Source organism: Coralliovum pocilloporae (genome assembly GCF_030845175.1).
GTDB lineage: Bacteria > Pseudomonadota > Alphaproteobacteria > Rhizobiales > Cohaesibacteraceae > Coralliovum > Coralliovum pocilloporae.
Window position 1 is genome coordinate 1647501 of the sequence record NZ_CP132542.1, and the last position, 115343, is coordinate 1762843.

Genomic DNA, 115343 nt, shown 5'->3' on the forward strand with positions numbered 1-115343 from the left:
ATCAGTGCGATGACAGGTTTGCCGATCAGCTCCAGAACTCTGGAGCCACAGACACTGGCAACCATTCGTCATGGCCGAAGCCAGACAGCGCTGGACTTCAAGAAGAGGCTGACAGAGCTTTCCGCATTGTCACGACTGATGGGAAGGTTCATGGAGGGTTTTGATATCCTAGTGACGCCTGCTGTGACCGAGTTGCCCCCGAGATCAGGAATCTACAGTGGTCATTGCTATACAGACGATTCGACCGAATTCTGGTATCGAGAGATGGAGCTCTATGCATATTCGGCCCTGTTCAGTTTGTCCGGGCAGCCGGCCATAAGCCTGCCCCTTCATTCCACATTCGAGGGTCTCCCCATGGGCGTTCAGTTCAGCGCTGCCATCGGGCGAGACCGGGAGTTGCTCAGTCTGGCTGGTCAGTTGGAGGCCGCCAAACCGTGGATCCATAAGAAACCGCCGGTGCATGCCGCCGCGGTCAGTTCCGTTCAACATGCATAATAATCTCTTTGGGAGAAGACCATGATACAGGACGACATGAAGCAGATAGAATGGCTCAGGAAAAGACTTGCGAAAGGTACGATAAGCCGACGCGAGTTTATGGGGCGCACAAGCGCTCTCGGCCTGGGAGCTGCGGCTGCGATGACATTTGCCGGAGAAGCTCTGGCTGCAGGTGGCCCGAAAAAGGGCGGAACGCTCAAGCTTGCTATTCCACACGGATCGACAACAGATTCAATTGATCCGGCGCGCCTTGAAAATGGCTTCCAGACGACATTGACCCGTGCCATGGGCAATACTCTGACTGAGATTGATGCTGAGGGCAATCTGGTCGGTGCTCTGGCAGAGAGCTGGGAAGCATCGCCAGATGCAAAAGTCTGGACTTTCAAACTTCGGCGCGGCGTTGAATTTCACAATGGCAAGAGCCTCACCGCGGATGATGTGATTGCCTCGATCAACTATCACCGGACCGATGATACCAAGTCTTCCGTGAAGCCGCTTGCCAAGCCAATCACCGCCATTCGCAAGGATGATGAGCATACGATTGTGTTTGAGCTTGAGGGCGGAAACGCAGATTTCCCGTTCAACCTCGATACGCCCGGTTTTATGATTGTGCCGTCCAACTCAGATGGCTCAATCAACTGGCAGGAAGGTGCAGGTACAGGCGGCTATAAGCTCGTGTCCTATGAGCCGGGCGTGAAGGCCATTCTTGAGCGAAACCCGAACTACTGGCGCAACGACAGGGCGCATTTTGATTCAGCTGAAATGCTGACCATTCTCGACAAGGCAGCCCGAACCAACGCCCTGATCAGCGGTGAAGTTGATGTTATCGACCAGGTGGATCTGAAAACGGCACACTTGCTTGGTCGACGTAAAAACATCCATATCGAGGAAACTTCAGGCCCTCTGCATTACACTTTTCCGATGCTGACCAAGAGCGCGCCGTTCGATGACCTCAATGTACGCCAGGCGCTTAAGTTCGCCATTGATCGGGAGGAAATTCTTCAGAAAGTCCTGCATGGTCATGGCTCTATTGGCAACGACAACCCGATTGGTCCATCCTATCGCTATTATGCGGCGGATCTTGAGCGCAACGGATATGACCCGGAAAAGGCCAAATATCATCTGAAGAAAGCCGGCCTGTCTGAACTGTCTGTTGACCTGAGTGCTGCTGACGCTGCCTTTGGTGGAGCGGTCGATGCTGCTGTTCTCTACAAGGAGCATGCTGCAAAGGCCGGTATCAATATCAATGTTGTTCGGGAGCCCAACGACGGATATTGGTCAAATGTCTGGCTCAAGAAGCCGTTCTGTGCCTGTTACTGGGGTGGATACGCCACCGAAGATACCATGTTCTCCACCGGTTATGAGCCATCTTCATCCTGGAATGACACCAATTGGGATCATACGCGTTTCAACAGCCTGCTGATTGAAGCCCGGTCCGAGCTGGATGAGACCAAACGGCGAGAGCTGTATCGTGAAATGCAGGTCATTCTGCGTGATGAGGGCGGCACTGTTGTGCCATTCTTCGCCAACAATGTTATGGCCCGCACTGAGAAAGTCGCGCATGGCACACTCTCCTCGCAGGCATCCCTTGACGGGCGTCGGATTATTGAGCGGTGGTGGTCTGCATAGATTGTATCTCTCAGACAGTGAGGCGCTTTCTGAGCGTCCCTTCCTGATACAATGATCTTAAATAGAGGGTGGCTGTTATCCTGAGGGGTAACAGCCACTTTTTTCTTCGTCCGCGCTGTTGCATCGGGGCAAGTTTTTGTAGGGTCTGCACAATCAACCTGTTTCAAGACCGGTTCCGGAGCAAGCACATGTCACTCAGTCTTAACATGATCGAAGATGCCGCAGAGCGGTTGGCAGGGGTCGCCCAGCGGACGCCGCTCCTGGAAGCGCCTCTTTTGAATGAAGAGCTTGGCGCGCGGGTTCTGTTCAAGCCGGAATGCCTGCAGGTGACGGGCTCCTTCAAGCTGCGGGGTGCCTATACCAAGCTGTCACGCCTTCACCCGGATGTCCGGCAGAACGGTGTTGTGGCGTTTTCTTCGGGCAATCATGCGCAAGGTGTGGCCTATGCGGCCAGGGCTTTTGGCGTCAGGGCCACGATTATCATGCCGAGTGATGCGCCGCAGATGAAGATCGACAACACCAGGGCTTATGGGGCTGAGGTGATTCTCTATGACCGCTTCGGTGAAAGCCGTGAGGAGATCGGAGCTTGCGTCTCAGAAGAAACAGGTGCCACGCTGGTCAAGCCTTATGATGATTTTGACATCATCTCGGGCCAGGGCACTGTGGGGCTCGAAGTTGCCGAACAGACTGCCGCCCTTAATGTTACGGCTGACGCGCTGATCTGTCCGGCTGGCGGTGGTGGACTGATGGCCGGACTGTCCACGGCCATGAAAGCCCGGAGCCCGGAGACACGGCTTTACTGTGCAGAACCTGAGCGATTTGATGACACATGCCGCTCCCTTGCAGCAGACACGATCCTCTCCAATGAACCAGGGCCCATGTCCATCTGTGATGCGATTGTGACACCGGCACCCGGCCAACTGACCTTTCCGATAAACAGGAGTACCCTGTCCGGCGGTTTTTCGGTGTCGGATCATGATGTGGTCGCTGCCATGCGTCTTCTCTTCGAGCGGTTGAAGCTTGTTGCTGAACCAGGGGCGACCGTTAGCCTGGCAGCGCTGATGAAGAACCGGGAACAGTTTTCCGGTCAGACCGTTGTTATTGTTCTGTCTGGCGGCAATGTGGATTTACAGACATTCCTGTCTCTTTGTCAGGATGGGGTGCCTGTGGCATCTGCTGCCTGAAGAAGCCACTGAATCGGCGCGCTCTGAGGGTCGGTCAGGGCATCAATCACATTGAAATGGTGCACGCCTGAGGCGTGCATGCTTGTGGTTTCCACGCCAAGGCCAGCCCATATATTGGCGAGCAAGTCATTCTGCCGAACAAATTCCGGTCGTTCGTCCGCACCAACCAGACAGAGCAGTCGGGCTGAATCTATCGGGTGCAGAAGGGCCGGGCTTTCCTCTGCCGCAGTTTCTAGGCTCAGGTTGAAAATGGTGTTCATCTGCGTTCTGAGCAGCGGGCGCAGATCGTGGACGCCACTGATGGACAGGATGGCTCTGATCCGGTTCTGGATATTGGGTGCAAGTGGTCCTTCCCGACACATCATCCGGGTCACAAGGTGGCCGCCAGCGGAATGACCCGCCAGGAGAAGCGGACCGTCAATCCGGTCTGCCAGCAGGTGAATGGCTTTGGCAATGGAACGGGTGATATGGGCTATTCCCACATGCGGGCAGAGCGGGTAAGTCGGGACTGCGCAGGTCCAGCCTTGCTGCAGAAGACCGCTGGCAAGATGAGACCAGCTCTTGTTGTCAAACGCTTTCCAGTAACCGCCATGAACGAAAACAAACAGGCCTTTGGATTGGCCTTCAGGCAGGAAGAGGTCGTAGACCTTCCGCGGATCTGTCCCGTATGTCTGATCCAGCTTGGCGCGTGATACATCTGCAAGCCGGTCGCGGAAGGCCTGAGCCTGCTCTGTCCAGGATAGCGGAAAGCTGTCTGCATCCGGGATATGGATGCCATTTGCATAGGCGTCATCCCAGTCCGTTATCGGGCCATAGCGCATGAACATCCTCCGTCCTTTTCACAACATCCGGAAAGCGGCCTTGCTTTCTCGTGTTTTTATTGTTGAATGTGATCGGAGTAATATCAAATTCCTTTGGTATAACAAACCAATCAAGCGCTTCCCGTCGTGGCTTCTGCCCTTTGGAGAATGTGCAGATAAAGGTGGGAGGTAATTGATGAAACGTGTGTTGACGGCTGGGGTGGCAGCCCTTGGGCTGATGATGTCATCGGCCATGGCTGAAGTAAAAATCGGCATGATTACAACATTGTCCGGTGGCGGATCGCATCTGGGTATTGATGTGCGTGACGGTTTCATGCTGGCGGTTAAGCAGTCGGGTCGCAGTGATGTGGATGTGATCATCAAGGATGACGCACGGAAGCCGGATGTGGCCAAATCTCTTGCTGACGAAATGGTGCAGAAGGACAAGGTCGACATCATGACCGGCATCATCTGGTCCAACCTGGCGCTTGCGGTGGTGCCTGGTGTCGTGCGCCAGAATGTTTTCTATCTCTCGCCAAATGCGGGGCCGTCTCAGCTGGCCGGGCGCGGCTGCCATCCGAACTATTTCAATGTGGCCTGGCAGAACAACAATCTGCATGAAGCCATGGGGGCCTACATGAAGTCGGCCGGCCTCAAGAAGCCGTTTATTCTGGCGCCGAACTATCCTGCCGGTACAGATGCGCTGACCGGTTTCAAGGCCATGTATGGCGAGGATGTTGCAGGAGAGATCTATACCCAGCTCGGGCAGAAGGATTATGCGGCCGAGATCGGGCAGCTTCGTGCATCGGGTGCGGATTCCGTGTTCTTCTTCCTGCCGGGCGGTATGGGCATTGCCTTTATGAAGCAATATGCGGGTTCTGGTGTTGATCTGCCGGTATATGGACCAGCCTTCAGCTTTGACGAGGTTATTCTGGGTGCTGTCGGCGATGCCGCAATTGGCGTCAAGAACACCTCACAATGGGCGCACGATCTGGACAATGCTGCCAACAAGGCCTTTGTCGAAAGCTTCCGTGCGGCTTATGGCCGGACCCCGACACTCTATGCGAGTCAGGGCTTTGATACTGCCAACCTGATCCTTTCAGCCCTCAGCAAGGCCAGCCCGGATGATGCAGATGCATTCCGCAAGGCTCTGGAAGCTGCGGAGTTTTCATCTGTGCGTGGTGATTTCAAGTTCGGCAGCAATCACCATCCGATCCAGAACATCCACGTTCGTGAAGTGGTTTCAGGTGATGGCAAGCCGACCAACAAGCTTGTTGGCGTTGCAATCGAAAATCATCAGGATGCCTTTGCCGGTGATTGCCACTTCTAGAGCATATATCCGAAAAGCGTGAGCGTTTTTCGGATAAGAATATGCTTGGAAACAAAGAGATAGAGCATTTGGGATGATTCCATTTTCACACAAATGCTCTGGCTTGTTGAATGAATAACGTGAGGGGTGGAGACTCTGCCCCTCTTTTCCTTCCCTGAACGGATCAGGCTATGACCGTTGCCCTTCTGATTGAGCAAATGCTGAATGGCGTCCAGCTTGGCGTCATGCTGTTTCTGATGGCTGCCGGGCTGACACTGGTATTCGGCGTCATGGGGCTTATCAACCTGGCCCATGGCTCTCTTTATATGATCGGTGCCTTTGTCTGTGCGGTGACGGCCAGCTGGTCTGGCTCGTTCTGGCTGGGTCTTTTTGTTGGCGGGCTGGCTGCTGCGGGGGTTGGCGCTGTTGTGGAGATGGTTGTCATTCGCCGTCTCTATGATCGTGATCATCTCGATCAGGTTCTGGCAACCTTCGCACTTATCCTCATTCTGACAGAAGGCACCCGTTGGGTCTTTGGTGATCAGCCTCTCTGGCTGGATATCCCGGCACTCCTGTCAGGTGCGGTGCCACTGCCGGGCGGTGGGGGCTATCCGGTCTATCGGCTGGCTATCATCGTGATCGGGCTTGCTCTGGCGCTCGGACTGTATCTGCTCATCGCGAAAACCCGGCTTGGCATGCGTATCCGGGCCGGAGAGAGCGACCGGGAGATGATCGCGGCACTCGGCGTGGACATTTCTCTGCTCTACACGGTGGTGTTTGCTCTTGGGGCTGCACTTGCCGGTATTGCAGGGGCACTGGTGGGAGCGCTGCAATCCGTGCAGATCGGGATGGGTGAACCTGTTCTGATCCTCGCGTTTGTGGTCATTGTCATTGGCGGTATCGGATCCATCAAAGGAGCTCTGGTTGGCTCTGTTCTGGTTGGGCTGGTTGATACGCTCGGGCGGGTCTTTCTACCCGGTCTCTTCAAGCTTATTCTTCCTGCTTCCCAGGCGACAGCGGTCGGGTCGTCGCTCGCGTCCATGTCTATTTATCTGGTCATGGCACTGGTTCTGATCTGGCGACCACAGGGGCTTTTCCCGCACCATGGCTGACAGAATGACAAGAGAAACCTGGCTCAATGCGGTGCTGATGGTCAGCCTTCTGGCTGTTCCGGTGATTGCTGTTCAGCTTGACGAGCCTTTCTATGCGAATCTGGCCTCCCGTGTTGCCATTCTGGCTCTGGCGGGTGTGGGGCTTAATCTGGCGATTGGCCTTGGCGGTCTGGTCAGTTTCGGCCATGCAGCTTTCTTTGGCCTTGGCGGTTATGTGGCCGGTATCGCCGCCTTTCACGCGTTGAATTACACACCTGTTCTCACCTGGCCTGTTGAGATATCCGGCACCACATCCATGCCGGTTATCTGGCTTGTTGCCCTGGCTATCTCGGCTCTTGCCGCCCTTGTTATCGGTGCCTTCAGCCTCCGGACCACTGGGGTCTATTTCATCATGATCACCCTGGCTTTTGCCCAGATGGTTTACTTCATGGCGATTTCGATCCCGGCCTATGGCGGCGAGGACGGTCTGCCGATCTATGTCCGCAATACATTTCCCGGTCTTGATACATATGACACGCTGACATTCTTCCTGCTGTGTTACGGCGCGCTGGCTCTGGGGCTTCTTGTCTACTGGCGTATCGCAGTTTCGCGCTTCGGTGCCGCGCTCAGCATGGCGCGGATGAACGAAACGAGGCTGGCAACGGCAGGGATCGCGCCTTTCCCGGTGAAACTGACCGGGTTTGTCATCTCCGCTGTCCTGACCGGAATGGCCGGCGCGCTCTATGCTGATCTGAACGGCTTTGTCGGCCCCTCCATGCTGTCCTGGCATCGCTCGGGCGAAATCATGATCTTCGTGATTCTCGGTGGCGTCGGGCGTCTGTTCGGGCCGGTTGCCGGTGCTGCTTTGTTCGTTCTGGCGGAATTCTTTATCGGTGGACTGACAGATCGCTGGCAATTGTTCCTCGGGTTGTTGCTGCTGGGTGTTGTCCTGTTTGCCCGTGGCGGTCTGGTGGGACTGATTGCCGGGAGGGCGCGTCATGACTGAGCCCGTCCTGGAACTGGTACATGTGTGCAAGGCCTTCGGAGCATTGGCGGTGACCGATGATGTGAGCCTTGATGTGAAGCCGGGCGAGATCCATGCTCTGATAGGCCCCAATGGAGCGGGAAAATCGACCCTTGTCGGCCAGATCGCCGGATGGCTGGAGCCGGATGCGGGCTCAGTGCGTCTGATGGGTCAGGATCTGTCTGGTCTGTCGGTTTCGAAACGGGCCCTGCTCGGGCTTGGTCGGAGTTTTCAGGTCTCATCCCTTGCGCTTGACTGGACAGCCCGACGCAACGTGATGTTGTCCATACAGGCGCGGCAGAGAAAGACGTTCCGATTCTGGCGCAATCAGGCACAGGATGGTGCGCTGAGAGCCGAGGCGACGGATATTCTGACCCAGGTCGGGCTGGCAGAGCGGATGGATGTTCCGGCATCTGAACTGTCGCACGGAGAGCGTCGTCAGCTGGAGCTGGCTTGTGCCCTGGCTCTGAAGCCGAAGATCCTGCTTCTGGATGAACCCATGGCTGGTCTTGGCGCGGAGGGCAGCCAGCGCATGACGCAGTTTCTGGCCAGCCTCAAGGCCACATGTCCGATCCTTCTGATTGAGCACGATATGGATGCGGTGTTTGCCCTGGCGGATCGCATATCCGTTCTGGTCTATGGGCGCATTATCTGCACTGGGACAGTCGACGAAATCCGCGCCCATCCCGATGTCAGAGAGGCCTATCTCGGGGAGGATCATGATGCTTGAGCTCTCCGCTGTTGAAACCTTCTATGGGCCGTCACAGGCGCTGTTCGGAGTGGATTTGTCGGTCAGGGCCGGCTCAGTAACGGCTCTTCTTGGACGCAATGGTATGGGCAAGACCACGACCATTCGCTCGATCTGCTGCCTGACCCCGCATCAGGCAGGCTCCATTCGCTTTGACAGTCATGCTCTTGAGGGTCTTCCTGCCCACCGGGCCGCGCGTCTCGGTCTTGGGCTGGTGCCCGAGGGGCGTCGATGTTTTCCCACCCTGACCGTTGAAGAGAACCTGCGGGCCACCGCTCGCTCAGGTCCCTGGGATCTGGACCGGGTCGGTATGCTGTTTCCGCGGCTTCTTGAACGCCGGGCCCAGATCGCCCGCACCCTGTCAGGCGGTGAGCAGCAGATGCTGGCGATTGGCCGTGCTTTGATGACCAATCCGAAGTTGCTCATTCTGGATGAGGCAACAGAAGGTCTTGCTCCGGTCATTCGGCGGGAAATCTGGTCAGCGCTGCGTGCACTCAAGGACAGCGGGCAATCCATCCTGATAGTCGACAAGACGTTGAAGGAACTTCTGCCAATTGCTGATCACTGCGTCGTTCTGGAGAAGGGCTCAAGTGTATGGAGCGGTTCGCCGGATGCATTGACCCCGGATATTCGAGATCGCTATCTGGGTGTGTAATCTGATCGGGAACTGTGACGGATCAAAATTCACGATAGTCCGCAGCGGTTTATCGCATGGCTCTCATTAAAAACCGCTGCTATGGTATACAGATCGAATCCTGCGGTTCAGTTGGCAGGGTCGTATGATTGCGGAGAAGCAGGTTTCATCTGCCGAGACTGAGGTGCCTCATATCATCGCCTATGGCTTATTATCCTTTTACATTTGTTCTCACTCCCGGGTTTTCTTCGCTGTCGCTCAGCGCGTCCCTTGATGTGCTCAAATGGGCCAATGCCACCGTATCCACCCATTTATTCTGTTGGGAGTTTCTCTCCCCGGATGGGGAAGATGTTGCATCGGATACGGGTATTTCCATTCGTGTTGACGGCCCTATGGAGAAGCTGCGGCAATCAACGCCCCGCGTTCTTGTGGTGATGAGCGGCGCAGAACATGTGAACGAGGATTATGAGGCTCAGCTGATCGGGTTCCTGAGGTCGGCAAATCGCCACGGCTCATTTGTCGGTGAAGTGGATGGGGGTGCCGGGTTGCTGGCACGGTCCGGTATTGATCGTTCCATCATGGCTTTGTGGCGTAACACTGTCTATGACCAGGCGATTTCTGATCTGGCACTGGCTGCCGAAACAACCCGCCGTTTTCCGCTCGATCGACCGATTTTTGCCTGTGACAGCCTGCCGGACACATTTACGGCCTTTACTGAAATCGTCAGAACCATGGCCGGTGATGATGTGGCGAGACAGATCTATCATCGCCTGCACAGTGATGTGGGACTGAAGCGGCCACAGACCGCAGTGCAGCCGGAAGATAACCCGTCCCGGTCCGCCCGATCCAGAATGGTGGTGCGCGATGCAGTGACGCTGATGAAGCACAATATTGAAGAACCGTGGAAAGTCAGCGAAATTGCAGAGGAGCTGAATGTCAGCACCCGTCAGCTTGAGCGTCAGTTTGATCGCTGGTTGCGGGTCAGCCCGGCACAGATCTATTCCCGCATGCGCCTTGAACATGCCCGCCAGCTGATCCAGGAAGGCCGGATGTCTCTCACCGAGATAGCGCTGGCCAGCGGCTACAAGTCCCATTCCAATTTCTCACAAGCCTTCCGTGCCTATTTCAATCAGCGGCCAGGCGATGTGATGCGGACAGGGTAATCAGTCTCTGCGCTGGATATAGCGTTTCGCAAAGGCGGGAATTTCTCCCGGCAGGGCCTCAATACCAGTAAATGATTTCAGATAGGCCGGGGTGTAGTGCATGCGGGTTTCAGGGGTCTCCCTGATGTCGAGTGCGTAATACCCGATCTGCATGAAATAGAGAACACGGGCCCGGATAAAGGCCTCGGTTGCTTCGTATTCATGGCGGAGGAAGATCTCCTTAATCGCCTCGACACGCTCATTGTCGGCCTGATCCACAACATGTCTGACAGTGCCTGATCGCCGGGCCCACTCCCGGATTGCGAAATCAAGGCGCGGATTGAACAGGTCCGGGTCAACCCAACAGGCGAACAGATTCAGGATCCCTTCGGTGACGGTTTCGGATGGCAGGCGGGATTGTTTCACGATTGCCTGGGTGTTTGATGTGCGCCAGACATCGAGCAGTGTATCAAGCAGATCGGACCGGCTGTTGAAATACCAGTAGAAACTGGATCGCGAGACATCCAGGCGCTGGGCCAGGGACAGCACACGCACTTTCTCCACACCGTCACTGATCAATGTGTCCAGTGCAATTCTGATCCAGTCGTCCCGCGTAGCCTTGGTGTGTGGAGCGGAAGGTGAGCTGCTTGATTTGTTGTCTTTGGGCTCCATGGCAGAACGTTAGTCGCGATGTGGGGAAAGGTCCAGAGCTTTGTCATTTTATCTTTTTGATAATTAAAGATAGAGTGTAGATAATTTCTCTGGACTAAAGAGATGGGCGCTGTGTAAGTCTTGATCAGTTTGCCGGGAGAATAAGTGTCCTATGGATCTCAAGACCATTCAAACCATTGTTGCGATTGCGGATCATGGATCTTTTGTGGAAGCCAGTGAGGCTGTTGGCCTGTCGCAATCTGCGGTCAGCCTGCGCATCAAGGCTCTGGAAGACCGGCTTGGTGTGGCGCTGTTCGACCGATCCTGTCGCCCGCCTGTGCTGAATTCGGAAGGGCATGCCTTTGTTGCCAAGGCGCGCACCATTCTGGATACCTGGCAGGATCTGATCGGCTCGTTCAGGCCCATGCCACGGGTGACCAGCCTTAATCTGGGCGCGGTTCCCACAACGGTCAGCGGCGCCTTGCCCGTTGCGCTGAACAGATTGAGGCAGGAGCAACCGCACCTCTCCATTCGCCTGGTATCCGCCCTGTCTGACAGGCTGGAGGAGATGGTGCTGAAGCAGGAACTGGACTGCGCCGTCGTCACCAAGGCATCTGTATCCTCACCGGATATCAAATGGCACACCATCGTGCGGGAGCCGCTGGTGGTGATCTCTCCATCCCACGTGACCGCAGACAGCGATGTGGATGCGCTCTCTGCAGCCCCCTATATCCGGTTTAACAGGCATACCTGGGCCGGACAGTTGATCGAGCAGGAACTGACCAGTCGGGCCTTAAAGCTGCGGGCTGCCATGGATGTGGACACGCTCGACGGTATTTCCCAGCTGGTGGCCAATGGCCTCGGAGTATCCGTTGTTCCCATCCGTCCGATCAATAACCCGTTTCCGGATGGGGTAAAGGTCATGCCATTCGGCAGGCCACCGGTCTATCGAACAGTCGGGCTGATCGAACGGGCTGACAATCCGCGCGCCTCTCTGGTTTCTGTCCTGGTTGAGGCGCTGGAAAGTGCTGCAGCGTCCGTTTACGGCAAGGTTCAGGAACATGTTGATACCCCGTGATGGGGTTGAATGATAAGACCAGAGCCGGGCGTTGTTCGGCGAGGAACAGCTTGCTTTGGTAAAGGGCAGCAATGGAGGCATATATGGTTGGTCCGCTTGAGGGTGTTCGCGTTCTGGATCTGTCACGGATTCTTGCTGGCCCCACATGCACACAGCTTCTCGGGGATCTCGGGGCCGATGTGATCAAGATCGAAAGACCCGGCTCAGGGGATGATACCCGGAGCTGGGGCCCGCCATTTGTTACTGGAAAGGACGGAGAGCCGACGCGGGAAAGCGCCTATTATCTCTGCGCCAATCGCAACAAACGGTCGGTTGCCGTGGATATGGCATCCGAGGATGGCGCCCGGATGATTCGCGCCCTGGCCGCCAAGGCTGACGTGCTGATCGAGAATTTCAAAGTGGGCGGGCTCGCAAAATACGGCCTCTCCTATGCTGATCTGAAGGATGAGTTCCCGGGGCTTGTCTATTGCTCAATCTCGGGATTCGGACAGACTGGTCCGAATGCGCACAAGGCCGGTTATGACGTTATGGCGCAGGGATATGGCGGTATCATGAGCCTGACCGGAGAGCCGGACGGTGCGCCAATGAAGGTGGCTGTCGGTATCGCTGATGTCATGTGCGGCATGTACGCTTCGACGGCCATTCTTGCGGCGCTGAGACATCGGGACAGGACCGGGGAGGGACAGCATATCGATCTGGCCCTTGTGGATGCGCAGATTGCCTGGCTGATCAATGAGGGAACCAACACTCTGACCTCCGGACGCGATCCGATCCGGCGGGGCAACCAGCACCCCAACATCGTGCCCTATCAGGTGTTCGAGGTCGCGGACGGGCACGTGATTGTGGCCGTAGGAAATGACGCGCAATATGTCCGCTTCTGCGAGCTGATCGAACGACCGGATCTGGCAACCAATCCGGATTATGCCACCAATGCCAAACGGCTTGAAAATCGCGAGGCGCTGATTCCGATTATTGCCGACTGCCTCAAATCCATGACCCGCGATGCTCTGCTTGCAGGTCTTGAAGAACGGGGCGTTCCCGGCGGTCCGATCAATACTCTGTCTGATGTGTTCGCGTCCGATCAGGTCGAGGCCCGCGATATGAAGATCTCGGTGCCGCATCCGTTGGCCGAAGCAGGCAGTGTGGATCTGATCGGCAATCCGCTCAAGCTGTCAAAGACCCCGGTAAGTTATCGGCGCGCGCCTCCGACACTGGGGGAGCACACCGATGAAGTCATCCGTGAATGGCTGGAAGGGGATGGCTGACATCAAGTGACAAGAGCAACTCCGCCCTTATCCTTCACTCCAAACCGCCATATTCGTGCCGCCTGGTTCACGGAACTCGAAACGTTGCCCGCCTGGGAAACTGAATATCTCTTTGGTTATGTGAGCGCCCGCTGCACAGAGTTGGGCGTAAGCAGCTTGAAGGTCATCGGTTTTAAGGACGATCAAGGGTGCCTTATTGCTGCTCCGTTCGATCCCGCCGCCTGTACCGGCGCCTTGAATGTCCCGATAATCAGGGCCGTACTCGATAAATTCCCAACCGCAGGCTTTGGCGAAAAAGTCCTGCGTTGCTTCTAGTTCACTGCTGTAGAATTCGATGTAGTCGATTTTCAAGCTGGTCGTCATCTGTGTCTCGGAGTTACATTTCTTCAGTTTTGAACCTATGGATGACAATCCGAAATTACGACGATTTTATCGTCTAAATCTGCGTTATCGGGATAGCACGACCAGAGCAGGCTCGGCATGATGGCAGCGGAGTAGCAAGCCGTGTATGCTCTTGATGGAGAGAGCAGGGCTGTGTGGAGGCATGTGAATGACGGACCAATCCCGTCCGTGTGTTGTGATCGTGGACAAGAATCCTCTGGTTCTGTCCGGGTTGCAGGCGTTTATCGAACGTGATGGCCGTTTTGATGTGGTTGCAGCTTTGCCAACCGGACAGGCCTTTCTCGATCAGGTTGCAGATCTCACTTTCGATGTTGGTGTAATCGGCTGGTCCCTGTCTGATATGACGGGCGGTGATATTCTGGTGAAATGCAAAGCGCAGAGTGTTTCTGCGCGCCTGATGATCTATTCCGGTGAAAGCAGCCCCGATATTCTGCGTCAGGCGATTAAACTGGGAGCCTTTGGTTTCTGCTCAAAGGGGGAAGATCCGGCAGATGTGCTGGATGCGATCAGTTCTGTGGCGCGGGGCCGTATGAGTTTCCCCTATGTGGATATGGGCTCGGTTGCGGATGATCCCCTGACCCGCCTGACAGAGCGTGAACGTGAGTTGCTGGCAGCGCTGGCGGATGGCTGGACAAATGTCCAGATCGCCAGCCGGATTGGCATCTCCCAGAACACAGTCAAATACCATCTGAAGAATCTGTACGACAAGCTGGATGTCAAGAACCGGGCCATGGCCGTTGCCCTGTTCGTTGCCTCGGACAAGCGGTCCAGATAGTCGCGATTGTTTATGGTCCAGAGGTGTTGGAAACAGTGCTTCTGAGAAGGGAAAATTAATATTGGCTGAGTTAATCAGTTGGTTGAATATTCAATTTCCCCTCTGAGCAGAAACTTCTTGCTCTGCTCATCACGGTAATATGTGAGTGATCATGCCGCTTCTTAGCTCTCTCCAGTCGTTGCGCTTGTCGACTGTTTTCATTGCAATCTTCTCTGTATTCGCCGGATTGGTGGCCCTGTCCAGCTTTACGTCCTACCGGAGTCTGAGTGATGTGCAGGCGGGGGGAGAGGAGATATACAACAATTATCTCATCAGCATTGTGAACCTGTCCTCGGTCAGCATAGCGATAGACCGGCTTTATATTCTGCAGAAATCACACATTATTGCGCCGAACGAGGCTGTCATGAACAGCCTTGAGCAGCAGATGGCAAAAGAGACTGATAAGGCAAAGAAAGCTCTCGAACAATTCAGGGTGACTTTGGATCCAGGTGAAGAGACCGAGAAGTTCAACAATGTTACTGACAAGTTCAGGGAGCTTCTGGCTCTCAACACGAAGATCGTGTCCCTGAGCCGTAACAACAATGATGATGTCGCTGATGAGATCAGCCGTTCGAGCTTCAATGACTTGTTCAACAGCCTGAGTGATCTCAATGGGCAGATGCTGCAGACCAATATTGATGGGGCTGGAGCGCTTGAAATTGAAAACATCAAGCATTTTGACGATGCTGTTTTCACGCAGGGCCTGATTGCCGCTGCGTCAATTCTGATCGTTCTCGCCGCATTTCTTGTTCTGCGCGCTGGTATTATCAAGCCGATTTCCCGGTTGACAGGGGCAATGGGGCGCCTCAGCAGAAACGACGTGGATTTCGAGATCAAAGAGCTGGGCCGCAAGGATGAAGTTGGCGAGATGGCGTCCGCACTGGAAGTCTTCCGAGCCAACAAGATCGAGATGGACAGATTAGGCGAAGAGCAGTCTGCGTTGAAAGATCAGGCAGAGGCTGAGAAAAAGGCGGCCATGCACGGGTTGGCTGGCGAGTTTGATCAGAAGATCGGCGGTATCGTGACCTTGATAAGCAATGCGTCGACGGAGCTGAGCAGAACTGCCAGAAGCATGAATGATCGGTCAAGTGATACAAGTTCACGGGCTGTCGAGGTTACCAGTGCTGCGGAAGCGGCCTCGCAAAATGTTCAGGCTGTTGCATCCGCTGTTGAGGAAATGACGGTGACGATTGCTGAAATAAACGGCCGCGTTTCAGACTTTGCCAGCGCTTCAAGCAAGGCTGTTAGCGAGTTTGCTGTAACTGGCGAGCAGATGAAGGCGCTTGCCGGGATAGCAGAAAGCGTCGGGGCTGTGGTTGATATGATTTCCGCAATTGCCGAACAGACCAATCTGCTGGCATTGAACGCGACAATCGAGGCTGCCCGGGCGGGCGAGGCTGGCAAAGGCTTTGCTGTTGTCGCAAATGAAGTAAAGTCACTGGCCACTCAGACCGGTAAGGCGACAGAAGAGATTTCGCGCCAGATTGAGGAAATGCAGGTGGCAGCACGGACTGCCATGGGGTCAATTGATTCTGTTGCGACTGTCATTGGCTCTCTTGATGAAACATCGGCTGCGATTGCCAGTACAATCGAGCAGCAAAGCGCTGCAACCAACGAGATCGCTAGCTCCGTTCAGGAAGCGGCGCGCAGCACCGAAATTGTTACGGGCAGTATCGCGAGGGTCTCTGAATCGTCCATCGAAACGGGACGTGAGTCTGATGATGTTTCTGCCAAGGCGAGCGAATTTGATACGAATTCACAGAGTCTGAAGTCTGAAGTTGACAGTTTCCTAGCGAAAATTCGGGCAGCCTGATAGAGGAGACTCATTGGCCCTGGAGTTTATGTGATGGAAATCGATCACGTTGCGCTGTTTGTTCAGCAGGTTATTGAGCATTTCGAGAAAAGCGATCATCAGCTTTTGCGTGACTATGCAATCAGGCTGAGTGCTGTTCCGCTGGAGGATGCGTCTGAGGGCAGTGAGCCCAACTGGCTGAAGAGCTGTGATGTGATTGATGATGTGGTGCTTCCCGATGCGACGCGCGCCATCCTTCAGGGTCTGAGGTCGGTTGCCGAGCTTCTGCCCTGGCATGAGGCGCCGGGCGAGGACGTGCCGGGCGGCCTTGCCGGACATCATGCCTATACGGAGATTATTGGCCCGCATGGCCGCTGGCGAGCGGATCATTGTCGGTTCGGTGTCTTTGTGATTGACGCTGATATCCATTACCCGTTGCATCGGCATGAAGCCGATAAATTCTACTATTTTATTGGTGGTGGAGCCAAGGTATCAGTCATGCCCCTGCCTGGTCAGGACTTCTCAGCTGGCGATGTGGTGCATGTGCCGTCCCGGACGTCACATGACACAACCACAGGGGCTGATCCTCTGATTGCGCTTTGGGGTTGGTGGGGTGACATCGACATTGGCAAATATGAGTTCTGTGAAGCACAGCCACAGGGGTAGATTGACCCACCCTGTCGGGTAGTCGCGGCGCGCACCACTGGGTAAATTCCCCTATCCGATTGGTCTGTATTTCCTCTCCGACCGGGTGTTGTTGAGAGCCGGATTTTTCTTCATTCTCTTGCGAAATGGTTAAGGCGGTATGTGATCCCGCCACAGGCTAAGCGCGGAGGATGACATGTCTGGCTATACTCATTTGTTCATTCCAGGACCGACCAACATTCCTGAAAAAGTTCGTCAGGCGATGAACCTTCCTATGGAAGACATGCGGTCTCCCGAATTCCCGAAATTCACCAAGCCGCTGTTTGAAGACCTGAAGAAGGTTTTCAAGACAGAAACCGGCCGTGTTTTCATCTATCCGTCTTCCGGCACCGGTGCCTGGGAAGCGGCGATCACCAACACACTCAATCCGGGCGACCGTGTTCTGATGTCCCGTTTCGGCCAGTTCTCCCATCTCTGGGTTGATATGGCAGAGCGTATGGGCCTCGAAGTGGACGTGATTGACGTTGAATGGGGCCAGGGTGTTCCGGTCGAGGAATATGCAAAGCGCCTTGAAGCTGACACAGATGGCACTATTAAGGCTGTGTTCTGCTGTCACAACGAAACAGCGACCGGTGTAACCAGCGATATTGCTGCTGTGCGTAAGGCGCTGGATGACGCCTATCATGATGCGCTGCTGTTTGTTGACGGCGTCAGCGCGATCGGCAGCATTGATTTCCGTATGGAAGAGTGGGGTGTGGATTGTGCCGTGAGCGGTTCCCAGAAGGGTTTCATGCTTCCGGCGGGTCTGGGCTTCCTTGCTGTCAGTCAGAAGGCGCTCGACGCGCATCAGTCCTCCACCTTCCGGCGCTGCTATTTCAGCTTTGAAGACATGATCAAGACCAATGATCAGGGTTACTTCCCGTATACCCCGGCGACCCAGCTTCTGCGCGGTCTGCGCGTGGCTCTCGATATGCTGCTGGAAGAAGGCCTGGATGTTGTTTTTGCCCGTCATCATCGTATGGCTGAAGCCGTTCGTCGTGCCGTTGCGGCGTGGGGCCTTGAACTGTGTGCGGCTGGCAAGGAATGGGAATCTGATACCGTCAGCGCCATCATGGTGCCAGAAGGGTTTGACAGCGCCGAAGTGGTGAAAACCGCTTACTACAAGTACAATGTCTCTCTTGGTGTTGGCCTCAGCAAAGTTGCCGGAAAAGTCTTCCGCATCGGTCACCTGGGTGCGCTCAATGAGGTCATGGTTCTTGGTGCTCTGGGTGGCGCTGAGATGGCACTCCGGGATTGCGGTATTGAAATCGTGCCGGGCTCCGGTGTCGGTGCTGCTGTTGAGTATTTCCGTGAAACATCCCAGCCGATGAAACTGGCCGAAGCAGCCTGATAGGCGATCGGGTTTTTAATCTGTTCTGGATTTTGAGTGCGGGTCGCCACTTGGCGACCCAGGAGGAGACAGGTTTATGAGTCATACCATTCACCATCTGCGGAAAGCCCGCCTGCAGCGCAGCGAGCTGGCCGTTCCGGGGTCCAACCCCACCATGATCGAAAAGGCCGCCGAAAGCGCTGCCGACTACGTCTTCCTTGATATTGAAGATGCTGTTGCTCCACCCGATAAGGAGCAGGCCCGCAAGAACATCATTGAAGCGCTGAACGATATTGACTGGCGTGGTCTGGGCAAGACCGTATCCGTGCGCATCAACGGTCTCGACACCCATTACATGTATCGCGACGTGGTCGATGTGATGGAACAGGCCGGTGACAAGCTCGACACCATTCTGGTCCCGAAAGTTGGTGTTTCTGCCGATCTGTACATGGTTGAGGCCATGGTCAACCAGATCGAGATGGCCAAGGGTTATGAAACCCGTGTCGGCCTCGAAGCCCTGATTGAAACCGCGCTTGGCATGGCCAATGTGGAAGAGATCGCCCGCTATGGCAGCCGTCTGGAAGCCATGCATTTCGGCGTTGCTGACTATGCTGCATTCTGCCGTGCACGTACGGTGAACATCGGTGGCCTGAACCCGGATTATCCGGGCGACCAGTGGCACTTTGCTCTCAGCCGCATGACTGTTGCCTGCCGTGCCTATGGCCTCCGCGCCATTGACGGGCCGTTCGGTGATTTCTCTGATCCGGATGGCTACCGTGCCGGTGCCCGCCGTGCCGCTGCTCTGGGTATTGAGGGCAAGTGGGCTATCCACCCGTCTCAGATCGAGCTGGCCAACGAGATCTTCTCACCGCCTGCCGCTGAAGTGGATCGCGCCGAGCGCATTATTGTTGCTCTCCGCGAAGCTGAAGAGCAGGGCAAAGGTGCCGCTGCTCTCGACGGCAAGATGATCGATGCAGCATCTGAGCGCATGGCGCGCAACGTGCTGGTGGTCAATGACGCAATCAAGGCGGCGGAAGCCGCACGTGCAGCCGCAGCTGCTGAATAAGGCGATCCCGGGTCGGTTACGACCCGGATTATCCCCTTCAGGAGACAGAGATGGATATTCACGAGTATCAGGCCAAGGAATTGCTGTCCGGTTTCGGTGTTCCGATCCCTCGCGGCGGTCTGGCCTACAGCCCAGAACAGGCAACCTACAGGGCCCATGAAATCGGCGGTTCCAAATGGGTCGTCAAGGCGCAGATTCACTCAGGAGCCCGCGGTAAGGCTGGCGGCATCAAGGTATGCTCCACCGAGACCGAAATCTGGGATGCGGCAGACGAGCTGCTCGGCAAGCGCCTGGTAACCCATCAGACCGGTGAGCGTGGCAAGCTGGTGTCTCGCCTGTATATTGAAGAAGCGACTGACATCGCTCAGGAAATCTATCTGGGCTTTGTCATGGACCGCAAGTCAGAGCGGATCATGGTTGTGGCTTCTGCAGCTGGCGGCATGGAAATCGAAGAAATTTCTGAAGCGCAGCCGGACACAATCATCCGTGTGGAAGTTGACCCGGCTGTCGGCATGCAGGCTTTTCAGGCCCGTGAGATCGCCTTTGGCCTCGGCCTTGGTTCCAGCATGATCCGTCAGGCTGTTGAAACCGTCATGGGCTGTTATCGCGCTTTCCGCGATCTTGATGCCACCATGGTGGAAATCAACCCGCTCGTGGTCACCGGTGACAATGCCATTGTGGCGCTTGATGCCAAAATGTCCTTTGACGAGAACGCTCTGTTCCGTCGCCCGCAGATTGCGGAACTGCGTGACAAGTCTCAGGAAGACCAGCGTGAGACCTATGCCAGTGACCGTGGCCTGTCCTATGTGGGACTGGACGGCAATATCGGCTGCATCATCAATGGTGCCGGTCTTGCTATGGCAACCATGGATATGATCAAGCTGTCCGGCGGTGAGCCGGCAAACTTCCTGGACATCGGCGGCGGTGCCTCACCGGAGCGTGTGGCGAAGTCTTTCCGCGCGGTTCTTGCTGACAAGAATGTGGAAGCCATCCTGGTGAATATCTTCGCCGGTATTAACCGGTGCGACTGGGTTGCTGAAGGTGTGGTCAAGGCCATCGAGGAAGTGGGTGTTGAAGTGCCCCTGATCGTGCGTCTTGCCGGAACCAATGTGGAAGAAGGCCGTCGTATTCTTGATGAGAGCGGCCACAATGTCATCACAGCGGACACGCTGGCAGAAGCCGCTGACAAGGCGGTTGCCGCCTGGCAGTCTGTTACCAAAACGGCTGCGTGAGGAGAGACTGATGAGTATTCTGCTTAATCGCGAAACCAAAGTTATCGTTCAGGGCTATACGGGCCGCATCGGCAGCTTTCACGCTGAAGAAATGATTGAATACGGCACCAATGTGGTGGGAGGTGTTACGCCGGGTAAAGGTGGCACGATCCATCTTGACCGTCCGGTCTTCAACACCATGAAGGGTGCTGTTCAGGAAACCGGTGCTACCGCGTCTATCGTCTTCGTACCGCCTCCCTTTGCTGCTGACTCCATCATGGAAGCTGCTGACGCAGGCATCAAGACCTGTGTCTGTATCACGGATGGTATCCCGGCTCAGGACATGATCCGTGTCAAGCGCTACATGCGCCGCTATCGTCGTGAAGAGCGCATGCAGCTTATCGGCCCCAACTGTGCGGGCATGATCACGCCAGGCGAAGGCATGATGGGTATTATGCCGGGCCATATCTACATGCCGGGTCGTGTGGGTATTGTCGGACGTTCCGGGACGCTCGGCTATGAAGCGGCATCCCAGATGAAGGCACTTGGCATTGGCGTATCCACCAGTGTTGGCATTGGTGGTGATCCGATCAACGGCTCATCATTTAAGGATATGCTTGAGCTGTTCGAACAGGATCCGGACACGGATGCCGTTGTGATGATCGGTGAGATCGGTGGCCCGCAGGAAGCGGAAGCCGCAGCCTATGCCCGTGATCACATGAGCAAGCCGGTAATCGCCTATATTGCTGGTCTGTCAGCTCCGAAAGGCCGTCGCATGGGCCATGCTGGTGCCATCATTTCAGCCTTTGGTGAATCCGCGCAGGAAAAGGTTGAGATCCTGAAGGAAGCTGGTGTTACCGTCGTGCCAAGCCCGGCAGAATTCGGCCCGGTTGTTGCTGACGTTCTGGCAGGTCTGCAGAAGGCGGCCTGACACTAGAGCACGTCCCCTCTTTGTTGGATCATTTGATGGAGGCGATATGGTTCATTCGGCTAGGAAAAGAACGCAGCTCGATCTGGTGGATCGTGCAAGGTCTTTGACGACGACGATGGGCCATATCGCCCCACCGAAGGCCGGTTTTCCTTGCCTGCTGAGCAGCGTTGAGCAATCTTTATGATCAACCAGATCACCGCAGACTGCTCGCCTTGTCAGCAAATAAGAAAAGCCGGTCAAGTGAACCAACAGAGAGTGGACGGGCTCTAAAATCCGGGGGTCGGTCTGATCTGACCCCCGACAGACTTATCGCTGATGCTCTGTCTTGCGCCGGGGAAGCGTGAATGCGATAACGCCGCCGAACAGGCGGCGAACATAAACCGTTTGCCTTGAAAGATAATAATCCTGCGGCGCAGGACCCGGGCTACGACGAGGCGCGTAAATGACCCTGAAGACCAGAGAAGAGATGCGTGCGGATGCAATCCGCTTCTTTCAGGCTGCTGTTGAGGCTGCTGATCCGGCTGGTGCTGTGCGTAAGGCACTGGCGGCAACCGATCAGGACCTTGATCCGGCAGGCCATCTCTACGTCATCGGGATTGGAAAGGCTGCCTGCCCGATGGTGGAGGAGGCGCTGGCCCATGTCCGCGCTGAAAACCGCACGGCTCTGGTTATTACCAATTATGAAAACGTACGCACCCTTGATGGCTGCGAGGTGATTGGTGCCGGACATCCGGTGCCGGATGAAAATGGCCATCAGGGCGCTCTGCGCGTTCTCGATTGCCTGAAGGGCGCTGGCGAACAGGACCTTGTTCTTGTTCTGATGAGCGGCGGCGGATCAGCCCTTATGCCATGCCCCCCTGAAGGGGTTTCCCTTGATGACAAGATCGAGCTGACCAAGGGGCTTCTGGCGTCCGGCGCTGACATTACCGAAATCAATGCGGTCCGGAAGGCCCTGTCACGTCTGAAGGGTGGCGGGTTCCTCAAGGCCGCAGCTCCGGCACGCGTTCTCTCACTGATCCTGTCTGATGTGCCTGGCGACGATCTTGAATCAATTGCCAGCGGTCCGACGGTTGAATCAACCCTGCCGGTTGAGCGTGCGCGAACCATTCTCGAAACCTACAATCTCTTTGACACCGCCCCGGATGCGATCAGAAACCATCTGGTCAAACGTGAAGAGCAGGGCGCGGTTTCAGAAGGGGATATGGCTCCGGTCACCAATATTCTCATCGGGGGCAATGCTATCAGTGTCAAAGCGGCCATGGATGCAGCATCTGAAGCCTATCAGGTGCAGCTTCTTGATGACTGGCTGGATGGTGATGTGGATGATGCGGCCGAGCGATACACCGGTGCATTGTCCGGAGCGGATGTGGCTGATCGCCCGGTCGCTATTGTCAGTGGTGGCGAGACCACGGTCGTTCTGAAAGGGGATGGCCTGGGTGGACGCAATCAGGAGATGGCTCTGCGGCTGGCCTGCAAGGCGCAGGATCGGGGTCTTGACGGCAATTGGGTTTTCCTGAGTGCCGGGACCGATGGCCGGGACGGTCCGACGGAAGCGGCAGGCGCGCTGGTTGATCCTGGCTCACTTGACCGGATTGTTCGGGCAGATGGCAACGTATTGGCGCTTCTGGACAATAATGATTCGAATAAGGCCCACACATTGTCTGGTGATCTGGTTATGACCGGCGGAACCGGGACCAATGTGGCCGATATTCAGGTTCTGCTGATCTCCGGATCTTGAAGTAACTTATCCGTTTGAGCGGATGCGCAAAGGAAGAGAGGGAACGGTATGGCTGTTGTGAAAGCGGTTGAACCGATGTCGACTTACCCCATCAATGAAGAGACGCTGCGGACGCGTCTGGTCGACTTGCGCAACAAGCTTGCGGATGCCCCTTCGATCAATCCGATTTCCAGGCTGGGTTTCGAGCTGTCACGGGATCTGGAAGCGCATCGGGTCAGCATTGAGGAGCTGGACCAGCTGGCTGCAAGCCTGATGAATCGTGCTGCTCAGCGGCGGTCCGAGAATATCCGTGACCGGTCCGGTCTTGAGGATCGGGACACATTGCTTGGACGGTTTGCCGACCTTGTCCGGGCCAGCGCCCGGGATGCTGACGGGACGGAGCGGTCCTTTGACGACTTTGCAGCCCACTGGTCACGGGCTTCCATGGGTATTGTTCTGACGGCGCATCCGACATTCGGTTCGTCTGAGGCAATGCGTGGCCGGATGATGGATCAGGCTTGCGGATATGGCGAAGATCTCAATGAGATGGATCTGCGCCACAAGCCGGACGCGCCGATTACTCTGGATTATGAGCATCGTGAAGGCCAGGCAACCCTGCGCCATCTGCGCGCGGCTCAGTCCGAACTGATCGGGATTATTTTTGCTGTTGCTGAAGAACTGTATCCGGATCAGTGGCGCGGGCTGCGACCGGTCCTGTCAACAGATGCGTCATGGATCGGCTATGATCTGGATGGCCGGACGGACATCCACTGGCTCGGGTCTTTTCATCTGCGGCTGAAAGAAAAGCGCGTTGGCCTGCTGGACCTGCGGCAGCGTCTGGCGGACCTGCGTAATGGTGTGGGGGATGATCATCAGTCCGGTGCTGCTCTCAGGAACTGTCTGCGCCGCGTTGATGATGCCATCGATTGTGTCGCGGATCAGATTGCTGCAGTGGACGGTGTCGCTGGCGACATGAGCAATCTGGCCCGTATTGCGAATGACCTGACACGCAATGACCCCCGCAAGCTTGTTTCCAAGAGCGATCTGGAAGCTGATCTTGATATTCTGGCTAATACCTTGCCGACAGGAGAGGGGCTTCGCGCTCTGCTGACCGTGCGTGGTCTGATCGACACATATGGCCTCGGGGCTTCACATATTCATGTGCGGATCAATGCCATCCAGCTGCACAACGCTTTCCGCGCCTTTGTGGATGAAGACTGGGCACGCAATCTGGATGATTATGCGGTGCCAGCCCGTGTGATCGAACTGATCCGCAAGACAGAGGTCGAAAGCGTCAATTTCGGCTCTGTACAGGCTGAAACAGCGACGGCTATCCGGCAGTTCGCCCTGATTGCGCAGCTGGTGAAACATGTGGATGCTGACACGCCGATCCGTTTCCTGATTGCCGAGTGCGAAAGCCCAGTCACCGTGCTGATTGCCCTTTATTTCGGACGTCTGTTCGGTGTGGCCGATCACATTGACATCTCGCCGCTGTTCGAAACCCCGGACGGGCTGGATGCTGGTGGGCGTTTCCTGGAGCAGCTTCTGGCCCAGGATGTGTATCGAGATTATATCGAAGCGCGCGGACGCATGTGCATTCAGACCGGGTTCTCCGATGCGGGCCGTTTCGTCGGCCAGATTACCGCAACCCTGGCTATTGAACGGATTCATCTGCGGCTTGCAAACGCACTTGGCAAATCCGGTGTTCAGGGCGTGGAAGCCGTGATCTTCAGTACCCACGGTGAATCTCTGGGTCGTGGTGCACATCCCGGTGACCTCAAGTCCCGGTCGCATTATCTGATGTCTGCGGAAGTCCGGAGAGCCTTCAAGCGTGCCGGTGTCCCCGTCAAGCATGAAACCAGCTTCCAGGGGGGCGATGGCTTCCTGTTCCTCAGCCGGAAAATGCTGGCCATGGCCTCCATGATCAGCCTGTATGAAGCCGGGCAGGATGTCTCGGACGCACCGGATCCTTTCTATGAGGATCGGGATATCGTACTTGATTTCTCATCCCGTCTGCGTCGCTATCAGCAGGATCTGTTTGCCCATGGCGGGTATCGTACGGTGCTCGGGGCATTCGGTGCCAATCTGCTGTACAGGACCGGTTCGCGCAATGTGAAGCGACAGCGGGATTATGCCCATACCGGTGATCGTGGTGATCCGGCTCATATGCGGGCTATTCCCAATAACGCTCTGCTGCAGCAGTTCGGCTATGTGGCGAATGTGGTTGCCGGTGTCGGTGCGGCCTTCGGCCATGACAATGACCGGTTCCTGGAGCTGAGCCAGACATCACCGCGCTTGCGGTCTCTTCTGGAAATGGTTGCCAAGGCCAAGCGGTTGAGCAGCCTGAACGCAATGGGTGCCTATGCGGCGCTGTTTGACGCCGGTTTCTGGGCCTCACGTGCCTATGCCGGACAGGAAGTCGAGCACAATGCGTCATTCCGTGCTCTGGCGGAATATCTTCTGGATGACGAGCGCTCGTCTTCCATCAACGGGCTGGTGCACCATCTGCGGCTTGATGCAATCGACCTGCACGGCATCCTGAACAATGTTGGTCTTGATGGTGGCAAGGAACCCAACGCCTACCGCCTTGAGCTTGACCTGCTGCATGCGATCCGGCTGGCACTGATCATGCACGTATTCCTGCTTGCAGCCAAAGTGCCGAAATTCTCTACAAGGAACGACTTTTCCTACGACCAGCTTCTGGACCGGATTCTGTCCCTTGACGTGGATGAGGCTGTCCAGATTCTTTGTGAAACATTCCCGCATGGCCGGGATGGGGAAGAGGTTGTCGGATATCAGGAAGACGCAAGCTATGAGCCCCGTGGCGTTGAGAATTACTCACGCATTCACACAGAGCTGATCAATCCGCTTGAGCGGAGTTTTGAAATGATCCGGGAAATCGGCACCGGCATCACTCACCACTTCGGTGCGTTCGGATAAGGACGTACTTTAGCTCAGTGGATCGAATGTGGCTTTGCACTCAGAGCTGTCCGGCACAAAAGTCTGCCGGATGGCTGCCAGTGTTCTGTCCGGCGTTTTAATCAGCCGCATCACGGTGAGGCAGGATGCGTCCTGCTTGATGTGCAGCCTTTCAGCAATATCCGCATCTGCCGCTATGGCTCTGATGGAATAATCAATGGCAGCCCAGGGCAGCAGACGGTGAATCCGGTTGCCGATAGTCTCCGAATGGGGGTTGCCGGAAATCAGGATATTCAGGTCCGGACTGATGAGCACTTCCTCCAGAGACGTCGCTGTCCCGTCCAGATGCAGCACACTGGCATAGGCCGTAAAGTTCCGATCGCTGGCAGCGGTTCCGAGAGCAGATCTCAGGCTGTCATGACCCGTCGGAGAGATTGAGGTTGGCTGGCAAAGGACCTGTGAGAAATCCGGTGAGCCAAGCTTGTCCGGTGTGGTCAGACGGATTGTATGATTATCCGGCATGGCCACAAAGCTGCCAGCCCTCTGCCGTCTGATTATCAGACCGCGGGCTGCAAGATCGGAAAGCGTTTTCTGGATCGCCTTGCGGTCGCAGCTCAGCATCTGCATGAGGTTCTGCTCATCCGGCAGTCTGTCGCCTGGTTTAAGATCCCCGGACATAATCATGCTGATCAGTTTTTGCTGGCTATCCCGTGCGGCTGGCTTCAAGATCTGGCTCCGGATTATGCGAACAGCGCTTATTATATGCTCCAGAGGTAATTAAATACCCAAAATTTGGCTGTTGTGAACAGCTAAATGTTCTGAAGAAGAAAGATTCAATTAAAAATATAACAGAAATCTGGTTTAATTTTTACGCTTAATTGTTAAACGCGCAGCTTGTTTAGAGCTTTCTGATATAATGGCGGTAGTTGTTGAGGGGTATTGGTGGTCTTGTCAACATAGGTATGAATGAAGTGACCACGCGCTGCAGTTTTATAATTATCATTTTTAAATATTCCAATATTATAAGTAGCAGATGTTGTTCCTATACGAGCAATACGCAAACCAGCATGAACGATGTCAGGGAAAGATATGGAGTCAAAGTAGCTGCATCGTGTTTCGACAACGAGACCAATAACAGAACTTTCTTCAATATTGAGAGTATTCTGATCAATTAAATACTGATTCACAACAGTGTCAAAATAGCTGAGATAGGTGACATTGTTCACGTGTCCGTAGGCATCATTGTCCATCCAGCGTGTTTGAATGGTCAGAAAGTAGCGATAATCATCACGGGTATCCGGATACAGTCGATCTGTCATGATGAATACCTACCAGGCGCTGCGATAAATGGTCAGAGCATCAACTTCCTGAATGTCGCGTGGATTGTTGACGAGGAGTCGGGTCTGCCCCATGGCTTCTTTTGCCAGCTTTTCCAGATCAGGCTCTGCAATGCCGACCTGGCGCAGATTGGTTTCGAGTCCCAGTTTCTCCGATAGCCTGGCAAGTGTGCTGATGAAGCGGTCGGCAAGACTTGCAACGCTGCCGCTCATATCCATGGATGGAAAGGCCCAGGGTGCCAGTTCCACATAACTCTGGGCGCAGACTTTTGCATTGAATCTGAGCACATGGGGCAGAACCAGCGCATTGGAAAGCCCGTGGGGAACATGGAAGAAGCCGCCAATGGGGTAGGCCAGAGCGTGAACAGCTGCCACAGGTGAATTGGCAAAGGCCTGCCCGGCCATCAAAGAGCCCAGCAGCATGTCGGAGCGGGCCTGTCTGTCCTGGCCGTTGAAAACCGCTGTTTCGATATTGGCCCCGAGCAGGCGAAGGGCTTCTTTTGCCAGTGCCCGGGAGAGAGGGTTGTTGTTCGGGTTTTTCGATGTATAGGCCTCAATGGCGTGAACCATGGCATCAATGCCGGTTGCGGCTGTTACATGAGCAGGCAGGCCTAGGGTCAGGTCTGCATCAAGCAGTGCCAGATCAGGCAGGAGTTCCGGGTCAACAACACCTTTCTTGATCCCATCGCCAATGGTGATGATGGAGATTGGTGTCACCTCGGATCCGGTTCCGGCCGTGGTAGGTATCTGGATCAGCGGCAGGCGGCGACCCCTGACCTGACCAATGCCGTAAATATCGTCCAGTCTGTCGGTACCGGTGACAAGAAGGGCTGCTAGTTTGGCAATATCGAGTGAGGACCCTCCGCCGAAGCCGATCACGCCTGTGACATTGGTCTCTTTTGCCAGGTCGGTTGCCGCAAGAACCAGGTGTTCAGGCGGGTCCGCAACGGTATCCCTGAAGAGCGTGACAGCGATTCCAGCCTTTTTCAGGGCCTGTTCGACCGGTTCCAGCAAACCGGCCTGAATGAGACCGGGATCTGTGACCAGAAGCACATGATTCCCAACAAGCGGCAGGGCAAGCTCGCCCAATCGTGCAATGACGCCGGGTTCGCACACAATGCTTTTGGCCGTATTGAAAGTGAAGGATGTCATGGCAACTCTCGGAGCTTGGCAGGCTGGAAAATCAGAGCCTTAAATGGACCATCGCTCATTCTGCGGGTCAAGGGGCCTTTCGGTGAAGAACCTGTCTCCCCAGCGTGATGTCTTTTGCAGATAGAAATGGTGACTTGACTCTTTAGAACAAAACAAGAACAATTAGGGATGTCAGGACAGAATAGTGAGTCCTGATAAAGGTTTAAGAGAGTATGGAAAGGTGTGATATGGCGGGGAGTTTTCAGTCTCGCCAAGAGGCTCTTGCGTGTCTGCGGCAGCGCATCAGACAAGTTGAAACCATGGAGTCAGGGCAGCTGGCCTGTACAGACGGGGCAGACAAATCTCTGTCTCTCGGTGCGCCCGAAGTTGATGAGGCCCTGCGCGGCGGGATGTCTGAACAGGGGCTTTATGAGCTTGACGCTGATTACACGTCCGGGGCGTCTCTACGCGGATTTGGTCTCGCCCTTTTAACTCGGATCTTGCGGAAGCAGGCTGAAAACGGGCAGCGGGATGAGGCCATCCTGTGGGTGATGACGCATCGGCACTTCCGGGAGTTTGGCGGGCTTTATGCGCCAGGACTCATGCGGCTTGGTTTGCCTGTACACAGGATTGTCCATGTGCTGGTCAGAAAGGATCAGCAAGTTCTTTGGGCCCTTGAGGAAGGATTGAGGGCCAGGGCATTTTCGGCGGTCATTGGTGAGGCTGACGATGTGGGTTTTCGGGAAACACAGCGCCTGCAACTGGCCGGTCAGAACGGGCGCACGCCCTGTTTTCTCATGCGGACAGGACCATCGGCTGGTGCCAGTGCTGCCAGTGCGCGGTGGCGGATTGAGCCTCAGCAGAGCCTGCCTGCGCGCTATGACACAAGACGTCCCGGCCAGCCTGTGTGGCAGGTTGGCCTTGAGAAAATCCGGCGAGGGCGTCCGGGGCGCTGGAAACTTGGATGGGACAATGAGACGGATCGCTTCCATATGGCTGCAGCAATGGCCCATCGACAGAGCCATGCGTCGCCTGCAAAAACAGCATCAGGCCAGATCGTACCCTTCGCGGATAAAGTCCGAAGGCCGGCCCGTCGCATGTAATTCCGCCAAATGTAACTCTTCTGCATGGGATTTTGACAAGCCTTTTGCCCTGACAGAGACCCTCAACGGGGCAGCCAGACTCTTTGCCATAAACAGACCTGCCCGGCGGACAGGCCTCACCGCAGGCATGACCCTTGCGGATGCCCGGTCCATGATACCGGCCCTGCAGACCGCGGATGCTGACCCGGAGGGTGATCGGAAAGGCCTCAAATCGCTTTGTGTCTGGGCCGAGCAGTTCTGTCCCTGGGTTACGCCGGATGGTGCGGACGGGTTCTGGCTGGATATAACCGGCAGTGCCCATTTGTTCGGTGGAGAGGAAGCGCTTCTGCAGCACCTGTCCGGGGCGCTGGAAGGATTCGGGCTCAGGCATCGCGTTGCGATTGCGGAAACCCCCGGTGGGGCATATGCGCTTGCGCGTTATGGTGAGGGAGATCTGATTGTCCCCCACGGCTCCCTCATGGAACGTCTTGCTCCCCTGCCGGTGGATGCCTTGCGTCTTGACCTTGAAACAGGGCTTATGCTCCGTCGACTGGGTTTGAAAACCATTGGGCAGATCATGACGGTTCCGCGGGACAGTCTGGCCCGCCGCTTTGAAACAGATATTCTGTCAGCGGCGGTCCTCAGGCGTCTTGACCAGATCCGGGGGCTGCGAGACGAACCTTTGTCGCCTATGCGTCCCCGAATGCGCTATCAGATCATTCGCTCGTTTGCCGAGCCGCTGGTTCATGAAGAGGCCCTGCTGGAGCAGATGGCGGATGCGCTGGAAGATCTGTGCAGGCTGTTGCAGCAGAAGGGGCGGGGCGCACGGCATCTTGCAGGGCTGTTGTTCCGCTCCGAAGGCGGCGTTGTCACCATCGTGATCAGAACAGCCCGGGCCAGTGATGAGACAGAACATTTTCTGCGACTGCTAAAGGACCGGACGGACGGGCTGGATGCCGGGTTCGGCTTTGACGCCCTGACACTTGAAGCCGTTGAAACAGAATTGCTGCATCGTGAGCAGACATCTTTGCCGGATATGGCAGCTGGAGCTCGGATACAGGATGACCGGGCCGTGATGCGGGTTGTTGATCTGTTCAGCAACCGGCTTGGTGCTGATGCCGTGTCCGTACTTGCTCTCAATCAGAGTCATGTCCCGGAACGGGCCCATGCGGTTTCGCCGGGGCTTGATGGCTTTGCTGCTCCGGCCATTGATCTGCCTGCCGGAGCAGACCGCCCGATCAGACTTTTGTCGCGACCGGAAGTGGTGGATGTCATTGCAGACCTTCCGGATGGGCCACCTGCGCGATTTCAATGGCGGAAGCGGGCCTTTCGGGTTGTCAAAGCCAGCGGACCAGAGCGGATTGAACCGGAATGGTGGCGCAGCACGGACAAGGAAAACCCGCGCGTTCGGGACTATTACAAGGTCGAGGATGAGGCCGGTCAGCGCTACTGGATTTTCCGGGCCGGAACCTATCAGTCAGAGGGACGTCGCCCTGTCTGGTATATGCATGGATTTTTCCTGTGATCTCATATGCGGAATTGCAGGTCACAACGAACTTCTCTTTTCTGAGAGGTGCGTCCCACCCCCATGAATATGTGGAACGGGCTGCTGAGCTTGGCCTGTCTGCTCTTGCGGTCACCGACAGGAACAGCCTTGCCGGTGTGGTGAGGGCTCATGTGGCGGCAAAATCTGTGGGTCTCCCTCTTGTGGTCGGCTGCAGACTGGACGTGCAGGATGCTCCGTCACTGCTTGTCTATCCCCGCTCCCGCAAGGGCTATGGTGCCCTGTCCCGCATGCTGACCCATGGCAAGCGACAGGCCGCCAAGGGGGAGTGCCTGCTGACCTTTCAAGATGTGGAGGCTTACGAAGACGATTGGGAGCTGGCCATCCTGCCGCCTGAAACCCTGTCCTGTGGATTTGCCGATGAACTGATGCAAATCGTATCGCGGCTGAAGACCCGTCCCCGCCTTGTGGCCTCCCATGCCTATCGGGGAGAGGACAGGGCGCGGCTTGAGCAACTGGATGAGCTGGCACAGTTCTGTGGTCTCAGGCTGATGGCGACCAATGATGTGCATTATCATCGGTCTGAGCGCCGGGATCTGCAGGATGTGGTCACCTGCATCCGACATGGGGTGAAGATTACGGAAGCCGGGTTCCTGCTTCATCAGAATGCAGAGCGGCATCTGAAGCCGTCCCATGAGATGCTGCGTCTGTTCAGGGGATATGAACAGGCTGTGGCAGAAACCATGGAACTGGTTTCAGCCTGTTCCTTTTCCCTTGATGAGCTGCGTTATGAATATCCGACGGAACCGATACCTCCGGGCATGACGGCCCAGTCCTATCTGGAACAGCTTGCCTGGAAAGGAGCGGACTGGCGCTATCCTGATCGGGTGCCGGACAGGGTGGTCGCAGCGCTGCGGCATGAGCTGTCGTTGGTCGAAGAGCTTGAGATCGCGCAATATTTCCTGACGGTTCATGACATTGTGCGGTTTGCCAGAGACGATCGCGGCATTCTCTGTCAGGGGCGTGGGTCTGCAGCCAATTCGGCAGTGTGCTACTGCCTTGGCATCACCTCTGTTGATCCGGATGATATTGACCTGCTGTTTGAGCGGTTTGTCAGTCGTGAAAGGCGGGAGCCGCCCGATATCGATGTGGATTTTGAGCATGAGCGCCGGGAAGAGGTCATCCAGTATATTTATGAGCGTTATGGCCGTGACAGGGCAGGCATTGCGGCCACGGTCATCTCCTACCGCTCCCGCAGTGCCATCCGGGAGGTGGGCAAGGTGATGGGCCTGTCGGAAGACGTCACCGGCGCTCTGGCCGGGACGGTCTGGGGGCGCTCAAGTGATGCTATGGCAGACAGGCGGATCCGGGAAGCGGGGCTCGATCCTGATGATGCCTATCTCAAACGGGTCATTGAACTGACAGAAGATCTGATCGGTTTTCCCCGTCATCTGTCCCAGCATGTGGGGGGCTTTGTCCTGACCGAGGGGCCTCTGTCTGAAACGGTCCCAATCGGTAACGCGGCCATGGAGGATCGCACCTTTGTGGAATGGGACAAGGATGATCTGGAAGCTCTCGGGCTGATGAAGGTGGACGTCCTGTCCCTTGGCATGCTGTCCTGCATCCGCCGGTCGTTTGAGCTTCTGCAAAGCCATTATGGACGAGAGGAAACGCTGGCCAGCCTCAAGCCGACGGATCCTGCAGTCTACGAGATGCTCTGCCGGGCTGATTCCATTGGCGTGTTTCAGGTGGAAAGCCGGGCGCAGATGAACATGCTGCCGCGCCTGAAGCCCAGAGAATTCTACGACCTGGTGATTGAAGTGGCGATTGTCCGACCAGGCCCGATCCAGGGAGATATGGTCCATCCCTATCTGCGCAGGAGGGACGGACTGGAACCGGTTGACTATCCCGCGCCGCACCCGGACCATGGCCCTCGGGATGAACTTGAACGGATCCTGAAAAAGACTCTTGGTGTGCCCCTGTTCCAGGAACAGGCGATGAAGATTGCCATTGATGCAGCGAAATTCACGCCGGATGAAGCCAATCAGTTGCGGCATGCAATGGCAACATTCCGCAGGCGCGGCACAATCCATACGCTTGAGCATAAGCTGATCAGCCGCATGGTTGAGCGTGGTTATGAGCGGGACTTTGCCGAGCGGTGCTTCAACCAGATTCAGGGGTTCGGGGAATATGGCTTTCCTGAAAGCCATTCAGCCAGCTTCTCGATCCTTGTGTATGTGTCGTCCTGGATCAAGTGCCATTATCCGGATGTTTTCTGTGTGGGTATTCTGAATGCTCAGCCCATGGGATTCTATGCTCCTGCCCAGCTGGTACGGGATGCCCGCGATCATGGCGTTGAGGTGAGACCTGCAGATGTGAACCGGTCTGACTGGGATACAATTCTGGAAGCAGACGGTAGAGGCGGTTGGGCCGTGCGCCTTGGATTGCGGTTGGTGGATGGTTTTCAGGCGGAACACGCGGCAACAGTGCTGGCTTTCCGACACCGGGATTATGAGGACCTGAAAGACCTGAAGGATCGATCAGGCCTTCCGGTTTCCGCGCTGGAGCGGCTTGCGTCAGCAGATGCCTTCCGATCCATGGGCCTTGATCGCAGACAGGCGCTCTGGCAGGTGAAAGCTGAGCGGAATACCAGGCCTCTGCCGCTTTTTGCCCATGCGGAAGCCCGGGATACGGGAGCAGAGGCCCCGGTCAGTCTGCCAGACATGCCCCTGTCCGAGCATGTGGTGACAGATTATCAGACCACCCGCCTGTCCCTGAAAGCGCATCCCCTGTCCTTTTTCCGGGAAGAGCTTGACCGGAAACGCTTCCGGAAGGCCTCGGATGTGCCGCTTATGCGTAACGGAAACCGGATGGCCTATGCGGGGGTGGTTCTGGTGCGTCAACGCCCCGGCAGTGCCAAGGGTGTTGTGTTTCTGACACTTGAGGATGAAACGGGGACTGTCAACTGTGTGGCCTGGCCACAGACCCTTGAGCGGTTCCGTAATGTGATCATGGCCAGCAAGCTTATCTATGTGACGGGCCGGCTGCAGAAGCACGACGAGATTGCTCATCTGATGATTGAACATGCAGCAGACTGGACCGCGCGCCTGCTTGAGCTGGCAGATGGAGAGGGCGCGCCAGCCCTGCCTCTGGCACATGCGGATGAAGTGGTGAAGCCCGGGCCTGATCCCTATGCGTGGCGTGGGAAAACACCGGCTCCCCGGCATCCTCGGGCGGTGCGGATCATACCAAAATCCCGCGATTTCCATTGATCTTAGGGTCAAGACTCATTGCTCACGCCCATTCTGCGCTTCCCTGATCAGCAGGCTTCTCACATCCTGTTGAAACCATGTGTTTGAATAGACCCTTCCGTTGCCCTGTTGACCATGCAAGTTTCCATGTGTTCACAGCGAGTGTTGTCATGTTTGCCAGAGTTCAGTCTGTCGAAACCGCAGTCCCACCCCATTGCCTTCATCAGGGAGATGTGGCGGAACGTATCCGGGCGCTGTATGGCGAAAGCCTGCCCCATCTGGATCGCCTGATGCCGGTCTTCGACAATGCGGAAATCCAGACACGCTATTCTGCCGTTCCGCTCGACTGGTATGCGGAGCCTCATACATTCGGTGAGAAGAACGACACCTATATCAGCGCCGGAATAGATCTTCTGGAAAACCTGGCAACCCATCTGCTTGATGGAAGCCGGATGACTGCAAATGACGTTGATGGCCTTATCATCGTTTCGACCACCGGTATTGCGACACCCAGTCTTGACGTTCAGCTTGCCGAGCGCATGGGCCTGCGATCCGATATCATCCGACTGCCGATTTTCGGCTATGGCTGTGCTGGCGGTGTGCTGGGTATGGCGCGTACCGCAGAGCTGGCCAAGGCCTATCCGGGCAAGACCTTCCTGTTTCTTGTGCTGGAACTCTGTGGATTGACGTTTAACAAGGATGACCTGACCAAGAGCAATCTGATCGCCACGGCCCTTTTTGGTGATGGTGCGGCCGGATGCCTGATCTCAACCGAGGCGGACGGGCCTGCGATCAAGGGTGTTCGCGAACACCGCTGGGCGGATACCCAGGATATTATGGGCTGGGATATTGATGAAACCGGGTTTGGCATCAGACTGAAGCGCAGCCTGCCGGATTTCGCCCGTGCCCACCTGGAGCGTCCGATCACCACGTATCTCCGCGATAATGCGCTGGACCTTGATCATTTTGACAGTTTCGCCATTCATCCCGGCGGCGCGAAGGTGCTGCAGGCTATCGATGATGCGCTGTCCCTGCCGCAGGGTGCTCTGAACAGGGCGCGTTCGGTCCTGAACCGTTATGGCAATATGTCGGCCGCAACAGTGCTGTTTGTCCTGCGTGATATTCTGGATGCGGAAGCCGCAGAACGAACCCTGATGGTCAGTATGGGGCCGGGTTTCTCGCTTGCTATCGCCCATCTGGAACGGGAGGCATAAGCGATGACCTGGTTGATTGTCATTGTTGGTCTTGTGGCCATTCAGCGTCTGGGCGAACTGGTTCTGGCCAATCGCAATACAAAACGTCTGCTCGAACGGGGAGCAGTTGAAATTGGTGCGGCCCATTATCCGGTCATGGTGTTGATGCATTCTGCCTGGCTGGTCAGCCTGCTGGTCTTCATTCCGCCGGATACGGTGCCCGATCTGGCGCTGCTGGTTGTGTTCGGTCTGCTTCAACTGGGTCGCGTCTGGGTCATTGCCTCGCTTGGACCGTACTGGACAACCCGCATAATCACCCTGCCGGATGCGCCTCTGGTAACCAGAGGTCCCTACCGTTTTGTGAAGCATCCGAATTATTGGGTCGTTGCGGGTGAAATTGCCATTCTTCCGCTTGCCTTTGGCTCGATCACTCTGGCTCTGGTGTTCACCGTTCTGAATGCCCTGATCCTGATGATCCGCATTTCTGCCGAGAATGAAGCCCTGTCTGCCCGCCAGCCCACATAGAGCCAGCCCACATAGAGCCCCGGTCATCTTGAAACCACACTGATCGTCCATATGTCTTCATCGGGTGACGCTTTCACACGAGGATAGACATGATCGACGCAAAAAAGCTGCTGGATGGTTTTCTGGGCGGTAACGGACAAGGCACAGACGGGCTTGTCGGCAAAGGCAAGGATTATCTGAGCCAGCATGGTGGCGGCCTTGCAGGCGGTGCGCTGGCCGGTGGTCTAGCGGGCTACATGCTCGGGTCGAAAAAAGGACGCAAGCTCGGGAAAAAAGCCGTTCAGTATGGCGGTATGGCACTGGTGGCGGGCCTGGCCTACAAAGCCTATCGCGACTGGCAGTCCGGTAGCCCTGCTGCATCCGGTCAGGCGCCCTCATCATCTGTGCCTCAGGCGGGACATACGACACCCGTGGCAGCACCGATGGAGGGGGAACTTCTGCCTCCGCCACAAGGGTCGCCCTTTGATCCGCAGACAGTGGACGCCGATGGCGCATCCCTTGGCGTCAAGCTTGTCACAGCCATGATTGCTGCGGCCAAGGCGGACGGGTCCATTGATGCGGAGGAGCATCGCCGGATTTTTGAGAAGATCGGTCTTCTGGATCTCAGTGGCGACGAAAAGGCGTTTCTGATGGATGAACTCGGCGCACCGTTGGACATTACGAGAATTGTCGAAAGCGCGACCAATCAGGAAGAGGCCGTGGAAATCTATACGGCATCTGTGCTGGCCATTGAACCGGATCATCCAGCAGAACAGGCCTATCTGCAGATGCTTGCGGCACGATTCGGGCTGGAACCGGCATTGACAGAGCATATTCATGCGGCAATCGCCGTCGCCGCTGAACCGGTCGCATAATACCAAGGGCGCAAAGCGACGGTTTGGAAAAACGTTCCAAACCGGATCATCGCCGGGTATGGTCAGGGCCAGTCAACGTCAGAGCGAGCCGGGATTGTTCATGTTTGCGTCTTTCCGTCAGTTGGTATGGTCCGGGCTGCTGTCCGTCCTGATTGCTGTGACCGGTACAGGGTCTTTGCAGGCCGGTGATGAGAACCGGCTTCTGGTCTTCGCTGCCGCCAGCCTTAAGGACGTTGTCGAGGCGGTGGCGGAGGATTACCAAAAGAAAACCGGGATAAAAGTGGTTGTTTCGGCTGCGGGCAGTTCCGCCCTTGCCCGACAGGTTGCCGCTGGAGCACCGGCGGACCTCTTCCTCTCGGCAAATCCTGACTGGGTGGACTGGCTGGTTACACGGGGGCGTTTGACAACAGAGGATATCCAGCCCTTTGCGTCCAATCGTCTGGTGGTGGTTCAGTCTGCGCAATCAGACAGAGATCCGGGAACCGGGGGCGTTACGCAATCCTTCCCCTTCGGAGCACGCATCGCCGTTGGTGATCCGGATCATGTCCCGGTTGGAATCTACGCCCGCCGCGCTCTGAAAGAGCTCCAGCTCTGGGATGACCTGTCAAAGCGGCTGATCCGGGTGGACAATACGCGGGTTGCCCTGTCTCTTGTGGCGCGCGGTGATGTAAATCAAGGTATTGTCTATCAGACTGATGCAATGATCGCGCCCGATGTAGAGATTGCCGGTCTGTTTGATACTGATCCCGATGCCCCCATTCTTTATGTGGCGGCTGTTCTGGGGGAAGGCGATAATCCCGGAGCGAGGCGCTTTCTTGCCTTCCTGTCCGGTCAGGAAGGGGTAGAAAGACTGCGGGCTTTCGGATTTGAACCGCTGGCTGACCGGTGAGAGCGTAAAGGTGAGTGAGGCAAGATAAATGGGGTGGGGTGATCCGGAGGCTGCTGCGGCCTTGTGGCTTACGGTACAGGTAGCAGGTACGGCTATTCTGTTCGGCCTGCCGCTTGCGATTGCCGTGTCCTATGTGCTGGCCCGATATCGGTTCCCCGGCCATATGCTGTTGAACGGTCTTGTGCATCTGCCGCTGGTGATGCCGCCGGTGGTGACAGGATATGGTCTTCTGCTTCTGTTTGGCCCGGCTGGACCGTTGGGTCGGTTTCTCAATGATGTTTTTGGTGTCGGTCTGGCTTTCCGCTGGACGGGCGCAGCCCTTGCTGCGGCCATCATGGCCTTTCCACTGATGGTCAGGCCCATTCGCGTTGCCATTGAAAGCGTCGACATGGGGCTTGAATCCGCCGCGGAAACGCTCGGTGCCAATCGTGTCATGGTGTTCTTCACAGTCACCCTGCCTCTGGCTCTGCCAGGCATTCTGGCGGCGGCTATCCTCGGCTTTGCCAAGGCGCTTGGCGAGTTTGGCGCAACCATCACCTTCGTTTCGAATATCCCTGGAGAAACACGAACACTGGCTCTGGCAATCTACTCGCTGACCCAGTCCCCTGATGGAGACAGAGCAGCTCTGATGCTGGCGGGTCTGGCGGCGGTCCTGGCTTTCTCTGCGGTTATCGCCTCAGAAGTTGTTGTCCGCCGCATGCAGGCGCGGTTGAGCGGAGGGAGACGCTGATGCTGGACGTGATGCTTGAAGGCGATTCCGGGGCGTTTCATATCGACCTGGCGTTTCAGTCCACCAGTGATGTTACGGCTCTGTTCGGGCCGTCCGGCTCGGGCAAGTCGACAATTGTCAATATGATTGCAGGCCTGCGCCGCCCCCGCAACGGACGGATTGTTGTCCGCGATGAAGTGTTGTTTGACAGCGAGAAAGGGATTGATGTCCCGGCCCGCAAGCGCCGGGTTGGCTACGTGTTCCAGGACAGTCGGCTGTTCCCGCATCTCTCGGTCAGGCGCAATCTGACCTATGCCAGGCTTGCCGGACGCCGTGCAGCCAGAGGCCTGTTCGAGGAAGTGGTTGAACTGCTTGAGCTCGGGCCGCATCTGGACCGTCATCCCCAGACATTGTCCGGTGGTGAAAAACAGCGCGTTGCCATTGGCCGGGCCTTGTTGTCTGATCCGAAGCTCTTGCTGATGGATGAACCGCTGGCATCCCTTGATCAGGCTTTGAAGGGTGAAATCCTCCCCTATCTCGACCGCCTGCATCGGGAAACGCACCTGCCGATTATCTATGTGAGCCATTCCCTTGGGGAAGTGTCGCGGTTTGCCGAAACCATGGTGATCATTTCAGATGGCAAGTTGAAAGCCATGGGGCCTGTGACGGATGTCATGACACGGCTTGATCTGGGGCCGGCCACCGGACGACACGAGGCCAGCTCGCTGATCAGCGGGCGTGTGGTTGACTATGATGCGCCCTATGACCTGACACGTATCCGGGTCGGGTCCCAGCATCTTGAAATTCCGGGAACTGTCGGCACCCGTGATGTACCCATCCGACTGAGGCTTCGGGCGCGGGATATCTCAATTGCCCGCAATCTTGGTCCGGATACAAGGTTGTCGATCAGGAACAGATTGCAGGGCCGTGTCGAGGCCATTTCGCAGGAGCAGGGTGCCTATGCCGAAGTGGTGGTGAATGTGGATGGCCAGAAGCTGCGCGTCAGGCTGACCCGGCGGTCCATTGATGATCTGGAAATCACCGAGGGTGTTGAGGTCTCGGTTCTGATCAAGGCCATCGCCATAGACCGTCGGATGCTGCAGACCGCATAAATGGTATGCTTCTGGCGTCGTAAGCTCTTGAAACTATCCCGTATTTCCTGCGATCTTGCTCCCTGGATCCGAACAGACCGGCTCATGCCAAGGGTGCACGATTGATGAGTATACGGCCCAAGATGCGGAAAGTGGACAAGCGGCAGGCCTATCTGGGGCTGCTGGTTCTGACCGCAGTCTGTTTCGTTCTGGTGATTGGTGCCGGACAGATTTCCCGCCAGGTTTATCTGGATGACGAGCTGACACGCGGCAGGGAGACACTCAGGTCTCATGCCACAAACCTGCAGAGCACTCTGGATAAATACAGGGTTCTGACACCGGTTCTGGCCCGGATGCCGGATGTGGAACGTCTGCTGGATGAGCCGGACAATCCGTCTCATCAGGAGGCGATTCGCCTTTTGTCATCGGCACAGAACCTGTCCGGCGTAACCCGGCTTGAAGTGCTGAATGCCAAGGGGCTGCTGCTGGCCGGAGTGAGAGATGATCGTCTTGAACGCAGTGTGCAGGGCGTTCGTGGTGACGCGTTCCGTGATGCATTGCAGGGCCGTTTGGGGCGGGACTTTGTTACAGAACCTGATGGTCAGCGGGCCTATGTTTTTGCGGCTCCTGTACGGGCGCGCGGTGCGGTTATTGGTGTTCTGCGTGTGCGTGTGCCTCTTGAAGATATAGAACAGGCCTGGGCACTTTCCCGGGATCCTATTCTGGCCATTGACGGGCTCGGGCGCATTTTCCTGACCAATCAGGCAGAATGGCGCTTGCGGAATTTCCAGGAAGTGACAGGCAGGGCTCCCTACCATCCGGATCTTGATACGGCGCAATTGCCTGCGCTGGACAAGGCCTATCGCAATCTTTCCCAGGACTTGCCATTGCTCGGCTGGCGCCTCCACATGTTTGTGGATGTGTCCCAGGCGCGGGCTCTGTCGACCAGCATTGTCACGATATCGGCTCTTGTTGCACTGTTCCTGGTTCTTGGGGCGTGGGTCCTGACCGAGCGGTTTATCCGCCGGAATGTCAATGCTCGCAAGGGTTTGGCTGATGCACTGCGTCTTGAGCGAAAGGTTCGGGACCGAACACGGGATCTGACATCCGCCAACCGGCAACTGGCGCATGAGGTGCGTGACAGGGAGGCTGCCGAGGAAGAATTGCGGAAGACACAGGCCGAGCTGGTCCAGTCAGCAAAGCTGGCAGCTCTCGGTCAGATGTCGGCCATGATCGCCCATGAGTTCAACCAGCCTCTGGCGGCTCTGCGATCCTATACTGACAATACCCGTATGCTTCTGGATATGGGCAAGGTGGACAAGGCGGACGAAACCCTTGTCCGGGTTCTGTCGGTAACAGATCGCATGGGGAAGCTTGGCAAGTCGCTGAAGACATTTGCCCGCAAGCCTGACCTGTCGAGCAAGCCCGTCCCTGTCTCAACGGTCGTTGATGAGATGCTTCTGCTGCTCAAGCCTCGCGCGGACAAGGAGGGTGTGCGTCTCGAACTGGATCTGGAAGACGGGCTCGAAGTTCTCGCAGGGGCGGTTCGTCTCGGTCAGGTGCTGGTCAATCTCGCGTCAAACGCCCTTGATGTCTTTGAGAACGAAGAAAACAAGGTGGTTCGGATCAGCGCCAGATCAGAGGGAAACATGGGTCTGATCTGTGTGACAGACAACGGTCCGGGTATCGATCCGGATCTTGGCGACAGCATTTTTGATCCTTTTGTGACCAGCAAATCGGTCGGCTCAGGCCTTGGGCTTGGCCTGCCGATTGCCTATAACATCATCCGGGACTTTGGCGGCAGGCTGTCAATTGCGTCCACCTCTGATGAGGGGACCATGTTTGAAATCCGCTTGCCGCGCGTCATGAGTGAGAAGGACGCAGAATGAACGAGCCAGTACAGGTTTATCTGGTCGATGACGACGATGATCTGCGTCATGCCCTGATGCAGGGGCTGGAGCTGGCCGGGTTCGGCGTTCAGGGCTTTTCCGGTGGATCAGATGTGCTGGAATGTGTGGGGCGCGATTTCGAAGGCATCGTTGTCTGCGATATCCGCATGCCGGGCATGGATGGTCTGGGTGTCCTGAAGGCAATTCTTGATCTGGATGCGGCGCTGCCCGTTATTCTGATCACCGGTCATGGTGATGTGCCCGTTGCCGTCGAAGCCATGCGCAGCGGGGCTTATGATTTCATCGAGAAACCGTTCCCGGTCAGCGATCTGGTGGCGGTGGTCAAGCGGGCGCTCGAAAAACGGCGTCTGGTTCTCGAAAACCGGGTTCTGCGCGACTATGTGGATGGTCGACAGGGGCTTGAGGAAACCATAGTCGGGCGTTCGCCGGGTATCGTGCATCTGCGCAATCAGGTTTCCATGCTGGCAGGCACTGACATCGATATCCTGCTGATGGGAGAAACCGGGTCAGGCAAGGAAGTGGTGGCCCGCGCCCTGCATGATCATGGTCCCAGAAAGAAAGAGCCCTTTGTGGCCATCAACTGTGCTGCCATGCCTGCAGATATCTTTGAATCAGAACTGTTCGGCCACGAAAAGGGCACCTTTACCGGTGCGCATGAACGCCGTATCGGGAAGCTGGAACACGCTGGAAATGGCACGGTCTTTCTTGATGAGATTGAATCCATGCCGCTCGATCTTCAGGCCAAACTGCTGAGAGTTATTGAAACCCGCAGTATTGAACGGCTGGGCTCCAACACGGCTCTGCCTTTGGGGGCGCGGTTCGTTGCAGCCACCAAGGCGGATCTGGAAGGCCTGAGCCGCCAGGGGAAATTCCGTGAGGATCTGGTTTATCGTCTGAATGTGGTGACTCTGACCATCCCGCCCTTGCGACAAAGACGGGAAGATGTGTTGCTGCTGTTTCATCATCTGGCGCGGTTGGCCCGAGCCCGCTATCGGCAGGATTACCCCGAACCGTCGGCTGACCTGCAGCGCCGGCTGCTGGCTCAGGACTGGCCCGGCAATGTCCGTGAGCTGCGCAATGTGGCTGACAGGTTTGTTCTGGGCCTGATGCCGGACGAGCAGGGGTTATCCGGTGAGGCCCCAGAGGCCTCAGGACGGGAGGCCAGTGGTGGAACCCTGTCCGAGCAGGTGGCCCGCTTTGAGAAGCAGGTACTTGTTGATGAAATCCGACGGCAGGGTGGCAGCCTCAAGGCCACCTATGAGACGCTCGGGCTGTCGCGGAAAGGGCTTTATGACAAGATGCAGAAATATCGCATTGATCGTCAGGACCTGATTGAAGCGGATGGGCAGGATTCGTAACATCCGCCATGAGTAGTGTGTAGAAATCTACCCATTTCAGGTGGGTTGAGCTGGTATTTTTGTTGTATTTCTCCCGTTTTTCAGTTTGGCACGCTGTTTGCTGACATATCCGTGAACATGAGGCGGCAAGCCTCACACATGCGTTCCAAGGGAGGATTTCAAATGAAACGCATTCTTCTGTCCGCAATTGCGGCTTTTGCCTTTTCCACGCCGGCTCTTGCCCAGTGTGATCCGGGCGAAACGGTTATCAAGTTCAGCCATGTGACAGCTGCATCTGGCCACCCCAAAGGTGAGGCCGCGTCTCTTCTGTCCGAGCGTATCAATGAGCGTATGAACGGCAAGGCCTGCATGGAAGTCTTCCCGAACTCTCAGCTCTTTGATGACAACAAGGTTCTGGAAGCCCTGCTGCTTGGTGATGTGCAGATGGCAGCTCCGTCGCTTGCCAAGTTCGAGCGCTACACCAAGAAATTCCGTCTCTTCGATCTGCCGTTCCTCTTCAACGACATCAATGCGGTGGATAAGTTCCAGAATTCGGACGCTGGCCAGGGCCTTCTGCGCGTAATGGAAGACAAGGGCCTCCTTGGTCTTGGTTACTGGCACAATGGCATGAAGCACTTCTCTGCCAACAAGCCGCTTGTGGCGCCGACAGATGCATCAGGCCTGAAGTTCCGCGTTCAGACCTCTGATGTGGCTGTTTCCATGATTGAGGCACTGGGCGGTAACCCGCAGAAACTGGCCTTTAAGGAAGTCTATGGCGCTCTGCAGACCGGTGTTGTCGATGGTCAGGAAAACACATGGTCGAACATCTACACCAAGAAGTTCTTCGAAGTTCAGGATGGTGTGACTGCAACCAATCACCAGGTTCTTGACTATCTCGTCGTGACATCTGCCGAGTGGTGGAATGGCCTGCCGGATGACCTGCGTACCGAACTGAAAGCGGTCTTTGATGAAGTGACAGCTGAGCGGAACGCTCTGTCCACTGAAATCAACCAGAAGAACAAGGCCCGTATTGTTGAGGCTGGTGCCACCATCCGCGAACTGTCTGCTGAAGAGCGTCAGCAGTGGATTGATGCCATGAAGCCGGTTTGGGGCAAGTTTGAAGGCGATATCGGTGCAGACCTGATTTCTGCAGCGCAGTCAGCCAATCAGTAAGACCACCTCACTCTGTTGAGGGGCTCGCCCAGGCTGAATTCTTATCAAATTCAGACCGGATTCGGCGGGCCCCTTCTTTCATCCTCATGTAAATGGCGTGTCGCCCCGGACTGCCTTCGGCCAGACTGTTCTGTCCGGAGAATGGTGCGACGCGGACGAATTGGAGAGCCGCCATGCAACGCTTCGGCGATCTCGTCACCCGGTTCGAGGAAACAGTGATTGCACTGCTTCTGGCCGGAATGACGCTTGTGACTTTCTCCCAGGTTGTCGCCCGCTACGTGTTCAACACGGGTTGGGGCGCAGCGCTGGAATTCACCACTCTGATGTTCGCCTGGATGATCCTGTTTGGCATGTCCTATGGCCTGAAGATTGGAGCACATCTGGGAGTTGATGCCTTTATCAAGCTTTTCCCGGATCGCTTCTATCGGATTTTCACAGTGCTTGCCGCTTTGATCTGCCTGCTCTACGCGGCACTTCTGTTGAGTGCTGACTGGTTGCAGGTGCTGTTCGGTCAGGACATCAATGCCCGTGGTGGTGCCATTTCTTATGTGCAGAAAATGGCCAAGTTCGGCATCGGGCTTGAAGAGCTGCGCCTGCCGGAATGGGCCGTGCATGCCTTTGGGCTGGAGAGTGAGGAAATCCCTCGCTGGATTGCCTATCTGATCCTGCCGCTTGGCCTTGCATTGTTCGCTTTCCGCTGCATCCAGGCTGTCTGGCAGATCATAACCGGAGAGCGTAGCGCAATTATCGCCGGTCACGAGGCTGAAGAGCTTGTGGCAGAGAATGAAGGCGTTCTCAAAGAGAAGGATCCGGCCTGATGGATGCAGTATATCTTTTTGCACTGGTTCTCAGCCTGCTCTTGATCGGGGTGCCGATTTCGGTCTCTCTGGGGCTGTCCAGTATCCTGTTCGTCATCTTCTTTTCAACGGATTCGATGACGTCCATTGCCCTGAAGCTGTTCGAGGCAACAGAGCATTACACGCTTCTGGCTATTCCGTTCTTCATCCTGTCATCCAGCTTCATGTCTACCGGTGGCGTGGCACGACGGATTATCCGTTTCGCGATTGCAACGGTCGGACAGTTCCGGGGCGGTCTGGCCATGGCCGGTGTCTTTGCCTGTATGCTGTTCGCCGCGCTGTCCGGCTCTTCTCCGGCAACCGTGGTGGCCATCGGAACGATTGTGATCGCCGGAATGCGGCAGGTGGGCTACAGCAAGGACTTTGCCGCTGGCGTCATCTGTAATGCAGGCACGCTTGGCATTCTTATCCCGCCATCCATCGTGATGGTGGTCTATGCAGCTGCCACTGATGTGTCGGTCGGACGAATGTTCCTTGCCGGTGTCGTTCCGGGGCTGATTGCCGGTCTGATGCTGATGATCGGCATTTACATTGCGGCCCGTTGGCAGAACCTGCCGGCTCAGGAATGGAAAGGCTTCGGCGAGTTCCGCGATGCCCTGTTTGATGCGGGTTGGGGCCTGTTCCTCATCGTGATCATTCTTGGCGGTATTTATGGTGGTATCTTCACGCCGACGGAAGCGGCGGCGGTTGCTGCGATCTACGCGTTCCTGATTGCCATTTTCATCTATCGTGACATGGGGCCTCTCAAAGGTGTGCCATGGCGGATGGAAGGAGAAAGCCTCGGCGGTGTGATCATCCGGAACACGGGAGCTATTCTGCTGAAGTCCGGACCATCACTGGTGCATCGGGATACCCAGAAAGTTCTGGTGGATTCCGCTAAGACGACCATCATGCTGATGTTCATCATTGCCAACGCCCTGCTGTTCGCTCATGTGCTGACAACAGAGCGTATTCCGCAGGTCATCACGGACTGGATGCTGGGTGCAGGCTTCAACTGGTGGACCTTCCTTCTGGCTGTCAACATTCTGCTGCTGCTTGGTGGCCAGTTCATGGAACCGTCAGGTCTGTTGCTGATTGTTGCTCCTGTTGTGTTCCCGATCGCCGTGGAACTGGGTGTTGATCCGATCCACCTCGGCATCATCATGGTGGTCAACATGGAAATCGGCATGATCACGCCACCTATCGGGCTCAATCTGTTCGTCACCTCGGGGATAACGGGAATGAGCCTGGTCAGGGTCGTGAAAGCAGCTCTGCCATGGGTGATGATCCTGATGCTGTTCCTCGTTCTGGTGACTTATGTGCCGTGGATTTCCACGTCGCTGCCGACTGCCCTGATGGGGCCGGAAGTCGTCATCAGATAGATGAAAAGCCAGCACAAACAGAAAGCCCGGCAGTGATGCCGGGCTTTTTCTATTTGCAAAGCGAACATAAAAAAGAGGCAGGTCAGTCGACCGTAGCGTCCGTCTCGTCTTCTTCAGGCTCTATCTCGTTTGAAAGGGCCAGATTGCGCTCAATGCGCTTCAGCAGTTTGCGCAACCGCCTGCGGTCCTTCTCCTCAATACCGGCAAGTGCCTCGCGCTCGACCCGCTTCCAGGCCTTGTTCACATAGGCAACACGTTCGTGGCCGGATTCGGTCAGATAGACCCGGGCAGAGCGGCCGTCCTGTGCAGATGTTTCGCGGCGAACAAGGCCCTGAGCACCCAGGCGGGTTACCATTTTGGTGACAGTTGGCGGGCGAACGCCAAGCTGCCCGGCCAGGCCGCTCATGGTCTGTCCGTCCTCATCGGCGAGGGCTTTCAGAACGGCGTCCTGTCCCGGATGCAGGCCAATCAGGCTCAGCATGGCACCAGATCGGCCCCGATAGGCCTTTGCCGCTTGTGTCAGTCGATGGGTGATTGATTTTTGATAATTAAAAGACATAGTTACCCGGTTAACAGACCGACATTACAATATCATGACATGTTATCTACTAAATGTTTACGCGTCGATAATTTGTGTCAGATCACATGGTCGGCTAAGAAAATAGGCCATGCAATACGAAGCTTTACGGACAAGGAGCAGGCGGAATGGGCTTGAAACCGTTCTGGCAGGACATGACGACAACGGATTTTGTCGGAATTGATTCGGACAGGTCTGTCGCTGTTCTGCCGATTGCCGCCATTGAGCAGCATGGCCCACATCTGCCTCTGTCGACCGATACCACACTCGCAGAAGGCTATATCGACCGGGTGGTTGCGCTTCTGCCCAATGAGGCGCAGGTCAGTTTCCTGCCTGTTCAGGCCGTCGGATATTCCGATGAACACCTGTCCTTTCCCGGCACCCTGACCCATTCAGCAGATCTTCTGGTCCGGATCTGGACTGATCTGGCGCGTGCCGTGTCGCGCGCAGGCGTTCGCAAGCTGATCCTTGTGAGCTCTCATGGTGGCAATACCCCGCCAGCCGATATTGTTGCTCGAACCATGCGTGCCGAGATTGGCATGTGTGTTGTGACCACTTCCTGGCTGCGTTTCGGTATGCCGGACGGTCTGATCTCTGAAGATGAACGCGCCTATGGCATCCACGGTGGAGATATCGAGACATCCATGATGCTGCATCTGCGTCCTGATCTGGTTCGGATGGATGAGGCCAGGGATTTCTCGAACCGTCAGAAAACCCATGAAGAGCAGTTCAAATGGTTGCGGGCATACGGGCGGATGCAGTTTGGCTGGATGAGCGAAGATCTGAATGCGAACGGGGTTGTCGGCAATGCTTCACTGGCCAGCGCCGAGAAGGGCAGAGCGATCATTGATCACATTGCCCGTGGCTTTGTTGAGCTCATCGATGATGTTCAACGCTTTGATATGACGCAGTTTTGACAATCCGTGGTCGGAACGCCTTTTGACTGTCAGAATCCCGATGCTAGAGTTGGGACCGGAGTAACTGGCAGAAGAGACGGGCGTGAAGCAGCTTCCTGAACGGTCTAAGGCATTTCTACAGCCGCAGCGCATTCGCATCGCGACGGGGCTTGTTCTATTTGCATTCGCCTTTACTCATCTTCTGAACCACGCGCTGGGTATCGTCTCCATCGAGTGGATGGACACGATGCAGGCTTGGCGGATTGCCATCTGGGCCACTCTTCCAGGGCAGATCCTGCTTTACGGGTCCTTTGTGCTGCATATTGTCTTCGGTCTTGCAAAGCTGGTCAGGCGCAGGACCTGGCGTATGCCCAAGATGGAAGCTCTGCAGCTGATTATGGCTCTTGCCATCCCCTATTATCTCGTCGGGCATATCATTGCGACCCGTGGTGCCATTCAGATGTTTGGAACGCGCGTCGACTATGTGCATGAGCTTTCGGTCCTCTGGCCCGGAGCGGCTGTTGCACAAACCCTGATGCTGATCTTTGTCTGGGTGCATTCGGTTCTGGGGCTGCATTACTGGCTGCGTCACAGGCGCTGGTACCAGCGCTGGTATGGCGTCTGGCTCGGTTTTGCTGCGGCCTTCCCGGTTCTTGCAACATGGGGTTGGGTTGATGCCGCCCGGCGTCTTGAACTGACCGAACTGCAGTCCATCGATTTCACCGAAGACCAGTTCATAACCATTCTGGATCTGATTGGAGCATCCTATAACTGGGTCCTGATTGTGCTGGGCGTCGGTGCTCTGGTGGTGGCTGTCATAAACCTCTCGGACCGCCTTAAACACCGGGTGACACTCGATTATCCGGGTGGCAACAAGATTAAGACACCGGTTGGCCCGACGCTGCTTGAAATCAGCCGATCCCGCGGTATCCCGCATGCATCGGTCTGTGGTGGTCGTGCCCGCTGTTCCACATGCCGGACGCTGATCATTGAAGGCGAAGATACCCTTGAGGATCCGGATCCGGCAGAACGCTCCGTCCTCGCGCGTATCGGATCGCCTGATCATGTGCGTCTGGCTTGCCAGATCCGCCCGAAAGCCGACCTCACAGTTCAGCCTCTGGTTCCGGTTCGTGCCGGTCAGGCAACGGGTGCTGCAGGCCGGGATGCCTATCACTGGGGTGTCGAGCAGCGGGTTGCCATCATGTTTGTGGATCTCAGGAATTTCACCGGTCTGTCCGAGAAACGCCTGTCCTTTGATGTGGTGTTTCTGCTCAGCCGTTATCTCGGTGATATGGCGCGGGAAATCGAAGCGGCTGGTGGATATGTGGACAAGTTTATCGGCGATGGCATCATGGCTATCTTCGGTATTGATACTGACCCGAGAACGGCCTGCAAGCAGGCGCTTGATGCATCCGCACGGATGGGGCGGGCGCTTGATGAGATCAATGAGGATCTCAAGTCTCAGGTCGGGACAGATCTCCGCATTGGCGTTGGCATTCATGCGGGTCTGGCCATTCTAGGTCGTATCGGAAAGCCGCAGGATGATGGAACGCAGGCCGGTATTACGGCCCTCGGCGATACGGTCAATACAGCCAGCCGCCTGGAAACCATGACCAAGGAACACGGCGCTGTGGTTATGGCGTCAGAGCGGGTCTGCCGTCTGGCTGATGTGCCGACAGACCGGTTTGCCCACGCCAATGTTTCCATTCGTGGACGGGAGCGTCCGCTTACAACTGTTGTGATTTCAGATTTCGAATCTCTGGAAATGGCTTTGAAGGGTGAAGAGAAAACACCTGTTGAGCCACAGCTGGCGCCTGTCTGATAACAAACTAGGGTCAGGACCCCAGACCGTGTGCGAAATGCCGCAGGGCAGTCTTCGGCCTTGACCTTCCAGTAGCTGGAAGGCCTATCTGTTCATGGATTGATCAACGCATTTATCCGGTTCAACCCGTTTAGGCTGGTTCCATGACAGATTTGGCAGATTCAATTTCAGCAGGACGTCCCGCATCTTTTGCTTCCGAGCCTTTACACAAGGTCCTGGATATTCAGGGCATGACCTGCGCTGGATGCGCTTCCAGACTGGAGCGAGTTCTCAATGCGGATGACACTGTTCAGGCTGCGCGCGTGAATTTCGCGCTCGAACGGGCCGATCTTGATCTGAACGGTCCGGTTGATGACGAGGCCCTGCGGGCTCTTGTGGAGCGGGCAGGCTTCAGTGCCTTGATCCGTGGTGCTGGCACCCGTGCCCGCAAGGAACAGCTCTCGCGTCTGGAAGAAGCGCGGCTGAAGGATGAGCGCCATCTGCTGATGACCATCATCCTGTGCGCTATCCTGACCATACCCCTGGTTGGCCAGATGGTCAGGCAGATGCTGGACCTTGGCGGGCCTATCCCGGCTTCCCTGCAATTCTGGCTGGCTCTGCCGGTGCAGGTTCTGGCCGGAGGCCGCTTCTATAAAGGCGCATACAAGGCCGTTCGGTCAGGTGGTGCCAATATGGATGTTCTGGTGACCCTGGGAACCAGTGTTGCCTTTGTCTATTCCGCCTGGGTCTGGCTGTCGGGTGATGTGACCGGGCATCTCTATTTCGAGGCGGCAGCTGTTATTCTGACACTGGTTCTGCTCGGTAAATGGCTTGAGGCAAAGACCCGGCGCGGCACGGCTACAGCGCTTCGGGCCCTGATGGATCTGAGCCCGGAAACAGCGCGGCTGGTGACTGAAAACGGTCCTCAGGAGGTGTCTGTAGACACTATCCAGCCAGACCAGAAGGTTCTGGTTCGCCCTGGTGAACGCATTCCGGTGGATGGAACGGTTGAGGATGGTGCCAGTGAGGTGGATGAGTCTCTGGTGACCGGCGAGAGCCTTCCGGTTCTAAAGAATGTGGAGAGCCGCGTGTCCGCGGGGACCATGAATGGCAATGGTGCATTGACCATCCGGGTGTCTGCCGTGGGGGATGATACGGTTCTGGCCCGCATTACCCGGCTGGTTGAAAGCGCTCAAGGGGCCAAGGCCTCCGTACAGCGGTTCGTGGATCGGGTCAGCAATGTGTTTGTCCCTGTTATTCTTGGTATTGCGCTGTTGACCTTTGTCAGTTGGCTTCTGGCAGGGTATTCCGCCGAAGCTGCCATGGTCAGTGCGGTGGCTGTTCTGGTGATTGCCTGCCCGTGCGCGCTGGGACTGGCGACGCCCACTGCGCTTACCGCCGGGATGGGTGCTGCGGCACGGTCTGGCATTCTGATCCGGGATATTGCGGTTCTGGAAAAGGTTCAGCCGGTCGATATGGTGTTTTTCGACAAGACCGGAACCTTGACCGAGGGACACCCTGCCATTGTCAGCCTGATGAGCGAGGACATAGCAGACGACGACCTGCTTCGTCTGGCTGCATCGGTTCAGCAATCCAGCGAGCATCCGCTGGCAAAGGCTGTCCTTGATCTGGCGGACGAAAGAGAGATCAGGCCCGTCAGGGCAGAAGGGTTCGAGGCCGATGCGGGGCGGGGCGTTGCCGCGCATGTTGAAGGGCACAGGATTGCCATCGGCAACAGATCCATGATGACCCGCTCCGGTGTGTCCGGCGATCTGTGTGATGCCATGATGGCGAAGGTGCTGGATGGGAAGGCAAGTGAGCCGGTTACCCTGTCTTTCGTTGCCAGAGACGATCAGCTTCTTGGCTGCTTCGGGTTTTCTGACGGCATTCGACAGACATCTGAGGAAGCCATCGCAACGCTCAAGGCGCAGGGGATTGAGACAGGCCTCCTGTCCGGAGACGCCCGACCTATCGCGGATCATGTGGCCGGAATGCTTGGGCTTGATGAGGTTGAGGCCCCGGTACGACCTGATCAGAAAAGCCTCGCTGTGCTGAAGCGGCAGAAAGCGGGCCATGTTGTGGCGATGGTTGGTGACGGCATCAATGACGCACCGGCGCTTGCAGCTGCAGACATCGGCATTGCAATGGGCTCGGGAACGGATGTGGCCATGGAAACCGCAGGCATTACCCTGATGCGGTCTGATCCGCGTCTGGTGGCGGCGTCCTTCCGAATTGCCAAAGCCACATGGTGGAAGATCAGGCAGAATCTGTTCTGGGCCTTTATCTACAATATTGTCGGTATTCCGCTGGCCGCCTTTGGTGTTCTGACACCGGGCTTTGCCGGTGCTGCCATGGCCCTGTCGTCAGTCTCGGTCGTATCCAATGCGCTTTTGCTCAGAGGATGGAAACCGGCATTCGATACGGGTGGAACCACAAAAGAATAGGGGTGAAACCGGCGCTGATCTGGCCTATATGGGGAACACAAAGAGCCACAAGCCACGCGCGCGCAGGAAAGTTTCATGTCCGAGGTCAATCAGATCCCCGTTACCGTTCTCACCGGATATCTTGGCTCCGGCAAGACCACTCTTCTGAACCGGATTCTGTCTGATGATCATGGCAAGCGCTACGCGGTCATCGTCAATGAATTCGGCGAAATCGGGATCGATAATGATCTGATCGTGGAATCGGATGAAGAAATCTACGAAATGAACAATGGCTGTGTCTGCTGCACGGTTCGTGGGGATTTGATCCGGGTGGTTGAAGGGCTGATGAAGCGCAAGGGCCGCTTTGATGCCATTCTTGTGGAAACGACCGGCCTTGCAGACCCTGCTCCCGTAGCACAGACCTTCTTCATGGATGAGGATGTTCGCCGCAAGGCCCGGCTTGATGCCGTGGTCACCGTTGCCGATGCGCTCAATCTGGAAAAACGCTTGTCAGACAGCCCGGAAGCGGAAGATCAGATTGCCTTTGCTGATGTTATCCTGCTGAACAAGACCGATCTGGTTTCACCGGAAGAAAAGAGTGCTGTCCTGGGTCGCATCCGCTCCATCAATGCCCAGGCAACCATTCATGAGACCGAGCGCTGTGCCATTGAGCTCGACAGAATTCTGGATCGTGGCGCCTTTGATCTTGATCGCATCCTGACGCTGGACCCGCATTTCCTTGATGAGGAGGATCATCACCATCACGACCATGAATGCGGTCCGGGCTGTGATCACGACCATCACCATCACGACCATGGCTCCGCACGTCATGACAATTCGGTCATGAGCGTCTCCCTTGAGGCTGGCGATCTCGATCCTCAGAGCTTTTTTGCCTGGATCTCGGAGGTAACCCAGACGGACGGGCCGGATATTCTGCGTCTGAAGGGTATCCTCTCGTTCAAGGATGACCCGGATCGCTATGTGGTTCAGGGCGTGCACATGATTGTTGAGGGTGACCACCAGCGGGCCTGGCAGGATGGCGAAGCCCGCCGGTCCCGTCTTGTCTTCATCGGTCGCAATCTCAAGGAAGATGCCCTGCGCAAGAGTTTTGACGACTGTCAGGCAGGAACCGCCTGATGCCTACCGTCGCGCCTTATGATTTTGATGTCTGGGTCGAAACAGCCTGCTTCCTTGGTGATGTGCCCTGTTTTGCGCTTGGTGACGGTACTGTCCGGCTGATGGATGGCAAGGAAAAGGCCGTTGACGTCCACAAGGGTGCCATTCTCTCAACGGACAAAACCGGCGATGACCGGTTGCTGACCGGTGGCGATGATGGTGCCGTGAAGGTGATTGATCGCACCGGGCTGGTCTCGCCGGTTGCGGATGTCCCACGCAAGTGGATTGATCATGTGGCCGCCGGGCCGCGTGGCGTTTTCGGTTTTGCCTATGGTCGGATGGCTGCAGTTCACCTGACAGACGGCGCTCTGAAAGAGTTTCCTCATGAGCGAACGGTCGAGGGTCTATCCTTTGCGCCCAAGGGCCTGCGGCTGGCCACTGCCCATTACAACGGTGCGACCCTGCTCTGGGTGAACAGCGGCGGGGATCCGGTCTCTCTTGAATGGAAAGGGGCGCATACCGGTGTGCTCTGGTCTCCTGCAGGGCGGCATGTGGTGACGCTGATGCAGGAAAATGCCCTCCATGGCTGGGATCTGGACAATGCCAAGCATATGCGCATGACCGGCTATCCTTCAAAGGTCAAGGCGACATCATGGGCGGTGAAAGGCAAGTGGCTGGCCACGTCCGGGGCCAATGCGGCTGTGCTCTGGCCGTTTTCCGGCAAGACGGGCCCAATGGGTCAGCAGCCTTTGCAGCTTGGCGCGCGTGAGGTTCTGGTCAGTGCGGTTGCCTGTCATCCGACAGAAGACGTGGTCGCCGTCGGCTATCAGGATGGCATGATCATGGCCTGTCGCTTCGCTGATCAGAATGAGGTTCTGTTGCGCCGCCCGGGCAAAAGCGCCATCACATCCATGGCCTGGTCAAAAGATGGCGTACAGCTGGCTTTTGGCTGTGAGGAAGGCGAGGCCGGGCTGGTTGATATTCGCTGATCTGTTACAGGCTTGCCATATAGAAGACCGACAAGACTCGAACCACATATTCTGGGGGAGCTGACTCATGCTCATTGCACAGGTTTCTGATCTGCATATGACACCGCGTCACGTGCTGGCGCAGGGAAAGGTCGAGACGAGGACGCGACTGGAAACGGTGATTGATGACCTGAACAACCGTATGCCGCGACCGGATCTGGTTCTGTTTACCGGTGATCTGGCCGACAACAAGAACCCGGAATCCTATGATATCCTGAAAGAGATCCTGACAGGACTGCAGGTGCCGTTCTTCGTTATTCCCGGCAATCATGACAGCAGGGCTGAAATCAGGCGCGTCTTTCCCGACCATCCCGGTAGGGAGAACAGCGAATTTATCCAGTATGTGATCGATGGCTATCCGGTCCGCCTGATTGCGGTGGACACACTGGATGACACCAGTGACAAGGGCCTGATGACCGAGAAGAAGCTTGCATGGCTGGATAATACATTGCGGGCGGAACCGCAAAAGCCGACCCTCCTGTTCATGCATCACCCGCCGTTTGATTCCGGTATTGTCGAGATGGACTTCTACGGTCTCGTTGGTCGTGAAGCGCTGGCAGATGTTGTGCGGCCACACAAGCAGATTGTCCGGATCCTCTGCGGGCATCTGCACCGGGTGATCTATACAATGTGGGAAGGGATCCCCACATCAATTGCGCCGTCTCCGTCTTTCTCCCAGGCTTTCAGTCTGGCAGGTCAAGGGCCGGAGGGATTTACAGTCGAGGCACCGAAATATGAACTTCACCTCTGGACCGGCAGCACCTTTATCACGCATATGGTGAGCCTTGAGCCGGGCTCAGGCCCGTTCCCCTATCCTGATGTAGCCTGAATTCATGAAGCATAATCTGTCCGCTCTCCTGTTCGACCTTGATGGAACCGTCTATCGGGGAACTGATCCCATCCCCGGCGCTGACCGCTTTTTTGAGCGGTTGAAGAAGGCATCTGTGCCGTTCCTCTTTGTGACCAACCGGTCGAACCGGACACCACTGGAAGTCGCCGAGCAGCTGAACGCCATGGGCATTGTCTGTGATGAGGATGATGTCTTCACGTCTTCTCAGGCCGTGGCGTATCACCTGGGGGCCGTGCGGGCCTATTGCCTTGGGGAAGAGGGGTTGTTTCAGGCTTTGAAGGCTGCGGGTGCCGAGGTGGTTGATGATAAGCCCGATGTGGTGATCGTGGGCTATGATCGCAGCATAACCTATGACCGTCTCTCCCAGGCCATGCGTCACATCATGGCTGGAGCCCGTTTCATCGCTACAAATACCGACCGGATTATTCTGGTCGAGGATGGGTTTCTGCCGGAAGCCGGGCCATTGGTGGCAGCCCTCGAAAATGCCACGGATCAGAAAGCCGATATAATCGGAAAGCCAAGCCGGGTCATCATGGATGCGGCGCTTGAAAAGCTGGGTGTCGGACGGGAATCCTGTGCGATTGTCGGCGATTATCTGTTGACAGACATTCAGGCGGCGCAGAATGCGGACATGCGTTCGGTTCTGATCCTGACTGGCGTGTCCCAGCGGTCTGATCTGGAGACCTCCACCATCCAGCCGACCTGGACGGTGGAGGACTATGATGCTCTCGAAGCTCTGCTGTTTGCGTAGAACCTGTATCTACACCGCATAGGTTTTCAGCGGCGCAAAGCCGTTGAAACCGACAGAGGAATATGTGGCCGTATAAGCGCCTGTGCTTTCGATCAGGACTTCGTCTCCAATGGCGAGGGCCTCAGGCAACGGATAGGGCGTCTTCTCATACATCACATCGACGCTGTCACAGGTTGGCCCGGCAAGAATTGCGGGCGCTGCAGGCGCGCCATTATGTCTTGTTGTGATTGGATAGCGAATTGCTTCATCCATGGTTTCGGCCAGGCCGCCAAACTTGCCGATATCTAGATAGACCCAGCGTTCGGATGCCTTTTCGTCATTGTCGGCGATCAGCACCACTTCCGCCTTGATGATCCCGGCGGAGCCCACCAGCCCGCGGCCCGGCTCTGCAATGGTCCTGGGCAGATCGTTGCCGAAATGCCGCTTGAGGGACGCGTCGATGTTGCGGGCGATCAGGGCGACTTCCGGAATGTCATTCAGGAAGCGGGTCGGGAACCCGCCACCGAGATTAAGCAGGTCAAGTGGTGTTCCGGCAGCCTTCAGGCTGCGGAAAATATCCGCTGCGTCAGCAATGGCCGTGTCCCAGCCATCCGCATTGGTCTGCTGGGACCCCACATGGAAGGAAACACCGCGTGGCGTGAGGCCGCGCTCTGCCGCCATCTGCAAAAGCATGATGGCGTGTTCCTTCGTGCAGCCGAATTTCCGCGATAGCGGCCAGTCAGCCCCGGCGCCGTCGGTGAGAATCCGGCAGATCACATCGGAGCCCGGCGCAGAACGCGCCAGCTTTTCAAGCTCTGCCCGGCAGTCAAAGGCGAAAAGCCGGATACCCAGCTGAAAGGCAGCGGCAATATCGCGCTCTTTCTTGATGGTATTGGAATAGGAGATGCTCCCCGGCTCGATACCGAGTGTCATCACATCCCGGATTTCCTGAAGAGAGGCACAGTCGAAATTGGCCCCTTCCTCATTCAGGACTGCCAGAACGGCCGGGTCCGGATTGGCCTTGATGGCATAATAGATGGCTGTATCCGGCATGGATGCCTTCAGCAGCCGATAGTTTTCCCGCACAACCTCAAGATCCACAATCAGGCAGGGGCTCTCGGGTTGTGCCGTGGCAAGGAAGGTGCGAATTCGCTCAGTCATCGGGGCCTCCGGTCAAAAGGTCAAAAGACAGATCCCGCTTCTGATGGCGGTGGAAACCATCATGTCGGGATTGGCAATTGCTTTCGTTTGGAACGGGAAACCCGCCCGCGCAGCCAGCAAGGATGAAGTCACCTCTTCAGTGATGCCGGAGAGTGGACCTCGCGGCAAAAACCAAAAAAGCCCACATCGTCGTGTCGCGCCGCAGAATGCTGGAAGGGGTGTCACAACACTCGGCATATGCGTATTGGGCGAGAGGGATTTACAGAGAAACCACGTCACATGCAAGGACGGATTGCGTGAATTTCTCTGCACGCGGAATCAGTAAACAAACAAAAGCAGGTTGTTCGCGCTGGCTGAACAGGGCACAGTCTCAGGGTCAAGACTCATTGCTCACGCCCATTCTGTTTATCAGGAAAGTACAGGGGGATGCTCATGCCATTTTGTCAGGACACTGTCGGTGCGTTTGTTGATTATCCGAATGAGCCGGTTCCGCATCAGCCCGGTGGGCCACTTGACGGGTTGACCTTTGCGGTCAAGGACCTGTTTGATGTTGTGAATTACCCAACCGGCTGCGGGCATCCACTGAAGCAGCAGCAGGCCAGCCCGGCGCAGGTATCTGCTCCGGTGGTGCAGCAATTGCTTGATGCGGGAGCCAGGTTCACCGGCAAGACGATTACCGACGAGCTGGCCTTTTCGCTCACAGGTCAGAATATCCATTATGGCACACCGGAAAATGTCATGGCTCCGGGCCGGATTCCTGGCGGGTCATCATCGGGTTCCGCAGCCGCGGTTGCAGCCGGTCTCTGTGACTTCGCCATTGGCACGGATACAGGCGGCTCAATCCGGGCACCCGCCAGTTATTGCGGTCTGGTGGGGCTGAGGCCGACCCATGGCCGTCTGTCTCTTGATAGCTGCATGCCAATGGCGCCCAGCCTGGATGCAGCGGGCTGGTTTGCCCGTGACATTGCCACCTATCTGCGCGTTGCTGACGTGCTCCTCGGTCCGGATGAGGATGTCTTGCCCGACAGACCTCAGATATCGATTGTCACGGAGGCCTTTGACCGGTTGATGGGTGAGCGGGAGCAGTCTCTGTTCCTGTCGCTTGTCCGTCGGGTTGAAACTGTGCTCGGCGAGGTGTCCTATCTGTCTCTTGAAGAGGATCTGGAGACATGGTGGTCGGTGTTCCGTACCTGCCAGGGTTATGAGGTCTGGCAGGAGCATGGGGCCTGGATTACGGAACACAATCCTGATTTCGGACCTGGCGTGAAAGAGCGTTTCCAGTGGGCTGCAACGGTGACGGCCGAACAGAAAGCAGAGGCAGATGCGACCAGAAAAACGATTACACGCCTGATGACGCTGGCGGTGACTGATTCCCTGCTGATTGTCCCGACAATGCCGTCTATTGCCCCGCGGATTGACGAGGATCTCGACTGGCTGGACCGGTTCCGCAATCGCTCCCTGTCCATTCTGTGTCTTTCAGGCCTTTCAGGCCTTCCACAGGTCAGTCTGCCGCTTGGAAAGCTTGATGAGTGTCCGTTTGCCCTGTCGCTGATCGGACCGCATGGTACGGATCAGGCCCTTTTGCATCTGGCAGGGCGCATTATGTCAGGGATCAGAGCATAGAAGCCCGTTTACCGGAGATTTCCCATGGATACGCTCACTCGAATGAGAACATTCCTGCAGGTGGTTGAGAGTGGAGGATTTTCAGCGGCTGCCCGTGATATGGGGCGATCCAAGGCGCTTGTGTCAAAATATGTCCGGGAGCTTGAGGATGAACTGGGCGTAAGGCTGCTTTATCGCACCACGCGGCAATTATCCCTGACTGAGGCAGGCGAGATCTATGTGCAGGATGCCCGGCAGGTGATCGAGCAACTCGATATGCTGCATAATGGTCTCAAGGAAAAGAACCGTAACCCCCATGGTGTTCTGAAGCTGAGCGTGCCGCGCACGTTTGGTGACGAGGTGCTCAGCCCGGCCATCATGGAGTTTCTGGAAGCCCAGCCTGATGTCTCTCTTCAGCTCAAATCAGAGGATCGTCAGATCGACCTGATTGAAGAGGGGATTGACGTGGCAATCCGGATTTCAGAGCTGAAAGACACCAGTCTGATCGCCCGGAAACTGGCACCGTTCCGTATCGCCATATGTGGTTCCAGACGTTTGATTGAAAAGGTTGGCCGCCCGGAGACGCCGCTTGACCTTGCAAATCTGCCTTGCGTGTCGGATGTCAACACAGTGTCCCGGTCCCGCTGGTCCTTCATGGTGGAGGGTGAACGGGTTCTGGTGCCGGTGGGTGGTCGGGTCGAGGTGAACAGCCCGCATGCCACTAAAGCGGCTATGCTGACGGATCTTGGTTTCGGCATTGTGCCCTATTTCATGGTCCGGGAAGAGGTGGAGCGCGGGGAGCTGGAGCTGGTTCTGGACGACTATATGGCTGAAAGCCGGGCCGCCGGGGTATATGTGGTTTTTCCTCACCGGCGTCATATGTCCGGCAAGGTCCGTGCCTTTGTTGATTTTATGGTGGCCTGGTTTGACCGCGCCACAAAGAGCGGCCAAACCTTCTGAGCTGGATAAACCCTATAGTGAGCGGTTGAAGCGTTCTTCCGCCAGCCTGTCGGCAACCACATTGGTTGGCTGACCCTCAGCCTGTGAACGGGAGAAGATTTCCGTGAGCGTTGCATCGATCCCGGCCATTTTTGCGCGCACCTTCGTATCCGGTTCGTCCGGGCGGGCCAGAACGATGGAGATAACGCCGGCAGCATTGATGGCATAATCCGGCGCGTAGAGAATGTCGCGTTGCATGAGGCGGATGCCATCTTCATCATGAGCAAGCTGGTTGTTTGCAGCACCGGCAACAATGGCAGCACGGATTTCGGGAATTGTCGTCTTGTTGAGCCCGCCACCCAGAGCACAGGGGACAAACAGGTCCACATCGGCACGATGGGCTTCATCCGGCTGGATGATCGTTGCACCGAATTCTTCGCGGGCCCGTCGGGTGCTCTCCGGATTGATGTCGCTGACCAGCAGTGTGACGCCAGCCGCGTGCAGATGCCGGGCGACGGAATATCCCACATGGCCAAGCCCCTGCACCGAGGCGCTGAGACCGGACAGGCTGTCGGAACCCAGCCGATGGCGCACAGCGGCCTTGATGCCGAGAAAGACTCCTTCCGCAGTGTAGGGACTGGGGTCTCCAAGGCCATTGGACAGAATACCCAGCGCATAGGGTGTTTCGGTTGCGACCTGCTCCATGTCCTCTGGCGTGATGCCCACATCCTCGCCGGTCATATAGCCCCCCGCAAGGCGCTGGACATGGCGGCCGAAGGCCTTGAAAAGCTCCGGGCTCTTGTCCGTTTTGGGGTTGCCGATAATGACGGCCTTGCCACCGCCATTCTCCAGACCGGCCAGTGCGTTCTTATACGTCATGCCACGAGACAGGCGGAGCGCATCCGTCAGGGCTGCTTCGTGGGTTTCATAAGGCCACATCCGGCATCCGCCAACGGCTGGTCCAAGGTTGGTATTGTGTATGGCAATGATGGCTGAAAGACCGGAAGCCTCGTCTCGGCAGAAGACAATCTGCTCATGCCCGCGAAATTCAACATGATCGAAAGGTGTGGCGAGGGCCAGCGTACGCGGCATGGCAGTCATGGTTACAAGCTCCGGTTTCCCATTTTTATTTATCTGCTTATTGTATTTCATTTTCTAAGAAATATTGGCTTATTGGTCTGATTTAGAAGGTTTTTTGAGATAAAATATTTGATATTTAACTGTGATAGGGGAAAAATTTCCTCATTTTGAGCGGCATTCAGCACATGTTCCATTGGTTTTGCCGTGAATATGCCTTATCTCCTTCTCAGGGTCTGAGATGACACAGGATCAGAGGAACGGATAATGAGATTTTGGTCTGTTGCAGCGATGCTGATTGCATTGCTGGTCACGCACGGCTCTGCTGCTGCCCATCCCCATGTCTGGGTCAGCGCACAAACCACCGTCATGTTCGAGAATTCCCAGATGGCACGGGTTCGTCATGCCTGGACCTTTGATGAAGGTTTCAGCGCGTTTGCAATCCAGGGCCTGGATGCCAATGGTGACGGGATCTATACACGGGAAGAACTTCAGGAACTGGCCGAGGTCAATGTTACCTCACTGAAGGAATTTGATTACTTCACATTCGCCACTCTTGGAGAGACTGACCTGCCTTTCAGTGAGCCGACAAACTACTGGCTGGCATATCAGGGCGATCGGTTGATCCTGCATTTCGATCTGCCACTGCAGAAGCCGGTTCCGGTCTCGGAAAAGCTGGTGGTTGATGTCTATGATTCCACCTTCTTTGTAGATTTCGGTTTTGCCGATGAGCAGCCTGCTCTTCTGGCCGGATCTCAGGCCTGCTCGGCAAAGGTTGTCCGACCCAAGGACCTTCCGGTCGACATCATCGACCGGCTGAATGCTCTGCCTGCAGATATTGGTGAACTGCCTGAAGAGCTGAAACCCTATGCCGCATCTCTGGTGAACGGAATCCATGTCTCATGCGCCTGACAAAATATGCTGTTTTCGGGCTTTTTGTGCTCGTTTTCGCTGCCGGTTCAGGTGATGTTCTGGCAAATACACCATTCGGTGTTGCAGTTCCCGAAAGGACCGCAGGTGCCGGTTCCGATGGATGGTGGGGATCATGGCTGGCAACCATTGCTGCCTGGCAGAGTGCGTTCTATCAGGATCTGATTGCTGCCCTGAAAGCATTTCGGGAGCGGCCTGATGCGGCTTTCCTCCTGATAGGCCTCAGCTTTGCCTATGGTGTCTTTCATGCGGCCGGACCGGGTCACGGCAAAGTGGTCATCAGCACCTATATGCTGGCCAGCGGCGAGACTCTGAAGCGGGGTATTCTGATCTCCTGCGCAGCATCTGCGGCACAGGCCATCACAGCCATTGTGTTTATCGGCATTGCTGCGGTTCTGCTCAATCTCACATCGATTGCCATTACGGAAACCACACAGGTGCTGGAGCTGGGAAGTTATGCACTGATCATTCTTCTGGGGCTTTGGCTCCTGAAACAGCGCGGCACAGTGTTGCTGAACCGGTGGCGCAAGCCAGCGCACAGTCATCACCACGGGCACCATGATCATGAGGACCATCACCACGAGCACCACCATCATGATCACGGTCATGACCATGATGATCACCACCACCATCATCATGCCCATGACGGACATTGCTCAAGCTGTGGTCATGCCCATGTGGCTGCTCCGGATCAGCTGACGGGCCCGCTGACCCTGAAGGCCGCCCTGTCGGCTATTCTTGCGGTCGGGCTCAGACCATGTTCGGGAGCCCTGATTGTTCTGGTCTTTGCGCTGCGGATTGATCTGTTCTGGATTGGTGCGCTTGCCACATTCGCCATGGCGGCAGGGACCGCGCTGACCGTTTCCGCGCTGTCAGCCTTTGCGGTTTTCATGCGCGACAGGGCTCTGCGCCTTGCTGGCGGAACGCCGGGGCGTATGGCCATTGCCGCTGATGTGGTGGGCGTATCCGGCGCGTTGCTGATTACGGCTCTGGGCGTGGTGCTGTTTCTGGCAGCCTATCAGTCCGGCATCACGTTCTGACGCCAGTCATCAGGCAGGATGATCGGTTTGCCGTGCGGTGTTGACCGCGCGGCGTCCTGCCATGCATGACGCAGGCCGGAAAGCTGGTCCGGCGATGCAAGTCCCTTGGCAAAAACGATCCGTTCAAGCGCCGTCAGCCAATGCTGATAATAGGTGTCGCCTGTATCCGGATCCCCGTTCTGCCGGGCATCTTCCAGGGTTGCCCCTAGCATGCTGGCCCACTCCGTCCAGTCAAACAGCCCTGCCTTATGGAGCGACAGGGTCAAGGCAAAGGCCTGGGCATGCCAGGGCTCGGCAAAGACCGGGCCGTTGGTATCGCGCGGGATGGATGGCAGGTCATCCAGCAGCCGGTCTGTCTCACTCAACTGGCTCAAGATAGGCCTCCCAAAGGTCAAGCTGTATGGTCAGTCCGGGTTCTGCATCGCGACCCCACAGGTCTTCTCCGCTGAATGAAACATTATAGAGCCATTGCGGTTTCTCGCCGCCGCCATGGGCATTGGTGTCTGGGAAAACATGAAAGCCATTTATGGCGCTGATGATGCCAGGGCGGCCTTTGGCATAGCGGGGCAGGCGGGTATGCCCTGTTGGATGATCATTGATCGTGCGAATGCGGTCACCGGGCTTGAACAGAGGCGCAGAGGTTTGTGGCCTGTCCACCGGCCCGCCCTTCGACAGGGTTTCTTCCACCGCATCTTTCTGCAAGACGCGCTTGACTGTCCGGCCATCCCTCAGACTCTCTCCCGCATCAAGCTCATCCCGGCTGACCAGGTCTACATCAGTCAGCAGCTTTTCAAGCGCCAGTGTCCAGATCCGGTAATAGGAGCTGGATAGATAAGTGGTCGGAGGCAGGTTTTCCCGCGCATGACGGGATTGATCAAGGGTCCAGGAACCGGTTGCCCCTACAGCAAGTGTGACGGCAAAGGCCCGTCGTTCCCATTCCGAATGAAACAGAGGCTCATCCGCTTCCGGATTGATGGGGCCGTGCCCCATCTGGCCGCCAAGGTCATGAGGTCCGTTCATGAGGAGGTCTCCCCGGGCGTTTGTGCCAGCGCGGTTCCGATCATACTGTCCCGGGTGACAAGCGCAGCAAGTGCCTCTTCAGACCAGCCATCCGTGTTATCAGGTCGCTGGGGGATCACCAGATAGCGCACTTCTGCGGTTGAATCCCAGACCTTGATTGATGTGCTGTCCGGGAGGACCGTACCGAACTCGGCCAGCACGCCACGAGGATCCATCACCACGCGGGAGCGATAGGGGGCTGATTTGTACCAGACCGGTGGCAGCCCCAGAACAGGCCACGGATAACAGGAGCATAAGGTGCAGACGACCACATTGTGGAGACTGTCGGTGTTTTCCACCGCGACCATGTGCTCGCCTTGCCGGCCGATATAGCCAAGTGATGCAATGGCTGCGGTTGCATCATCCAGAAGCCATGTTCTGAAATCGGGGTCTGTCCAGGCCTTTGCGACCACATGCGCGCCATTCTGCGGTCCGACCCTGTTTTCATAGATGTCGATCAGCTCATCCAGTGTTGCAGGATCAATGTAATTCTTCTCCGTGAGAATCGTCTCCAGAGCCTTCACTCTCAGGGTCATTTCCGAGAGTTCCGAGCCGTGTTCGTCATGATCGTGCATGTGTGGACCTTCTGAGTTTATGTGTCTCGACCCTGTTTCCAGTTTGGCAAAATGCGGCCTCTGGCGCAATTGTTACGGTAATATTCTGCTTGTCTCCGTTCGGCCTCTTTCAAGACGCAGGTGGCTCCTATAGTCTTGGCTTCAGAGAGGGTGGGCTGATGTCATTCGGGAGGGCATATGCAGCTTCGTTCTGTCCGGTTGTCGGACAAGTATGATCTGGATACATCGCCGGTTTTTATTTCCGGCACGCAGGCAATTGTCCGGCTTCTTCTGATGCAGAAAGCCAGAGATCGGGCCAATGGGCTGAATACGGCCGGTTATGTAACCGGTTATCGAGGCTCTCCCCTTGGTGGCCTTGATCAGCAATTGTGGAATGCCGAAATCCAGCTGACGGCTGCCGATATTCTGTTCCAGCCGGGAATCAACGAAGATCTGGCTGCCACTGCCCTCTGGGGCGCCCAGCAGGCCGAACTGCGTGGTGAGGGGCGGTTTGATGGTGTGTTCGGGCTTTGGTACGGCAAGGGGCCGGGAGCAGACCGGTCCGGTGATGCTTTCCGGCATGCCAATCTGGCAGGCACATCAGCCAATGGTGGCGTCATTGCCCTGATGGGGGATGACCATACCTGTGAATCATCCACCACGGCCCATCAATCTGAATTTGCTTTTGTTGATGCCATGATGCCGGTCCTGAACCCGTCAGGGGTGCAGGAGATTATCGATTATGGCCTGCTCGGCTGGGAGTTGTCCCGCTATGCAGGGGTCTGGGCAGGGATCAAATGCGTCAAGGACAATGTGGAATCAACCGCCTCCATTGATGGTGTGTTTGATCGGCTGACCGTTTCCCTGCCAGAACGGAAGGGTGCTGAAGAGTGCAATATCCGGCTGGGTGCGACACCGCTTGAGCAGGAGGCGCGCCTGCATGAGGTCAAGCTTCCGGCAGCCATGGCCTTTGTTTTGGCCAATGGTCTCAACCGGGTCACCTGGTCTGGCGGCATGCGCCCGCGCCTCGGGATTGCAGCGGCCGGGAAATCCTATCTGGATGTGCTGCAGGCGCTGGATACTCTTGGCATTGATGAGGTGCGAGGTGCTCATTTCGGTATTCGCCTGTTCAAGATCGGCTGTACCTGGCCGCTTGAGCCAACAGGCGTAGAGCGGTTCGCCTTCGGTCTGCAGAGCCTTGTGGTGGTTGAGGAAAAACGCAGCCTGATTGAGGGGCAGATGAAGGATATCCTCTATGGGCGTCCCCATCAGCCACGTCTTGTGGGCAAAAAGGACAGCCATGGCAACTGGCTGTTTCCATCAAAGGGCGCGCTTGATTCCAACCGGATTGCCATCGCCATCGGTGAGGAACTTCTGGCAATCGAACCGGATGATGATCTGGCGGATCGTGTAGCCCGGCTGAAGGTGATGGAAGAGCGGGCGGGGAGTGCAATCGAGATCGCCACGCGTCGGCCTTATTTCTGCGCGGGCTGCCCTCATAATGCGTCAACGGTCATTCCTGATGGGACGCGCGCCTATGCCGGGATTGGCTGTCACTACATGGTTCAGTGGATGGATCGGAATACTGAAGGCTATACCCAGATGGGCGGTGAGGGGGCCAACTGGATTGGCGAGGCTCCGTTTTCCACACGCTCTCATGTTTTCCAGAATATCGGCGACGGGACCTATAACCATTCCGGATCCATGGCGATCAGGGCCGCTGCGGCATCGGGCGTCAATATCACCTACAAAATTCTCTACAATGATGCGGTCGCGATGACCGGCGGGCAGAAGAATGACGGTGACCTGACGGTGTTCGATATCGCAGCCCAGGTCACCGCCGAAGGTGCTCGCAAGGTTGCGGTCGTCAGTGAAGATCCGGGCCGCTACCCGAGATCCACGGCCTGGCCGCGAGGGGTGGGGATTCATCACCGGGACCGGTTGAATGAGGTGCAGAAGGATCTGGCCCGTACACGGGGTCTGTCAGTTCTGATTTTTGACCAGACTTGTGCGGCGGAAAAGCGCCGTCGTCGCAAGCGCAAACAAATGGTTGACCCGAATCGCAGGCTGTTCATCAATCATCGGGTCTGTGAGGGCTGTGGTGATTGCGGAACCCAGTCCAACTGTGTTGCTGTGGTGCCAAAGCAGACAGTTTTTGGCCGTAAGCGGGAGATTGATCAGTCTGCCTGCAACAAGGACTTTTCCTGTCAGAAAGGCTTCTGCCCGAGTTTTGTAACGGTTAGTGGCGGTATATTGCGCAAGGGAGCTCCGCAAAAAGATGCCTATGAGCTGCTGCGGCAACCGGTGCCGGAACCGGAGCTTCCCGAGCTGGACAGGAATTACGGTATTGTCGTAACCGGCGTTGGCGGGACGGGTATCGTCACCATCGGTGCTATTATCGGCATGGCGGCTCATCTGGAAAACAAGGGATGCGGTATCATCGATATGGCAGGCCTTGCTCAGAAAGGCGGACCCGTCGCAAGCCATATCCGGCTGGCTCCGAACCGGGACGGGATCAAGGCCATCCGTATTGCTGCGGGTGGGGCTGACCTGGTTCTCGGTGGCGATATTGTCGTCGCCGGGTCAAGCAAGGTGTTGTCCGCCATCCGCCAGAACGAGACCGTCGTGGTCGCCAATACCCATGAGATCATGCCGGGGGATTTCACCCGCAACGCCGATTTTTCCTTGCCGAGCCGCCGCCTGCAGCAGGCACTCGATAAGGCTGCAGGCAAAGGCAGGGCAAAATTTGTCAATGCGCAGGCAGCAGCGCGCCGTCTCTTTGGGGATACGATGGCGGCCAATATGTTGCTGCTGGGGTTTGCCTGGCAGTCAGGTGGTCTGCCGATCAGCCGTGAGGCGCTCTATCAGGCGATTAAGCTGAATGGCGTCAATGTGGATACCAATCTGGATGCCTTTCGTGCCGGTCGTGTTCTGGCCCACAATCCGGATGTTTTAAACGAGCATGATACGGATACAGACACGAGCACAGGCACGGGGACTTCAAAGCCGCAGACGTTTGATGAGCTTGTGGAATATTTCGCGGATGAACTGAAAGCCTATCAGGGGCATGCCTATGCCCGCCGTTATACCCGGCTTGTGGAAAAAATCCGGCAGGCTGAGAGCGGCATCGGGGAAGAGACAGCGGTGACTGAAGCTGTTGCCCGCAATCTCTTCCAGGTGATGGCCTATAAGGATGAATATGAAGTGGCGCGACTGTTTCTGTCGGCTGAGTTCATGGCTGATTTGAAAGCGCAATTCGAAAGCTGGAGCAGTCTGACATTCCACTTGTCGCCACCGCTTTTTGCCCGTCATGACCCAAAGACCGGGCGTCCGGAAAAGAAAGCCTATGGCGGCTGGGTTCGGACTGTTTTCCGTCTTTTGCGTCTTCTGCGTCCGCTGCGCGGAACGCCGCTTGATCCATTCGGTTATTCCAGCGACCGGCGGGCAGACCGTGCACTGCTCAGGCGCTATCAGAGAACGGTTGAACACCTTGCAGAAACACTCACGGCTGACCATTGGATGACGGCGCTGACACTTGCGCGAATGCCTGAGCGTATTCGTGGTTTTGGCCCTGTCCGGGCTGAAGCCCAGAAGAAAGCCTGTGCCGAGTGGGATCGTCTGATGGAAGAATATCAGAACGATGAGCGCCAGATTGCAGCTGAATAGAACCAGATCAGATTGTCTGTCATCAAGCTGTTTCTGCGCAACTCTCAGATACCACAAGGCAATTATCTGAATTGACTGGCAGGATTCTACCACCCCTAAACTTATGTCTAGGGCTCCTGGTGCAATAAACTCGCTTTAAGGGGTTGAAATACTGATGTGATCCTGTGCTAGCTTCTTACCGGGAGAAAAAAGACTCCGGGTAAAACCGTGAGTCAGGGAGGAGCAGTAGATGGAAGGTGCGCGTTCACCGGCCAGCGATGCGCTGGATACATTTCCGAAACTGTTGATCAGGAATGCGCGTATTCGCGGCTCCAGGCCAGCGGTTCGCGAGAAATATCTCGGGATCTGGCAGACCTGGACCTGGGGAGAGGTTCTGGAGGAGGTCAGAATCTATTCCCTCGGTCTGAAACAGCTTGGTGTTCAGTCTGGCGAGAAGGTGGCCATTGTCGGCTCCAACCGGCCGCGATTGTACTGGACCTTCGCAGCCGTTCAGACTCTTGGTGCTGTTCCGGTTCCTGTCTATGCTGATTCGGTTGCTGAAGAGATGGCCTATGTGCTGGAGCACGCCGAGGCTCGTATAGCCATTGTCGAAAATCAGGAACAGACTGACAAGGTTCAGTCTATTGCGGAAACTGTGACCTGCCTCGAGCAGGTTGTCTATGATGATCCGCGTGGTTTGCGAGATTATGACCATTCTGCCCTTCACAGCATTGACCAGGTTCAGGAGCTGGGTCGTGCCGCAATGGCCGAGGACACCTCTGCGGTTGAGAACTGGCTGGACGGGATCAACAGAGCCTGTGGTTCCGACCTGAGCGTGATGCTGTATACCTCCGGCACAACAGGGCGTCCCAAGGGTGTGATGCTGTCCTATGACAATCTGCTGATTTCGGCCCGCAATGCCTGTGAAATGGACCAGATGACAGATGCGGATGAGGCAGTAGCCTATCTGCCTCTTGCCTGGGTGGGAGATCACGTTTTCTCCTATGGGCAGTCCTACTGGTCCGGATTCTGCGTTGCCTGTCCGGAAAGTGCGGAAACCCTGATGCACGATCTGAGGGAGATCGGCCCCAGCTTCTTCTTTGCACCGCCGCGTACCTTTGAGACCCTGCTCACCAATATTATGATCCGCATGGAGGATGCAGGTCGGCTGAAAAAGGCCATGTTTGACACCTTCCTGAAGGTGGCGGACCGGGTTGGCGAGGATATCCTCAACGGCAAGCCGACAGGACTTGCGGACCGCCTGCTTTACAAGCTCGGTGACATGCTGGTCTATGGACCACTTAAGGATGCTCTTGGGTTCTCGAAAGTACGGATAGGCTATACGGCCGGTGAAGCAATCGGGCCGGAGATTTTCCGCTTTTACCGCTCTCTTGGCATCAATCTCAAACAGCTTTACGGCCAGACGGAAGCCTCCGTTTACGTAACCGTGCAGCCTGATGGCGAGATTTTCTCAGATACAGTGGGTAAGCCCGCCCAGGACGTTGAGATCCGCATTGCGGATAATGGCGAGGTGCACTATCGCAGCCCCGGGGTCTTTGTCGGTTATTTCAAGAATGATGACGCCACACGGGATACCAAGACCGAAGACGGCTGGGTGCTGACGGGTGATGCCGGTTTCATCGACAATCGCGGCCACCTGAAGATTATCGATCGGGCCAAGGATGTGGGCAAGTTCAATGACGGGGCCATGTTCGCGCCCAAATATGTCGAGAACAAACTGAAGTTCTTCCCCAATGTGAAAGAAGTGGTGGCGTTTGGCAGCGACCGCGATTTCTGTACCTGTTTTGTCAATATCGACCTGACCGCAGTGGGGAACTGGGCAGAGCGGAACAACATCCCCTATGCGTCCTATCAGGAACTGGCGGCCCACCCGGATGTCTACAAGACTATTGAGGAGCATGTGGCCCAGGTGAATGCGGATCTGGCCAGAGAACCGATGATGGCACAGAGCCAGATTCACCGGTTCCTCGTTCTGCATAAGGAGCTTGATGCGGATGATGGTGAGCTGACCCGGACCCAGAAGGTGCGCCGCAAGTTCATTACGGAACGTTATGGTGAGCTGATTGAAGCGCTCTATGACGGGTCTGCTGAGAAGTATATTTCAACAGAGGTGACCTTTGAGGACGGACGCAAAGGGCAATTGGCCGCCACCGTTGAAATCCGGGATGTAACCACCTTCCCTGTAGAGGCCGGGCAGGAGGCTGCGGAATGACCATGCATATGACAGCGGACAGCACGGCGACCGGGACCTCATCTGCATCGGAAACCCTGCTGAACGTGGAAAACGTCTCCCTCAGTTTTGGTGGCGTGAAGGCGATTTCGGACATCTCGTTTGATGTCTACAAAGGCGAGATCAGAGCCATTATCGGCCCCAACGGGGCTGGCAAGACCTCGATGCTCAATGTGATCAATGGTTTCTACCACCCGCAGGAGGGAACCATTACCTTCCGCGGGCAGGTGCGCAACAACATGCGAGCCGATCAGGCCGTGGGGCAGGGCATTGCCCGCACATTCCAGAATGTGGCTCTTTTCAAGGGCATGTCGACGCTGGATAACATCATGGCCGGTCGCAACTACATGATGAAGGCCGGGTTCTTCTGGCAGTGTCTTTATTGGGGCAGGGCTCAGCAGGAGGAAATCGAACACCGTCGCAAGGTGGAGGAGATCATCGATTTTCTCGAAATCCAGCATATCCGGCGTACTCCGGTGGGGCGTTTGCCCTATGGTCTGCAGAAGCGGGTTGAGCTTGCCCGGGCGCTGGCCATGGAGCCGGATCTTCTTTTGCTTGATGAACCCATGGCGGGCATGAACCTTGAAGAAAAAGAAGACATGTCCCGCTACATCCTGGATGTGAACCAGCAATATGGCACCACCATTGCTCTGATTGAGCATGACATGGGGGTGGTGATGGACCTGTCGGACCGGGTGGTCGTTCTGGATTACGGACGCAAGATTGCGGATGGAATCCCTGAGGACGTGCAGGCCAATCAGGACGTGATCGACGCCTATCTTGGCGTTTCACACGATTAAGGGCGGGGAGAGATTATGGATACGCTTTACACAGTTTTTGTCGACCCGTTCGTGCAAATGGCCGCAGCGCCAGACTTTCTGATGCAGGTGCTCTGGGAAGGGCTGGTCTCGGGTGTTCTGTATGCGCTGATTGCTCTTGGCTTCGTGCTGATTTTCAAGTCATCGCGCATCTTCAACTTTGCCCAGGGCATCATGGTGGTGTTTGCCGCCCTCACACTTGTGGGGCTGCACGAGAATGGTGTTCCGGCCTGGGCCGCGGTCCCGCTGACACTGCTTGTTATGTATTGCCTTGCCTTTGGCATTGAACGGGTGGTCCTCAGGCCTCTGATCAACCAGCCGGATATTGTTCTGTTCATGGCGACAATCGGTGTCACCCTGTTCCTGATCGGTTTTGGTGAATTCGTCTTTGGCGGCGAAAACAAGGTGATGATTACCGAGCAGCTCGGCATTCCCGTCGGCAGTCTGGAATTTGAGCCGTTTGGCGGTTTCCTGCTGATTGAGGAGAAAGATGTGACAGCTGTTGCGCTAGCCATTCTGCTGGTGGTGGGGCTGCTGACCTTCCTCAACAAGTCATCCATGGGCCGCGCCATTCGCGCTCTTGGAGATGACCATCAGGCGGCCCTGTCAGTGGGGATTTCCCTCTCGACCATCTGGGTTCTGGTCTGGTTCATCGCTGGGGTCATTGCCCTGGTGACCGGCATTGTCTGGGGAGCCAGGGCCGGTGTGTCCTTCGCCCTGGAAGTAATTGCATACAAGGCATTGCCGGTTCTGATGCTTGGCGGCCTTGAATCCGTCAGTGGCGCCATTATCGGCGGTCTGGCTATCGGCATTCTGGAAAAGCTGTTCGAGATCTATTGGGGACAGCCGTTCCTCGGTGGCAATACGGAGACCTGGTTTGCCTTTATCTTCGCGCTGATTGTTCTGCTGTTCCGGCCACAGGGCCTGTTCGGCGAGAAGATCATCGAGCGTATCTGATCGGAGAGACGGAACATGTTTTACAGAACCGCCGGTCAGTTCAAAACGACCTATTCTGCCGATCAGGCACTCTATCCCATCCGGCAGGATGCGATCCTTCTTGGCATTGTGCTGGCCGTTGCCTATGTCATCCTGCCAATGGTGGCGAGCGAATTTGCCTTCCGGGCGCTTCTGGTGCCGGTGCTGATCTATGCGCTTGCGGCGCTGGGGCTAAATATCCTCACGGGCTTTGCCGGGCAATTGTCTCTGGGGACAGGAGCCTTCATGGGCGTTGGGGCCTATGCCTGCTACAAGCTCACGACAATTTTCCCCGAGATGAACATTGTGATCGCGCTGTTTCTGTCCGGTTTCTTTTCCGCGGCAGTTGGCGTTGCTTTCGGCCTGCCATCTCTCAGAATCAAAGGGTTCTACCTGGCGATTGCCACGCTGGCGGCCCAGTTCTTTCTGGTCTGGCTGTTTGAGAAAGCGGGCTGGCTCTACAATTACAATGCGTCGGGAGCTATTGAGGTGCGCACGCTGGACCTGTTTGGCCTCACTGTCACAGGGCCGACGGCCACACCTGTCACCCAGTATTATTTCGTGCTGGTCACCGTAACCGTCATTACGCTTTTGACGATCAATCTCACCCGTGGCCGCTATGGCCGCACCTGGAAAGCGGTGCGTGATATGGATATCGCAGCCGAGCTGGTGGGGATTAATCTGATGCGGGCCAAGCTCACGGCTTTTGCCGTCAGCTCCTATATTGTCGGTATCGCCGGTGCGCTTCTGGTGTTCTTCTTCAAGGGGGCTGCCGAGCCGAACCTGTTTGATATCGAGCTGAGCTTTCTGATCCTGTTCATCGCAATCATCGGCGGATTGGGCAGTATTCTCGGCAATTTTCTCGGGGCCATTCTGATTGTAGCGCTGCCTGTCATCCTGAATGTTATTCCGGATGCGCTTGGCATCCCGGTAAGCTCGGCCACATTCGAGCATATCAATGACATGATCATCGGTGCACTGATTGTAACCATTTTGATTGTTGAGCCGCACGGACTGGCAAGGTTCTGGGCGGTCATCAGGGAGAAATTGATAATCTGGCCGTTCCCGCACTAGATCGCACCTGCGATCAGGCAGGGTTTGGAGGACCCTTGCGGCTGGACATAACCACGACGGAGGAGAAAAGAATGAGAAGACGAAACTGGATTGCGCTTGCAGCCGGGATAGCCGCCTCGACGGTTGTCGCGACAACGGCTGTGCAGGCCGAAGAGCTTTACATTCCGAACCTGTCCTATCGGACGGGACCGTTTGCAGCGACGGGCACTCCGTTGATGAACGGTCAGCGCGACTATATCGAGATGCTGAACAGCCGCGATGGTGGCGTCAATGGCGTCAAGCTCGGCTATGATGAATGTGAGACCGGCTACAACACCAATAAGGGTGTTGAGTGTTATGAAAAAACCAAGGGCAAGGCGATTGTGACCCAGCCCTGGTCCACCGGCATTACCCTTCAGGTCCTGCCGCGCACCAATGTGGACAAGATCCCCATTCTTGCTCCAGGCTACGGTTTCTCACCCATGTCTGATGGCAGTGTGTTCCAGTGGGGCTTTAACCCGCCAGCGTCCTATTGGGATGCGGCATCCATGATCCTGAAGCATATTTCAGGCGGTGATCTCGACAGCCTCAAGGGTCAGAAGGTGGCACTTCTTCACCTGGATCACCCGTATGGCAAGGAACCTCTGCCGCTCCTCAGTGCCATGTCGGAAAAACACGGCTTCAAGCTGTTGCCTATCCCGGTTGGTCTGAAGGAAATGCAGAACCAGTCGGCCCAGTGGCTGCAGATCCGTCGTGAGCGCCCGGACTGGGTGATCATGTGGGGCTGGGGTGCCATGAATACCGGTGCCTTGACCGAAGCCGTTAAGACCCGCTTCCCGATGGAGAAATTCGTCGGCGTCTGGTGGTCCGGTCATGACAACGACATGCGTGTGGTTGGCGACAAGGGTAAGGGTTACAAGTCCATCAGCTGGAATGTGCCTGGTGATTACCCGGTCATGGCAGATGTCAAGAAACACGTGATTGATGCCGGGAAATCGCTTCTGGCAGACCCTGCTGATGCCAATACGGTCTTCTATCAGCGTGGACTGGTGATCTCGATGATCCTGGTGGAAGGCATCAAAGCAGCCCAGGCTCATTTCGATTCCAAGATCATCAATGCCGAACAGCTCCGCTGGGGTCTTGAGAACCTCAATGTTGATGAGGCCAAGCTGAAAGAGCTGGGCATGGGTGGCATGACCGTGCCGTTCTCCACGTCCTGCAGCAATCACACCGGCCATGGCGGTGGCTGGATGCTTGAATGGGACGGCACGAAATTCGTTCAGGCCAGTGATCATCTCACGCCTGATCGTGCAGCCATTGAGCCTCTGGAAGCTGCCAAGGCCAAGGAATATGCCGAAAACAACAAGCCTTGGCCTGTGACGGCCTGTAATGGCTGACAGGTGACGCAACGGACAGGCCCGCAGACACTTGCGGGCCTGTCCAACTCTAAGAATGCCGAGCTGTTTAAGTGATTGCCTGAAAGGATGCCCTGATGACAGATCAGATCGACACCGCGGACGCGCAAACTGCGCCCATTCTGTCGGTGAACAATATCGAGGTCATCTATGATCATGTCATTCTGGTCCTGAAAGGTGTTTCCCTGACAGTACCGAAAGGTGGCATTGTGGCGCTTCTGGGCGCAAATGGTGCAGGCAAGACCACGACCCTGAAAGCGATTTCCAATCTGCTCGGTGCAGAACGCGGTGATGTGACCAAAGGGTCAATCGTCTTCAAGGATCAGGAAATCCAGGCGCTTAATCCGAACGAGCTGGTCCGGCGCGGCTGTATTCAGGTGATGGAAGGCCGGCATTGCTTTGGCCATCTGTCGGTTGAGGAAAACCTTTTGACCGGTGCTTATACGCGAAAGGATGGCAGCGCTGCGATCAAGCGTGATCTGGAACTGGTCTATGATTATTTCCCGCGCCTCAAGGTGCGCCGGTCATCCCAAGCTGGATACACATCCGGCGGTGAGCAGCAGATGTGTGCCATTGGGCGCGCACTGATGTCGAAGCCCGACATGATCCTGCTGGATGAACCCTCCATGGGTCTGGCACCACAGCTTGTTGAGGAGATCTTCGAGATCGTCCGCAAGCTGAATGAGCAGGAAGGGGTGTCGTTCCTTCTGGCGGAGCAGAATACCAATGTGGCCCTGAAATATGCCAAATATGGCTACATTCTCGAAAGCGGTCGCGTGGTGATGGATGGCGAAGCATCCGCCCTGCGTGAGAATGAGGATGTGAAAGAATTCTATCTCGGTGTTGGTGGTGAAGGGCGTAAATCCTTCAAGAATGTTAAACACTACAAGCGCCGCAAGCGGTGGCTTGCCTGACGCCCTTCTTCAGGTGTGCTGTTTCATTTGTTTCTCTATTTCTGAGTAGGCCAGACTGATGACTGATCATTATGACGCCCTTGAAACCCGGTCTTCAGACGAGCGGGATACTGATCTCATGGCGCGCTTGCCCGATCTCATCAGGCAGGCGATTGAGAAGGCAGAGGGCTGGCGCAGCAGGTTTGCGGATGTCGATGTTGACGAGTTGACAACCAGAGAAGCCCTGGCCCGGCTTCCGGTTTTGCGGAAGACAGATCTCATGCAGGCCCAGACCGAGAACGCACCATTTGGTGGTCTGGTGACATCGGGTGTTGAAGGGTTCGAGCGGATTTTCCTGTCCCCGGGACCTGTCTGGGAGCCTCAGGCACGGGGAGACGATCAGTGGCGCGGTGCACGGGCACTTTTTGCTGCGGGCTTTCGTCCGGGCGATGTGGTCCACAACGCCTTTTCTTATCATATGACCCCTGGCGGTTTTATTCTTGATACCGCAGCACGAGGCCTTGGCTGTGCTGTTTTCCCGGCAGGTGTCGGCAATACAGAACAACAGATTGATGCCATCGCTGCCTTACGGCCAACCGGGTATACGGGAACACCGGACTATCTGAAGATCCTTCTTGATCAGGCCGATGAGGCCGGAAAGGATGCATCGTCCATCTCAAAGGCTCTCGTATCAGGCGGCGCATTATTCCCGTCTCTCCGGGCTGAATATGAAGAGCGTGGCGTCTCCACGTCACAATGCTATGCCACCGCTGACCTGGGCGTTATCGCTTATGAGAGTAGCGCGCGCGACGGCATGATCGTCAATGAAGATTTTATTGTGGAAATTGTCCGGCCCGGAACCGGCGATCTGTGTACACCGGGAGAGGTCGGCGAACTGGTCGTGACCAACTTCAATCCGGTCTACCCGTTGATTCGGTTCGGGACTGGTGACCTGACCGCGATCCTGCCCGGTGAAAGTCCGTGTGGCCGGACCAATACCCGGATCAAGGGCTGGATGGGGCGCGCTGACCAGCGGACCAAGATCAAGGGTATGTTTGTCGATCCGGCACAGGTCGATCAACTGGTTAAGCGTAATCCCGGTCTCCTGAAAGCACGGCTTATCGTCTCGCGGCAGGGTGAACAGGATGCGGTGAGGCTCAAGGCTGTGACGGACGGATCGCTTCAGTCTGACGATCTGGTTCGATCTTTCCAGGACATCACCAAGCTGCGAGCAGAGGTCGATCTGATCTCTGCCGATGACCTGCCCAATGATGGCAAGGTCATCTCGGACGAGCGTGACTATCAGGTGTGAGCAGCGAGTTTTGATTCTAGAGAAGAAGAATGGTTTCTTCTTCTTGCGGCTCGGGCCGTTCGGGTCTCACTTTGGGGGGCGATGGTGCCTGGCTGGCTGGTCCATAGTTCGGCGCTGCGCTTGGCATTGGCGGCAGGGTTACGTAGGACTTCCGGCGTTTTGCCGGAGGAGTCAGCAGTGCGAACTGGTTCTCAAGCGCATAGGCTAAACGCTGACGGAGCAATTCTGCCGAAAATGGCTTGCAGAGGACCCCGTTTGCTCCAAGTCTGGCGGCACGGATAACGTTTTTCTTGTTGGCTTCGGCAGTTGCCACAAGAACAGGGATATATTTCAGCTCCGGAGATCCTTCAGACCGCAGGGAAACAAGAAATTCATCCCCTGACAGGCCCGGCATAACCCAGTCCAGAATAACGAAATCGGGCACACGGTCACGCACCAGCATCAGACCGGTTTCAGCGCTTTCCGCTTCAATAACGCGAGTAATCCCGATCATGGCCAGAAGGTTGCGCATGATCGACCGCGAAAAGCGGCTGTCATCAACAACAAGCGCACGCATCTCAGACCATTTATCGTCTTTTTGTGTCATTCTTGATCCGTCAGCTACCCAGCTCATATGCGGTCGGGAATGCCCCTTTCCCGATAAAATCAGTAGCTCCAACCTAGTGAGGAAAGTCTTTATATTTATCTATTTGCATGCGTAAAGACGCCTCCCCACCCCTTTTCAGAAGTGCCACAGGGTTAATTTTCTTCTAACAGGGGCAGACGCGTCTCCATAAAGCGATCCTGATGCCTGTTCTCTCCGTATTTATAGGCCTGAACCCTGGTCTATAGCCTAGACTTTTCCCACCGACGCCCTATGTTTCAGACAATCGAGCCCTCAATGATTTTCCAACCCAAGGCACCTTCAATGCAGCATACGCTTCCTGGCGGCCACCCCGATGTAAACTATGGCAAAATCGGAGTGTTGCTGATCAATCTGGGAACACCGGATGCGACCGATTACTGGTCCATGCGCCGTTATCTGAAAGAGTTTCTGTCTGACCGGCGGGTCATTGAAGCGCCGCGCCTTGTCTGGTGGTTTGTGCTGAACGGCATCATTCTCACCACCCGTCCGAGCAAGTCCGGTGAGGCGTATGATGAAATCTGGAACAAGGATCTGGATGAATCGCCCTTGCGTACCATCACCCGCTCACAGGCAGAAAAGCTTACAGCTGACATGGCTGGTGTCGATGAGCGGATTGTTGTGGATTGGGGGATGCGGTACGGCAATCCGTCTATCAAGTCCCGTCTGGAAGCTCTGCAGAAACAGGGATGTGAGCGTATCCTTCTGATGCCGCTCTATCCGCAGTATAGTGCAGCCACAACGGGCACCGCCAACGACAAGGCGTTTGAAGCCCTGATGCAGATGCGCTGGCAGCCGGCTGTGCGGACATTGCCACCTTATCATGATCATCCGTCATATATCGAGGCACTGGCCGTCTCGCTTGAGAAGGGCGTTGCTGCGCTGGATTTTGAGCCCGAAGTCATTCTGACAAGCTATCACGGTCTGCCGAAAAGCTATTTTGACAAGGGTGACCCCTATCACTGCCATTGCTACAAGACGACCCGTCTGTTGCGTGAACGGCTTGGCTGGTCGGAAGACTTCCTGCGGGTGACATTCCAGTCGCGCTTCGGCAAGGAAGAATGGCTTCAGCCCTATACAGATGAAACGGTGATGGCGCTGGCAAAATCCGGTGTCAAACGCATGGCCGTCATCACGCCTGGTTTCTCGGCTGATTGTGTTGAGACTCTTGAGGAAATCGCCGGTGAGAATGCCGAATATTTCCACGAGAACGGCGGTGAACAATTCGCGGCTATCCCCTGCCTCAATGACAGTGAGGAAGGTATGGCTGTTATCCGGGATCTCGCGCTGAACGAACTGAAGGGCTGGCTTTAGAGATTCTCTTAAACTGGCGAAAACTCTATTTCAGGCTCCCTGGGGATTTCCGGGCTATTAATCGCGTATTTCGTGCAGAAATGCGCGACGTGTCCGCCTGTGTCCTGTAGGCTCCTGTTTAGGGGCATGAGCAATGAGTCTTGACCCTAATGCGACTCAAATGAATTGATCTGACCCGTGGGGCTTGTGAGGCAGAGCTATGATTGTTGACGGTTTTACGATTTTTGTCGGTGTTGTTGTCCTGGTCGCCATTTTCATCCTGATGGCTGGCGTCAAGATGGTGAATCAGGGTTACAACTACACGGTGGAACGGTTCGGGCGGTATACGCGAACCCTTCAGCCTGGTCTGAACCTGATCGTGCCCTTTGTGGATACGATTGGGGCCAAGATGAATGTAATGGAACAGGTCCTTGATGTTCCGAGCCAGGAAGTCATTACCCGTGATAACGCGACAGTCACTGTTGATGGAGTGACCTTCTTCCAGGTTCTGGAAGCGCAGAAGGCCGCTTATGAAGTCAGTGGCCTCGAAAATGCTATCCTCAATCTCACCATGACCAACATTCGTACCGTAATGGGGTCCATGGACCTGGATCAGCTTCTGTCCAATCGTGACGAGATCAACGCCCGCCTTCTGCAGGTGGTTGATGCGGCAGCATCCCCTTGGGGTATCAAGATCACCCGAATTGAGATCAAGGACATTGTTCCACCACGTGATCTGGTGGATGCCATGGCCCGGCAGATGAAGGCCGAGCGAGAGAAACGCGCCAGTATCCTTGAGGCAGAAGGTGAACGGCAGTCGGAAATTCTGAAGGCTGAAGGACAGAAACAGTCGCAGATCCTGGAAGCGGAAGGCCGTAAGGAGGCCGCATTCCGGGATGCTGAAGCCCGTGAACGTGCCGCAGAAGCCGAAGCAAAAGCCACTGAAATGGTCAGCAAGGCGATTGCTGAGGGAGATGTGCAGGCGGTGAACTACTTTGTAGCCAACCGCTATGTGGATGCCTTTGGCAAGTTTGCCACATCGCCTAATCAGAAGACCCTGATCCTGCCGATGGAATCCTCATCAATCATCGGCGCGCTTGGCGGTATCGCCGAGATTGCCAGGGATGCGTTTGACGAGGACAAGAAAGCGGCTCGTCGGGCACGCGGATCCGTTCCAACTGCTGGCAATGGTGAGAGCTGACGCCATGATGACGATACTGGACAGTCTCGGCCACTGGAGCTGGTTTATTCTTGGTGCAGTCCTTCTCGGGCTTGAGATCGTTGCTCCGGGGGCATTCCTGCTCTGGTTTGGGCTCAGCGCAGTCCTGACAGGAGCTCTGGCCCTTGTCATTCCGATGAGCTGGCAGATTCAGGCCCTTGTTTTCGTGGTGCTTGCCATTGTGTCGGCAATTGCCGGGCGCCGGTTCTATGCCGGAAAATCCGAAGAGAGTGATGATCCGCTTCTCAATCAGCGATCCGCCCGTTTTATCGGGCGGTCCTTTGTCCTTGATGAAGCGATCAGCAGCGGCACAGGCCGTGTCCGGATAGATGACACTTACTGGCGTGTTTCAGGGCCTGATTGCGGGGAGGGAACCCGGGTCAAGGTCACTGGCTCTGACGGAGCTGTTCTTACAGTAGAACCGGAAACCGCATGATCCTCTATAAACGGTGATCCAGAGGAAGCGGTGGTGCCTCTGCCATCAGAAGAATGCTGATCCGACGGTTCGCTGTCAGATAGGGATCATTAGGGAACAGCGGTTCCGTGTCTGATTTGCCGACCACTGAGTGAAACCGGTCCGGCATGACGCCAAACTCGGTGAGAATGCGACGCGTGGCATTGGCCCGGTCAGCGGACAGCTCCCAGGACGTGTAACTGGGATTGCCGTTCTGGGCTCCTGCTGTGGTGTGGCCTGTAATCAGGATGCGGTTCGGCATACTGGCCATCACCGGAGCCATCTTGGCAAGCAGGCGACGGGTCGTCTCATAAGGGAATTTTGACCCTTCCGGGAACATCGACCGGCCATCCTGATCAATCAGCTGGATATTCAGACCGTCTTCGTTCTCCTCGACGATGATCTGTTTGGACAGTTCCGTGATTTCCGGCAGTTCCTGCCAGGCCTGCCGAAGAGATGCCGCAGCTGTTGCAAACATGCGCGGACGCTCGATTTCTGTCTTCTCGATATCGTGTGTGTTCGCCTCAGGTCCCTGCTTGGTCTTCTGATTATGGCGGTCCTGGGCAAAGTCGGAATCATTTTCCTTCGGCTCAATGGCCACCGACTTGACGAAATCCCTGACTGGTGCGCCCTCGATCTCGATCATGCCGGCCTTGCGGGCGACTTCCTTCACACCGAAGGCTTCCTTCATGGAACCGGCAACGACCTGCAGCTTTTCCTTGTCCTGAATGGAGAAGGAGATGATCAGAACGAAGAAGCAGACGAGAAGAGACATCAGATCGGCAAAAGTCACGAGCCAATCCGGTGCGCCGCCTCCGCCTTCAGGTGCTTTTTTCTTCGCCATTGAACTAACCTCTCAAGAGCCGCTTATGCGGCTTCCTGGAATGCGGCACGCTGGGATTCCGGCAGATAGGCAATCAGCATTTCACGGATCAGTGCCGGGCTCTTGTTCTCGCGGATCTGCATGATCCCATCAATGATCAGGGTCTGGTTCAGGTCTTCCGTATCCAGTTTGGCATCCAGCTTGTCACAGATCGGAATACAGATAACGTTGGAGACAAGCGCGCCGTAAAGAGTTGTCAGAAGCGCAACAGCCATGGACGGACCAATAGCGGCCGGGTCGTCCATGTTGGCAAGCATCTGCACCAGGCCCACCAGGGTCCCGATCATGCCGAAGGCGGGCGCTGCGTCACCAAGGGCCTTGAACACGCGCTTGCCCTCTTTCAGACGCTCAATGAAGAGATCACGCTCACGTTCCATGGAATCCTTGATGAAGCTCGGCTCATAGCCATCGGCAATGTACTGGACACCTTTTGCGAGGATCGGGTCATCGACAGTAACGCCTTCAAGGCCAAGCGGGCCGCTCTTGCGGACCACATCTGCCAGCTCTGAAACCTTCTCGATAACATCCCGCGGCTCAACCTTCTTGTGCTTGAAGGCAACGCCACCGCCCGTGGCAAAAGCGCCCATCAGCCCAGCCAGCGGAAAACGGACAAGGGTTGCAGCAAGGCCACCGCCGATAACAATCAGCATGGATGGCACATCAATAAACTGGGTGATGTCACCGCCGATAAAGATAGCGGCCAGAACAACGCCGAACGCGCCTATCATTCCGATGAGTGTCGCCAGATCCATCTGATACCCCGTACTAATTCAGCATGGCCTAAACCTGGGAAGACAAACGTGCTTCCTGTAGCCTTGAGGAACAAGAATATCCGGTGATGGTGAAATGAATGCTAATTCAGAACCTAAAAAACCCGGTTGTCGAGCGAATTGGCGTTAGGGTTAACAAAGCGTAACCAACCGGTGCGCACATGGTTTGTTAACCATAAGTCTCTACGGTTTTCCGAGATTATCATCAGGCCGCTATCCGACAATGATTCCAGATGATTGCTGTCGGCTTAACTGAGTTGATTTATGATTCGGATTTCCCTTCTGGCAGGCGCATGTCTCCTTCTGGGCACAGCAACGGTATCCTGGGCACAGTCAGTGCCGGGCACTGCACCCTTGCCCGGTGATGATTTCGTTCTGCGTGGTAGCGGAGATCTGACAGATGCTGATTTGCAGGATGCGGAGATTGAAGACCGTGATCCCCTGACAGATCTCTCAGAGACCGATGTGGACGCGCTTGATGATGATGACGATGATGGCCTCAGATTGCGGAATACGGTCCTTGATGAGCAGTTGAGGCTCAGCCGTCCATCAGTGTTGAGAGCCCCGGTTGTCCGTCGCCCCGCACCAAAGGTTCGTGCTGAACCCTATGACGCGCTTGGGATCAAGTTGGGAACGTTCATCCTCAGACCATCTGTCGATATTTCCGTTGGCTATTCAGACAATGTGGAAGAGTCGGCAGGCGGAGCGGCCGGATCCGTTGTGACCATAGAGCCTGATATCGTGCTTGAATCCAACTGGAGCCGTCATTCTCTGGTCGCCACCCTGTCTGGTGAATATGAGACATTTCCGGATACGGATGAGGAAGATGATCCATCTCTGGATGCATCATTGCGTGGCCGGGTTGATGTGAGCGGCACGCTGCAGGTTGAAACAGAGCTGACTTATGCGCTGGATCGTACAGGCACCAGTGATGCGGATGTTGACTCGGACGCAGAATCCGGACCGCTTGTTCATACATTCGGGGGCGATGTTGCTGTAAGCAAACAGTTCAATCGCCTCACTTTGCGTGCAGGGGGTGGTGTCGAGCGGCAGATTTTCGGCAGCACAACTCTTTCTGATGGCTCTGACGGGTCCAACGACGATCAGAACTCCACAACGATTACCGGCAGTCTGCGTGCCACCTACGAACTCTCTCCGGCCTTCAGTCCTTTTGCCGAACTGGTCGTCGAGCGTGAGCTGTTCGATGAAAATGTGGATGACGGCGGCTTTAATCGTGATGAAACAGCTATTGTTGCGCGGGTGGGAACAGCCTATGACCTGCGGGGCACCTTGTCAGGTGAGGCATCTATCGGGTTTATTCATGCGCGCCTTGATGATGACAGCCTTGATGACATCAATGGCGTATCAGTCAACGGCTCTCTTATCTGGGAACCAACAGCCCTGACCACGATTACCGCTGATATCGGAACAAGCGTTGAATCCACCACACTGGCCGATTCATCAGGAAGCCTGGTCTACACGGCTGGCCTGTCGGTCGCTCATTCTCTCACGGAGCAATGGGGTCTTGAAGGGGAAGTGGACGTGGCACACAGCCACTTCATGGGTATTGACCGGGATGAGACCACGATCACCGGTAATGCCAGTGTGGTCTATCGCATCAACCGGGCCATGTCGGCTCTGGCGCGGTTCTCTCATGAGCGCTTTATCAGTTCTGTTGACGGAGAGGATTTCACCGCCAACAGCATTGTGTTCGGTCTGCGCCTTCAGCAATAGCAATGGCCTGCATCCTAAAATGTGTTGCGCCAAAGCGGGATCCGGTTTGGCGAACAACAACCCGCTTTAGGACGGATCAGGTGACAGGCGGGTAAGGCGCTGCAACTCGGCGCGGAAATGCGGCGCGATGTCGGGGCGCTCCAGCGCGAAGGCAACATTGGCTGCCAGAAAGCCGACCTTGGAGCCACAATCAAAGAAATGACCCGAATAGCGTACGCCAGTGAACCGTTGTGTTTGGGCAAGAGTGATCATGGCATCGGTCAGCTGGATTTCGCCACCGGCACCGGTTCCCTGATCGGAGAGAATATCGAAGATTTCAGGCTGAAGAATATAACGCCCTGAGATGATCGTATTGGACGGTGCCTGTTCCCGGGACGGTTTCTCCACCATGCCGGTGATTTCAAACAGATTACCGGTCTGTTCGCCTATCCCGACCACACCGTAACGGTGAATATGTTCTGGTTCAGCATCCTCAACAGCGATGACATTGCCGCCGAATGTCTCGTAGCCCGTCATCATCTGGGTCAGACAGCCGGGACGGCCCTGCATGATCATGTCTGGCAGAAGAACAGCGAAAGGCTCATCACCGACAAGCTCGCGGGCGCACCAGACGGCATGGCCCAGCCCGAGCGGTGTCTGCTGGCGGGTGAAGCTGGTTGATCCGGGTTTTGGCAGGTCTTCTGCAAGAATGGTCAGCTGTTCCAGCTTGCCACGCTCCCGCAATGTGGCTTCCAGCTCGGCCTGAATATCAAAATGATCTTCAATCACTGACTTGTTGCGACCGGTTACGAAGATCAGATGCTCAATGCCTGCCTCGCGCGCTTCATCAACCACATACTGGATAACGGGTCGGTCAACGACGGCCAGCATTTCCTTCGGCATGGCTTTGGTGGCAGGGAGAAAGCGGGTTCCAAGTCCGGCCACTGGAAAAACGGCCTTGCGAATCGGTTTCATCAAACATGCTCGTCATATTTATAAAGGTGATCTCTCCTAACAGGCTCCGAATGATTTCGCCACCGTGACCATAGGTGTTTCGCAGTGAAAGTGATCAAGAAGTGAAGAGAGAGATGATTTTGGTGAACAGCCGTTAACCATATGTGTCGCATTAAGAGGTAGCCTTGTTGAAACAGTACTCGGCGCTGTCGCCGGAATTCCGGCATAATTGTGCCGAATGATACAGATCCAATCTGGGAACTGAACCTCATGCCTGTTACCGCTTTCGCTTCTGATCGTGACCGCCGTCCTGTCTTTTTTGGTGTGGTCGCCTTTGTTCTGATGATGTTTGTCAGCCTTGTCCCGGCCCGTGCTGAAACCGGCTTTGATCGCTGGGTGATGGATTTCTGGCCGCGCGCCAAGGCGGCTGGCGTTTCCTGGTCGACCTATCGGGCCGCATTCAATGGCGTCTCACCCGACAAACGGGTCATAGAGCTTTATGGAAAGCAGCCGGAATTTGTGCGCCCAATCTGGGAATATCTGGATTCAGCTGTCTCAGACAGGCGCGTGAAGAATGGCCGTGATATGGCCAGTCGGTTTGACACCCAGTTGCGCACCATTGAAGCGCGCTATGGAGTGGATCGCTATGTGGTCCTTGCCATCTGGGGTGTAGAGACATCCTATGGTGCGGTACTGGATAACAGAAAGATCGTCCGGTATGTCATCCGTTCGCTTGCCACGCTGGCTTATGCCGGGCACCGCCGCCAGGCCTATTGGAAGGATGAGCTGACGGAAGCGCTGGTCATTCTTGAAAAAGGGCATATCACGCCAAACCAGATGCTTGGGTCCTGGGCGGGAGCCATGGGACATACTCAGTTCATGCCGTCCAATCACAAGCGTTATGCTGCCGATTATGATGGCGATGGCCGTCGCGATATCTGGACGAATATTCCTGACGCCCTGGCTTCAACAGCCAATTATCTGAAAAGCCATGGATGGGTTGCCGGAAAAACCTGGGGGTATGAGGTCAAGCTCCCTAAGGGGTTCGATTATCGGTATGCCGATGAAAAGACCAAGCGCAGCCTCGCAGACTGGAAGAAGCTCGGCGTTAATCGTGTCGGTGGGCGGGCCTATCCGCGCCCTGATGATCAGGCTTATCTTATCGCCCCGGCGGGTGCCCGTGGTCCTGCTTTCCTGATGTTGAAAAACTTCAAGGTCATCAAGCGCTACAATCCCTCAACTTCTTATGCGATGGCGGTCGGGCATCTCGCCGACCGGATTCGCGGTGGTGGGGCTTTTGCGGGGGCCTGGCCTCGGGACGACAGGCCGCTGTCACGGACCGAACGTCGGACCCTGCAGGAAAAATTGACCCGCCTTGGCTATGATACAGGTGGTGTTGATGGTCGCATTGGTCCGATGTCACGTGCTGCAATCAGACGTTTTCAGGCATCCCGTGGTCTGACAGCCGACGGCTATCCGAGCTTCCGGTTGTTCCGTCTGGTGACGGGGTCCTGACGCGATTGTTGATTTCCCTGAAGCCCATGAACGTGTAGTCTGCGGGCAACCATAGGGGACCAGTGATGACGTCGATCCGGGTATGTGTGATGCTTGTGGTGTTTCTGTCTGCGTTTGCGGGCGGCGTCGGCGTGTCTTTTGATGAGGTTCAGGCGCAGCAGAAGGAACGGCGGTCTCTCTTCAGCATTATCTTCGGGACCCGGAAATCCCGCAAGGTTGAGCCAAAGAAGCAGACGAAAAAGAAGGTCCGTTCCGGTCCTGTCGTGCCCAAGATCATTGAAGCAGCCAAGAATCCGGATGCCTATGGTGTTCTGGTTGTTGGAGATCTGCATGCCCGTCAGCTTGCGGATGCCCTGAAAGCGGGTTTTGCAAAAGATGCAGGGGTTCGTGTGATCCGCAAGACCCGGAATGCATCCGGATTTGCGCGCAAGTCCGTGGTTGACTGGCCCATTGCGCTGGTCGACCTTCTGGACAACAACAAGGTTGATTTCGTCATTATCATGAGTGGCATGAACGATCGCCGGTCCATTCGTGATGAGGCAGGGCGTCACAAGTTCAAGTCACCGGAATGGCAGGCTCTTTATGAGGCTGAAATTCACGCCTTTCGGGATATTCTCGAAGATCGCAAGATTCGCTATCGCTGGGTCAGTTCGCCACCGGTCTCCACCCCCGATATTTCAGCCGACATGGCCTATCTGAACGATATCTATAAAACTGCTATCCGGAACGGATCCGGCCGGTTCGTTGATATCTGGCCCTATTTCCTTGACGAGAACAGCAAGTATTCGTCCTTTGGCCCTGATCTGCAGGGACAGCGCAAGCGCCTCAGAACAAAGGACGGGATCGGGTTTTCCTGGGCGGGTGCTCAGAAAATGTCCTATTTCGTCGAGCGGCAGATCAGGCGTTCTCTGTTCGCAGCCCGCTTCCTTCAGGTCGCGCTGCCGGATGGTCTTGCACCTGAAGAACTGGCAGCCCTGCGCGGTGAGCGCAAGCTGCCTTACCATATCCAGTCTCTGAACGGCTTCCAGAGCAAGGATGGTGATGAACTGGCCGGAGGCGATGGGGGGACTGTGGATACGGCAACCCTGTCAGGTTCGGCAAAGGAGTTCTTCGTCGATGGAAAACCACCCGCACCTCGCAAGGGACGGGTGGATGATTATACCCTGCTGCAATGAGTCCTGACGCTAACGCGTGCTTCTGAAAAGTTGATAGACTTTTCGGATAAAAGCTCGCGCAGAAACAAACTCTTAGAGCACATCCACTCTATGTTGGTTCACTTGACCAGCTTTCCTTGTTTGCTGACAAGGCGAGCAGTCTGTGGTGATCTGGTTGATCATAAAGACTGCTCAACGCCGCTCAGCGGGCAAGGAAAACTGGCCTTCGGTGGGGCGATATGGCCCATCGTCGTCGTCAAAGACCTTGCACGATCCACCAGATCGCGCTGCGATCTTTTCCTAGCCGAGTGAACCATATCGCCTCCATCAAGCGATTCAACATAGAGTGGATACGCTCTAAAGCACCGCTGCTTTAACGCGGCAGGGATGTCTCACCGCTGAGAGCCAGATCAATGGCACGCGCGGCCTGCCGACCTTCGCGGATAGCCCAGACCACCAGAGACTGGCCGCGCCGGATATCACCGGCCGCATAAACACCATCCACAGTGGTCTGATAGGAAAATTCATCCGCAAGCACATTGGCGCGCTTGTCCCGATCAAGGGTATCGCCCATTTCTTCCAGAAGCCCGTCTTCTCCCGGACCTGCAAAGCCGATGGCCAGAAACACCAGATCCGCCCGCAGATAGAATTCAGTGCCGGCAATGGGCTGGCGCTTTTCGTCAACCCGGGCACATTTCACATGAGTGACATGTCCTTCCTCCCCGACAATTTCCAGGGTGGCGGCTGCGAACTCGCGTTCTGCACCCTCTGCCTGGCTGGATGAGGTCCGGAACTTGGTCGGCCAATAGGGCCAGAAGTCAAACTTGTCTTCTTTCACTGGCGGGATAGGTCGGATGTCCATCTGGGTGACGGACAGTGCGCCCTGACGGAAGGCCGTGCCGACGCAGTCGGATGCGGTATCACCACCGCCGACGACAACCACATGCTTGCTGGCGGCGAAGATGTTTTCCTGGCCTACGATGGGTTCACCACCATTGCGCTGGTTCTGCTGGGTCAGATAGGGCATGGCATAGTGCACGCCATCCAGGTCCTGACCGGGAATTTCGGGGTTACGGGGGCGCTCGGCACCACCAGCCATCAGGACAGCATCATGCTTTTCACGCAAGTCCGCCATGGTGATGTCGACGCCCACATTGGTCTTGTAGTGGAATGTGACGCCCTCGGCTTCCATCTGCAGCACCCGGCGGTCAATATGGTACTTCTCCATTTTGAAATCCGGGATGCCGTAGCGCAGCAGGCCACCGGCTTTTGCCGCGCGCTCATAGATATGCACGTCATATCCGGCGCGAGCCAGTTGCTGACCCGCAGCCATGCCAGCCGGGCCTGAGCCGATAATACCGACACTCTTGCCTTTTTTCTCGCTGGCTGGTTCCGGCTGAATCCAGCCCATGGCCCAGCCTTTGTCTGCCAGAGCCTGCTCCACGGTCTTGATAGCAACCGGAATGTCTTCCAGGTTCAACGTGCAGGCTTCCTCGCAGGGTGCCGGGCAGATGCGACCGGTGAACTCTGGGAAGTTGTTGGTGGAATGGAGATTGCGCTGTGCCTCATCCCAGTCCCCTGAATAGACCAGATCATTCCAGTCGGGGATCTGGTTGTGAACGGGACAACCCGTCGGGCCATGGCAATAGGGAACACCACAATCCATGCACCGGGACGCCTGTCGCGTGACTTCGGGCTCGGACAGCGGCAGGGTAAACTCCCTGTAGTGGCGCACGCGGTCCGCGGCAGGCTGGTATTTCTGTTCCTGACGATCGATTTCGAGAAATCCGGTGACTTTTCCCATCGGTTCTCCCCCTTATTCTGCTGCGACGCCGTGGCGGGCGCTCTGCATTTCTTCAAGCGCGCGGCGATATTCAACAGGCATGACCTTGACGAATTTGGGCCTGTATTCGTCCCAGTTATCGAGAATCTCGGCGGCCTTGACCGAGCGGGTCAGGCGCAGATGTTTCGAGATCAGCTGGCGCAGACGCTCATCGTCAAACCGGGTCATGTCGGATGAGAGATCAACCCGGCCCTTATGCTCGAGATCACCACCATGGTGATGAAGCTTCTCAAGCAGGTCGTCTTCCTCAACCACAGGCTCGATATCGACCATCGCCAGATTGCAGCGTTGCTTGAACGTGTCGTCTTCATCAAGCACGTAGGCTACACCACCTGACATGCCTGCCGCGAAGTTACGCCCGGTCTGACCGAGAACAACAACAACGCCGCCGGTCATATATTCACAGCCGTGATCTCCAACACCTTCGACAATGGCTGTGGCACCGGAATTGCGAACGGCAAAGCGTTCCCCTGCCACACCCCGGAAGTAGGCTTCTCCTTCCGTCGCTCCATACAGCAGGGTATTGCCGACAATGATGGATTCAGCGGCCACAATCGGAGACTCTCTGTCCGGGTAGACAATGATCTGCCCGCCGGAAAGGCCCTTGCCCACATAGTCGTTGGCGTCCCCTTCGAGCTCAAGGGTGATACCCTTGGCGAGAAAGGCACCAAAGCTCTGCCCCGCCGTGCCGCGCAGCTTGATGGCAATCGTGTCATCCTGCAGACCGCGCTGGCCGTAGCGTTTGGCCAGTTCGCCTGACAACATTGTCCCGGCTGAGCGATCCGTGTTCTGGATGTTGTGCTCGATCACCACCGGACGACGATTATCCAAGGCCGGTTTGGCATCTTCGATCAGCTTGCGGTCCAGGATATCATCAATCGGATGGTTCTGCCCCATTGTGTGGCGGATATCATCCGGTCCGGCCTCTGGCTTGTAGAACACATTAGTGAAATCAAGGCCCTTGGCTTTCCAGTGTTCAATCAGTGCGGACTGGTCGAGAATGTCAGACCGGCCGATAACTTCATCAAGGGATCGGAACCCGAGATCAGCGAGAAGCTGACGCAATTCTTCTGCGACAAAGAAGAAGTAGTTGATGACATGCTCCGGCGTACCCTTGAAGCGCTTGCGGAGGACCGGGTCCTGGGTCGCAATGCCGACCGGGCAGGTGTTGAGATGACATTTCCGCATCATCAGGCAACCGGCTGCAATCAGCGGAGCGGTGGCGAAGCCGAATTCATCAGCGCCGAGCAAGGCGCCAACCAGCACGTCGCGCCCGGTCTTCAGGCCACCATCCACCTGAAGGGCGATGCGGGATCTGAGGCCGTTGAGCACCAGAGTCTGATGGGTTTCCGCAAGACCCATCTCCCATGGCGAGCCCGCATGCTTGATGGAGGTCAGCGGTGAGGCACCGGTGCCACCATCATAACCGGAGACGGTGATATGATCTGCCCGACCCTTGGCAACCCCGGCTGCAACCGTACCAACGCCCACTTCCGAGACCAGCTTGACGGAAATATCAGCGGCCGGATTGACGTTCTTCAGGTCAAAGATGAGCTGGGCCAGATCCTCGATCGAATAAATATCATGATGCGGCGGTGGAGAAATCAGACCGACACCTGGTGTTGAGTGGCGTACCTTGGCAATGACCGCATCCACCTTGTGGCCTGGCAGCTGCCCGCCTTCACCCGGTTTTGCGCCCTGCGCCACCTTGATCTGGATGGCATCCGCATTGACCAGATATTCGGTGGTCACGCCGAAACGACCTGAGGCAACCTGTTTAATGGCAGAACGCTGAGGATTGGCGGTTCCGTCCGGCCAGGGTTTGTAACGCTCGGGCTCCTCGCCACCTTCGCCGGTGTTTGACTTGCCGCCGATCCGGTTCATGGCAATGGCCAGGGTGGAATGGGCTTCCCGGCTGATTGACCCAAACGACATGGCACCGGTTGAGAAGCGCTTGACGATATCGGAGGCAGGCTCCACTTCATCCAGAGGCACCGGTACCTGGCCGATATCATCGGCTGACTTGATGCCGAACAGACTGCGGATCGTGTAGAGCTCTTCAGACTGGGTGTTCACAATTTCTGCGAACTGGTCGTAGGCATCCTGTCCCTTGCCGCGGACGGCCTGCTGCAGGATGGCGATGGCATCCGGCGACCAGGCATGCGCCTCGCCGCGCATGCGCAGGCCATATTCACCGCCAATGTCGAGACTGTTGCGCAGCACAGGGCTGTCGCCGAAGGCTTCCCCGTGGCGGCGGAATGTTTCTTCCGAGATTTCCTCAAGCCCGATGCCTTCAATCGTTGTGGCGGTGCCGAAGAAGAACTCGTCAACCAGCTCGCTTGAGAGACCGACCGCATCAAAAATCTGGGCACCACAATAGGACTGATAGGTCGAAATGCCCATTTTGGACATGACCTTGAGCAACCCCTTGTCGATCGCCTTGATATAGCGCTCGACCACCTCGTCCTGAGACACCTCTTCAGGGAACAGGCCCTGCCTGTGGACATCTGCCAGACTGTCAAAGGCGAGGTAAGGATTGATGGCTTCTGCTCCATAACCTGCAAGCACAGCGAAGTGATGCACCTCACGGGCTTCACCGGTTTCAACCACCAGACCGACAGAGGTCCGAAGGCCCTTGCGGATCAGATGACGATGCACAGCGGCTGTTGCAAGAAGCGCAGGAATGGGAATGCGGTCCGCAGTCAGCAGGCGGTCGGACAGGATGATGATGTTGTATCCATCATGGACAGCCTTTTCGGCACGCTCGCACAAGGTGTCGATTGCAGCTCTCAGACCCGTCTTGCCGCGATGGGTGCCAAAGGTAATGTCCAGTGTCTTGGTGACGAACTGGTTATCGGCAAAATCACCGATCACCCGGATTTTCTCCAGATCCTCATTGGTCAGGATCGGCTGCCGCACTTCCAGCCGCTTGTGATGGGACAGCGGTTCGAGCCCGAACAGGTTCGGCCGTGGACCGATAAAAGAAACCAGGCTCATCACCAGTTCTTCGCGGATAGGATCAATCGGCGGATTGGTCACCTGTGCAAAGTTCTGCTTGAAATAGGTATAAAGCAGCTTGGACTTGTTGGAGAGTGCTGAAATGGGCGTGTCTGTGCCCATGGACCCGACGGCTTCCTGACCGGTTGTCGCCATCGGTGTCATCAGAAGCTTGATGTCTTCCTGCGTATAACCAAAGGCCTGCTGGCGGTCGAGCAGCGGTACATTGGTCCTTGGAGATGCAGAAAAGGCCGGGGGCAGGTCTTCAAGAACAAGCTGAGTGCCTTTCAGCCAGTCCTCATAAGGGTTGGCTTCTGACAGCTCTTTCTTGATTTCCTCATCAGAAATGATGCCGCCCTTTTCCAGATCAATCAGCAGCATCTTGCCAGGCTGCAGGCGCCATTTGCGGACGATGTTTTTCTCTGCAATCGGCAGAACGCCAGCCTCTGACGCCATGATGACGCAATCATCATCGGTCACGATATAGCGGGCAGGGCGCAGGCCGTTTCTGTCCAGCGTTGCGCCGATCTGGCGGCCATCGGTGAAAGCAACGGCTGCCGGGCCGTCCCACGGTTCCATGATCGCAGCGTGATAGGCATAGAATGCCCGTCGCTTTTCATCCATCAGCGGATTACCGGCCCAGGCCTCCGGGATCAGCATCATGGCAGCGTGTGCGAGGGAATACCCACCCTGAACCAGGAATTCGAGCGCATTGTCGAAACAGGCTGTATCCGACTGGCCCTCATAGGAAATCGGCCAGAGCTTGGAGATGTTGTCGCCGTAGAGCTCCGAGGAGACACTGGCCTGTCGGGCTGCCATCCAGTTGACATTGCCGCGCAGGGTGTTGATTTCGCCATTATGGGCTGTCATCCGGAAGGGATGGGCCAGCTTCCAGCTCGGGAACGTGTTGGTGGAAAAACGCTGATGCACAAGCGCCAGAGCTGATTCGAAACGCTCATCTGCCAGATCGGGGAAGTATGGCCCGAGCTGGGATGACAGGAACATGCCCTTGTAGATGATTGTCCGCGTCGACAGGGACACAATGTAGAACCCGTTGTCGCGACCCTCGGTTTCCGAGAAAATCCGGTTCGAGATGACCTTGCGCAGAATGTAAAGCGCCCGTTCAAAGTCATCCTGGCTCTGGCTTTCATCTCCCTTGCCAATAAAGACCTGACGATGGACCGGTTCCGTATCCCGTACGGTATCTGATAGAGAGGAATTGTCGGTGGGTACTGTACGCCAGCCAAGAAGGGACTGGCCCTCTTCCGCGATGACTGTTTCCACGAGCGCCTCGCAGTGGGCACGAAGCGCATCATCCTGCGGCATGAAGATATAGCCCACGCCGTAAGCGCCATCATCTGGCAGGGTTATGCCATCATCCGGGCAGACAGCAGTAAAGAACGTGTGGGGAATCTGCAGCAGCATACCTGCGCCATCACCCATCAGGGGATCTGCTCCAACCGCGCCGCGATGAGTCAGATTGCGAACAATCTCGAGGCCGTTCTGCACGATGGCATTGGACTTCCTGCCTTTCATATGGGCGATGAAGCCCACACCACAGGCGTCATGCTCATTGCGCGGATCATAGAGGCCCTGCCGTCCGGGATTGCCGGAAAAGGCAGGTTTGGCGGGTGTTGACGCTTTGGCCGTGCACAGCTCTGTGCCATTCGTTGCCATCTGGTCCACATCCATCAAATCATGTGTCATTGCCTTCTCCACATTCCTGGCCCGGTGCGGAACAGCCATGCCTTTCCACATCGAAACCAATCGGGTTCGTCATATTCAATCCGGCTTCCAGATCCCTCGGAACAGTATAGTGTCGTGATGACGACTATATTTTGTCAAATATCGACGTCGTAAAACGCAAATACGATCAAGGGCTTAGGCCGGATTTTGTGTTGTTTTCAGCCTAAATTGGACAGTATTACTGTCCTAATTTGATGCGCAACATGCCAGAAACACGACTGGTCTGCAAGCTGCACAAAGGGGCTAGGTCGAAATTTTCTGTCGTATTTTTGTCTAAAGCCGACTTTTTGGAAGGAAAATATGACGTCGGCGTAATAGAATTGCGATTGGCGGTTGAGACTGCTGATACGGGAATCGGCGAAAACTGTCTCCGGGTCACTGCAAGAATGATGCAGACCCTAAATCTGCTCATAAAAGCGTGAAAGGCAGTGATAAAAAACTGAGCCAAGTTTATTTCAGCTTTGGGCTGTTTTTCGCCAAGGTGTTCCTGGTGGCTCGCCACGCGGAATGGATTCAGAGATATCCACGCCCCCAAGGATGTCATTTCTCCGTTTCTAAGCGGCGGCGGGTCACTGCCCCCCCTTTATATCGTTGTTCACAATGCATCAGAGTCGGCAACAGAGTGGATGACTTTAGGAGAATACGCTCCTAATCTACCGGTCTGATTTCACTCATTGAGGGGCGCGGGGATGTATTTTGCGAGTGATAACTGGACCGGAGCATCTGATCCGGTAGCAGCAGCTGTGGCCGGAATTGACCGGTCGGTACCGGCAGCAGCCTATGGCACGGATGACCTGACAGCCGAAGCAATAGCAGCGCTGGGTGCCCGGTTCGAGACGGATATCGAATGCGCCTTTGTGGCAACGGGTACGGCAGCCAATATTCTGTCAGCCGCAGTTATGGCACGACCCGGTGGTTTGTATCTGACGCATCGTGGTGCCCATGTGGCCGTTGATGAACTGGGTGGCGCAGAGGCTCTTGCCCCGGGATTCCGCACCTATCGCCTGGATGGGCCGAACGGCAAGATTACCGAGCAGGCCTTGCGCCATGCGCTGGATGAATTGCCGGATGGCAACCGGTTTGGCCGCCCGGTTGCGCTCAGTCTCACCCAGGCAACAGAGTTGGGCACGGTCTATTCTGTTGAAGAAGTCAGCACGCTTGCAGCGATTGCCCATGAGGCAGGAATGCTGGTACATATGGATGGAGCGCGTTTTGCCAATGCCGTCGCAGCTCAGGGCTGCTCGCCTGCGGAACTGACCTGGCGGGCCGGTGTTGATCTCATGTCATTCGGTGCGACCAAAAATGGGTGTTGGTGTGCGGAGGCCATGATCAGTTTCAGGCCAGACCTGTTCAGGGACTTGCAGATCTTCCGAATCAGGACCGGCCAGGTTCTGTCAAAGAGCCGTTTTGTTGCTACTCAGCTTCTGGCCTATCTCAAGGATGATCATTGGCTGGATCTTGCGGGACATGCGAACAGCATGGCGGCACGTCTGGCGGATGGATTGGCCGAGAGCAATCTGGTGTCTCTTGACTGGCGACCGGATGGCAACGAAGTTTTCGTTACCATGTCTGATGAGCTGGTCGCGTCATTGACCGAGCGGGGGGCTGTTTTTCACACATGGCCTGTCGGTGATCTGATGCCGGATGAAAAGCCGGCCAGAGGCTTTTCCCTGGCCCGGTTCGTGACCAGCTTTGCCACCACGAATGAGGACGTGGACGGCCTTCTGTCCCTTATTGCCGAGAGCGAAACAAGCATGCAAAAGGCCGGGTAAATCCCGGCCTTCCGTTCTGATGTCGATAGATTGCAGGGCTGTCAGGCTTCGATCTGAGGCGTGCCCTTGCCCTGTTGAGATGCAATCGGGATAGAGCGTGGCTTCAGGGCTTCGGGCACTTCGCGGACAAGATCCAGGTGCAGAAGCCCGTTCTCCATGCTGGCAGCTCTGACCTCCACATGATCGGCAAGCTGGAAGCGCCGTTCAAAGGCGCGCGACGCGATACCCCGGTGGAGATAGGTCCGGCCTTCACCGTCTTCATCCGCCTTGCTGCCTTTGATGGTCAACGTGTTCTGATGGGATTCAATACCCAGATCATCTGAACTGAAACCGGCCACTGCCATGGTGATCCGGTACGAAGCCTCGCCGGTCCGTTCAATATTATAGGGTGGATAGCTCTGGGCCGTATCCTTGTCGGCGATCTGGTCCATCATGGAAAAGAGGCGATCGAAGCCGACGGTTGAACGGTAAAGCGGGCTGAAATCAAAATGACGCATTGCATGGTCCTCCATTGAGCGACAGTGCTGTTGGTGTCCCGCCATCTGGCCGGGACGGATAGGTGAGGCCCCTGAATGGGCGCCTCAACGTCAATGTGGGGGGCAGTGCCATGATTTCAAGAGGAGATGAAAGCCATCTGAAATCGTTACTGGAGGGAACCGGGCTTGATAGCGACCCGAACATGAACAGAAGCTGAAAGCACCCTTCCGTTTCGGTTCAGATTGGCAGGTATAGAGTACAGACAAATGACGTTAGTCAATTCCATTGCCCATAGAATTGTAGCCCTGCGTCATTTGAGAGTTCCGGGTGCCGTCCCGCCCCCCTCCGGCAGCCCGGTTCATGACCGGTGAACAGAGAAGCTGTTCACCGGTCAGTCTTTTCAGGGCCAGAACTCTTTGCTCAAACCCCGTCTAATTGGCCGGATAAAACCGCGTTCTGGTCAAGGTGTGCCCTTCATATTATAACGATTATCACCTGACCCCTGCTGCAATCGCTGAGAGACTTCCCTGTATGACGCTTATTGAAACGGACACCAATCCGATCCCGGAGGGCGTGACAAGCGGCTTCGTCGAGACAACGGACGGTTATTCCATACGGTATGCCCGCTGGCCCGCACGCGGCACTGGAGCCAGGGGAACTGTCTGTCTGATGCAGGGGCGGGCGGAATTCATTGAGAAATATTTCGAGACAGTCGAGAGTTTTCGGGATCGCGGATATGCGGTCATCACCTTTGACTGGCGCGGTCAGGGTGGTTCTCAGCGCATTCTGAAAAATCCGCGCAAAGGGTATGTGGACGACATTTCCGACTATCATCGTGACCTTGATGCGGTGATGCAGAATGTCATTCTGCCGGATTGCCCGCCGCCCCTCTATGCTGTTGCGCATTCAACCGGCGGGCTGGCTTTGCTGACTGTGCTCAGAAAGCGGCCAAACTGGTTCGAAAGAGTGATTCTCTCTGCCCCTCTGCTTCAGGTCTACAGCCGGCCATTCCGTCCCTGGATTTCCACTCCCTTGCGTTTTCTCAACCCGCTTGTGGCGCCATTCCGGGCTCTGGCAAAAGCTGTGACATCCCCTGCGACAATGGCGCGGGTTGCAGCTTTTCTGACCTATTTCGGGTTCGGGGAGTTCTATGTTCCCGGCGGCAGTGGGCGCGGCATGGAAGAAGGCGCCTTTGACGGCAGGATCTTGACGTCTGATACGGAACGCCTTCAGCGGATGATCGATGTGTTGCGCAAGGACAGGTCTCTGGGTCTCGGGTCGCCGACCATTGCCTGGCTTTATGCCGTGCTGAGGGCCATGCGTCTGCCGCCAGATCCGGATTTTCACATCCCGATTCACGTGCCCATACTGATGATCGGAGCCGGCCGGGATCGGGTCGTCTCCGCACGGGCCATCGAACGACTTGCTGTTGTCATGCGATCGGCCAGTTATGTGGAGATCCCCGGATCCGCCCATGAAATCATGATGGAGCGTGATCTCTATCGGGAGCAGTTCTTCGCCTTGTTCGATGCCTTTGTCACCAATGCCGAGACTGGCTTTGATGAAGGCAAAACAATCGGGTTTTAAAGCACCAGATCTTTAACCTGAATCGGCGACGGTGCTTTAAGAGTTTGTTTCTACAGCGTGCTTCAGTCTTCAGCCAGCGTGAGCAAGGGGAGTACTGCTGCATGAAGAGCAGGATCTCCTGCCGCTACAATGCGCCCACCGTTTTCCGGAGCATCCCCGGTCCATGTGGTGACAATGCCGCCAGCCCCTTCGATGATTGGAATAAGAGCTGCAATGTCATAGGCCTTGAGGTCAGCCTCAATGACCAGATCCACATGTCCTGATGCCAGCATGGCATAGGCATAGCAGTCGGTGCCGAACCGTGTCATGCGTGCTTGCTGCGCAACCGCCTCGAAGGTAGCCTTCTCGGCAGGGGTGAACATATCGGTTGACGTGCAGAAGAGGGCGGCCTGATCCAGAGACGAGCAGGATCGGGTTGAAAGCTGCCGCGCCCCATCCGGTCCTTTATACCAGGCTGATGACCGGTCACCGAAAAACCGTTCGCCGGTAAAGCCCTGGCTCATCATGCCTGATGCAGCCCGTCCATTCTCATAGCGTCCGATCAATGTCCCCCAGACCGGAACACCGCTGATGAAGGCTCTTGTTCCGTCAATCGGGTCCAGCACCCACTGGGTTGCAGCATCTGTATTGCTGCGGCCGAATTCCTCACCGATGATGCCATGGTCGGGATGGATATCCTGGATCAGCGCCCGCATGGCCTGCTCGGCTGCCCGGTCCGCTTCTGTCACAGGGTCAAAACCACCGCTGTCCTTGTTGTCGATGGCCAGCACCTGGCGAAAGCTGGGCCTGATTGCATCCCAGGCTGTATCGGCAAGCTGGTGGAAAAGGGCAAAACTGTCTTGGGAGACCGGATCGGCAGCCATGGTGTTTCGACTTCTGTCTGGAAGAAAAGATGTGGTGCCTGCAACGCATAGCATTCACCCGGCATGATGGCTACAGCGTGCTTCTGAAAAGTTGATAGACTTTTCAGACAAAAGCTCGCGCAGTAACAAACTCCAAAAGCAGGACTGGCAATTCAGGTTAAAGGTCTGGCCCTTTAGGAAACAAGCTGGTCAGCAGAGAAATATACGGGTGCCATTCTCCGATCCGGAGTTCTGATTCGAACCGATCGTCTTGAATAGTTTGGAATCGTTCTTATATGCAGGTTATGACGGTCGGATGGCCGTCTGCCCAGTATCTGGGCGTTTCCTCCCTAGACTTTAAGGCCGTTTGCTTTGCAAGCGGCCATTTTTTTGTTGGAACCTATTCAGGTAGATCTACTCAGCGGCCATGGATATCCGGCGTTCAAGCAAAGCCGATTCCGTGATGATATCAGCCGTCAGGATCTCAAGATCACGAGCCAGTTTGTCTGCGCCGGAATGGAGCTCGAGGGTCTGTTCATCCATATAGAGTGCGCGATTGATCTCAAGCTGCAACGCGTGAAGACCGGCGGCCGGTTTGCCGTAATGTTCGGTGATGAAACCACCGGCATAGGGCTTGTTGAGTGTTGTTTTGTAGCCTAGGTCTGCGAGGCTTTCGAGAGCGACCTCGGTCAAAAGGGACGCACAGCTCCGCCCGAACCGGTTGCCGATAATGATGTCAGGCCGTCCCTGCATGGGTTCGCCGCGGATTTTCGAAGGCATGGAATGGCAGTCAATCAGGACTGCAATGCCGAACCGGGCGAAAGTATCGGTCATCAGAACCCGGAGCCGGTCATGATAAGGACGATAGATGGTCTCGATCCGGTGCTGGGCATCTGAAAATGACAGGGGGCGCCGGTAAATCTCGCACCGATCCGACACGATGCGTGGAATGGTGCCAAGCCCGCTCGCGACCCGTGGAGACCGCTTGTTGACATAGGGCGGCAGAGGGTCTGAGAACATGCGTGGGTCAAGCTCATAAGGCTCTCTGTTCAGGTCCACATAAGCACGTGGAAACCGGGCGCTGATGAGAGGGGAACCCTGCTCTGTCACATGGCGAAACAGGTGGTTAACATGCGCATCTTCCGAGCTTCGCAGGGTCATCGGATCAAGGCGCGATTGCTCAATAAATGTGTCGGGATAATGTGTGCCGCTGTGCGGGGAGCCGAAAATAACCGGATTGGTCTGCTCGCCTGGCTCCGATAGGGAAAAGGCAGGAACCGGTGTCAGGGGAATTGGATTAGCCATTCACTCACTTTCCAAAAATATGCCGCGATGGTGCCAATTCGCCTGCCATTTGTCCACTCTTCGACAAATTTATTTGCTCTGTTTCACTCTATGTTTACCCAAATCAGACGTAAATGGGGAGCATTCTTTGTGATGGGTCCTTGTGGCCCGGAGAGATTGACATGGTCGACAAAACCCGGTTCTCTGCGCCGGACGAAAGGCTTTGACGGTATGGAACTCGACAGCGATATGACAACACGCATCCTGCTTGCGGAAGATGACAACGATATGCGGCGCTTTCTGGCGAAGGCTCTGCAGAATGCCGGTTATGACGTTGTGTCTTTTGACAATGGTCGCAGTGCCTATGACCGCTTCCGTGAAGAGCCCTTCACCATGCTGCTGACCGATATTGTCATGCCGGAAATGGATGGCATTGAGCTGGCGCGCCGGGCCACCGAGCTTGATCCGGATCTGAAGGTGATGTTCATCACAGGATTTGCCGCTGTTGCCCTTAATCCGGATTCCAACGCACCCAAGGATGCCAAGGTTCTGTCCAAGCCGTTCCACCTGCGTGAACTGGTGCAGGAAGTGGACCGCCTGCTGGCAGCCTGATTTTTCCCCAATTATCGGAACATCGGCTCTTGCGCCGATCAGAAAGAGGGGATATATCCCCTTTCACCGCCGCACGGCGGATCTAAGGATGGGCGTGTAGCTCAGCGGGAGAGCACTACGTTGACATCGTAGGGGTCACTGGTTCAATCCCAGTCACGCCCACCATCCTTTTCTCAGACAGTTTATAGTGATCTTTGACGCTGGCGAGCCGCTTTTATTGTGCGCATCTGCCCATTTTTTGTGCAGATTTGTCATAAGTCAAGGCAGCACCTGTCTTACCTGTCTACCGTCCCCGACATACTGGCATGGATTGTACTTCTTCCGCGCCGGTCAATGGCACGGAGAGACGTATGGCACACGTTCAAAGCACTCAAGACAACGAGCTTGAAGAAGGCCGTCAGAAAAAAGAGCGACGGGCTTTTCTGTTCCTCGCTGTTGTTCTGGCACCTCTGATCAGCGTCATTCTTGTGGGAGGCTACGGCTTCCTCATCTGGATGTCACAATTGCTGTTTGGCCCCCCGACTGTGTGAGGATACCAACATGGCCGGGATTTCACGCCGGGCGCTTTTGCGCCGGAGCTTTCGCGCAGATGCAGACAGTCCGCTTCGCCCGCCCTGGGCAACGGAACAGCGGATTGCATCCGACTGCACGGCTTGTGGCCGATGCATAGAACAATGCCCTGAAGGCATTCTGTTCTCGGAAGGCGGCAGGCCATACGTCAAGACAGGCATCAGTGAATGCACGTTCTGCGGCCGGTGTGCCGAAGCCTGTGCCGAAGCGGTCTTCGATCTCAACGAAGCACCCTGGTCGCTCACCGCGCAGATTGGTGACAGCTGCTTCCTCAAAACCTCTGTGGATTGCCGCCTGTGCACGGATGCCTGCGAGCCGCGCGCTCTCCGGTTTGACCTGCGGGTCCGTCCGGTTGGTGCGGTTCAGGTGACCGAACAAGACTGCACCGGTTGCGGAGCCTGCCTCGTGTCCTGCCCGACGAATGCCATCACACTTACCGATAGAATGGAAGGTCAACAGAATGCGTAATGCGACGCAGATCGAGACCCATGATCAGGACGCCTGGCATATTTCCAGCCTGCTTGTCACTGTAAAACCTGAGAATGTGGATCAGGTGAGCGGGCAGGTTGCCGCTCTCACAGGAGCGGAGGTTGCCCGGCAGCCGGTGCCCTCCAAGCTGATCGTCACACTCGAAGCCCATAGCGAGGCGGAGATCGCCGAAGGCCTGAACGCTATCCAGAAACTGGATGGTGTCGTCGCAGCCTCCCTGATCTTCCACCAATCAGACACCACCAATCTCGATGAAATACTGCCCGACACGGGACCCGACGGGCACAATGAGGAGATTCGCTCATGACAAAACTGACACGACGCGATGTGATCAAGGCTCAGGCCGTGGCCGCTGCTGCTGCTGCGGCTGGCGTGTCCGTCCCGGCTGAAGCATCTAATCTGGTAACGGATGCCAGCAAGACAGATCTGAAATGGTCAAAGGCTCCCTGCCGCTTCTGCGGTACGGGCTGTTCCATCATGGTCGCAACCAAGAATGACCGAGTTGTGGCAACTCATGGCGATGTCCAGTGTGAGGTCAACAAGGGCCTCAACTGTGTCAAGGGTTACTTCCTCTCCAAGATCATGTACGGCAAGGACCGTCTGACCCAGCCGCTTCTGCGCAAGAAGGATGGCGTGTTCGACAAGAATGGCGATTTCGAACCGGTCTCCTGGGACGAAGCTTTTGATATCATGGCCGAAAAATGGAAGAAGGCCCTGAAGGAAAAAGGTCCGACCTCTGTTGGCATGTTCGGGTCCGGCCAGTGGACCGTCTGGGAAGGCTATGCGGCCTCCAAGCTGATGAAGGCCGGGTTCCGCTCCAACAATATTGACCCCAATGCCCGTCACTGTATGGCATCTGCCGTGGGCGCTTTCATCCGGACTTTCGGTATTGATGAGCCGATGGGCTGCTATGATGACTTCGAGCACGCAGACGCCTTTGTGCTCTGGGGATCCAATATGGCGGAGATGCACCCGATCCTCTGGACCCGTCTGACGGACCGGCGTCTCAGCCATGACCACGTCAAGGTTGCTGTGCTGTCCACCTATGAGCATCGCTGCTACGATCTGGCCGATATCCCGATGGTGTTCACACCGCAGACGGATCTGGCCATCCTCAACTATATTGCCCGACACATCATCAAGTCCGGCAAGGTGAATGAGGACTTCGTTTCCAAGCACGTCAACTTCCGTATCGGTAATACCGATATCGGTTACGGTCTGCGTCCTGAGCATCCGCTTCAGCAGGCAGCCGCCAATGCGGACAAGGCTGGTGGATCAAAAGAGGCGAGCTATGAAGAGTTTGCTGCTTTTGTCGAGCCTTACACGCTGGAATATGCGTCCGAGCTGTCCGGTGTTCCGGCCAACCGCCTGGAAGCTCTTGCCGAGCTCTATGCTGATCCGAATACCAAGGTGATGTCCCTGTGGACCATGGGCGCCAACCAGCACACCCGCGGTGTCTGGTGTAACCAGCTCATCTACAACATCCATCTTCTGACCGGTAAAATCTCCCAGCCTGGCAATGGACCGTTCTCTCTGACCGGTCAGCCATCTGCCTGTGGTACGGCTCGCGAAGTGGGTACATTTGCGCACCGTCTGCCTGCCGACATGGTGGTCAAGAAACCGGAACACCGTGCGTATGCGGAAAAGGTCTGGCAGTTACCGGAAGGCACAATCCCGCCGAAGCCCGGTTTCCACGCTGTCCTGCAGAGCAGGATGCTGAAAGACGGCAAGCTGAACGCCTACTGGATTCAGGTCACCAATAACCTGCAGGCTGCTCCGAACATGATGGAAGAGACCCTTCCAGCCTACCGGAACCCTGACAACTTCATCGTTGTGTCCGACCCCTATCCGACGGTGACGGCCCAAGCTGCCGACCTGATCCTGCCCACGGCCATGTGGGTGGAAAAGGAAGGTGCTTATGGCAATGCAGAGCGGCGGACCCAGTTCTGGCATGAGCTGATCCCGGCTCCGGGCGAGGCCCGGTCCGATGTCTGGCAGACCATGGAGTTTTCCAAGCGTTTCAAGGTTGAAGAGGTCTGGCCGGAAGAGCTGATTGCCAAGAAGCCGGAATATCGCGGCAAGACACTGTTTGACGTGCTGTTTGCCAACGGTGTTGTCGACAAATATCCGGTGGATGAACTTAATTCTGAATACGGCAACCACGAATCGAAGCATTTCGGCTTCTATGTGCAGAAAGGCCTGTTTGAGGAATACGCCACCTTCGGTCGCGGCAAGGCGCACGATCTGGCTGATTTCGACACCTACCATCAGGTCCGCGGTCTTCGCTGGCCGGTGATCAATGGCCAGGAAACCAAGTGGCGGTTCCGTGAAGGGTCCGATCCCTATGTGGAAGCGGGAAGCGGTTTCCAGTTCTATGGCCACAAGGATGGCAAGGCGCGTATCTTTGCCCTGCCATATGAGCCTGCGGCTGAAGCGCCGGATGATGAATATGATTTCTGGCTCTGCACCGGACGTGTTCTTGAGCACTGGCACACAGGCTCCATGACGCAGCGTGTGCCGGAACTCTACAAGGCCTATCCGGATGCGGTCTGCTACATGCACCCGGACGATGCAGAGGCGCGTGGGTTCCGTCGTGGAACGGAAGTCCGTGTGAAATCCCGCCGTGGCGAGATCATCACCCGGATCGAGACCCGCGGTCGCAACAAGCCGCCGAAGGGCCTTGTCTTTGTTCCGTTCTTTGATGCCAGCCAGTTGATCAACAAGGTCACCCTGGACGCAACAGATCCGATTTCAAAACAGACCGACTTCAAGAAATGTGCGGTCAAGATTGAAGCTGTATGAGGCACGCCATGACATATCTTCGTTCCCTTATCCGCACAGCCGGACTGGCCGCCCTTGTTCTGACGACCACCTTCGGCATCGGAGTTTATGCGGAAGACAATATCGCCACACTCCGCGGCAAGGATCTGGCACCAAGTATTGATGCACCAGCAATCCCGAAAGTGGTCAATTCGGACCTGCGTCAGGTCCGCAACTATCCCGAACAGCCACCGCTTATCCCGCACAAGACCGACAATTATCAGGTCGACAAGAATGTCAACAAGTGCATGACCTGCCACAGCCGTACCGCGGTTGGGGAATCCCAGGCGCCGATGGTTTCCATCACGCACTTCATGGATCGGGATGGCCAGTTCCGTGCCTCAATCTCTCCACGTCGCTACTTCTGTAACCAGTGCCATGTGACGCAGAGCGAAGCACGGCCACTGGTCGAGAACGAGTTTGTCGATGTGGACTCGGTCCTCAGACAATCTCAGGATCAGTAAGGAGCCGTATCATGTGGTCTGCATTGAAGAACATGCTGCGGATCATCCGCACACCCAGCGTCCACTACAGTCTCGGCTTTCTGACCATCGGGGGCTTTGTTGCAGGGATTATCTTCTGGGGCGGGTTCAACACCGCTCTGGAGGTCACCAATACAGAAGCCTTCTGCGTCAGCTGTCACGAGATGCGTGAGACCGTCTATGCCGAGCTGAAGACGACCATCCACTATTCGAACCGGTCAGGTGTTCGGGCAAGCTGTCCTGATTGCCACGTGCCCCATAACTGGACGGATAAGGTGGCCCGCAAGATGGCGGCTTCAAAAGAGGTCTATGGCAAGATTTTCGGCACAATTTCCACGCCGGAAAAGTTCGAGGCCAAGAGGTTGGAACTGGCTCAGCATGAATGGGCCAGATTCAAGGCCAATGATTCTCTTGAATGCCGGAACTGTCACAGCCAGGATTCCATGGACTTCACCCGTCAGAGCCCGCGTGCCGCGGAGGCTCATGAACGGTTCGTGGTCAGTGGTGAGAAAACCTGCATCGATTGTCACAAGGGTATTGCTCACAAGCTTCCCGATACGGGCAATCTGACAACGTCCGAACTGGGTGCTCATGAACCGGCGATCCGCAAGATCGTCAGCACATTAGGCCTGGATGCACATGCTGCCCAGCCGGACTAATGGCTGCACAGCGGGAACCGCTAGGACCCGCCCTGAATAATCTGAGCCCCGGCTTTTCCCGAGCCGGGGCTTTTGTTTTTCGAGAGACCTGGATCTGAACCCTAGTAGACCAGTTTGACATTTCCGCTTTGCATTGGCATGTCAGATGGAACGGGTTTAGGATTCAAACTAAAGCATCGGACCTTTAGCCTGAATTGGTGATGGTGCTTTAGAGCGTGTTGCGCCAAAGTGAGGACCGGTTTGGCGATAAACAACTCGCGTCATCAAAGACATAGAGCACGCTGTAAGACAGTCGATTCAGTCGGCATTTGGGAAGGGCAAAATACTCAATGGCACGTGACGCAGAAAACGAGCAATTGTCTCCGAGATCCGTAATCGACAATGTTGAGCGGAACCTTGAGCCCCTGAAGCTCGGAAAGCGTGTTCGGGAAGTGCGCCGCAAAAACGAGCTGACTCTGGAAGAGGCCGCCCAGCGAACCGGTCTGGCGCGATCGACCTTGTCAAAGATCGAAAACGACCAGATGTCACCGACCTTCGACGTGATGCAGAAACTGGCAGCCGGTCTGAATATCGGCATCCCGCAGCTTTTTGTGCAATCGCGACAGAAAAAGGCCAGCGGGCGCAGAACTCTGACCCGGGCAGGTGAAGGCCGTCATCATCCGACACCGACCTATGGGCATGAGCTGCTTTGTACCGCGTTGACCAGCCGTCGTATGGTGCCCTTCAAGAGTCATATTCACGCGCGTGATTTCTCGGAATTTGAAGACTGGATCCGCCATGATGGCGAGGAATTCCTGCTGGTTCTTGAGGGAGAAATCGAATTCTACTCGGAGTTCTATGAACCGGTCATTCTGGGTGTTGGAGATTCCGTCTACTATGACAGCGGTATGGGGCATGCCTGTATCTCGACCAGCAAAGAGGATGCGCTGATCCTCTGGGTCTCAGCACCGGATTGAGACGTTCTACAAGAGTGGGGCCGAACATGTGTTCGGCCTTTTTGATTCCGGTCAAGGACGTGGCCTGAGTATACCGTCATAGAAGGTTCTGCTCAGGTGGGGTGACAGGGACTGCACAGGTTCTCAGGGTCATGCTGATTCTCAGGGCCATGCTGAGGCCAGCCTCAATCTACCGCAGTAAACGTCCATTCTGTTCAATCTCTATATTGCGCAAAAGTTTCCGATACGCTACATTGTCGGCGAAATAGGAAACAGTCCTGATGGGATGCCGTCGAGGCTGTGGCCGTCAGCTCTGGCAGATCGTATCTTGATTTCGTGACATCAGCCCATGTTTCGAAGCTTCAAAGTCATGATAGGGTAGGTTGAGAGCTGATTCCAAAATGCCATCGGTTCCCTCCGAAGATCCGGCGGCAAGTCTGAGATGTCGACCCTGTTCGCGCTGTCATGCAGCAGGGGCGTACAGGAGTGGACAGCATGACAGAAAACCCGAAACGAACGCCTCTTTATGATTTGCATGTGGAGCTTGGCGGCAAGATTGTCGACTTCGCCGGCTGGTCGATGCCTGTGCAATATCCTGCGGGAATTCTGAAAGAGCACGAACAGTGCCGGACGCAGGCAGCTCTGTTTGATGTGTCCCACATGGGCCAGGTGATCATTGAAGGCGAGGGTGCCGCTGAAGCCATGGAGGCTCTGGTGCCGGGCAACATCACGGGCCTTAAACCCGGTCAGGCCCGTTACACCCAGTTCACCAATGCCGAGGGCGGGATTCTGGATGATCTGATTGTGTCGAATGCCGGTGACTATCTGTTCGTGGTGGTCAATGCCGGATGCCGGGATGCTGACATTGCCCATATGCGTGCCAATTTGCCGGGTCATCTGACATTGACGGAGCTCACGGACCGGGGGCTTGTTGCCCTGCAGGGTCCGGCGTCCGAAGCGGTGCTGGCATCCCTCTGCCCGGAGGCGGCCAGTCTCTCTTTCATGGAAACAATCGAAGCAGATGTCTCGGGTATTCCATGCCGGATTTCCCGGCTCGGCTATACCGGGGAAGATGGCTATGAAATCTCTATGCCAGCAGACAGGGCCATCGATCTGAGCCGGATTCTGCTCGGTCACGACAAAGTGCTTCCGGCAGGCCTTGGGGCCCGTGATAGCCTGCGCCTTGAAGCCGGGCTGTGTCTGTACGGTCATGATATCTCGACGGAAACCACACCGATTGAAGCCGGACTCCAATGGTCGATTGCCAAAAGACGCCGGGAAGAAGGCGGTTTCCCGGGAGCAGATGTTATCCAGGCCCAGCTTGCAGACGGTCCGGCGCGCAAGCTGGTTGGTATCAAACCTGACGGTCCGGCACCGGCCCGTGAGGGAACAGAGGTACTGAATATGGACGGAGACGTTATCGGCATCATTACAAGCGGCGGTTTCGGTCCGACAGTCGGCGGTCCGGTCGCAATGGGGCATGTGGAAGCGGCCTATGCGCAGCCAGGCATGGATATCCAGCTTCTCATTCGTAAAAAGGCACGCGCGGCAAGCGTGGCCAAACTTCCTTTCGTTGAACAAAACTACAAACGCTGAACGGAGCAAGCAGAATGGCCATCTATTATTCTGAAGAGCACGAGTGGGTCCGTGTTGAAGGAGATACAGCAACAGTCGGTATCACCAAGCATGCGGCGGATCAGCTGGGTGATATTGTGTTCGTTGAGGTCAACGAGGCGGGTGAGGAATTCGATAAGGGTGACGAAATCGGCACCATCGAGAGTGTGAAGGCCGCCAGTGAGATCTATGCGCCGGTCGCCGGTGAAATTCTTGAAGTGAATGGCACTCTGGAGGATGCCCCGGCATCTCTGAACGAAGATCCGGAAGGGGGCGCATGGCTTTGCAAGATCAAGGTTTCGGAAAGCGCGGAGCTGGACGAGCTGATGGATGCAGACGCCTATAAAGCCTTTATCGCTGACGCTTGAGCAGGATCCTGCCATGACAAAAGAGACAAGTTTGACCGAGCTGGAAGCTGCGGATGATTTCATTCGCCGCCACAACGGCCCCGGTGATGAACAGGTTGAGGAGATGCTGGTCGCAATCGGCGCCTCTTCCCTGGATGATCTGATCGACAAGGCGGTCCCGTCCGCCATTCGTTCCGATCATGAACCCCTTTTGCTGCCTCCGGTCAGAAGCGAGCGTGAGGCGTTGTCCTACCTGCGCAAGATGGCCTCCCGCAACGAGGTGTTCACCTCGATGATCGGCATGGGTTATCACGGAACCATCACGCCGGGCGTTATCCTCCGCAATGTGTTGGAAAGCCCGGGCTGGTACACAGCTTACACGCCCTATCAGGCGGAAATCAGCCAGGGTCGCCTTGAAGCTCTGCTGAACTTCCAGCAGATGGTGATGGACCTGACCGGTTTTGATCTGGCCAACGCATCCCTGCTTGATGAAGCAACGGCAGCAGCGGAAGCCATGGCCATGGCCCAGCGGGCGGCCAAATCCAAGGCCAATACGTTTTTCATCGATGAAGACACCCACCCCCAGACGGTGAGCGTGATCAGAACCCGGGCCAAGTCGTTCGGGATAGAGATCATCATCGGTAATCCGGAAACGGACCTCGATCCGTCACAGGTCTTTGCAGCCCTGTTGTCTTATCCGGGTTCAAGCGGTCAGGTGCGTGACCATCGCAAGGTGATTGATGCCCTGCATGAAAACAAGGCACTGGCGGTTATAGCTACCGATCTGATGGCTCTGGCGCTGTTGACACCGCCGGCTGAACTGGGAGCTGATATCGCAATCGGCAGCGCCCAGCGCTTTGGTGTTCCCATGGGCTATGGCGGACCGCACGCTGGGTTCTTTGCAACACGGGATGCGTTCAAGCGGACTGTTCCGGGTCGGATTATCGGTGTTTCCGTGGACAGTCGCGGCAAGCGGGCCCTGCGCATGGCCCTGCAGACCCGCGAGCAGCATATCCGGCGTGAGAAAGCCAATAGCAATATCTGTACGGCTCAGGCGCTTCTGGCGATTGTTGCCGGATTCTATGCGGTTTATCACGGGCCGGACGGGATCACCCGGATTGCCCGGCGCATTCACAGACTGACCCGGATTCTGGCAGAAGGCCTGCGCGAGCTGGGGGCTACGGTTGAGACCTGTTCCTATTTCGACACGATCACGGTCCGTGTTCCCGGCCAGGCCTGGCGTATTGCCGCCCGCGCTCGGGAGAAGAAGATCAATATCCGGGCGGTCGATGCGGATCATGTTGGGATTTCGCTTGATGAAACCACACGCCGGGTGGAAGTGGAGCGGATCTGGTCCTGCTTCTCTTCAAAGGCCTTGTCACGCGTTTCAATCGTGGCGCTGGACGAGACAGTCGAGCCGGTGATTACCGGTGATCTCAAGCGTGAGAGTCCGTTCCTCACCCATCCGGTCTTCAACATCTACCATGGCGAGACTGAAATGCTGCGTTATCTGCGGCATTTGCGGGAGAAGGATATCGCGCTCGATCGGGCGATGATCCCGCTTGGGTCATGCACCATGAAACTGAATGCCACCACCGAGATGATTCCGATCACCTGGAAGGAATTCTCGCATATTCACCCCTTTGCTCCGCTTGAGCAGGTGCAGGGCTATCAGCAGCTTTTTGAAGAGCTTGAGGATATGCTGTGCACGATCACCGGCTTTGATGCAGTCTCTCTGCAGCCAAATGCGGGCAGCCAGGGCGAATATGCCGGTCTGATGGCCATCAAGGCCTATCATGAAGGCCGCGGTGATATGGAACGGAATATCTGCCTCATTCCGTCCTCCGCTCATGGCACCAACCCGGCCAGCGCGGCCATGGCTGGCATGAAGGTGGTTGTGGTCAAATGTGATGACAATGGCAACGTGGATGTTGATGACCTGAAAGAGCGGGCAGAAGCGCATAAGGATACGTTGGCAGCCCTCATGGTCACCTATCCATCCACCCATGGTGTGTATGAAACTGCGATCAGAGATATCTGTGCTATCGTCCATGATAATGGCGGCCAGGTCTATTTTGATGGCGCCAATCTCAACGCGCTTGTGGGCATTGCCAAACCGGCGGAGATCGGAGCGGATGTCTGCCACATGAACCTGCACAAGACCTTCTGCATCCCGCATGGGGGTGGTGGTCCGGGTGTCGGTCCGATTGGCGTGAAAGCCCATCTGGCTCCGTTCCTGCCGGACCATGATGTGGTGCACGGCGTGAACCCTGCTGCAGGCAATGAAGCCACCCTTGGCCAGATCGCAGCGGCACCCTGGGGCTCTGCATCCATTCTGCCGATTTCCTGGGCCTATATTGCTATGATGGGTGCGGATGGCCTGAAACGGGCAACCCAGCTTGCCATTCTCAATGCCAACTATCTCGCCAAGCGCCTGTCTGAGGGCTACGAGATTGTCTATACGGGTGAGGGCGGCTGGGTCGCGCATGAATGTATTCTCGACTGCCGGGATTTCCGTCCAAGCTGCGGCATCACGGTTGAGGATATTGCCAAGCGCCTGATTGACTTCGGGTTCCATTCACCGACCATGTCCTGGCCTGTTGCGGAAACTCTGATGATTGAGCCGACTGAGAGTGAGGCGAAGCGGGAGATTGACCGCCTGGCCGATGCTCTTCTGACCATCCGGCAGGAAATCAGGGAAGTGGAAGCCGGTGAAGAAGATGCAGAGAACAATGTTCTGCACAACGCACCGCATACCTATGATCTGCTGATGCAGCCATGGGCGCTTCCATACGACAAGGCCAAGGCGTACTTCCCCAACGGGGTTGACGGTCATTCCAAATACTGGCCGCCGGTCGGACGGATCGACAATGTGGCTGGCGACCGCAATCTGGTTTGCACCTGTCCGCCGCTTGAAGCCTATATGGATGAAGCTGCGGAGTAGCCTTGTTCAGAATTTGAGCATGATAAACCGGCTGCCTCTGGCGGCCGGTTTGTTGTTTTGTTACAGCGTATTTCCAAAAAAAGAGACGTTCTTTCCTTCTTGACGAAAGCAGGTTGGTCATGACTGAGGATGGAAACCCGGTTCTCCGGTCTGAGCAGTTTGATGATGTCTATTTCTCAGCCGAAGATGGTCTGGCTGAAACGCGCTATGTGTTTCTGGATGGCAATCACCTGCCGGAGGCATTTGGCGGGACACAGCACTTTATAATTTTCGAGACCGGGTTTGGCACGGGCCTCAATATGCTCTCGGCCTGGGCTCTGTTTGAAGAGACGGCCCGACCGGATCAGCGGCTGGATTTCATTTCAGTGGAGAAATATCCCCTGTCTCGTGCTCAGATCAGGGATGCCCTCCATCATTGGCAGGGTGCCTTCGGTGAAAAGCTGAGCCGCCTTCTGGCGCTGTATCCCCTGCGTGTTCCCGGGCCTCACAAATTGTATCTGACAGACAAGGTTACCCTGACCTTGTGGTTCTCTGATGTGGATGATGCGCTCGCGTCGACTGACGTACCTGTCGACGCCTGGTTTCTTGACGGGTTTGCGCCGAAAAAAAATCCCGACATGTGGTCTGATAATCTGTTCCAGCAGATGGCCCGGCTCAGCCATGCGGAAACCACCTATGCGACCTTTACGGCGGCAGGGCAGGTGCGGCGTGGTCTGGAAGAGGTCGGGTTCTCAGTGGACCGCCTGCCCGGTTTCGGGCGCAAGCGCCATATGATCAGAGGCCGGTTTCAGAAGGGCAAGCCGCGCGTCATGGTGACCAGTCCCCGCTCCATCGCCATTATCGGCGGAGGATTGGCAGGAACAGCGCTCGCCTGGCATGCCTGCAAGCGGGGCGCGTCTGTTTCGCTTTATGAAGCGGGTCCCTCGCTGGCCTCCGGCGGGTCCGGAGGGCGACTTGGCATGATCAATCCGAAGCTGACCGCGCGCCCGAGTATTGAGTCGGAATATTTCACCTCCGCCTATGCCAATGCGCTGAGGGTTCTGTCTGACCTGCCGGACGTGGATTTCTCCATGCCGGGCAATCATCACCTGCGACTGGATGCTGGCAAGGCGCGGAAATTCGACGGCTATATCAACAATCTCGGCTGGCACGCGGATCATATCCATCTGGAGGGAGAGGATCTTGTCTTCCCCGATGGTGGCTGTGTCTCACCGCAAAAGGTCTGTGCCCGTCTGTCAGAAGGCGCTGATGTTCATCTGAACAGCAGGGTGGAAATGCTGGATGAGCTGAATGAGGATCTGATTATCCTCGCGGTTGGTCACAGAGTTCGGGATCTGTTTTCCAACGCCCCCTTTGTCAATCCGGTCCGTGGGCAGGTCAGCTGGATCAGGCCCCGGAACGGGAGGCGGCGCAATCTCTGTTTTGGTGGCTATCTGACACCTGAATGTTCTGACGGCTTCCATGTTCTGGGGTCGACCTTTGCATCGGGTTTTGATGAGACGGATGTCCGGGAGGATGACCATCTGGCCAATCTCGAGCGATACAACACGCTTGTGAAGCCGGAGGTGCCGCTGACCCGTGACGATGTGACAGGCGGCTGGGCGGGTGTTCGCGCTGTCTGCAGGGACCGGATGCCGCTTGTTGGCAGTCTTTCCGGCAACAGGGTGCTGGTATCCGCCGCTCATGCCTCTCACGGTATCATGTCATCGCTGATGGCTGCCGATATTCTGATGAGCCAGAGTTTTGGTGAGCCTGTCCCGGCCCGTGGCCGCATCCTTGCGGCTATCGCACCCTATCGCTTCTGGTAGAGCCTCGTTGACAGGCATTCTGGATTGAACGCTTGTGAGTTCCGTAAGTGAATTGATTTAAACCACACAGGTTTGGAGCTGATCCATGTCCAAAGATCTTGTTTCATCAGACCCGCCATATGCGATGACACCCTATTTCACGGTGCGTGATGCAGACAGGCTCATCGCATTTGTATCTACGGTCTTTGGCGGCATCGTTGTAAAGGAAAACCGCTACGAGGACGGTACCGTCCAGCATGTGCGGATCCGGATCGGGGATTCCCTTCTGATGCTGAACCAGAGTACGGCTGAGTATCGGCCGAATGTCTCGCAGATGCATCTCTATGTGGATGATGTGGAGACGACTTATGCCGTGGCTCTTGCGCATGGCGGAACATCCCTGATGGAGCCCAACAAGAGGCCGCACGGGGACTGGATGGCTGGAATAACCGACCCCTGCCAGAATATCTGGTGGATTGCACAGCCGGATGGCTGACGTCTGATTATCATTATCCTCGATACTGTTCAGTGGAGATTTCGATATTCTCCATCCCATCCCCCGTTATGCCTAGAGTACTTATCCAGTTTGGACGAGTTCGGGGTTATCCATGACGGACTATTCGGTATTTTCGCTTCTGAAGAATGCCCTGTCGGGAGACAGGCACTGGAAAGAGGCGTGGCGGTCTCCTGAACCCAAGGAGCGCTATGATGTGGTGATCGTTGGCGGTGGTGGTCACGGTCTGGCGACAGCCTATTATCTGGCCAAGGAACACGGCATCACCAATGTGGCGGTGATTGAGAAGGGTTATCTCGGCTCCGGTAATATTGGCCGGAATACCACAATTGTCAGGTCGAATTATCTTCTGCCCGGCAACGAGCCGTTCTACGAGCATTCCTTGAAGCTCTGGGAAGATCTGTCTCAGGACCTGAACTACAATGTGATGTTCTCCCAGCGCGGCATCATCAATATGGGGCATACGCCGGGACAGCTTGAAGCGATGGCGCGACGTGGTAATGCCATGCGCCTGAATGGTGTGGATGCAGAAATGCTGACCGACGACCAGATCAAGGAAATTGTCCCGCATCTGAAAACAAATCACCCGCGCTGGCCGATCCTTGGTGGTCTGATGCAGCCACGGGCTGGAACCGCGCGACATGATGCGGTTGCCTGGGGCTATGCGCGCGGCGCGGACCGGCGTGGTGTGGACATCATCGAAAACTGTGAAGTGACCGGGTTCATCAAGGATGAAACAGGCCGGATCACCGGGGTGGAAACCACCCGTGGCGCGATCAGGGCCGGTAAGGTTGGCGTGGCTGTTGCGGGCAGTTCCTCCCTGGTTCTGCACAAGGCAGGACTGGAGCGCCTGCCGATAGAGAGCCATGTACTGCAGGCCTATGTATCTGAGCCGCTGAAACCGTTCCTTGATACGGTGCTGACCTTCGGTGTCGGCCATGGCTATATCTCCCAGTCAGACAAGGGTGGTCTTGTCTTTGGCGGGGATATCGACATGTTCAACTCCTACGCCCAGCGTGGTGGCCTGCCGGTTATCGAACATCTGGCGTCCTTCTTCGCCACCTATTTCCCGAGCCTGCCGCGTGTGCGGCTCTTGAGAAATTGGGGGGGCATCATGGATATGTCCATGGATGGCAGCCCGATCATCTGCAAGGCACCCATTGATGGCCTCTACATGAATACCGGCTGGTGCTATGGCGGCTTCAAGGCAACGCCCGCCTCCGGTTGGTGCTTTGCCTGGACAATTGCCAGGGATGAACCGCACGCGCTGAACGCGCCTCTGTCACTGGACCGCTTCCGCACAGGTGCCACGATCGATGAGCGTGGTGCCGGTCCGAAGCCGTGGCTGCACTAGGGTAAGGGAGAAAACCATGTTGATAGACTGCCCTTGCTGCGGCAAACGCGACAGACGCGAATTCACCTATCTGGGCGATGCCACAATCAAGCGCCCTGAGATGGACAACGACACCAGCGAAGACTGGTATGCCTTTGTCTTCCAGCGTGACAATCCTCGTGGCTGGCATGATGAGATCTGGCATCACAGCCAGGGCTGCCGTTCGTTTATTGAGGCACGCCGGAACACAGCGACCCATGAATTTGCCGGAACCAGACTGATTGGTCCCTGGGCTGGAAAAGAGGGAGCAGAATAATGGCAGGTTTCCGTCTTTCCTCTGGCGGTCGTAATCTGGACCGCTCAAAAAGCCTGCGTTTCAGCTTTGATGGCAGAGCGCATACAGGTCTGACCGGTGACACACTGGCTTCCGCCCTTCTTGCCTCCGGTCAGACGCTGTTCGGTCGCTCGTTCAAATATCACCGCCCGCGTGGTGTGCTGTCAGCCGGGCCGGAAGAGCCTAATGCGCTGGTAACCCTGCGCTCAGGTGCCCGGGCCGAGGTCAATACCAAGGCGCCGGTGATTGAACTGTTCGACGGGCTTGAAGCCAGGAGCCAGAACGCCTGGCCGTCGCTTGAAACTGACTTCATGGCGGTCAACAGCCTGTTCTCGCCATTCTTCTCGGCGGGCTTCTACTACAAGACCTTTATCGGACCGTTCAAGAAGGGCACGAAAGCCTGGATGTTCTTCGAGCATTTCATCCGCAATGCGGCTGGCCTTGGCAATGCGTCACGTGAAGCAGACCCGGACCGCTATGAGCGCGGCAATCTGTTCTGTGACGTGCTGGTGG

General features: G+C 56.1%; 98 protein-coding genes and 1 tRNA gene (2 of these 99 cut by a window edge). 78 read left to right on the plus strand and 21 right to left on the minus strand.

Translation table 11 applies throughout. From position 1 onward, the window contains the following. From RA157_RS07675 to RA157_RS07685, 3 genes are all read left to right on the plus strand, one after another. On the plus strand, nucleotides 1–495 hold the end of the coding sequence (locus tag RA157_RS07675; protein ID WP_350335874.1) for an amidase. Its footprint begins 963 nt before the window's first position; the window shows 495 of its 1458 coding nt (coding positions 964–1458); its start codon lies off the left edge, out of view; its stop codon occupies nucleotides 493–495. Nucleotides 496–516: 21 nt separating this feature from the next. Further along, nucleotides 517–2124, plus strand: a complete 1608-nt coding sequence (locus tag RA157_RS07680) for an ABC transporter substrate-binding protein (protein WP_350335875.1) — start codon at nucleotides 517–519, stop codon at nucleotides 2122–2124. 188 nt (nucleotides 2125–2312) lie between these two features. Further along, nucleotides 2313–3308, plus strand: a complete 996-nt coding sequence (locus RA157_RS07685; RefSeq protein WP_350335876.1) for a threonine ammonia-lyase — start codon at nucleotides 2313–2315, stop codon at nucleotides 3306–3308. On the opposite strand, the gene RA157_RS07690 is transcribed toward RA157_RS07685, so the two are convergent. Further along, nucleotides 3275–4129, minus strand: coding sequence for a hormone-sensitive lipase (locus RA157_RS07690; RefSeq protein ID WP_350335877.1), 855 nt, complete (start codon nucleotides 4127–4129; stop codon nucleotides 3275–3277). The genes RA157_RS07685 and RA157_RS07690 overlap by 34 nt on opposite strands. Nucleotides 4130–4304: 175 nt before the next feature. Between RA157_RS07690 and RA157_RS07695 the strand changes: the two genes are divergently transcribed. From RA157_RS07695 to RA157_RS07720, 6 genes are all read left to right on the plus strand, one after another. Beyond that, complete coding sequence (locus RA157_RS07695) at nucleotides 4305–5438, plus strand: ABC transporter substrate-binding protein (RefSeq protein ID WP_350335878.1); 1134 nt, start codon at nucleotides 4305–4307, stop codon at nucleotides 5436–5438. Nucleotides 5439–5608: 170 nt separating this feature from the next. Further along, a complete protein-coding gene (locus tag RA157_RS07700) occupies nucleotides 5609–6529 on the plus strand; it encodes a branched-chain amino acid ABC transporter permease (protein WP_350335879.1) in 921 nt (306 codons plus the stop codon). Beyond that, the gene (locus RA157_RS07705; protein ID WP_350335880.1) at nucleotides 6522–7514 is read left to right on the plus strand and encodes a branched-chain amino acid ABC transporter permease; all 993 of its coding nucleotides are present in this window, start codon (nucleotides 6522–6524) and stop codon (nucleotides 7512–7514) included. Before RA157_RS07700 ends, RA157_RS07705 begins: the two co-directional genes overlap by 8 nt. After that, on the plus strand, nucleotides 7507–8262 hold the full coding sequence (locus RA157_RS07710) for an ABC transporter ATP-binding protein (RefSeq protein WP_350335881.1): 756 nt from the start codon (nucleotides 7507–7509) through the stop codon (nucleotides 8260–8262). The genes RA157_RS07705 and RA157_RS07710 overlap by 8 nt, the downstream gene beginning before the upstream one ends. Then, entirely contained in the window at nucleotides 8252–8935 is a 684-nt protein-coding gene (locus tag RA157_RS07715) for an ABC transporter ATP-binding protein (RefSeq protein WP_434058479.1), read from the plus strand. Before RA157_RS07710 ends, RA157_RS07715 begins: the two co-directional genes overlap by 11 nt. Nucleotides 8936–9117: 182 nt before the next feature. Further along, on the plus strand, nucleotides 9118–10077 hold the full coding sequence (locus tag RA157_RS07720; protein ID WP_350335882.1) for a GlxA family transcriptional regulator: 960 nt from the start codon (nucleotides 9118–9120) through the stop codon (nucleotides 10075–10077). Here RA157_RS07720 and RA157_RS07725 read toward each other — a convergent pair whose 3' ends face one another. Next, nucleotides 10078–10728 (minus strand): TetR/AcrR family transcriptional regulator, encoded by a 651-nt coding sequence (locus RA157_RS07725; protein WP_350335883.1) that lies wholly within the window; start codon nucleotides 10726–10728, stop codon nucleotides 10078–10080. Nucleotides 10729–10879: 151 nt separating this feature from the next. Here RA157_RS07725 and RA157_RS07730 point away from each other — a divergent pair, with 151 nt between their 5' ends. Both RA157_RS07730 and RA157_RS07735 read left to right on the plus strand, forming a co-directional pair. Further along, nucleotides 10880–11785, plus strand: coding sequence for a LysR family transcriptional regulator (locus tag RA157_RS07730; RefSeq protein ID WP_350335884.1), 906 nt, complete (start codon nucleotides 10880–10882; stop codon nucleotides 11783–11785). 83 nt (nucleotides 11786–11868) lie between these two features. Then, the gene (locus RA157_RS07735; protein WP_350335885.1) at nucleotides 11869–13050 is read left to right on the plus strand and encodes a CaiB/BaiF CoA transferase family protein; all 1182 of its coding nucleotides are present in this window, start codon (nucleotides 11869–11871) and stop codon (nucleotides 13048–13050) included. Nucleotides 13051–13077: 27 nt separating this feature from the next. Here the strand turns inward: RA157_RS07735 and RA157_RS07740 are convergent, their stop codons facing one another. Next, complete coding sequence (locus RA157_RS07740) at nucleotides 13078–13413, minus strand: VOC family protein (RefSeq protein WP_350335886.1); 336 nt, start codon at nucleotides 13411–13413, stop codon at nucleotides 13078–13080. A 187-nt stretch (nucleotides 13414–13600) separates the two neighbouring features. Here RA157_RS07740 and RA157_RS07745 point away from each other — a divergent pair, with 187 nt between their 5' ends. From RA157_RS07745 to RA157_RS07785, 9 genes are all read left to right on the plus strand, one after another. Beyond that, entirely contained in the window at nucleotides 13601–14227 is a 627-nt protein-coding gene (locus tag RA157_RS07745) for a LuxR C-terminal-related transcriptional regulator (RefSeq protein WP_350335887.1), read from the plus strand. Between the two features lie 151 nt (nucleotides 14228–14378). Continuing rightward, a complete protein-coding gene (locus RA157_RS07750; RefSeq protein WP_350335888.1) occupies nucleotides 14379–16079 on the plus strand; it encodes a methyl-accepting chemotaxis protein in 1701 nt (566 codons plus the stop codon). Nucleotides 16080–16112: 33 nt separating this feature from the next. Then, a complete protein-coding gene (locus tag RA157_RS07755; protein ID WP_350335889.1) occupies nucleotides 16113–16724 on the plus strand; it encodes a dimethylsulfonioproprionate lyase family protein in 612 nt (203 codons plus the stop codon). Between the two features lie 175 nt (nucleotides 16725–16899). Continuing rightward, a complete protein-coding gene (locus tag RA157_RS07760; RefSeq protein WP_350335890.1) occupies nucleotides 16900–18093 on the plus strand; it encodes an aminotransferase class V-fold PLP-dependent enzyme in 1194 nt (397 codons plus the stop codon). A gap of 76 nt (nucleotides 18094–18169) precedes the next feature. After that, on the plus strand, nucleotides 18170–19138 hold the full coding sequence (locus tag RA157_RS07765) for an HpcH/HpaI aldolase/citrate lyase family protein (protein ID WP_350335891.1): 969 nt from the start codon (nucleotides 18170–18172) through the stop codon (nucleotides 19136–19138). 50 nt (nucleotides 19139–19188) lie between these two features. Continuing rightward, entirely contained in the window at nucleotides 19189–20370 is a 1182-nt protein-coding gene (locus RA157_RS07770) for a malate--CoA ligase subunit beta (protein WP_350335892.1), read from the plus strand. 10 nt (nucleotides 20371–20380) lie between these two features. Next, nucleotides 20381–21280 (plus strand): succinate--CoA ligase subunit alpha, encoded by a 900-nt coding sequence (gene sucD / locus RA157_RS07775; RefSeq protein WP_350335893.1) that lies wholly within the window; start codon nucleotides 20381–20383, stop codon nucleotides 21278–21280. Nucleotides 21281–21722: 442 nt separating this feature from the next. Then, nucleotides 21723–23018: a glycerate kinase type-2 family protein gene (locus RA157_RS07780; protein ID WP_350335894.1), complete on the plus strand. Its 1296-nt coding sequence runs from the start codon at nucleotides 21723–21725 to the stop codon at nucleotides 23016–23018. A gap of 48 nt (nucleotides 23019–23066) precedes the next feature. Then, the gene (locus RA157_RS07785; protein ID WP_350335895.1) at nucleotides 23067–25937 is read left to right on the plus strand and encodes a phosphoenolpyruvate carboxylase; all 2871 of its coding nucleotides are present in this window, start codon (nucleotides 23067–23069) and stop codon (nucleotides 25935–25937) included. A 9-nt stretch (nucleotides 25938–25946) separates the two neighbouring features. Here RA157_RS07785 and RA157_RS07790 read toward each other — a convergent pair whose 3' ends face one another. From RA157_RS07790 to RA157_RS07800, 3 genes are all read right to left on the minus strand, one after another. Then, entirely contained in the window at nucleotides 25947–26642 is a 696-nt protein-coding gene (locus RA157_RS07790; protein ID WP_350335896.1) for a GntR family transcriptional regulator, read from the minus strand. 155 nt (nucleotides 26643–26797) lie between these two features. Then, the gene (locus RA157_RS07795) at nucleotides 26798–27235 is read right to left on the minus strand and encodes an acyl-CoA thioesterase (RefSeq protein ID WP_350335897.1); all 438 of its coding nucleotides are present in this window, start codon (nucleotides 27233–27235) and stop codon (nucleotides 26798–26800) included. A gap of 9 nt (nucleotides 27236–27244) precedes the next feature. Further along, on the minus strand, nucleotides 27245–28405 hold the full coding sequence (locus RA157_RS07800) for an iron-containing alcohol dehydrogenase (RefSeq protein WP_350335898.1): 1161 nt from the start codon (nucleotides 28403–28405) through the stop codon (nucleotides 27245–27247). A gap of 299 nt (nucleotides 28406–28704) precedes the next feature. On the opposite strand from RA157_RS07800, the gene RA157_RS07805 reads away from it, so the two are divergent. From RA157_RS07805 to RA157_RS07870, 14 genes are all read left to right on the plus strand, one after another. After that, nucleotides 28705–29487 (plus strand): ImuA family protein, encoded by a 783-nt coding sequence (locus tag RA157_RS07805; protein ID WP_350335899.1) that lies wholly within the window; start codon nucleotides 28705–28707, stop codon nucleotides 29485–29487. After that, on the plus strand, nucleotides 29408–30991 hold the full coding sequence (locus RA157_RS07810; RefSeq protein ID WP_350336171.1) for a Y-family DNA polymerase: 1584 nt from the start codon (nucleotides 29408–29410) through the stop codon (nucleotides 30989–30991). Before RA157_RS07805 ends, RA157_RS07810 begins: the two co-directional genes overlap by 80 nt. Further along, on the plus strand, nucleotides 30988–34242 hold the full coding sequence (locus RA157_RS07815; RefSeq protein WP_350335900.1) for an error-prone DNA polymerase: 3255 nt from the start codon (nucleotides 30988–30990) through the stop codon (nucleotides 34240–34242). Before RA157_RS07810 ends, RA157_RS07815 begins: the two co-directional genes overlap by 4 nt. 149 nt (nucleotides 34243–34391) lie before the next feature. Next, nucleotides 34392–35435 carry a type III polyketide synthase gene (locus RA157_RS07820; RefSeq protein ID WP_350335901.1) on the plus strand — a complete coding sequence of 348 codons (1044 nt, stop codon included), beginning with the start codon at nucleotides 34392–34394 and terminating at the stop codon, nucleotides 35433–35435. Nucleotides 35436–35438: 3 nt separating this feature from the next. Next, nucleotides 35439–35939 (plus strand): isoprenylcysteine carboxyl methyltransferase family protein, encoded by a 501-nt coding sequence (locus tag RA157_RS07825; protein WP_350335902.1) that lies wholly within the window; start codon nucleotides 35439–35441, stop codon nucleotides 35937–35939. 89 nt (nucleotides 35940–36028) lie between these two features. Then, complete coding sequence (locus RA157_RS07830) at nucleotides 36029–36793, plus strand: tellurite resistance TerB family protein (RefSeq protein ID WP_350335903.1); 765 nt, start codon at nucleotides 36029–36031, stop codon at nucleotides 36791–36793. After that, a complete protein-coding gene (modA, locus tag RA157_RS07835) occupies nucleotides 36756–37682 on the plus strand; it encodes a molybdate ABC transporter substrate-binding protein (protein WP_350335904.1) in 927 nt (308 codons plus the stop codon). Before RA157_RS07830 ends, modA begins: the two co-directional genes overlap by 38 nt. 28 nt (nucleotides 37683–37710) lie before the next feature. Next, nucleotides 37711–38412: a molybdate ABC transporter permease subunit gene (modB, locus tag RA157_RS07840; RefSeq protein WP_350335905.1), complete on the plus strand. Its 702-nt coding sequence runs from the start codon at nucleotides 37711–37713 to the stop codon at nucleotides 38410–38412. Next, a complete protein-coding gene (gene modC, locus RA157_RS07845) occupies nucleotides 38412–39503 on the plus strand; it encodes a molybdenum ABC transporter ATP-binding protein (RefSeq protein ID WP_350335906.1) in 1092 nt (363 codons plus the stop codon). Before modB ends, modC begins: the two co-directional genes overlap by 1 nt. Before the next feature lie 104 nt (nucleotides 39504–39607). After that, nucleotides 39608–41371: a sensor histidine kinase gene (locus RA157_RS07850; RefSeq protein WP_350335907.1), complete on the plus strand. Its 1764-nt coding sequence runs from the start codon at nucleotides 39608–39610 to the stop codon at nucleotides 41369–41371. After that, complete coding sequence (locus RA157_RS07855) at nucleotides 41368–42750, plus strand: sigma-54-dependent transcriptional regulator (RefSeq protein ID WP_350335908.1); 1383 nt, start codon at nucleotides 41368–41370, stop codon at nucleotides 42748–42750. Before RA157_RS07850 ends, RA157_RS07855 begins: the two co-directional genes overlap by 4 nt. Nucleotides 42751–42912: 162 nt before the next feature. After that, nucleotides 42913–43902, plus strand: coding sequence for a TRAP transporter substrate-binding protein (locus RA157_RS07860; RefSeq protein ID WP_350335909.1), 990 nt, complete (start codon nucleotides 42913–42915; stop codon nucleotides 43900–43902). A 173-nt stretch (nucleotides 43903–44075) separates the two neighbouring features. Next, a complete protein-coding gene (locus tag RA157_RS07865) occupies nucleotides 44076–44720 on the plus strand; it encodes a TRAP transporter small permease (protein WP_350335910.1) in 645 nt (214 codons plus the stop codon). Beyond that, nucleotides 44720–46120: a TRAP transporter large permease gene (locus RA157_RS07870; protein ID WP_350335911.1), complete on the plus strand. Its 1401-nt coding sequence runs from the start codon at nucleotides 44720–44722 to the stop codon at nucleotides 46118–46120. Before RA157_RS07865 ends, RA157_RS07870 begins: the two co-directional genes overlap by 1 nt. An 82-nt stretch (nucleotides 46121–46202) precedes the next feature. On the opposite strand, the gene RA157_RS07875 is transcribed toward RA157_RS07870, so the two are convergent. After that, on the minus strand, nucleotides 46203–46679 hold the full coding sequence (locus RA157_RS07875; RefSeq protein ID WP_350335912.1) for a MarR family winged helix-turn-helix transcriptional regulator: 477 nt from the start codon (nucleotides 46677–46679) through the stop codon (nucleotides 46203–46205). 146 nt (nucleotides 46680–46825) lie between these two features. Here RA157_RS07875 and RA157_RS07880 point away from each other — a divergent pair, with 146 nt between their 5' ends. The 7 genes from RA157_RS07880 to RA157_RS07910 all read left to right on the plus strand — a co-directional run bounded on the left by RA157_RS07880 (nucleotide 46826) and on the right by RA157_RS07910 (nucleotide 55562). Further along, on the plus strand, nucleotides 46826–47614 hold the full coding sequence (locus tag RA157_RS07880; protein ID WP_350335913.1) for a creatininase family protein: 789 nt from the start codon (nucleotides 46826–46828) through the stop codon (nucleotides 47612–47614). Nucleotides 47615–47696: 82 nt separating this feature from the next. Further along, a complete protein-coding gene (locus RA157_RS07885) occupies nucleotides 47697–49415 on the plus strand; it encodes an adenylate/guanylate cyclase domain-containing protein (protein WP_350335914.1) in 1719 nt (572 codons plus the stop codon). A gap of 143 nt (nucleotides 49416–49558) precedes the next feature. Further along, nucleotides 49559–51838, plus strand: a complete 2280-nt coding sequence (locus RA157_RS07890; protein WP_350335915.1) for a heavy metal translocating P-type ATPase — start codon at nucleotides 49559–49561, stop codon at nucleotides 51836–51838. A gap of 75 nt (nucleotides 51839–51913) precedes the next feature. Beyond that, a complete protein-coding gene (locus RA157_RS07895) occupies nucleotides 51914–52954 on the plus strand; it encodes a CobW family GTP-binding protein (RefSeq protein WP_350335916.1) in 1041 nt (346 codons plus the stop codon). Then, nucleotides 52954–53922, plus strand: coding sequence for a WD40 repeat domain-containing protein (locus tag RA157_RS07900; protein WP_350335917.1), 969 nt, complete (start codon nucleotides 52954–52956; stop codon nucleotides 53920–53922). The genes RA157_RS07895 and RA157_RS07900 overlap by 1 nt, the downstream gene beginning before the upstream one ends. Before the next feature lie 67 nt (nucleotides 53923–53989). After that, on the plus strand, nucleotides 53990–54790 hold the full coding sequence (locus RA157_RS07905; RefSeq protein ID WP_350335918.1) for a phosphodiesterase: 801 nt from the start codon (nucleotides 53990–53992) through the stop codon (nucleotides 54788–54790). Nucleotides 54791–54794: 4 nt separating this feature from the next. Further along, on the plus strand, nucleotides 54795–55562 hold the full coding sequence (locus tag RA157_RS07910) for an HAD-IIA family hydrolase (protein WP_350335919.1): 768 nt from the start codon (nucleotides 54795–54797) through the stop codon (nucleotides 55560–55562). Between the two features lie 9 nt (nucleotides 55563–55571). On the opposite strand, the gene RA157_RS07915 is transcribed toward RA157_RS07910, so the two are convergent. Further along, nucleotides 55572–56702: a type III PLP-dependent enzyme gene (locus RA157_RS07915; RefSeq protein ID WP_350335920.1), complete on the minus strand. Its 1131-nt coding sequence runs from the start codon at nucleotides 56700–56702 to the stop codon at nucleotides 55572–55574. Between the two features lie 432 nt (nucleotides 56703–57134). Here RA157_RS07915 and RA157_RS07920 point away from each other — a divergent pair, with 432 nt between their 5' ends. Both RA157_RS07920 and RA157_RS07925 read left to right on the plus strand, forming a co-directional pair. Then, nucleotides 57135–58325 carry an amidase gene (locus RA157_RS07920; protein ID WP_350335921.1) on the plus strand — a complete coding sequence of 397 codons (1191 nt, stop codon included), beginning with the start codon at nucleotides 57135–57137 and terminating at the stop codon, nucleotides 58323–58325. A gap of 24 nt (nucleotides 58326–58349) precedes the next feature. Continuing rightward, the gene (locus RA157_RS07925) at nucleotides 58350–59264 is read left to right on the plus strand and encodes a LysR family transcriptional regulator (RefSeq protein ID WP_350335922.1); all 915 of its coding nucleotides are present in this window, start codon (nucleotides 58350–58352) and stop codon (nucleotides 59262–59264) included. A 12-nt stretch (nucleotides 59265–59276) separates the two neighbouring features. On the opposite strand, the gene RA157_RS07930 is transcribed toward RA157_RS07925, so the two are convergent. Then, nucleotides 59277–60344 carry a Glu/Leu/Phe/Val dehydrogenase dimerization domain-containing protein gene (locus tag RA157_RS07930; protein WP_350335923.1) on the minus strand — a complete coding sequence of 356 codons (1068 nt, stop codon included), beginning with the start codon at nucleotides 60342–60344 and terminating at the stop codon, nucleotides 59277–59279. Between the two features lie 243 nt (nucleotides 60345–60587). On the opposite strand from RA157_RS07930, the gene RA157_RS07935 reads away from it, so the two are divergent. Beyond that, on the plus strand, nucleotides 60588–61232 hold the full coding sequence (locus tag RA157_RS07935) for a DUF1007 family protein (protein ID WP_350335924.1): 645 nt from the start codon (nucleotides 60588–60590) through the stop codon (nucleotides 61230–61232). After that, a complete protein-coding gene (locus RA157_RS07940; RefSeq protein ID WP_350335925.1) occupies nucleotides 61223–62290 on the plus strand; it encodes a nickel/cobalt transporter in 1068 nt (355 codons plus the stop codon). The genes RA157_RS07935 and RA157_RS07940 overlap by 10 nt, the downstream gene beginning before the upstream one ends. On the opposite strand, the gene RA157_RS07945 is transcribed toward RA157_RS07940, so the two are convergent. From RA157_RS07945 to nthA, 3 genes are read right to left on the minus strand one after another with little or no spacing between them, the layout of a single operon-like run. Further along, entirely contained in the window at nucleotides 62269–62664 is a 396-nt protein-coding gene (locus RA157_RS07945; protein ID WP_350335926.1) for a nitrile hydratase accessory protein, read from the minus strand. The genes RA157_RS07940 and RA157_RS07945 overlap by 22 nt on opposite strands. Beyond that, nucleotides 62648–63310 (minus strand): nitrile hydratase subunit beta, encoded by a 663-nt coding sequence (nthB, locus tag RA157_RS07950; protein WP_350335927.1) that lies wholly within the window; start codon nucleotides 63308–63310, stop codon nucleotides 62648–62650. Before nthB ends, RA157_RS07945 begins: the two co-directional genes overlap by 17 nt. Beyond that, nucleotides 63307–63924 (minus strand): nitrile hydratase subunit alpha, encoded by a 618-nt coding sequence (gene nthA / locus RA157_RS07955; RefSeq protein ID WP_350335928.1) that lies wholly within the window; start codon nucleotides 63922–63924, stop codon nucleotides 63307–63309. Before nthA ends, nthB begins: the two co-directional genes overlap by 4 nt. 177 nt (nucleotides 63925–64101) lie before the next feature. Between nthA and RA157_RS07960 the strand changes: the two genes are divergently transcribed. The 8 genes from RA157_RS07960 to RA157_RS07995 all read left to right on the plus strand — a co-directional run bounded on the left by RA157_RS07960 (nucleotide 64102) and on the right by RA157_RS07995 (nucleotide 76265). After that, complete coding sequence (locus tag RA157_RS07960) at nucleotides 64102–67569, plus strand: indolepyruvate ferredoxin oxidoreductase family protein (RefSeq protein ID WP_350335929.1); 3468 nt, start codon at nucleotides 64102–64104, stop codon at nucleotides 67567–67569. A 229-nt stretch (nucleotides 67570–67798) separates the two neighbouring features. Continuing rightward, nucleotides 67799–69781: an AMP-dependent synthetase/ligase gene (locus RA157_RS07965; RefSeq protein ID WP_350335930.1), complete on the plus strand. Its 1983-nt coding sequence runs from the start codon at nucleotides 67799–67801 to the stop codon at nucleotides 69779–69781. Next, entirely contained in the window at nucleotides 69778–70599 is an 822-nt protein-coding gene (locus RA157_RS07970; protein ID WP_350335931.1) for an ABC transporter ATP-binding protein, read from the plus strand. The genes RA157_RS07965 and RA157_RS07970 overlap by 4 nt, the downstream gene beginning before the upstream one ends. Before the next feature lie 15 nt (nucleotides 70600–70614). Continuing rightward, the gene (locus tag RA157_RS07975) at nucleotides 70615–71574 is read left to right on the plus strand and encodes a branched-chain amino acid ABC transporter permease (protein ID WP_350335932.1); all 960 of its coding nucleotides are present in this window, start codon (nucleotides 70615–70617) and stop codon (nucleotides 71572–71574) included. 15 nt (nucleotides 71575–71589) lie between these two features. Continuing rightward, nucleotides 71590–72666 carry a branched-chain amino acid ABC transporter permease gene (locus RA157_RS07980; RefSeq protein WP_350335933.1) on the plus strand — a complete coding sequence of 359 codons (1077 nt, stop codon included), beginning with the start codon at nucleotides 71590–71592 and terminating at the stop codon, nucleotides 72664–72666. A 71-nt stretch (nucleotides 72667–72737) separates the two neighbouring features. Then, nucleotides 72738–74042, plus strand: a complete 1305-nt coding sequence (locus RA157_RS07985; protein ID WP_350335934.1) for an ABC transporter substrate-binding protein — start codon at nucleotides 72738–72740, stop codon at nucleotides 74040–74042. A gap of 95 nt (nucleotides 74043–74137) precedes the next feature. Then, the gene (locus RA157_RS07990) at nucleotides 74138–74974 is read left to right on the plus strand and encodes an ABC transporter ATP-binding protein (protein WP_350335935.1); all 837 of its coding nucleotides are present in this window, start codon (nucleotides 74138–74140) and stop codon (nucleotides 74972–74974) included. A 58-nt stretch (nucleotides 74975–75032) separates the two neighbouring features. After that, nucleotides 75033–76265 carry a phenylacetate--CoA ligase family protein gene (locus RA157_RS07995; RefSeq protein WP_350335936.1) on the plus strand — a complete coding sequence of 411 codons (1233 nt, stop codon included), beginning with the start codon at nucleotides 75033–75035 and terminating at the stop codon, nucleotides 76263–76265. Nucleotides 76266–76281: 16 nt separating this feature from the next. Here the strand turns inward: RA157_RS07995 and RA157_RS08000 are convergent, their stop codons facing one another. Continuing rightward, the gene (locus RA157_RS08000) at nucleotides 76282–76851 is read right to left on the minus strand and encodes a response regulator (protein WP_350335937.1); all 570 of its coding nucleotides are present in this window, start codon (nucleotides 76849–76851) and stop codon (nucleotides 76282–76284) included. 321 nt (nucleotides 76852–77172) lie between these two features. On the opposite strand from RA157_RS08000, the gene hemH reads away from it, so the two are divergent. The 3 genes from hemH to RA157_RS08015 all read left to right on the plus strand — a co-directional run bounded on the left by hemH (nucleotide 77173) and on the right by RA157_RS08015 (nucleotide 79835). Continuing rightward, nucleotides 77173–78201 carry a ferrochelatase gene (gene hemH / locus RA157_RS08005; RefSeq protein WP_350335938.1) on the plus strand — a complete coding sequence of 343 codons (1029 nt, stop codon included), beginning with the start codon at nucleotides 77173–77175 and terminating at the stop codon, nucleotides 78199–78201. 199 nt (nucleotides 78202–78400) lie between these two features. Then, the gene (locus RA157_RS08010; RefSeq protein WP_350335939.1) at nucleotides 78401–79381 is read left to right on the plus strand and encodes an SPFH domain-containing protein; all 981 of its coding nucleotides are present in this window, start codon (nucleotides 78401–78403) and stop codon (nucleotides 79379–79381) included. A 4-nt stretch (nucleotides 79382–79385) separates the two neighbouring features. Continuing rightward, on the plus strand, nucleotides 79386–79835 hold the full coding sequence (locus RA157_RS08015; protein ID WP_350335940.1) for an NfeD family protein: 450 nt from the start codon (nucleotides 79386–79388) through the stop codon (nucleotides 79833–79835). 4 nt (nucleotides 79836–79839) lie between these two features. Here RA157_RS08015 and RA157_RS08020 read toward each other — a convergent pair whose 3' ends face one another. Together RA157_RS08020 and RA157_RS08025 are read right to left on the minus strand one after the other, a co-directional pair. Then, nucleotides 79840–80697 carry a flagellar motor protein MotB gene (locus tag RA157_RS08020; RefSeq protein WP_350335941.1) on the minus strand — a complete coding sequence of 286 codons (858 nt, stop codon included), beginning with the start codon at nucleotides 80695–80697 and terminating at the stop codon, nucleotides 79840–79842. A 23-nt stretch (nucleotides 80698–80720) separates the two neighbouring features. Continuing rightward, nucleotides 80721–81488 carry a motility protein A gene (locus tag RA157_RS08025; protein ID WP_350335942.1) on the minus strand — a complete coding sequence of 256 codons (768 nt, stop codon included), beginning with the start codon at nucleotides 81486–81488 and terminating at the stop codon, nucleotides 80721–80723. Between the two features lie 282 nt (nucleotides 81489–81770). Between RA157_RS08025 and RA157_RS08030 the strand changes: the two genes are divergently transcribed. Continuing rightward, on the plus strand, nucleotides 81771–83240 hold the full coding sequence (locus tag RA157_RS08030) for an outer membrane beta-barrel protein (RefSeq protein WP_350335943.1): 1470 nt from the start codon (nucleotides 81771–81773) through the stop codon (nucleotides 83238–83240). A 66-nt stretch (nucleotides 83241–83306) separates the two neighbouring features. Here the strand turns inward: RA157_RS08030 and galU are convergent, their stop codons facing one another. Then, a complete protein-coding gene (gene galU, locus RA157_RS08035) occupies nucleotides 83307–84194 on the minus strand; it encodes a UTP--glucose-1-phosphate uridylyltransferase GalU (RefSeq protein ID WP_350335944.1) in 888 nt (295 codons plus the stop codon). A gap of 249 nt (nucleotides 84195–84443) precedes the next feature. Between galU and RA157_RS08040 the strand changes: the two genes are divergently transcribed. Both RA157_RS08040 and RA157_RS08045 read left to right on the plus strand, forming a co-directional pair. Further along, nucleotides 84444–85688, plus strand: a complete 1245-nt coding sequence (locus tag RA157_RS08040) for a lytic murein transglycosylase (RefSeq protein ID WP_350335945.1) — start codon at nucleotides 84444–84446, stop codon at nucleotides 85686–85688. A gap of 65 nt (nucleotides 85689–85753) precedes the next feature. After that, nucleotides 85754–86863 (plus strand): SGNH/GDSL hydrolase family protein, encoded by a 1110-nt coding sequence (locus RA157_RS08045; RefSeq protein WP_350335946.1) that lies wholly within the window; start codon nucleotides 85754–85756, stop codon nucleotides 86861–86863. 352 nt (nucleotides 86864–87215) lie between these two features. On the opposite strand, the gene RA157_RS08050 is transcribed toward RA157_RS08045, so the two are convergent. Together RA157_RS08050 and gltB are read right to left on the minus strand one after the other, a co-directional pair. Then, a complete protein-coding gene (locus RA157_RS08050) occupies nucleotides 87216–88646 on the minus strand; it encodes a glutamate synthase subunit beta (RefSeq protein ID WP_350335947.1) in 1431 nt (476 codons plus the stop codon). A 12-nt stretch (nucleotides 88647–88658) separates the two neighbouring features. Then, nucleotides 88659–93389 (minus strand): glutamate synthase large subunit, encoded by a 4731-nt coding sequence (gene gltB / locus RA157_RS08055; RefSeq protein ID WP_434058480.1) that lies wholly within the window; start codon nucleotides 93387–93389, stop codon nucleotides 88659–88661. A 728-nt stretch (nucleotides 93390–94117) separates the two neighbouring features. Between gltB and RA157_RS08060 the strand changes: the two genes are divergently transcribed. Beyond that, the gene (locus RA157_RS08060) at nucleotides 94118–95200 is read left to right on the plus strand and encodes a threonine aldolase family protein (protein WP_350335948.1); all 1083 of its coding nucleotides are present in this window, start codon (nucleotides 94118–94120) and stop codon (nucleotides 95198–95200) included. A 41-nt stretch (nucleotides 95201–95241) separates the two neighbouring features. On the opposite strand, the gene RA157_RS08065 is transcribed toward RA157_RS08060, so the two are convergent. Further along, entirely contained in the window at nucleotides 95242–95697 is a 456-nt protein-coding gene (locus tag RA157_RS08065; protein ID WP_350335949.1) for an Hsp20 family protein, read from the minus strand. A 511-nt stretch (nucleotides 95698–96208) separates the two neighbouring features. Here RA157_RS08065 and RA157_RS08070 point away from each other — a divergent pair. Beyond that, entirely contained in the window at nucleotides 96209–97264 is a 1056-nt protein-coding gene (locus RA157_RS08070; protein ID WP_350335950.1) for an alpha/beta fold hydrolase, read from the plus strand. A gap of 62 nt (nucleotides 97265–97326) precedes the next feature. On the opposite strand, the gene hisN is transcribed toward RA157_RS08070, so the two are convergent. Together hisN and RA157_RS08080 are read right to left on the minus strand one after the other, a co-directional pair. Continuing rightward, nucleotides 97327–98127, minus strand: a complete 801-nt coding sequence (gene hisN / locus RA157_RS08075; RefSeq protein WP_350335951.1) for a histidinol-phosphatase — start codon at nucleotides 98125–98127, stop codon at nucleotides 97327–97329. Between the two features lie 393 nt (nucleotides 98128–98520). Beyond that, nucleotides 98521–99411: an N-formylglutamate amidohydrolase gene (locus RA157_RS08080; protein ID WP_350335952.1), complete on the minus strand. Its 891-nt coding sequence runs from the start codon at nucleotides 99409–99411 to the stop codon at nucleotides 98521–98523. Between the two features lie 228 nt (nucleotides 99412–99639). On the opposite strand from RA157_RS08080, the gene cpdR reads away from it, so the two are divergent. From cpdR to RA157_RS08165, 17 genes are all read left to right on the plus strand, one after another. Beyond that, nucleotides 99640–100002 carry a cell cycle two-component system response regulator CpdR gene (gene cpdR / locus RA157_RS08085; protein ID WP_350336173.1) on the plus strand — a complete coding sequence of 121 codons (363 nt, stop codon included), beginning with the start codon at nucleotides 99640–99642 and terminating at the stop codon, nucleotides 100000–100002. Between the two features lie 90 nt (nucleotides 100003–100092). Continuing rightward, nucleotides 100093–100167, plus strand: a tRNA-Val gene (locus RA157_RS08090). Between the two features lie 185 nt (nucleotides 100168–100352). Further along, nucleotides 100353–100532 carry a periplasmic nitrate reductase, NapE protein gene (napE, locus tag RA157_RS08095; protein ID WP_350335953.1) on the plus strand — a complete coding sequence of 60 codons (180 nt, stop codon included), beginning with the start codon at nucleotides 100353–100355 and terminating at the stop codon, nucleotides 100530–100532. A 10-nt stretch (nucleotides 100533–100542) separates the two neighbouring features. Then, nucleotides 100543–101040 (plus strand): ferredoxin-type protein NapF, encoded by a 498-nt coding sequence (napF, locus tag RA157_RS08100; RefSeq protein WP_350335954.1) that lies wholly within the window; start codon nucleotides 100543–100545, stop codon nucleotides 101038–101040. Beyond that, nucleotides 101033–101368, plus strand: a complete 336-nt coding sequence (locus tag RA157_RS08105) for a chaperone NapD (RefSeq protein WP_350335955.1) — start codon at nucleotides 101033–101035, stop codon at nucleotides 101366–101368. The genes napF and RA157_RS08105 overlap by 8 nt, the downstream gene beginning before the upstream one ends. After that, on the plus strand, nucleotides 101365–103863 hold the full coding sequence (gene napA, locus RA157_RS08110; RefSeq protein WP_350335956.1) for a nitrate reductase catalytic subunit NapA: 2499 nt from the start codon (nucleotides 101365–101367) through the stop codon (nucleotides 103861–103863). The genes RA157_RS08105 and napA overlap by 4 nt, the downstream gene beginning before the upstream one ends. A gap of 8 nt (nucleotides 103864–103871) precedes the next feature. Continuing rightward, nucleotides 103872–104345 carry a nitrate reductase cytochrome c-type subunit gene (locus RA157_RS08115; RefSeq protein ID WP_350335957.1) on the plus strand — a complete coding sequence of 158 codons (474 nt, stop codon included), beginning with the start codon at nucleotides 103872–103874 and terminating at the stop codon, nucleotides 104343–104345. An 11-nt stretch (nucleotides 104346–104356) separates the two neighbouring features. Then, nucleotides 104357–105022, plus strand: a complete 666-nt coding sequence (locus tag RA157_RS08120) for a NapC/NirT family cytochrome c (protein ID WP_350335958.1) — start codon at nucleotides 104357–104359, stop codon at nucleotides 105020–105022. 329 nt (nucleotides 105023–105351) lie between these two features. Further along, nucleotides 105352–105978, plus strand: coding sequence for a helix-turn-helix domain-containing protein (locus RA157_RS08125; protein WP_350335959.1), 627 nt, complete (start codon nucleotides 105352–105354; stop codon nucleotides 105976–105978). A 474-nt stretch (nucleotides 105979–106452) separates the two neighbouring features. Continuing rightward, entirely contained in the window at nucleotides 106453–107553 is a 1101-nt protein-coding gene (gcvT, locus tag RA157_RS08130; RefSeq protein WP_350335960.1) for a glycine cleavage system aminomethyltransferase GcvT, read from the plus strand. Nucleotides 107554–107567: 14 nt separating this feature from the next. Beyond that, nucleotides 107568–107939: a glycine cleavage system protein GcvH gene (gene gcvH, locus RA157_RS08135; RefSeq protein WP_350335961.1), complete on the plus strand. Its 372-nt coding sequence runs from the start codon at nucleotides 107568–107570 to the stop codon at nucleotides 107937–107939. Nucleotides 107940–107952: 13 nt separating this feature from the next. Then, nucleotides 107953–110862, plus strand: coding sequence for an aminomethyl-transferring glycine dehydrogenase (gene gcvP, locus RA157_RS08140; RefSeq protein ID WP_350335962.1), 2910 nt, complete (start codon nucleotides 107953–107955; stop codon nucleotides 110860–110862). A 119-nt stretch (nucleotides 110863–110981) separates the two neighbouring features. Beyond that, on the plus strand, nucleotides 110982–112670 hold the full coding sequence (gene mnmC2 / locus RA157_RS08145; RefSeq protein ID WP_350335963.1) for a tRNA (5-methylaminomethyl-2-thiouridine)(34)-methyltransferase MnmC2: 1689 nt from the start codon (nucleotides 110982–110984) through the stop codon (nucleotides 112668–112670). A gap of 85 nt (nucleotides 112671–112755) precedes the next feature. After that, complete coding sequence (locus tag RA157_RS08150; protein WP_350335964.1) at nucleotides 112756–113145, plus strand: VOC family protein; 390 nt, start codon at nucleotides 112756–112758, stop codon at nucleotides 113143–113145. Between the two features lie 112 nt (nucleotides 113146–113257). After that, the gene (locus tag RA157_RS08155; RefSeq protein WP_350335965.1) at nucleotides 113258–114517 is read left to right on the plus strand and encodes a sarcosine oxidase subunit beta family protein; all 1260 of its coding nucleotides are present in this window, start codon (nucleotides 113258–113260) and stop codon (nucleotides 114515–114517) included. A 16-nt stretch (nucleotides 114518–114533) separates the two neighbouring features. After that, nucleotides 114534–114812 (plus strand): sarcosine oxidase subunit delta, encoded by a 279-nt coding sequence (locus RA157_RS08160; protein WP_350335966.1) that lies wholly within the window; start codon nucleotides 114534–114536, stop codon nucleotides 114810–114812. Then, nucleotides 114812–115343: the beginning of a sarcosine oxidase subunit alpha family protein gene (locus RA157_RS08165; protein WP_350335967.1), read on the plus strand. 2480 nt of this gene lie beyond the right edge of the window; the window shows 532 of its 3012 coding nt (coding positions 1–532); its start codon is at nucleotides 114812–114814; its stop codon lies off the right edge, out of view. Before RA157_RS08160 ends, RA157_RS08165 begins: the two co-directional genes overlap by 1 nt.

Coding starts and splice junctions, on each gene's coding strand:
- modC (WP_350335906.1), top strand. CDS start 38,412: ATGCTGGACGTGATGCTTGAAGGCGATTCCGGGGCGTTTCATATCGAC.
- napA (WP_350335956.1), top strand. CDS start 101,365: ATGACAAAACTGACACGACGCGATGTGATCAAGGCTCAGGCCGTGGCC.
- gcvT (WP_350335960.1), top strand. CDS start 106,453: ATGACAGAAAACCCGAAACGAACGCCTCTTTATGATTTGCATGTGGAG.
- RA157_RS07695 (WP_350335878.1), top strand. CDS start 4,305: ATGAAACGTGTGTTGACGGCTGGGGTGGCAGCCCTTGGGCTGATGATG.
- RA157_RS07805 (WP_350335899.1), top strand. CDS start 28,705: ATGGAGTCAGGGCAGCTGGCCTGTACAGACGGGGCAGACAAATCTCTG.
- RA157_RS07935 (WP_350335924.1), top strand. CDS start 60,588: ATGAGATTTTGGTCTGTTGCAGCGATGCTGATTGCATTGCTGGTCACG.
- RA157_RS08160 (WP_350335966.1), top strand. CDS start 114,534: ATGTTGATAGACTGCCCTTGCTGCGGCAAACGCGACAGACGCGAATTC.
- cpdR (WP_350336173.1), top strand. CDS start 99,640: ATGACAACACGCATCCTGCTTGCGGAAGATGACAACGATATGCGGCGC.
- RA157_RS07705 (WP_350335880.1), top strand. CDS start 6,522: ATGGCTGACAGAATGACAAGAGAAACCTGGCTCAATGCGGTGCTGATG.
- RA157_RS07900 (WP_350335917.1), top strand. CDS start 52,954: ATGCCTACCGTCGCGCCTTATGATTTTGATGTCTGGGTCGAAACAGCC.
- RA157_RS08150 (WP_350335964.1), top strand. CDS start 112,756: ATGTCCAAAGATCTTGTTTCATCAGACCCGCCATATGCGATGACACCC.
- hisN (WP_350335951.1), bottom strand. CDS start 98,127: ATGGCTGCCGATCCGGTCTCCCAAGACAGTTTTGCCCTTTTCCACCAG.
- hemH (WP_350335938.1), top strand. CDS start 77,173: ATGCAGCATACGCTTCCTGGCGGCCACCCCGATGTAAACTATGGCAAA.
- RA157_RS07765 (WP_350335891.1), top strand. CDS start 18,170: ATGAGTCATACCATTCACCATCTGCGGAAAGCCCGCCTGCAGCGCAGC.
- RA157_RS08105 (WP_350335955.1), top strand. CDS start 101,033: ATGCGTAATGCGACGCAGATCGAGACCCATGATCAGGACGCCTGGCAT.
- RA157_RS08065 (WP_350335949.1), bottom strand. CDS start 95,697: ATGCGTCATTTTGATTTCAGCCCGCTTTACCGTTCAACCGTCGGCTTC.
- RA157_RS07970 (WP_350335931.1), top strand. CDS start 69,778: ATGACCATGCATATGACAGCGGACAGCACGGCGACCGGGACCTCATCT.
- RA157_RS07910 (WP_350335919.1), top strand. CDS start 54,795: ATGAAGCATAATCTGTCCGCTCTCCTGTTCGACCTTGATGGAACCGTC.
- RA157_RS07780 (WP_350335894.1), top strand. CDS start 21,723: ATGACCCTGAAGACCAGAGAAGAGATGCGTGCGGATGCAATCCGCTTC.
- RA157_RS07920 (WP_350335921.1), top strand. CDS start 57,135: ATGCCATTTTGTCAGGACACTGTCGGTGCGTTTGTTGATTATCCGAAT.
- RA157_RS07985 (WP_350335934.1), top strand. CDS start 72,738: ATGAGAAGACGAAACTGGATTGCGCTTGCAGCCGGGATAGCCGCCTCG.
- RA157_RS08020 (WP_350335941.1), bottom strand. CDS start 80,697: ATGGCGAAGAAAAAAGCACCTGAAGGCGGAGGCGGCGCACCGGATTGG.
- RA157_RS07940 (WP_350335925.1), top strand. CDS start 61,223: ATGCGCCTGACAAAATATGCTGTTTTCGGGCTTTTTGTGCTCGTTTTC.
- RA157_RS07925 (WP_350335922.1), top strand. CDS start 58,350: ATGGATACGCTCACTCGAATGAGAACATTCCTGCAGGTGGTTGAGAGT.
- RA157_RS07855 (WP_350335908.1), top strand. CDS start 41,368: ATGAACGAGCCAGTACAGGTTTATCTGGTCGATGACGACGATGATCTG.
- RA157_RS07860 (WP_350335909.1), top strand. CDS start 42,913: ATGAAACGCATTCTTCTGTCCGCAATTGCGGCTTTTGCCTTTTCCACG.
- RA157_RS07810 (WP_350336171.1), top strand. CDS start 29,408: ATGCGTCGCCTGCAAAAACAGCATCAGGCCAGATCGTACCCTTCGCGG.
- RA157_RS07720 (WP_350335882.1), top strand. CDS start 9,118: ATGGCTTATTATCCTTTTACATTTGTTCTCACTCCCGGGTTTTCTTCG.
- RA157_RS07975 (WP_350335932.1), top strand. CDS start 70,615: ATGGATACGCTTTACACAGTTTTTGTCGACCCGTTCGTGCAAATGGCC.
- modB (WP_350335905.1), top strand. CDS start 37,711: ATGGGGTGGGGTGATCCGGAGGCTGCTGCGGCCTTGTGGCTTACGGTA.
- RA157_RS07995 (WP_350335936.1), top strand. CDS start 75,033: ATGACTGATCATTATGACGCCCTTGAAACCCGGTCTTCAGACGAGCGG.
- RA157_RS08125 (WP_350335959.1), top strand. CDS start 105,352: ATGGCACGTGACGCAGAAAACGAGCAATTGTCTCCGAGATCCGTAATC.
- RA157_RS07850 (WP_350335907.1), top strand. CDS start 39,608: ATGAGTATACGGCCCAAGATGCGGAAAGTGGACAAGCGGCAGGCCTAT.
- RA157_RS07875 (WP_350335912.1), bottom strand. CDS start 46,679: ATGTCTTTTAATTATCAAAAATCAATCACCCATCGACTGACACAAGCG.
- RA157_RS07865 (WP_350335910.1), top strand. CDS start 44,076: ATGCAACGCTTCGGCGATCTCGTCACCCGGTTCGAGGAAACAGTGATT.
- RA157_RS07680 (WP_350335875.1), top strand. CDS start 517: ATGATACAGGACGACATGAAGCAGATAGAATGGCTCAGGAAAAGACTT.
- RA157_RS07830 (WP_350335903.1), top strand. CDS start 36,029: ATGATCGACGCAAAAAAGCTGCTGGATGGTTTTCTGGGCGGTAACGGA.
- RA157_RS07760 (WP_350335890.1), top strand. CDS start 16,900: ATGTCTGGCTATACTCATTTGTTCATTCCAGGACCGACCAACATTCCT.
- RA157_RS07895 (WP_350335916.1), top strand. CDS start 51,914: ATGTCCGAGGTCAATCAGATCCCCGTTACCGTTCTCACCGGATATCTT.
- RA157_RS07685 (WP_350335876.1), top strand. CDS start 2,313: ATGTCACTCAGTCTTAACATGATCGAAGATGCCGCAGAGCGGTTGGCA.
- RA157_RS08000 (WP_350335937.1), bottom strand. CDS start 76,851: ATGACACAAAAAGACGATAAATGGTCTGAGATGCGTGCGCTTGTTGTT.
- RA157_RS07870 (WP_350335911.1), top strand. CDS start 44,720: ATGGATGCAGTATATCTTTTTGCACTGGTTCTCAGCCTGCTCTTGATC.
- RA157_RS07770 (WP_350335892.1), top strand. CDS start 19,189: ATGGATATTCACGAGTATCAGGCCAAGGAATTGCTGTCCGGTTTCGGT.
- RA157_RS07785 (WP_350335895.1), top strand. CDS start 23,067: ATGGCTGTTGTGAAAGCGGTTGAACCGATGTCGACTTACCCCATCAAT.
- RA157_RS07715 (WP_434058479.1), top strand. CDS start 8,252: ATGATGCTTGAGCTCTCCGCTGTTGAAACCTTCTATGGGCCGTCACAG.
- RA157_RS07965 (WP_350335930.1), top strand. CDS start 67,799: ATGGAAGGTGCGCGTTCACCGGCCAGCGATGCGCTGGATACATTTCCG.
- RA157_RS07930 (WP_350335923.1), bottom strand. CDS start 60,344: ATGACTGCCATGCCGCGTACGCTGGCCCTCGCCACACCTTTCGATCAT.
- RA157_RS07755 (WP_350335889.1), top strand. CDS start 16,113: ATGGAAATCGATCACGTTGCGCTGTTTGTTCAGCAGGTTATTGAGCAT.
- gcvP (WP_350335962.1), top strand. CDS start 107,953: ATGACAAAAGAGACAAGTTTGACCGAGCTGGAAGCTGCGGATGATTTC.
- RA157_RS08115 (WP_350335957.1), top strand. CDS start 103,872: ATGACATATCTTCGTTCCCTTATCCGCACAGCCGGACTGGCCGCCCTT.
- gltB (WP_434058480.1), bottom strand. CDS start 93,389: ATGACACATGATTTGATGGATGTGGACCAGATGGCAACGAATGGCACA.
- RA157_RS07725 (WP_350335883.1), bottom strand. CDS start 10,728: ATGGAGCCCAAAGACAACAAATCAAGCAGCTCACCTTCCGCTCCACAC.
- galU (WP_350335944.1), bottom strand. CDS start 84,194: ATGAAACCGATTCGCAAGGCCGTTTTTCCAGTGGCCGGACTTGGAACC.
- RA157_RS08010 (WP_350335939.1), top strand. CDS start 78,401: ATGATTGTTGACGGTTTTACGATTTTTGTCGGTGTTGTTGTCCTGGTC.
- RA157_RS08060 (WP_350335948.1), top strand. CDS start 94,118: ATGTATTTTGCGAGTGATAACTGGACCGGAGCATCTGATCCGGTAGCA.
- sucD (WP_350335893.1), top strand. CDS start 20,381: ATGAGTATTCTGCTTAATCGCGAAACCAAAGTTATCGTTCAGGGCTAT.
- RA157_RS08045 (WP_350335946.1), top strand. CDS start 85,754: ATGACGTCGATCCGGGTATGTGTGATGCTTGTGGTGTTTCTGTCTGCG.
- modA (WP_350335904.1), top strand. CDS start 36,756: ATGCGGCAATCGCCGTCGCCGCTGAACCGGTCGCATAATACCAAGGGC.
- RA157_RS07980 (WP_350335933.1), top strand. CDS start 71,590: ATGTTTTACAGAACCGCCGGTCAGTTCAAAACGACCTATTCTGCCGAT.
- RA157_RS08070 (WP_350335950.1), top strand. CDS start 96,209: ATGACGCTTATTGAAACGGACACCAATCCGATCCCGGAGGGCGTGACA.
- RA157_RS07880 (WP_350335913.1), top strand. CDS start 46,826: ATGGGCTTGAAACCGTTCTGGCAGGACATGACGACAACGGATTTTGTC.
- RA157_RS07710 (WP_350335881.1), top strand. CDS start 7,507: ATGACTGAGCCCGTCCTGGAACTGGTACATGTGTGCAAGGCCTTCGGA.
- nthB (WP_350335927.1), bottom strand. CDS start 63,310: ATGAACGGACCTCATGACCTTGGCGGCCAGATGGGGCACGGCCCCATC.
- RA157_RS08040 (WP_350335945.1), top strand. CDS start 84,444: ATGCCTGTTACCGCTTTCGCTTCTGATCGTGACCGCCGTCCTGTCTTT.
- napE (WP_350335953.1), top strand. CDS start 100,353: ATGGCACACGTTCAAAGCACTCAAGACAACGAGCTTGAAGAAGGCCGT.
- RA157_RS08015 (WP_350335940.1), top strand. CDS start 79,386: ATGATGACGATACTGGACAGTCTCGGCCACTGGAGCTGGTTTATTCTT.
- RA157_RS07730 (WP_350335884.1), top strand. CDS start 10,880: ATGGATCTCAAGACCATTCAAACCATTGTTGCGATTGCGGATCATGGA.
- nthA (WP_350335928.1), bottom strand. CDS start 63,924: ATGCACGATCATGACGAACACGGCTCGGAACTCTCGGAAATGACCCTG.
- RA157_RS08080 (WP_350335952.1), bottom strand. CDS start 99,411: ATGGCTAATCCAATTCCCCTGACACCGGTTCCTGCCTTTTCCCTATCG.
- RA157_RS07905 (WP_350335918.1), top strand. CDS start 53,990: ATGCTCATTGCACAGGTTTCTGATCTGCATATGACACCGCGTCACGTG.
- RA157_RS08155 (WP_350335965.1), top strand. CDS start 113,258: ATGACGGACTATTCGGTATTTTCGCTTCTGAAGAATGCCCTGTCGGGA.
- mnmC2 (WP_350335963.1), top strand. CDS start 110,982: ATGACTGAGGATGGAAACCCGGTTCTCCGGTCTGAGCAGTTTGATGAT.
- RA157_RS07740 (WP_350335886.1), bottom strand. CDS start 13,413: ATGACGACCAGCTTGAAAATCGACTACATCGAATTCTACAGCAGTGAA.
- gcvH (WP_350335961.1), top strand. CDS start 107,568: ATGGCCATCTATTATTCTGAAGAGCACGAGTGGGTCCGTGTTGAAGGA.
- RA157_RS07795 (WP_350335897.1), bottom strand. CDS start 27,235: ATGACAGATCGACTGTATCCGGATACCCGTGATGATTATCGCTACTTT.
- RA157_RS07735 (WP_350335885.1), top strand. CDS start 11,869: ATGGTTGGTCCGCTTGAGGGTGTTCGCGTTCTGGATCTGTCACGGATT.
- RA157_RS08120 (WP_350335958.1), top strand. CDS start 104,357: ATGTGGTCTGCATTGAAGAACATGCTGCGGATCATCCGCACACCCAGC.
- RA157_RS07800 (WP_350335898.1), bottom strand. CDS start 28,405: ATGACATCCTTCACTTTCAATACGGCCAAAAGCATTGTGTGCGAACCC.
- RA157_RS08050 (WP_350335947.1), bottom strand. CDS start 88,646: ATGGGAAAAGTCACCGGATTTCTCGAAATCGATCGTCAGGAACAGAAA.
- RA157_RS07890 (WP_350335915.1), top strand. CDS start 49,559: ATGACAGATTTGGCAGATTCAATTTCAGCAGGACGTCCCGCATCTTTT.
- RA157_RS07750 (WP_350335888.1), top strand. CDS start 14,379: ATGCCGCTTCTTAGCTCTCTCCAGTCGTTGCGCTTGTCGACTGTTTTC.
- RA157_RS07820 (WP_350335901.1), top strand. CDS start 34,392: ATGTTTGCCAGAGTTCAGTCTGTCGAAACCGCAGTCCCACCCCATTGC.
- RA157_RS07990 (WP_350335935.1), top strand. CDS start 74,138: ATGACAGATCAGATCGACACCGCGGACGCGCAAACTGCGCCCATTCTG.
- napF (WP_350335954.1), top strand. CDS start 100,543: ATGGCCGGGATTTCACGCCGGGCGCTTTTGCGCCGGAGCTTTCGCGCA.
- RA157_RS07915 (WP_350335920.1), bottom strand. CDS start 56,702: ATGACTGAGCGAATTCGCACCTTCCTTGCCACGGCACAACCCGAGAGC.
- RA157_RS07745 (WP_350335887.1), top strand. CDS start 13,601: ATGACGGACCAATCCCGTCCGTGTGTTGTGATCGTGGACAAGAATCCT.
- RA157_RS07960 (WP_350335929.1), top strand. CDS start 64,102: ATGCAGCTTCGTTCTGTCCGGTTGTCGGACAAGTATGATCTGGATACA.
- RA157_RS08030 (WP_350335943.1), top strand. CDS start 81,771: ATGATTCGGATTTCCCTTCTGGCAGGCGCATGTCTCCTTCTGGGCACA.
- RA157_RS07825 (WP_350335902.1), top strand. CDS start 35,439: ATGACCTGGTTGATTGTCATTGTTGGTCTTGTGGCCATTCAGCGTCTG.
- RA157_RS07700 (WP_350335879.1), top strand. CDS start 5,609: ATGACCGTTGCCCTTCTGATTGAGCAAATGCTGAATGGCGTCCAGCTT.
- RA157_RS07690 (WP_350335877.1), bottom strand. CDS start 4,129: ATGCGCTATGGCCCGATAACGGACTGGGATGACGCCTATGCAAATGGC.
- RA157_RS08025 (WP_350335942.1), bottom strand. CDS start 81,488: ATGGATCTGGCGACACTCATCGGAATGATAGGCGCGTTCGGCGTTGTT.